Annotated in this window: 94 protein-coding genes and 3 pseudogenes (2 of these 97 cut by a window edge); 43 read left to right on the top strand and 54 right to left on the bottom strand. The window is 42.3% G+C overall.

The genetic code is table 11. The features are described 5' to 3' along the window. From V7K84_RS22290 to V7K84_RS22260, 7 genes and pseudogenes are all read right to left on the bottom strand, one after another. Positions 1–684: pseudogene (locus tag V7K84_RS22290) on the bottom strand (cytochrome P450); its annotated part reaches 51 nt to the left of the window's first position; the annotation flags it as partial. Beyond that, positions 597–1,598, bottom strand: coding sequence for a condensation domain-containing protein (locus V7K84_RS22285; protein WP_334841243.1), 1,002 nt, complete (start codon positions 1,596–1,598; stop codon positions 597–599). The gene V7K84_RS22285 and the pseudogene V7K84_RS22290, both read right to left, overlap by 88 nt. A gap of 120 nt (positions 1,599–1,718) precedes the next feature. Continuing rightward, complete coding sequence (locus V7K84_RS22280; RefSeq protein ID WP_334841241.1) at positions 1,719–2,240, bottom strand: phosphopantetheine-binding protein; 522 nt, start codon at positions 2,238–2,240, stop codon at positions 1,719–1,721. Further along, the gene (locus V7K84_RS22275) at positions 2,159–3,217 is read right to left on the bottom strand and encodes a KR domain-containing protein (RefSeq protein WP_334841240.1); all 1,059 of its coding nucleotides are present in this window, start codon (positions 3,215–3,217) and stop codon (positions 2,159–2,161) included. Before V7K84_RS22275 ends, V7K84_RS22280 begins: the two co-directional genes overlap by 82 nt. A 92-nt stretch (positions 3,218–3,309) precedes the next feature. Beyond that, positions 3,310–3,537, bottom strand: a complete 228-nt coding sequence (locus tag V7K84_RS22270) for a KR prefix domain-containing protein (protein WP_334841238.1) — start codon at positions 3,535–3,537, stop codon at positions 3,310–3,312. A 160-nt stretch (positions 3,538–3,697) separates the two neighbouring features. After that, positions 3,698–4,099, bottom strand: a complete 402-nt coding sequence (locus tag V7K84_RS22265) for an acyltransferase domain-containing protein (protein ID WP_334841236.1) — start codon at positions 4,097–4,099, stop codon at positions 3,698–3,700. After that, complete coding sequence (locus V7K84_RS22260; RefSeq protein WP_334841234.1) at positions 4,099–4,701, bottom strand: acyltransferase domain-containing protein; 603 nt, start codon at positions 4,699–4,701, stop codon at positions 4,099–4,101. Before V7K84_RS22260 ends, V7K84_RS22265 begins: the two co-directional genes overlap by 1 nt. Positions 4,702–4,825: 124 nt before the next feature. Here V7K84_RS22260 and V7K84_RS22255 point away from each other — a divergent pair. The 3 genes and pseudogenes from V7K84_RS22255 to V7K84_RS22245 all read left to right on the top strand — a co-directional run bounded on the left by V7K84_RS22255 (position 4,826) and on the right by V7K84_RS22245 (position 6,851). Then, a pseudogene (locus V7K84_RS22255) lies at positions 4,826–5,626 on the top strand (IS5 family transposase). Beyond that, positions 5,625–6,293 (top strand): annotated as a pseudogene (locus tag V7K84_RS22250) (penicillin acylase family protein); the annotation flags it as partial. The pseudogenes V7K84_RS22255 and V7K84_RS22250, both read left to right, overlap by 2 nt. 222 nt (positions 6,294–6,515) lie before the next feature. Beyond that, the gene (locus V7K84_RS22245; RefSeq protein WP_334841233.1) at positions 6,516–6,851 is read left to right on the top strand and encodes a hypothetical protein; all 336 of its coding nucleotides are present in this window, start codon (positions 6,516–6,518) and stop codon (positions 6,849–6,851) included. Here the strand turns inward: V7K84_RS22245 and V7K84_RS22240 are convergent. The 5 genes from V7K84_RS22240 to V7K84_RS22220 form a co-directional block, all read right to left on the bottom strand. Next, positions 6,811–12,072 carry an nSTAND1 domain-containing NTPase gene (locus V7K84_RS22240; protein WP_334841231.1) on the bottom strand — a complete coding sequence of 1,754 codons (5,262 nt, stop codon included), beginning with the start codon at positions 12,070–12,072 and terminating at the stop codon, positions 6,811–6,813. The genes V7K84_RS22245 and V7K84_RS22240 overlap by 41 nt on opposite strands. Positions 12,073–12,521: 449 nt before the next feature. Then, the gene (locus V7K84_RS22235; RefSeq protein WP_334841230.1) at positions 12,522–14,156 is read right to left on the bottom strand and encodes an ATP-grasp domain-containing protein; all 1,635 of its coding nucleotides are present in this window, start codon (positions 14,154–14,156) and stop codon (positions 12,522–12,524) included. Next, the gene (locus tag V7K84_RS22230; RefSeq protein ID WP_334841228.1) at positions 14,153–14,938 is read right to left on the bottom strand and encodes a hypothetical protein; all 786 of its coding nucleotides are present in this window, start codon (positions 14,936–14,938) and stop codon (positions 14,153–14,155) included. Before V7K84_RS22230 ends, V7K84_RS22235 begins: the two co-directional genes overlap by 4 nt. Positions 14,939–15,028: 90 nt before the next feature. Next, the gene (locus V7K84_RS22225) at positions 15,029–15,454 is read right to left on the bottom strand and encodes a hypothetical protein (protein WP_334841227.1); all 426 of its coding nucleotides are present in this window, start codon (positions 15,452–15,454) and stop codon (positions 15,029–15,031) included. 518 nt (positions 15,455–15,972) lie between these two features. Further along, the gene (locus tag V7K84_RS22220; protein WP_334841225.1) at positions 15,973–16,407 is read right to left on the bottom strand and encodes a hypothetical protein; all 435 of its coding nucleotides are present in this window, start codon (positions 16,405–16,407) and stop codon (positions 15,973–15,975) included. Between the two features lie 184 nt (positions 16,408–16,591). On the opposite strand from V7K84_RS22220, the gene V7K84_RS22215 reads away from it, so the two are divergent. Continuing rightward, positions 16,592–17,758: a sigma-70 family RNA polymerase sigma factor gene (locus V7K84_RS22215; RefSeq protein WP_334841223.1), complete on the top strand. Its 1,167-nt coding sequence runs from the start codon at positions 16,592–16,594 to the stop codon at positions 17,756–17,758. 109 nt (positions 17,759–17,867) lie between these two features. Next, on the top strand, positions 17,868–19,040 hold the full coding sequence (locus tag V7K84_RS22210) for a DUF1822 family protein (protein WP_334841221.1): 1,173 nt from the start codon (positions 17,868–17,870) through the stop codon (positions 19,038–19,040). A 326-nt stretch (positions 19,041–19,366) separates the two neighbouring features. Here the strand turns inward: V7K84_RS22210 and V7K84_RS22205 are convergent, their stop codons facing one another. Further along, complete coding sequence (locus tag V7K84_RS22205) at positions 19,367–19,600, bottom strand: EF-hand domain-containing protein (RefSeq protein ID WP_334841219.1); 234 nt, start codon at positions 19,598–19,600, stop codon at positions 19,367–19,369. Positions 19,601–19,955: 355 nt separating this feature from the next. Here V7K84_RS22205 and V7K84_RS22200 point away from each other — a divergent pair, with 355 nt between their 5' ends. The 6 genes from V7K84_RS22200 (at position 19,956) to V7K84_RS22175 (ending at position 26,621) form a co-directional block, all read left to right on the top strand. Beyond that, the gene (locus tag V7K84_RS22200) at positions 19,956–20,264 is read left to right on the top strand and encodes a hypothetical protein (RefSeq protein ID WP_334841218.1); all 309 of its coding nucleotides are present in this window, start codon (positions 19,956–19,958) and stop codon (positions 20,262–20,264) included. Positions 20,265–20,297: 33 nt separating this feature from the next. Then, positions 20,298–21,719: an FAD-dependent oxidoreductase gene (locus tag V7K84_RS22195; protein ID WP_334841217.1), complete on the top strand. Its 1,422-nt coding sequence runs from the start codon at positions 20,298–20,300 to the stop codon at positions 21,717–21,719. A 33-nt stretch (positions 21,720–21,752) separates the two neighbouring features. After that, positions 21,753–22,754 carry an ABC transporter substrate-binding protein gene (locus V7K84_RS22190; protein WP_334841216.1) on the top strand — a complete coding sequence of 334 codons (1,002 nt, stop codon included), beginning with the start codon at positions 21,753–21,755 and terminating at the stop codon, positions 22,752–22,754. 374 nt (positions 22,755–23,128) lie between these two features. Further along, complete coding sequence (locus V7K84_RS22185; protein ID WP_334841214.1) at positions 23,129–24,703, top strand: sugar ABC transporter ATP-binding protein; 1,575 nt, start codon at positions 23,129–23,131, stop codon at positions 24,701–24,703. Continuing rightward, entirely contained in the window at positions 24,696–25,643 is a 948-nt protein-coding gene (locus tag V7K84_RS22180) for an ABC transporter permease (protein WP_334841212.1), read from the top strand. Before V7K84_RS22185 ends, V7K84_RS22180 begins: the two co-directional genes overlap by 8 nt. Positions 25,644–25,727: 84 nt before the next feature. Continuing rightward, on the top strand, positions 25,728–26,621 hold the full coding sequence (locus V7K84_RS22175) for an ABC transporter permease (protein ID WP_334841211.1): 894 nt from the start codon (positions 25,728–25,730) through the stop codon (positions 26,619–26,621). A 227-nt stretch (positions 26,622–26,848) separates the two neighbouring features. On the opposite strand, the gene galT is transcribed toward V7K84_RS22175, so the two are convergent. Further along, positions 26,849–27,949: a galactose-1-phosphate uridylyltransferase gene (gene galT, locus V7K84_RS22170; protein WP_334841209.1), complete on the bottom strand. Its 1,101-nt coding sequence runs from the start codon at positions 27,947–27,949 to the stop codon at positions 26,849–26,851. Beyond that, positions 27,928–29,784 (bottom strand): glycoside hydrolase family 2 protein, encoded by a 1,857-nt coding sequence (locus tag V7K84_RS22165; protein WP_334841207.1) that lies wholly within the window; start codon positions 29,782–29,784, stop codon positions 27,928–27,930. Before V7K84_RS22165 ends, galT begins: the two co-directional genes overlap by 22 nt. 469 nt (positions 29,785–30,253) lie before the next feature. Between V7K84_RS22165 and V7K84_RS22160 the strand changes: the two genes are divergently transcribed. Next, a complete protein-coding gene (locus tag V7K84_RS22160) occupies positions 30,254–30,511 on the top strand; it encodes a hypothetical protein (protein WP_334841205.1) in 258 nt (85 codons plus the stop codon). A 209-nt stretch (positions 30,512–30,720) separates the two neighbouring features. Here the strand turns inward: V7K84_RS22160 and V7K84_RS22155 are convergent, their stop codons facing one another. From V7K84_RS22155 to V7K84_RS22135, 5 genes are all read right to left on the bottom strand, one after another. Then, the gene (locus tag V7K84_RS22155) at positions 30,721–30,864 is read right to left on the bottom strand and encodes a DUF2934 domain-containing protein (RefSeq protein ID WP_334841203.1); all 144 of its coding nucleotides are present in this window, start codon (positions 30,862–30,864) and stop codon (positions 30,721–30,723) included. Between the two features lie 371 nt (positions 30,865–31,235). After that, positions 31,236–32,249 carry an SDR family oxidoreductase gene (locus V7K84_RS22150; RefSeq protein ID WP_334841202.1) on the bottom strand — a complete coding sequence of 338 codons (1,014 nt, stop codon included), beginning with the start codon at positions 32,247–32,249 and terminating at the stop codon, positions 31,236–31,238. 261 nt (positions 32,250–32,510) lie between these two features. Continuing rightward, positions 32,511–33,386: an SDR family oxidoreductase gene (locus V7K84_RS22145; protein ID WP_334841201.1), complete on the bottom strand. Its 876-nt coding sequence runs from the start codon at positions 33,384–33,386 to the stop codon at positions 32,511–32,513. 487 nt (positions 33,387–33,873) lie between these two features. Continuing rightward, the gene (gene psaB, locus V7K84_RS22140; RefSeq protein WP_334841199.1) at positions 33,874–36,102 is read right to left on the bottom strand and encodes a photosystem I core protein PsaB; all 2,229 of its coding nucleotides are present in this window, start codon (positions 36,100–36,102) and stop codon (positions 33,874–33,876) included. Positions 36,103–36,565: 463 nt separating this feature from the next. Continuing rightward, on the bottom strand, positions 36,566–36,808 hold the full coding sequence (locus V7K84_RS22135) for a hypothetical protein (protein WP_334841197.1): 243 nt from the start codon (positions 36,806–36,808) through the stop codon (positions 36,566–36,568). A 403-nt stretch (positions 36,809–37,211) separates the two neighbouring features. On the opposite strand from V7K84_RS22135, the gene V7K84_RS22130 reads away from it, so the two are divergent. From V7K84_RS22130 to V7K84_RS22110, 5 genes are all read left to right on the top strand, one after another. Further along, entirely contained in the window at positions 37,212–38,300 is a 1,089-nt protein-coding gene (locus V7K84_RS22130) for a M24 family metallopeptidase (RefSeq protein WP_334841196.1), read from the top strand. Positions 38,301–38,305: 5 nt separating this feature from the next. Beyond that, positions 38,306–39,385, top strand: coding sequence for a galactokinase (galK, locus tag V7K84_RS22125; protein ID WP_334841194.1), 1,080 nt, complete (start codon positions 38,306–38,308; stop codon positions 39,383–39,385). Next, positions 39,375–39,773 (top strand): signal peptidase I, encoded by a 399-nt coding sequence (locus V7K84_RS22120; RefSeq protein ID WP_334841192.1) that lies wholly within the window; start codon positions 39,375–39,377, stop codon positions 39,771–39,773. The genes galK and V7K84_RS22120 overlap by 11 nt, the downstream gene beginning before the upstream one ends. A 153-nt stretch (positions 39,774–39,926) precedes the next feature. Further along, on the top strand, positions 39,927–40,736 hold the full coding sequence (locus V7K84_RS22115; RefSeq protein WP_334841190.1) for a phytanoyl-CoA dioxygenase family protein: 810 nt from the start codon (positions 39,927–39,929) through the stop codon (positions 40,734–40,736). Between the two features lie 295 nt (positions 40,737–41,031). Further along, a complete protein-coding gene (locus V7K84_RS22110) occupies positions 41,032–42,048 on the top strand; it encodes a glycoside hydrolase family 43 protein (protein ID WP_334841188.1) in 1,017 nt (338 codons plus the stop codon). Here the strand turns inward: V7K84_RS22110 and V7K84_RS22105 are convergent. Then, on the bottom strand, positions 42,042–42,524 hold the full coding sequence (locus tag V7K84_RS22105; RefSeq protein ID WP_334841186.1) for a DUF4383 domain-containing protein: 483 nt from the start codon (positions 42,522–42,524) through the stop codon (positions 42,042–42,044). The genes V7K84_RS22110 and V7K84_RS22105 overlap by 7 nt on opposite strands. A 256-nt stretch (positions 42,525–42,780) precedes the next feature. After that, positions 42,781–43,089: a hypothetical protein gene (locus V7K84_RS22100; protein WP_334841185.1), complete on the bottom strand. Its 309-nt coding sequence runs from the start codon at positions 43,087–43,089 to the stop codon at positions 42,781–42,783. Positions 43,090–44,158: 1,069 nt separating this feature from the next. Here V7K84_RS22100 and glf point away from each other — a divergent pair. The 10 genes from glf to V7K84_RS22050 all read left to right on the top strand — a co-directional run bounded on the left by glf (position 44,159) and on the right by V7K84_RS22050 (position 57,981). Beyond that, entirely contained in the window at positions 44,159–46,594 is a 2,436-nt protein-coding gene (glf, locus tag V7K84_RS22095) for a UDP-galactopyranose mutase (RefSeq protein ID WP_334841183.1), read from the top strand. A 310-nt stretch (positions 46,595–46,904) separates the two neighbouring features. Next, entirely contained in the window at positions 46,905–49,112 is a 2,208-nt protein-coding gene (locus V7K84_RS22090) for a family 1 glycosylhydrolase (RefSeq protein WP_334841182.1), read from the top strand. A 175-nt stretch (positions 49,113–49,287) separates the two neighbouring features. Continuing rightward, positions 49,288–50,274: a UDP-glucose 4-epimerase GalE gene (gene galE, locus V7K84_RS22085; RefSeq protein WP_334841181.1), complete on the top strand. Its 987-nt coding sequence runs from the start codon at positions 49,288–49,290 to the stop codon at positions 50,272–50,274. 253 nt (positions 50,275–50,527) lie between these two features. Then, positions 50,528–51,484 carry a UV DNA damage repair endonuclease UvsE gene (gene uvsE, locus V7K84_RS22080; protein WP_334841179.1) on the top strand — a complete coding sequence of 319 codons (957 nt, stop codon included), beginning with the start codon at positions 50,528–50,530 and terminating at the stop codon, positions 51,482–51,484. A 258-nt stretch (positions 51,485–51,742) separates the two neighbouring features. Beyond that, positions 51,743–53,452 (top strand): GTPase HflX, encoded by a 1,710-nt coding sequence (gene hflX / locus V7K84_RS22075; protein ID WP_334841177.1) that lies wholly within the window; start codon positions 51,743–51,745, stop codon positions 53,450–53,452. A 14-nt stretch (positions 53,453–53,466) separates the two neighbouring features. Beyond that, positions 53,467–54,339 (top strand): isoaspartyl peptidase/L-asparaginase family protein, encoded by an 873-nt coding sequence (locus tag V7K84_RS22070; protein WP_334841175.1) that lies wholly within the window; start codon positions 53,467–53,469, stop codon positions 54,337–54,339. A gap of 186 nt (positions 54,340–54,525) precedes the next feature. Then, positions 54,526–55,797: a carbamoylphosphate synthase large subunit gene (locus V7K84_RS22065; RefSeq protein ID WP_334841174.1), complete on the top strand. Its 1,272-nt coding sequence runs from the start codon at positions 54,526–54,528 to the stop codon at positions 55,795–55,797. A 110-nt stretch (positions 55,798–55,907) separates the two neighbouring features. After that, positions 55,908–56,669 carry a bifunctional 2-polyprenyl-6-hydroxyphenol methylase/3-demethylubiquinol 3-O-methyltransferase UbiG gene (gene ubiG / locus V7K84_RS22060; RefSeq protein WP_334841172.1) on the top strand — a complete coding sequence of 254 codons (762 nt, stop codon included), beginning with the start codon at positions 55,908–55,910 and terminating at the stop codon, positions 56,667–56,669. Between the two features lie 116 nt (positions 56,670–56,785). Continuing rightward, positions 56,786–56,992 (top strand): hypothetical protein, encoded by a 207-nt coding sequence (locus V7K84_RS22055; RefSeq protein WP_334841170.1) that lies wholly within the window; start codon positions 56,786–56,788, stop codon positions 56,990–56,992. 260 nt (positions 56,993–57,252) lie between these two features. Beyond that, positions 57,253–57,981 (top strand): DUF72 domain-containing protein, encoded by a 729-nt coding sequence (locus V7K84_RS22050; RefSeq protein WP_334841168.1) that lies wholly within the window; start codon positions 57,253–57,255, stop codon positions 57,979–57,981. Positions 57,982–58,001: 20 nt separating this feature from the next. On the opposite strand, the gene V7K84_RS22045 is transcribed toward V7K84_RS22050, so the two are convergent. Further along, positions 58,002–59,465 (bottom strand): MFS transporter, encoded by a 1,464-nt coding sequence (locus tag V7K84_RS22045; RefSeq protein ID WP_334841167.1) that lies wholly within the window; start codon positions 59,463–59,465, stop codon positions 58,002–58,004. Positions 59,466–60,142: 677 nt separating this feature from the next. On the opposite strand from V7K84_RS22045, the gene V7K84_RS22040 reads away from it, so the two are divergent. The 4 genes from V7K84_RS22040 (at position 60,143) to V7K84_RS22025 (ending at position 65,070) form a co-directional block, all read left to right on the top strand. Then, positions 60,143–61,894: a KAP family NTPase gene (locus V7K84_RS22040; protein ID WP_334841165.1), complete on the top strand. Its 1,752-nt coding sequence runs from the start codon at positions 60,143–60,145 to the stop codon at positions 61,892–61,894. Positions 61,895–62,219: 325 nt separating this feature from the next. Then, complete coding sequence (crtO, locus tag V7K84_RS22035) at positions 62,220–63,911, top strand: beta-carotene ketolase CrtO (protein ID WP_334841163.1); 1,692 nt, start codon at positions 62,220–62,222, stop codon at positions 63,909–63,911. A gap of 262 nt (positions 63,912–64,173) precedes the next feature. Next, entirely contained in the window at positions 64,174–64,380 is a 207-nt protein-coding gene (locus tag V7K84_RS22030; protein ID WP_322673011.1) for a high light inducible protein, read from the top strand. 144 nt (positions 64,381–64,524) lie between these two features. Beyond that, positions 64,525–65,070, top strand: a complete 546-nt coding sequence (locus tag V7K84_RS22025) for a hypothetical protein (RefSeq protein WP_334841160.1) — start codon at positions 64,525–64,527, stop codon at positions 65,068–65,070. A gap of 1,076 nt (positions 65,071–66,146) precedes the next feature. Here the strand turns inward: V7K84_RS22025 and V7K84_RS22020 are convergent. Continuing rightward, positions 66,147–66,299 carry a hypothetical protein gene (locus tag V7K84_RS22020; protein WP_334841158.1) on the bottom strand — a complete coding sequence of 51 codons (153 nt, stop codon included), beginning with the start codon at positions 66,297–66,299 and terminating at the stop codon, positions 66,147–66,149. Between the two features lie 57 nt (positions 66,300–66,356). Then, a complete protein-coding gene (locus V7K84_RS22015) occupies positions 66,357–66,596 on the bottom strand; it encodes a DUF1648 domain-containing protein (protein WP_334841156.1) in 240 nt (79 codons plus the stop codon). 49 nt (positions 66,597–66,645) lie between these two features. Here V7K84_RS22015 and V7K84_RS22010 point away from each other — a divergent pair, with 49 nt between their 5' ends. Then, positions 66,646–66,870 (top strand): hypothetical protein, encoded by a 225-nt coding sequence (locus V7K84_RS22010; RefSeq protein WP_334841154.1) that lies wholly within the window; start codon positions 66,646–66,648, stop codon positions 66,868–66,870. A 59-nt stretch (positions 66,871–66,929) separates the two neighbouring features. Here the strand turns inward: V7K84_RS22010 and V7K84_RS22005 are convergent, their stop codons facing one another. The 4 genes from V7K84_RS22005 to V7K84_RS21990 form a co-directional block, all read right to left on the bottom strand. Further along, entirely contained in the window at positions 66,930–67,475 is a 546-nt protein-coding gene (locus tag V7K84_RS22005; RefSeq protein ID WP_334841153.1) for a hypothetical protein, read from the bottom strand. A 325-nt stretch (positions 67,476–67,800) separates the two neighbouring features. Beyond that, on the bottom strand, positions 67,801–68,790 hold the full coding sequence (locus tag V7K84_RS22000; protein WP_334841151.1) for an adenosine kinase: 990 nt from the start codon (positions 68,788–68,790) through the stop codon (positions 67,801–67,803). Positions 68,791–69,107: 317 nt separating this feature from the next. Next, positions 69,108–69,716 carry a glutathione S-transferase family protein gene (locus tag V7K84_RS21995; protein WP_334841149.1) on the bottom strand — a complete coding sequence of 203 codons (609 nt, stop codon included), beginning with the start codon at positions 69,714–69,716 and terminating at the stop codon, positions 69,108–69,110. Positions 69,717–69,797: 81 nt separating this feature from the next. Further along, positions 69,798–70,535 carry an SDR family oxidoreductase gene (locus V7K84_RS21990; RefSeq protein WP_334841147.1) on the bottom strand — a complete coding sequence of 246 codons (738 nt, stop codon included), beginning with the start codon at positions 70,533–70,535 and terminating at the stop codon, positions 69,798–69,800. 427 nt (positions 70,536–70,962) lie between these two features. Here V7K84_RS21990 and infC point away from each other — a divergent pair, with 427 nt between their 5' ends. Continuing rightward, positions 70,963–71,307, top strand: a complete 345-nt coding sequence (gene infC, locus V7K84_RS21985; RefSeq protein ID WP_334841145.1) for a translation initiation factor IF-3 — start codon at positions 70,963–70,965, stop codon at positions 71,305–71,307. 155 nt (positions 71,308–71,462) lie between these two features. Here the strand turns inward: infC and V7K84_RS21980 are convergent, their stop codons facing one another. Continuing rightward, complete coding sequence (locus V7K84_RS21980; RefSeq protein ID WP_334841143.1) at positions 71,463–77,318, bottom strand: trifunctional serine/threonine-protein kinase/ATP-binding protein/sensor histidine kinase; 5,856 nt, start codon at positions 77,316–77,318, stop codon at positions 71,463–71,465. Positions 77,319–78,043: 725 nt separating this feature from the next. On the opposite strand from V7K84_RS21980, the gene V7K84_RS21975 reads away from it, so the two are divergent. After that, positions 78,044–78,319 (top strand): HU family DNA-binding protein, encoded by a 276-nt coding sequence (locus tag V7K84_RS21975; RefSeq protein ID WP_334841141.1) that lies wholly within the window; start codon positions 78,044–78,046, stop codon positions 78,317–78,319. 332 nt (positions 78,320–78,651) lie between these two features. Here the strand turns inward: V7K84_RS21975 and V7K84_RS21970 are convergent, their stop codons facing one another. The 11 genes from V7K84_RS21970 to V7K84_RS21925 form a co-directional block, all read right to left on the bottom strand. Further along, the gene (locus tag V7K84_RS21970; protein WP_334841140.1) at positions 78,652–79,224 is read right to left on the bottom strand and encodes a DUF3611 family protein; all 573 of its coding nucleotides are present in this window, start codon (positions 79,222–79,224) and stop codon (positions 78,652–78,654) included. A gap of 87 nt (positions 79,225–79,311) precedes the next feature. Then, on the bottom strand, positions 79,312–79,869 hold the full coding sequence (locus tag V7K84_RS21965) for a prolyl oligopeptidase family serine peptidase (RefSeq protein ID WP_334841138.1): 558 nt from the start codon (positions 79,867–79,869) through the stop codon (positions 79,312–79,314). Positions 79,870–80,263: 394 nt separating this feature from the next. Continuing rightward, on the bottom strand, positions 80,264–82,489 hold the full coding sequence (locus tag V7K84_RS21960; RefSeq protein WP_334841136.1) for a xanthine dehydrogenase family protein molybdopterin-binding subunit: 2,226 nt from the start codon (positions 82,487–82,489) through the stop codon (positions 80,264–80,266). Continuing rightward, the gene (locus V7K84_RS21955; RefSeq protein ID WP_334841134.1) at positions 82,486–83,478 is read right to left on the bottom strand and encodes an FAD binding domain-containing protein; all 993 of its coding nucleotides are present in this window, start codon (positions 83,476–83,478) and stop codon (positions 82,486–82,488) included. Before V7K84_RS21955 ends, V7K84_RS21960 begins: the two co-directional genes overlap by 4 nt. Next, the gene (locus V7K84_RS21950; protein ID WP_334841494.1) at positions 83,465–83,995 is read right to left on the bottom strand and encodes a (2Fe-2S)-binding protein; all 531 of its coding nucleotides are present in this window, start codon (positions 83,993–83,995) and stop codon (positions 83,465–83,467) included. The genes V7K84_RS21955 and V7K84_RS21950 overlap by 14 nt, the downstream gene beginning before the upstream one ends. A 5-nt stretch (positions 83,996–84,000) precedes the next feature. Continuing rightward, positions 84,001–84,156 (bottom strand): hypothetical protein, encoded by a 156-nt coding sequence (locus V7K84_RS34310; RefSeq protein WP_442940981.1) that lies wholly within the window; start codon positions 84,154–84,156, stop codon positions 84,001–84,003. After that, a complete protein-coding gene (locus tag V7K84_RS21945; RefSeq protein ID WP_334841132.1) occupies positions 84,102–84,479 on the bottom strand; it encodes a hypothetical protein in 378 nt (125 codons plus the stop codon). The genes V7K84_RS34310 and V7K84_RS21945 overlap by 55 nt, the downstream gene beginning before the upstream one ends. Positions 84,480–84,703: 224 nt before the next feature. Then, a complete protein-coding gene (locus tag V7K84_RS21940; protein WP_334841130.1) occupies positions 84,704–85,168 on the bottom strand; it encodes a YbhB/YbcL family Raf kinase inhibitor-like protein in 465 nt (154 codons plus the stop codon). A 40-nt stretch (positions 85,169–85,208) separates the two neighbouring features. Next, positions 85,209–86,321 carry an L-dopachrome tautomerase-related protein gene (locus tag V7K84_RS21935; RefSeq protein ID WP_334841128.1) on the bottom strand — a complete coding sequence of 371 codons (1,113 nt, stop codon included), beginning with the start codon at positions 86,319–86,321 and terminating at the stop codon, positions 85,209–85,211. A gap of 283 nt (positions 86,322–86,604) precedes the next feature. After that, positions 86,605–89,034: a glycoside hydrolase family 65 protein gene (locus V7K84_RS21930; RefSeq protein WP_334841127.1), complete on the bottom strand. Its 2,430-nt coding sequence runs from the start codon at positions 89,032–89,034 to the stop codon at positions 86,605–86,607. After that, positions 89,024–89,977, bottom strand: a complete 954-nt coding sequence (locus V7K84_RS21925) for a ribokinase (protein ID WP_334841126.1) — start codon at positions 89,975–89,977, stop codon at positions 89,024–89,026. Before V7K84_RS21925 ends, V7K84_RS21930 begins: the two co-directional genes overlap by 11 nt. 341 nt (positions 89,978–90,318) lie before the next feature. On the opposite strand from V7K84_RS21925, the gene V7K84_RS21920 reads away from it, so the two are divergent. Continuing rightward, positions 90,319–91,566, top strand: coding sequence for a SufS family cysteine desulfurase (locus V7K84_RS21920; protein ID WP_334841125.1), 1,248 nt, complete (start codon positions 90,319–90,321; stop codon positions 91,564–91,566). Here V7K84_RS21920 and V7K84_RS21915 read toward each other — a convergent pair. Continuing rightward, on the bottom strand, positions 91,561–92,214 hold the full coding sequence (locus V7K84_RS21915) for a MarC family protein (RefSeq protein WP_334841492.1): 654 nt from the start codon (positions 92,212–92,214) through the stop codon (positions 91,561–91,563). The genes V7K84_RS21920 and V7K84_RS21915 overlap by 6 nt on opposite strands. An 845-nt stretch (positions 92,215–93,059) precedes the next feature. Here V7K84_RS21915 and V7K84_RS21910 point away from each other — a divergent pair. Further along, complete coding sequence (locus V7K84_RS21910) at positions 93,060–94,100, top strand: SDR family oxidoreductase (protein WP_334841124.1); 1,041 nt, start codon at positions 93,060–93,062, stop codon at positions 94,098–94,100. 147 nt (positions 94,101–94,247) lie between these two features. Then, a complete protein-coding gene (locus V7K84_RS21905; RefSeq protein ID WP_334841123.1) occupies positions 94,248–94,529 on the top strand; it encodes a transposase in 282 nt (93 codons plus the stop codon). Positions 94,530–94,702: 173 nt separating this feature from the next. Here V7K84_RS21905 and V7K84_RS21900 read toward each other — a convergent pair whose 3' ends face one another. After that, a complete protein-coding gene (locus V7K84_RS21900; protein ID WP_334841122.1) occupies positions 94,703–95,146 on the bottom strand; it encodes a globin family protein in 444 nt (147 codons plus the stop codon). Between the two features lie 264 nt (positions 95,147–95,410). Between V7K84_RS21900 and V7K84_RS21895 the strand changes: the two genes are divergently transcribed. Beyond that, complete coding sequence (locus V7K84_RS21895; RefSeq protein ID WP_334841120.1) at positions 95,411–95,662, top strand: hypothetical protein; 252 nt, start codon at positions 95,411–95,413, stop codon at positions 95,660–95,662. Here V7K84_RS21895 and V7K84_RS21890 read toward each other — a convergent pair. From V7K84_RS21890 to V7K84_RS21845, 10 genes are all read right to left on the bottom strand, one after another. Then, positions 95,627–97,189, bottom strand: a complete 1,563-nt coding sequence (locus V7K84_RS21890; RefSeq protein WP_334841118.1) for a GMC family oxidoreductase — start codon at positions 97,187–97,189, stop codon at positions 95,627–95,629. The two genes, V7K84_RS21895 and V7K84_RS21890, sit on opposite strands and share 36 nt — an antisense overlap. An 80-nt stretch (positions 97,190–97,269) precedes the next feature. Beyond that, on the bottom strand, positions 97,270–97,590 hold the full coding sequence (locus V7K84_RS21885) for a DUF4278 domain-containing protein (RefSeq protein ID WP_334841116.1): 321 nt from the start codon (positions 97,588–97,590) through the stop codon (positions 97,270–97,272). A 14-nt stretch (positions 97,591–97,604) separates the two neighbouring features. Continuing rightward, positions 97,605–97,883 carry a hypothetical protein gene (locus tag V7K84_RS21880; protein WP_334841114.1) on the bottom strand — a complete coding sequence of 93 codons (279 nt, stop codon included), beginning with the start codon at positions 97,881–97,883 and terminating at the stop codon, positions 97,605–97,607. Between the two features lie 186 nt (positions 97,884–98,069). Further along, entirely contained in the window at positions 98,070–98,255 is a 186-nt protein-coding gene (locus V7K84_RS21875) for a hypothetical protein (protein ID WP_334841112.1), read from the bottom strand. Positions 98,256–98,446: 191 nt separating this feature from the next. Then, a complete protein-coding gene (locus tag V7K84_RS21870; protein ID WP_334841110.1) occupies positions 98,447–99,001 on the bottom strand; it encodes an alternative oxidase in 555 nt (184 codons plus the stop codon). Positions 99,002–99,053: 52 nt separating this feature from the next. Further along, positions 99,054–99,335: a hexameric tyrosine-coordinated heme protein gene (locus tag V7K84_RS21865; RefSeq protein ID WP_334841108.1), complete on the bottom strand. Its 282-nt coding sequence runs from the start codon at positions 99,333–99,335 to the stop codon at positions 99,054–99,056. 129 nt (positions 99,336–99,464) lie between these two features. Beyond that, positions 99,465–99,992: a universal stress protein gene (locus V7K84_RS21860; protein ID WP_334841107.1), complete on the bottom strand. Its 528-nt coding sequence runs from the start codon at positions 99,990–99,992 to the stop codon at positions 99,465–99,467. Positions 99,993–100,106: 114 nt separating this feature from the next. Then, a complete protein-coding gene (locus tag V7K84_RS21855; protein ID WP_334841105.1) occupies positions 100,107–100,754 on the bottom strand; it encodes a nitroreductase in 648 nt (215 codons plus the stop codon). A 62-nt stretch (positions 100,755–100,816) separates the two neighbouring features. Then, on the bottom strand, positions 100,817–101,224 hold the full coding sequence (locus V7K84_RS21850) for a hypothetical protein (protein ID WP_334841103.1): 408 nt from the start codon (positions 101,222–101,224) through the stop codon (positions 100,817–100,819). Positions 101,225–101,244: 20 nt separating this feature from the next. Then, on the bottom strand, positions 101,245–102,183 hold the full coding sequence (locus V7K84_RS21845) for an NAD-dependent epimerase/dehydratase family protein (RefSeq protein WP_334841102.1): 939 nt from the start codon (positions 102,181–102,183) through the stop codon (positions 101,245–101,247). Positions 102,184–102,643: 460 nt separating this feature from the next. On the opposite strand from V7K84_RS21845, the gene V7K84_RS21840 reads away from it, so the two are divergent. Both V7K84_RS21840 and V7K84_RS21835 read left to right on the top strand, forming a co-directional pair. Then, a complete protein-coding gene (locus V7K84_RS21840) occupies positions 102,644–106,129 on the top strand; it encodes a two-partner secretion domain-containing protein (RefSeq protein ID WP_334841101.1) in 3,486 nt (1,161 codons plus the stop codon). A 613-nt stretch (positions 106,130–106,742) separates the two neighbouring features. Beyond that, positions 106,743–109,448, top strand: a complete 2,706-nt coding sequence (locus V7K84_RS21835; RefSeq protein WP_334841099.1) for a CHAT domain-containing protein — start codon at positions 106,743–106,745, stop codon at positions 109,446–109,448. Between the two features lie 19 nt (positions 109,449–109,467). On the opposite strand, the gene V7K84_RS21830 is transcribed toward V7K84_RS21835, so the two are convergent. After that, the gene (locus V7K84_RS21830; RefSeq protein ID WP_334841097.1) at positions 109,468–110,238 is read right to left on the bottom strand and encodes a DUF928 domain-containing protein; all 771 of its coding nucleotides are present in this window, start codon (positions 110,236–110,238) and stop codon (positions 109,468–109,470) included. 658 nt (positions 110,239–110,896) lie between these two features. On the opposite strand from V7K84_RS21830, the gene V7K84_RS21825 reads away from it, so the two are divergent. The 3 genes in view from V7K84_RS21825 to V7K84_RS21815 are tightly spaced (at most 5 nt apart) and all read left to right on the top strand, a layout consistent with a single transcriptional unit that may run on beyond the window. Further along, the gene (locus tag V7K84_RS21825; protein ID WP_334841095.1) at positions 110,897–112,465 is read left to right on the top strand and encodes a sigma-70 family RNA polymerase sigma factor; all 1,569 of its coding nucleotides are present in this window, start codon (positions 110,897–110,899) and stop codon (positions 112,463–112,465) included. A gap of 4 nt (positions 112,466–112,469) precedes the next feature. Then, complete coding sequence (locus tag V7K84_RS21820; RefSeq protein ID WP_334841093.1) at positions 112,470–113,711, top strand: DUF1822 family protein; 1,242 nt, start codon at positions 112,470–112,472, stop codon at positions 113,709–113,711. A 5-nt stretch (positions 113,712–113,716) separates the two neighbouring features. Continuing rightward, a protein-coding gene (locus V7K84_RS21815; protein WP_334841091.1) for a CHASE2 domain-containing protein crosses the window boundary here: on the top strand, positions 113,717–115,343 show its 5' portion. 722 nt of this gene lie beyond the right edge of the window; the window shows 1,627 of its 2,349 coding nt (coding positions 1–1,627); it begins with the start codon at positions 113,717–113,719; its stop codon lies off the right edge, out of view.

The following is a 115,343-nucleotide window of genomic DNA, read 5'->3' as shown; positions in this document are numbered from 1 at the left end:
ACCATGCATGAACATTTTCACGCCACTGGCTGGGTAACAAATTAGGCCTCCAAATTGTGGTTTTTCTGGCCGCTTGTCAACTAGCGCTAATTGATAACGTGAAAAGATTGTCGCCAATACAAGCTTTATTTCAAACAAAGTAAAAGCCCCACCAATACAATTACGAGCACCGCCGCCAAACGGCAGAAATTCATAGGGAGAAAATTGTTTTTTGAGAAAGCGCTCTGGCTGAAATTGCTTTGGTTGTGGATATAAATCTTCACGCTGATGCGTCAAATAAATATTACCAATGAGTACTGTACCTGGACTCAACTCGTAGCCCATCACCTCAATTGATGACTCTACCAACCGGGGAAATGTAAATAACTGTGTTGGATAAATTCGTAAAGCCTCGTTGCAAACAGCACTCAGGTAGGGCAATGCCACAATACTTATCGAGTCTGGATCTCCACCAAGGCTATCGAGTTCCTCAAGCAGGCGATCGCAAACTCCTCTGAAACGGTGAATCCAGTATAGTGCCCAAGCGATCGCAGTTGCTGAAGCATCCTGAGCTGCAAATATGGGCGATAGCAGCAAATCGCGCACCTCTTCATCGCTTAATAGTTCACCTGTTTCATCGTGAGCAAAGATGAGATCCGAGAGGATATCGTTGCCTGAAGGATCTGCTTGTTGGCGACGTTCTTGATATCTTCTTGGTTTGTGTAGCGGTATAATAGTATATTAAATGCTGCCAGCAAACTCATAAATAAAGTGGCATCTTCTCGCTGGCTTAATTGTCTGAGTGTATCAGTCAGGGGTGCTGAGAATGTAAAGTATTGCTTGGCACCAGCAAAAGTTGTGACACTAGGTCGAGGAGGGTCTGTGGGTAATTCTAATACAGTCAGATCGCCGCTTAGTTGTTGCTTCCAATAATTTAATTTGGTTGCGAGGAATTCACCTTGGGTGCGATCGCGTTGCCAAATGGTAAAATCTGCATACTGAATGGGGAGTTCGGGTAAAGGAGAAGGCTGATTTGTAGAAAAAGCCGCATACAACGTTGACAACTCCCGCAAGAATACACCACAAGACCATCCATCCGTGATAATGTGGTGCATGGTCAAAAGCAAAACGTATTCTTCTTCACTCAAACGTAGTAAAGTTGCTCTGACTAAAAGTTCTTTAGCTAAATTAAACGGTTTTCTTGCTTCTTTGGCTACAAGTTGTTTAACTTCTTCTTCCCAATCTTTCCCAGAAAAATGCTCAATATTAATGATAGGTAAATTCCAAGTTAAGTTTGGTGCAACTTTCTGTACTGGCTCTCCATTTACAAGTGTAAAATTTGTGCGCCAAATTTCGTGACGCTTGAGAATTTCATTCAGACTTTGCTGAAGCGCTGTAATCTTCAGTTGTCCTTCTATATGAAAAGCAATGGGAATATTATAGAAGGAACTCCCGTGGTAAAGTTGGTCAATAAACCATAGCCTTTTTTGGGAGAAAGATAAGGGAATGTTATTAAATGTTTGCCGCTTGGGAATAGTATTAGCTTGAAACTTTCCTCTCTTCCATTTTTCTAAAATGGCTTTTTTGGTGGATGATAAATTAGAATTTTGTTTATTCATTGCTAATAATTAATTATGAATTATATAGAAGGTGTTCGCCGTAATATGTTGTGCTAGCTAGCAGTTTATCGTAGCTTATTATGAATTATTTAAGATAATCGCTACTTCTTCCTCAGATAATTATTCAATTTTTTCCAATAGAAGTTGCTCAATTATTTCTGCTTGTTTAGCTGGGATCATTGTTTGCAATAAAAGGTTACGCAGTGGGAAGTCCACAGGAAATTTTTCTCGCAATCGAGAAACTAATTGAGTTGCAATTAAGGAGTCTCCTCCTAATTCATAGAAATTATCGTAGATACCAACATCTGCAATTCCAAGTACCTCTTGCCATATTTCGGTAATTTGCTTTTCCAACTCATTTGTCGGTGCAATATAGGAATTAATAAGATTGGGTCTAGAGTATTGTGAAGGTAAATCTAATTGATTGGGAGATTTTAAGTTTACCAGAGAGTCAAGGTCAAATGTATGATTGTTTCTAGTGTTTATATCTCTTGTAGAAACAATTATTTGACTTCCTTTTCCTAAAGATAAAATTCGTTTAAATACTTCAACAATTTCTGTTAAATTAATAGCTGTTTTAGTTCCGTATGCATATTCAACTGTTTTTTTTCTTGGATTAAATTCAGCTGCAATTTCTCCCAATTCACAGTATACCACGGCAGAGAACTATTTTGGTTGCGTTTTGTAATAAAGCTATCAATGATTTGATTACTTGCTGAATATAAACATAATCCAAATCCTCCTAAAATAGAAGACAAAGATGAAGAAATGATCCAAAAATCTAATTTTATATTTTCTAAGACTTTTTCTAAAATATTAATTGTACAAAGTTGTGAGTCCAATATCTTTTTTAATTCTATTTGACAAATTTCTGGGATTGATGAAAATATATTTTCGTGTTTTATTCTATTTGAATAAATAACTCCGTTAATATTACCAATATTCTCAGAATACAAGCTTTGATATATTTGTTCATAATTAGTTGTATCAGCACGAATTACCAAAATTTTTGCACATAATTTTTCTAATTCTAGTAATTTTTGAAGTTTGCAACTCACGTTATCTTCTTGAACATGAGTATCAAGCCATTGCAAGTATTCATGTTTTTCTGGAAAAGTCAAATTCTCAATAAATATGAGTTTGGCTTGGAAAGTTTTTGCTAAATATTCTGCCAGCACAACTTCAATACTTTCTAAACCACCAGTAAACAGGTAAACATCCTGTTTTTTCAACGGTATTTTTTCTTCCAATACCGATTCTAAAAGAAGTGGCTCAAATGTTTGTACCCAACGATAGGAACCGCGATAAGCAACAACTAACGTTGAGGATACAGCCATTAACTCATTTAAAAGTTGGTCAATAATACCGTAAGTATCTCCTTCACCTGCCTCACTATGCAGAGTATTTTGACAATTTTTTAAAGTAATATCAATACAGCGGCAGGTAATACTAGGGTACTCTTGAGGAATTACCTTACATAAACTTAATATTGATGCTTTCTCTGGGTCTATTTTTTCATTACCATCGACCTCTAGAATATTGTTGGATATAACCCAAAGTTGTAAGCGATGCCTTTCGCTAATTTTGAGTTTAGTAAGGCTATGCGTTAAAAATAGCAAGCTGTTGATTTCTAAATAATTCTCTGATTGACAATTTTCAAAATTACTTAAACTCCATAAGAAAGAAATATTTTGGAAAGTTTTACCTAATGCTACAAGTTTTGTAACAAGCCATCATAGTCTTCGCGCCTGCATGGATTAATTGTATAGATACCCTCACTTTGTTTACTAAATTGCTCTCCCTGCTGAACTGTAATGACATTCTTTTCTTGATTTTTTAATGCATTAATTAATTTTTCTCCTATTCCCAATTTATCTACAAAAAACAGCCATTGTTCTTTAGTGGATTCTATTTGATCGGAAGATAAATGAGTGAGCAAGGAGCGTTTCCATGAGGGGATATAGAACCAGTTGCTAATATCTTGTTTATTATCTAATTTTGCTGGCTTATTCTTTAAAGAAGTTAATGGGGATTTCGCATCAATCCAATACTTTTGTCGTTCAAAGGGATAGGTAGGTAAAGGTAAACGATGACGCTGCTCATGGATATAAAATTCTGGCCAATCTATAATCTACACCAAAAAGCCACAACCGACCTAATGTCTGCAACAAAAAATTCACATCAGATTGTTGGTCTTTAACATGGGGTAAGGAAGTCAGCACCTGTTGTTTAGCATTGACATCTAAATGCTGTGTTGTAAATGTGCTTAAAGTTCGTCCTGGCCCCACCTCCAGAAACACACCTGTAAACTGCTCTAAAAGTTGAGATATGCCATCAGAAAATCTCACAGTTTGCCGTAAATGTTGGCTCCAATAATTAGGATTTGTGGCTTGTTCATCTGTAATCCAATTACCAGTCACATTGGAAATAAAGCCTATACGTGGTGGATTGAGTTGAACTTTTTTCAGCAACTGCACAAACTCTTTTAATATTGGTGACATTATTTGAGAATGAAACGCATGAGATGTAGCAACAGCCGACATTCAACACCTTCAGAGGATAATTTGTTTTGTAGAGTGGCGATCGCTTCCTTTGTCCCAGAAACTACGCATGAAGTTTGGGTGTTAATCGCTGCTATATCTACAGAATTTTGAGTTTCTCGATCCAACAGCGATCGCACATCTTTTTCTGGAAGTGGGATTGCCAGAATACTCCCTGTGGGTAATTGTTGCATTAACTCTCCCCTTTTTGCCACAATGAATAGGGCATCTTCGAGCGAAAATACACCTGCGATCGCTGCTGCAACATATTCCCCGATACTATGACCGATCATCGCTTCTGGTAGCACACCCCAAGACATCCACAACTGAGCCAGGGCATACTCAATCACGAATAACGCTGCTTGCGTGAAGGCTGTTTGTTGTAATTTTTGGTTAGCCGCTTCAATCTCTTCTGACTTTGCAAAGAGTAGATGACGGATATCAAGACCGAGGTGGGGTTGCAAAATTTCGGCGCAAGTATCTATATGTCTGCGATATGTCGGTTCGACTTCGTATAGTTCTCTACCCATGTTTGCATATTGCGATCCTTGTCCTGAAAACATGAAGATGACTGGACAGTAGACCTCTTGCAAAAGTCCCAAATACGTGGGACAAGTAGGTTAGAGTTGGGTAGCATTGATGACATACGAACAAGTAAAAATCTGAAAGCCAGAAGACTTTAAACGCTTGTGTGGTGTACGGCCGGAGACTTTTAACCAGATGCTAGAGGTAGTGCGATCGCCAAGCCTTGCAAAACAGAAAACAGGACGGGCCTTGTAAACTCACGTTGGAAGACCAATTGTTGATGACATTGGAGTACTGGAGAGAGTACCGTACCTACTTCCATATAGGTCAATCTTGGGGAGTCAACGAGTCTACAGCTTACCGAATTATCCGAAAAATAGAAGATACACTGACTAAATCTAGGGCGTTCACACTTCCAGGGAAGAAAAAATTGGCTAGTTCTAATTCTAATTATCAGTTAGAAGTAGTAGTGGTTGATGTTACAGAAAGTCCCATTGAACGTCCTAAAAAAAAACAAAAAAAGTTTTACAGTGGAAAAAAGAAACAGCATACACTTAAGTCACAAGTAGTGGTAGATAAGCAAATGGTAAAATCATCTGCACCTCTCATGGTAAGGGTAGAGAGCATGATTTTCGGATATTTAAAAATAGTCAAGTTAGGCTGAGAGAAGATATAGAGTGTTTGGGTGATAAAGGTTATCAAGGTATTCAAAAACTGCATAACAATAGTCGAATTCCCAAGAAAAAACCTAGAGGAGGTAAATTAAGTTATGAGGATAAAAAGAGCAATCAAGAATTAGCCAGAATTAGAGTTTTAGGTGAGCATGTGAATCGGAAGTTAAAGGTGTTTAAAATTTTGTCCCTTACTTATAGAAATCGCCGAAAAAGATTTAGTTTAAGGTTTAATCTGATTGCTGCTCTCTACAATTATGAGCTTTGTCTCCCCAAAATCAAATCTTCCTGAGCGACTTTTGCAAGAGGTCTACTCAACCCGTATGGAACTAGCAGACCGCATTTTGGATGATTTAATCCCCGCAGCCCGAAAAAATAGAAGTGAATTAGCAAAAGATGCAGCTAATGTGTTAACAACTTGGGACAAAAAAGCAAATGCTAATAGCAAGGGTGCGGTACTATTTGCAACTTGGGTACAACAAATAGATTTACACAAAGTATTTAGTATACCTTGGAGTGAAAACAAACCGCGCACTACACCTGACGGTTTAGCTAATCCTCAAGAAGCAGTGGCTAAACTACAAGCAGCAGCCGCTCAAGTACAAAAGACCTATGGAAAGCTAGATGTCTCATGGGGAGAGGTTTTTAAGCTAGATTATGGTGGTATAAATTTACCTGCCAATGGTGGCCCAGATCCTCTCGGTATCTTCCGCAGCCTCTGGTTTTCACCACAGTCAAATGGAAGTTTTAAGTCTGTCGGTGGAGATTCTTTTGTGGCGGCGGTGGAATTTTCTCAGCCAGTACGGGCAATGGTACTTAACAGTTATGGCAATGCTACTCAACCCGGTTCGCCCCATATTGGCGATCAGTTACAGATGTTCGCTAATCAAAAGTTGCGTCCAGCTTGGCATAAGCGCTCTGATATTTTAGCCCATTTAGAAGAACGTCAGGCTTTTTGAAATCACGTCAACGCCGATTAGGAGGACTGACGTAATTCGTGAGGGAGTTACCGAACCCAGAGTCTGCATAAAAACACTCAACTGGATCTATTAAGTCACTGAAGGGTTTTAAACCCAAAATCTGGAATACTGTTGCTTGCCTTTGTAGCTAAGTATCTACAGAGGTACAGGCTCCCTAGTAGTTCAGCTGAAAGTATATATTAAACAGGAAAAAGGCTTGATATGCAAAAGCAAATTTTGGGTTTAGCGATCGCATTACCAACGATATTATTCACTGCATTACCTACTTTGGCAAATCCTGTACAAATTATTACACCCAAAGTTGGTAATTTACAACCAGTTCTGGTACAAGGGGGGTTTCAAACTCCTGTAATTGAGAATCAACTCAGGAACCCAGACGATGGTCAATCACCGGGGCCAGAAGGTGGTAGCAAACCGGTAAAAGGACCAGGACCCAGACCTCCTCGCAGAGATACATTGTTGCAAAACCTGGGTACAGGTTTACAACAAGATAGGATCAATAATTTGAACATAGCGAACCCCGTTCTTGGTCGCTAATATTCGGGTTAGTTTTGAGATAATCCTTTAGCAAATGACAACTGCGAATCAGTAGATTGTCTAAATCTTGGGTTTGCAGTTCTGTGCTAAGAAGACGCCAAAGTTTAGCTGTACCATCAAAACTGGCAGAAGCCAAAAATTTCCCATCGGGGCTAAAACTGACGCTCAATACTGCATCAGTATGACCTGGGAGAGTTTTGAGTTCTCTGCCATCACGGTTCCAAAGTTTGATGCTTCCATCACCGCTAGCTGAGGCTATCATCTTGCCATCAGGGCTAAAGCTGACGCTGTAGACGCCATCAGTATGTCCCGTAAGAGTTTGTAGTAAAGTTCCATTGCTGACTTGCCAGAGTTTGATAGTTTTATCAGCACTAGCCGAGGCGACTACTTGACCATCACGACTAAAACTGATGGCGTTGACAGTATTAGTATGTCCTGGCAGATTATACAGTAACTTGCCATCCTTAACTCTCCAAAGCAGAACTTTGTTATCCCTACCAGCTGAGGCCAGTACTTGACCATCAGGGCTGAAACGAACGCTCAAAACTTCAGCCGTGTGTCCTTGGAGAGTTTTAATTAAAGCTTTTCTTTGAATATTCCAAAGTTTAATGGTCATATCAGCACTGGCGCTTGCCAGAATTTGACTATTAGGGCTAAAGCTGAGACTATTGACATTGCTGCGATGACCTTGGAGGGTTTTAATCATATAGCCGTCACGAGTCCGCCAAAGTTTAATGTAATGGTCAAGACTCGCTGAGGCTAATGTCTCGCCATCAGGGCTGAAGGCTAAACCGTAGACTTCATCGCTGTGTCCATAAACTGAAGTACTATGACCTTCTAGGGTTTGGCGCAAAGTTCCGTCACGAGTCCGCCAAAATTTGATAGTAGTATCTTGACCGGCGGTGGCTAGAGTTTGCCCATCGGGGCTAAAACTCACACTATAGAGTTGACCTTGATATCCTGTCAGAGTTTTGAATAGAGGATTATCTCGCTGCCAAAGTCTAACAGTTTTATCAGCGCCAGCCGAAACTAAGGTCTGGTCATCTGGGCTAAAACTGGCGCTGTAGACTGCAATACTATGTCCTAATAAAGTTTGGCGTAAAGAGCCGTCCTGAAAACTCCAAAGTTTGATTGTGCTATCAGCACTGGTGGAAGCTAGGGTTTGACCATCATGGCTGAAGTTGACGCTAAGAACTCCTGCATTGTGTGCTGCAATACTTCTTAGCAGTGTGCCATCTCTGCGCCAGAGTCTCACGGTTTTATCTTCACTGGCTGAAGCTATTTGACCATCGGGGCTAAAAGCGACACTGGAAACTGCGGCGCTATGCCCAAGTAGGGTTTTTTGCAACAATCCATCGCTAACCCTCCAAAGTTTAACAGTCTTATCTGCACTAGCGAGCGCCAAAATTTCACCATCAGGGCTAAAACTGACACTATTAACAAAATCCTTATATCCGCTAAAAGTTCTCAGCAAATGACCATCGCTAACTTGCCAAATTTTAGCAGTGCGATCGGCGCTACCAGTTGCGATCGTCTTACCGTTGCCAGACCAAGATAAGCTCAGAACTTCCGCAGTATGACCTTTTAGTGTTCTAATCAAAGTACCGTCGCTAGTTCTCCACAGCTTCACGGTACGATCGAAACTAGCAGTTGCGATCGTTTGACCATCTGGGCTGAAACTGACACTCCGTACTATATCAGTATGCCCTGCTAATGTTCGTAGCTTTGTGCCATCCCGTCCCCAAATTATGGCTGTTTTGTCGTTGCTAGCCGATACAATTGTTTTGCCGTCAGGACTGAAACTCACGCTTGATACTTCAGCGCTATGCCCTTCCAAACGGTTGCGCTCTTGGGTTCCAGAAATTACTTGTTGTAAAACATTGAGAGTCTGAGTTTGCACCTCGGCTGGTGCGCCAAAAGTGTTTTTTAGCTGTTTACCTGCTTTGACGCTGGCAATCAATGCTTCTAGCTGCTGATGTGATAAAAGATTAGCTTGAGATGAGGCATTTAAGGCTTCAATTTCTCGCAATTGAGCTGCTTGGGATTTCCAATAGGCTAAAGAGCCGAAACAGACAGCCGCTAATCCCAAAACACTGAGTGCAACTACAGCTCTTTGGGCTTGCTTGAGTCTGGTTTTCTCTTGTAGTTGCTGTTGTTTTCTTTGTACTAAACAAGCTTCAATAAACCGTTGTACATCAGCAGAAAGTTCGTCAGTATATTTAATATAGATATCTTCTGCCTCTGCTAGTCGCACTCCTTGCAACAAAAAATCAGCTTGCTGACTACGTTGCAGCCATAATTGGGAAGCCTGTTCAATTTGCCTTTGTTTTCGCAAGCGATCGCGATTTTCTTCTAACCACCAGCGTAAAGTTGACCAATGACGGATGAGGATTTCATGGGCAACTTCTACTGTTATGGGGGAAGGGAACAAGGGAGACAGAGGGGTACTTATTTTGTTGTCTCCTTTACTACCCTCGACAATATTTGTATCTTCTTCTAAATTCATCACCACTAACTTGGCAGAGGTTAAAGCGTTGAGGGTTTTTTCTACCAATGCGGCTGGATATTTTTTGACTATTAACTCTGATTTATGTACCCGTCTGCGAGTATCTTCTGTACCTTCACCTAGTTGCGTCAAGGATAAAAAAATCCATTTAGCACACTCTCGCATTTGGGGATCTAAACTTTCGTAAACAGCTTGAGACGATCGCTCTAATGCTCCTTGAATTCCGCCTAGTTGCTCTTGATAGGTTTGTAAAGTCAACTCACCAGCAACTCGATGTTGCCATAATTGCTCTAAAACAAATTCTAGTAACGGTAAATCTCCTGGTGAGTGATTTAGCTCCCGCAACAATACTTCCACCAGTTCTGGTTCTACTTTTAACCCGACTTGTTGAGCCGGGTTGAGAATCACCCGTCGATAATCATCCAAACTTAGCTTCGGTGGAACTAACACGCTAAAATCCTGTAAAGCTTTAGCCAGTGCTGGTACTTCTAAACAGGAGGCAATAAAGTCTGCCCGTAAAGTAATAATTAATTTGAAGCGATCGCCAGCATATTGCACCGCTCCCAGCAATAATTCTAAAAATAGCTCTCTGTCTGCGGTTGAAGCTAAGGTAAAGAGTTCCTCAAACTGATCTACCACTAGCACCACAACTCGATGCGGTTGGTTGCGTATCCAGTAAACAAATCCCTCTACCCCTTGGTGAAATATTCCCTCTAACAAGAGATGGGGGAATTGGGGACTGGGGACTGGGGAAGGTGGGGCCCCCTCTGGGGATAAGGGGTAATGGGGACTGGGGATTGGGTAAGAATAATTCTTTTGCTCTTTTACTCCCCCTGCCTCTCCTGCCTCCCCTGCCCCTCTGCTCCCCTGCCCCTCTGCTCCCCCAAGCCGCCGCGCTAAAGCCTCAAGCGGATTTCCCCCTGGACGAATGCTTTTAATCCACCATTGTTCGCTACTGGGTATTTGTTTACCCAATCGCAGTTGGGGAATTACACCAGCTTGCACAATTGAAGATTTGCCGCTTCCAGAAGCACCGATAACGGCTAGAAAAGAGCGATCGCGTAGTTGGTGAATTAACTGCTGAGTTAAAGCTTCTCTGCCGTAAAAATACTGGCTATCTTCTTCCAAAAAAGCACTTAACCCCATGTAAGGGCATACTCCCAAATCCAATCCTGTGGTTATTTCTGATGTGTTCGTGTAAGTTTTTGCTTGGAGAATTTCTATAATGCCTTGTGTGCCTGATAGCCAGATGGAAAGAGGAACACCGCTACCTGCCAAAGATAATTGTAATTGAGCGATCGCTCCGGCGGCTGAGAGTCCATCTGTATGAGTTGCCGCCATCAAAGTATCGAGAAATTTTTGGGCAAAGCGTTCTGGTTCCTTAGCAGGAGAGGCGTAGGCGATTAAACATTGCCCTTGGTGAGAGTCAATTTGCAAATCTTCTACCCAATCTTGCAAGGATGTATCAGCTACAGGACAATCGAGGATAATAATTTGTTGAGCGGTACAGAGGCGTAGCTGTTGTTTCAACCAAGAACGCTTGATGCGGATATTTTCTGCCAGCAATAACCATTCGCCTGCATCGGTTTCTTCAATTCGTCCCCGCAGATAAAGCAGAATAACTTCTGATGCTGGTTGTTGTAAATGACGAGCGATCGCTTCTTTGATTTGATCGGCAGATACTTTTGTTGCTGGCAAATACTCTAGTGCAAAATCTCCAGCACTTCCGAGAAATTTGCCAATATCTAGTGTTGTTTTGCTGACTGATAATCCCTCTACTACTATTCCTATCCGGCGATGCACTCCAAGAGTTGCCTGGGTTAATCTTTTCCCTACAATTAGTTCCCCAACTCCCTCAACAATTCGTTTAGGAGTTTGCAACGGATATTCTCGAAAAAGTTTAGTTTCTCCTTTAGCTTTTTTCTGCTGATTAATCAGCCGCAATTGTTGATTACTTTTATCTATATATTGGAGAGTTTGATGATACACGTATCGATACAAATTATCCACAGAAATTAAGCCTTGGCTATCTGCTGCCTCACCTTGTAACCCTTTCATTAAATAATAAGTGAACACCCCATGTCCCAATTCGGGAAACTCCCAGGATTGCTGGTTAGTATCACAGGAAAGCAAAGCATAAAAACCTTTACTTTTAGCGGCGCACAGTTGTAATACTTCAACCAGTTTTGGTGTAGCATTCAGCAATGGTTCTATTGTTGTACCTCTGAGTGTCATCCCGCCACTATGACAAGCATCTAGCCAAACAAGCTGATTTTGCGCTCCACTATTACCCAACAATAGCAAAAGTTCTTGTAAAGCTAAGGCTGTGTTTTGGAGATGAAATTTTTCAGTATCTGCCAAACACAAAAATGCTTGCTGCGTGTTTGCTTCTAAAATTCCATGTCCAGAAAAATAAAATAAAATAGTATCAATAGGTTGAGCCGCAGTAGTAATTTGTCGGAGACTGGCACGGATGTTTTCTAAAGATGGTGGTTGCGGTGCAAAATCATGGTGTATTGTTACCTCTGTTTGGGTAAATTGTGCAGATGCATCTACCAATGCTTCTGCTAAACCCTGACAATCTACTGTTGAATAACTAAGGCTGGGTAGTCCGTCATCTTGATATTGATTGACTCCCACTAACATTAGCCACAGCTTAGGAGTTGCAGTTTGTTTGACTGAAGTTGAGCGACTAGCGATCCCAATTGGTGGCATTACAGTAGTCCTAAATGCGTTGTAAACAAGGCTGACTTTTCACATTATGTGGAAAAGCCAACGATTAACCTAACCCCCTAACCCCCAACTCGTCGCGGGAAGGGGGAAAATTCAAAGTCTCTCTCCTTTTAGGAGAGAGATTTAGAGAGAGGTTTTCCAGATACCGTGAAAAGTCAGGTAAACAAGTTAGATACTGTTGTAACTTAGGAAAATCAAATTGTTGATGATTATTCAATAAATTAAATAACCACCTAACAACAGCAAAATATTTGCAAAGATGCCAAAATTTTCTCAAAAAGTCCTTTATTCCTAACGATCTGTGACTTATACTTTAGGATAAAACTACAACTCAGATAAGATTGCTATACAGAATTAATAATAACTGAATTGCAGTCCCAAGCCGATAAATTTTATATACAAAGACTTATCATAGGTTGGGGGGATTGTAATTACCAGTAAAGTAACCATTGACCATCGCAAAACAACCCATGACCTTGCAGAGTTATTCTTTCATCGTCAGGATAAATGTAAGTAGTTGGTGCAATCTGATGAAGTGTATGTCCACTGTGTAAGACAATTTCACCAACTTTGTAATGATGAAAAGTTTTGGTTCTAAATCGTTTAAGAATCTCTACATCACCTGCGATCGCTTGACTATAATCATTTATATAGTTAAAATCCCATACATTCAACCCACCGCCACTTTTAGGCAGTTTAATTGGTAAAGTAAAGGATATTGTGTTTACAGTATCGAGTTTATCTTCATCCCATTGGAGGTTTCGGTATTGCAAATCAAAGTGTGTGGTAGCATTTGGTTTAGTGATAAGATTAGAATTTTGCCAAATATGAAACCCAGGCAGCGCTGCATCTGGTTTATACATTACAGGGTTTATAAGCGTCTGCTCTAAATATTCTTTGATTAACTTATAAAGCCAACCCAAGTGTAGTTCTAGAAGTAAATTATATTCATGAGCTATAGTATAATAATCCTTAGAAAAATTAGGTTGATTTAAGAAATCTAAATAACTAGCTGTACCTAAAGTATAGAAAAACTTTGGAGAGTTACCTCGTTTTATCCAGAATTCTCTTAAACTATGAATTACAGAACAAATATCATTACACTGTTCAGATGTCACAATTTGTTCTGAGAAAATTTCATTACTCGAATCTGTATCCCAACTAATACTATTTCCTGCAATATATTCTGTAAGCAAAGCTAATAGGGAGTCGGTTATTTTCCCATCTGCCCGAATATCATATCCATCGTATCCGGGCATTGGATTAACTTCTAAACACCAGTACTCTAAATCGTTAGTAACTTTAAAATCCCAACCTGCAAACTTCAACCCTAACGCAGCAGTTGCATTAATAATTTTTTGATGTAAAGCTTCTGGTAACTCCCACTCGATATACTCAGCTTCTTCATGAAAATGGCGATAGTCTACCTGCGGACATTTTATCAATTCTGCGTGAACTCTATTACCCACTACATGCGCCCGCACATCAGCGCCCTTTATATATCTTTGCAAATGAACTGGGCCAGCGTCTGGGTGGAAATCGAGAAACTCCTCTGATTTTACCAGTCTACTATCGGCACGAACACCCGATGTTGTCTTAACAATTGTTAATCCAGCGTTAGCAAACTCAGTTAAAACTTCTGGATTGGAACTAGTAACGCTATCAGCAACTTGAAAACCTAAAGATTGTAGATGAAATTCATGAAGCGGTTTTGAGAAATTATTTGCGCCAGCACCAGGACGATTAATAACGTTACCGGGAATATGTTCTAGCCAACAGCAAAGTGCAGCAAGAAGACTTTTCCATCGCATCGCATCTTGTACATCTGATTGTACGGTTGAAAGATCAATCAAGCGACAATAATAAGAACCATGAGGATTTAATACATACTTTTGGCTAGAACAACTTATCCAGCTTTGATTATCATCGGGTAATGCTAGCCTCCAATCTCCATTTTGAATCACTTCGCGTAAATTAATTACTTGGAATTCGACACCACGAGATTCAGCATAGTTAACAAAATGACAAAAAGTGCGATCTGAATCAAGACCAATTGCATAAATCATGAGAAAATAGTCTCCAAAAGTGCGGGAGCAAAATCTGACCAAACAAACTGTATTTCTTCCAGCGATGGATAAGGGTTAATACGAGCAATATTGGCACTCTCTAAGTTGCTATCAATACTCCAAGTTACAGTGCCAAATACCAAATCTAAATTCCTCAGCAGCGAAATACTTTTTTCTTCTAGCTGCAAATGTTCTAGAGATGTATTGGTGCAACGCCATGCTTTATCTTCTAAAACAACAACAATTTCATATTCAAGGTTAGCCGAAACCCAACTTGCGCGAAATGGTCCCACCCCTTCAGGGATTTCTGGATATGCAGCAGTATTATAAGTAGTTAAATCTTGGAGATACCATTGTTTATCGAGTAATGCTTGCGGTGATGGTGGAACTTGTGAAGAGAAGATTTCTAGATTGCTAGTATAACCTGCCTTTAATTTAGTTAAGTTAGAAGAATATGATAAATTACCCCAAAGACTATTTGCAGTTGGACGATTAATTACTGGTGATTTAGATAATGTCATCGCTGCCCATAAAGTAGCAAGACACTCATCATAAATAAAAGAATCATCAAAACTAGTGCGAATCGGCATCTGTGGCGGAATTCGTAAAATAACTGGGATTTCTGGGGTAATATCTGGTTTTTCAGAACTAACACTGATAGAAAACATTCTGGCAGCATTGCAAACATCTAAAACTGCACTCGTATAACCTTTTTCTCTAACCAATTCGTTAACTGCTTGACAAAAAATGTCATCACTCGAACCAATAATTAATAAATCCATAATATTTAGTCCATCATTGTTCTCATCGGAGGCTTAGACTCCCGACTTGTTCAAAAAGTCGGGAATCTATTTTTTCACAATCTCTATTCTTTAGAAGATTGGCTTGTTAACTTTAATTAAAGTTTGAGGACGCGCATTTCGTAGTACAGGTATTTTCAGTTGATCTGCTGGTAAAATAACTGGATTAACTCTATCTAAAAAACCACCACCACAGTTACCACTTTCGCAAGTCTCTTTACTATCCTTACCTTTATCGCTAGAATCTTTGCCTTTATCGCTCGATTCTTTTGTTTTACCACCGTCAGTTTCTAAGACACTATTCAACGGACGTTGGTTCAAATTATGAAGAGTATCGCGACGGGCAGCATTGCTAATAAAAGGCTTATTGGATACGTTAGTAAGAGAATTTACTTGTGGGATAGATTCAGCTTTAGCTACAGTACTAATAATTGAACTAGCAATTGCTAAACCCATTACTAATGCTAAACGTGTAGAGGTTGAACTTGTAATTTTCATTCTGATTTTCCTTTAAGTTTATTTCTTGCTTTTGTTGTTTTTACTGGATTTGTCAAGATTGTACGGCTACTGAAGTTTCATCTTTTTTTTCTCCTATAACTCATTCATGACAGGTTAAAACAAGATTACTTTATTAAGTAAATTGTGATAGTATGACAACTGGTGAAAAATCAAATTGAAGTTTTCAGTTTTCACCTTTCACTTAGTCAATAGGTTTGCTTTGATATTTTTATGCAGTCTTGGCAAGATTTTTGAGAATTATTTTTTGAGAATAATTCCATTTGGAATACAAATAGAAAAACCCCGCAGAGGCGAGGTTTAATGCTAGGATAAATTTTACATTTTGCAGCAGTTTTGAAGTACAAAGCTATGGGTTTTGAGGCAAGAACTACAAACTCTTTCTATCTGATTTTCAGTCTTGCTTTGTTTACCTCACCCTGCGGGCGCGCTGCTTCACTTACTTGCAAACTTCTCTATTGTTGTTAGAGTAATAATTGATGCTGATTTTTAGTGATTATTTATCTCACTCTTGTTTGCTTTTGAAAGTATTCACGAGAATAGTAATTTTGTCTGCCGCTATTATCTAAAAACTGCGTGTAGCCTTGTAACAGTAATTCTTGACGAGCAGATCCCAAGGTTAGTAAAGAATTTGCGAACCCTTTATTATAGTTAGCTGTTGCATATTTATGATTAGTATCTTGGACATTAATGCCATAGGTAAGTAATGGTGCAGTTCCCCAATCACAATCACTAGGATGACATTTACCAAACACCTGAATATTTAATTTATTGCCACTACCTGAGGTAATTACTAAACGTGTAATATTAGAAGTATTGGCATCTTTATTTACCCAAGTACCAATAAAGTCAGCAGGTACAGCTAAAGCAGGATTGATTAAAGCAGTAGTTAAGATGCTACTAGCAGCAATAATACTCAAAGAACGTTTCAACATTTTAGTCACACTCCATTATTCGTAATTGTTTTTGTAACTTATTGATAAGTAGACACGATTACCAGTTGGCTAAGTATAAAATATTTCATTTAAGTCGAAATATAATCCTCACACCTTGTAGTAAAGTTTGTGTAGGCGTCCTTTAACGCTTTCAGTCTTTCTATAGGTTGGGTGACAATTTTTTATGCATCCTCGGCAAAGCATCATTGAAATCTTTTCAACTTTTGTGCAATTTGACGCCGATCGCTTCAGTGGTTGGGCGACGGAATCAAAGCTACGTCGCAGTATGCAAAGTTGTCTCAACCGCACGCCTCAAGAAACTTCGGAACATTTTTGGGTTTTGTATTGGTATAAATTTTGGCTGATATCTGAAACGAAGCTACTGGCTAAAGAGCATCTGGCAGCTTACTTGCAAGAATCCTGTTATTGGGCATCCCAAAAAACAGTTAACAGTTTTGCGAGTACTCAGTACAAGCTATCAGACTGTTTTCAAATTGCGATCGCTCAAGTTGATAAAGTCCTCAAAGGATTTAATCCAGATCGAGGCTTTATTTTAAAAAACTACGCTATTGCCCTCTTTAGCAGTGCTATTCGGGAAAATTTACGCCAAAATCGTGAAATTGATATTTGTACCGATTGGGGATTATTACGAAAAATTACTAAGAAGTTTTTGGTAGAGTCTTTACAAAATGCAGGTTTATTGCTAGAAGATATTAACGATTACGTCCTCGCTTGGAACTGTTTCAAAAGTATATATATCCCAACCCAAAAAGGTACTTCTCGCCAAATTCCTCAACCAGACGATGAGATTTGGCAGGCGATCGCCAAAGCTTATAATTCACAAAGTGGTCAGCAAGTCAATTCCCAAACCCTAGAAAAGTGGCTTTTAACTGCTGCTAAAGCCGCACGCCGCTATCGTTATTTTCCCGTTGACTCTCTCAATATCCCTAGAGGGAGCGATGATTCGTGGGAGTGGCTTGATAATATTCCTGGAACACAACAAGAATCTCTAATTAATGAAATTCTTGCTCAAGAAGAAGAACAAACAAGAAACTTTCAACAAACTGAGATTAACAAAGTTTTAGTGGCTGCGATCGCTCAACTTGAACCGCAAGTACAAGAAATTTTGCAACTTTATTATGCTAAAGAATTAACTCAAGACAAAATTGCCAAACAATTACAAATACAGCAATATACTGTCTCCCGGCGACTAAAAAAAGCCCAAGAAACTTTGTTACTCTTTTTAGCTAATTGGAGTAAAGATAGTTTGCATATTTCCGTTACTTCAGACCTACTCAAAAATATAAACATACTAATGGAGGAATGGTTGAAGAATTACTATGGTGTATGACAGGGAATTGGGGAAGTTAGAACCTCGTTCATCCATCTCGAAACTCCGTTCATCCACCTCAAAGCCTCGTTAATCTAGCTGAGAACCTCAACCCCAATCCTCAATCCCTATGATTCTTGACACCACTATATTTACTTTCGCTAGTTCCACAGATTTAGTTTTAGAAATCCCTATAATTACCCAAAACCAAGCGGATTTAAATAATCAAGCTTTTTCTAATGCTAGTTCTCGCTATCAAGCTTATATTAATGAACTTTGTCTGGGCGCTATCTTGCTATGGTTGCAAGAAGACTGGACACCACAGACAAAAGTTTGGCCAACTACCACTGCTTTACCCAGTTTCTGGGAACTGGTTAATGGAATTGCACTCACGCTTGATACAACAAGATTAGTCTTAGTTCCTAGTGAAGCAATTGATTTGAGTGAATTGCGAGTCCCTCAAGAATGGGTGGATATTCCTAGTTGGGTAGGTGATTATTATTTAGCTGTGCAAGTAGAACCAGATGAAGGCTATGTTAGGATTTGGGGTTATTGTAGCCATGAAAAACTGAAAACTCAAGGCAGTTATGATGTCAGCGATCGCACTTATTCCCTGGATGCTACTGATATAATCAACGACATCAGCGTTTTAGCGATGGCGCGTCAATTGTGCCCAGAAGAACCCACCCGTAGCCCTATTGCAGAGATTCCGAGCTTATCACCACAACAGGCAGAAAATTTAATTGCCCGTCTGGGAAACCCGGAAATACTTACACCCCGCCAAGAAATCCCTTTTCAACTGTGGGGTGGATTAATTCAACATGGCGGTTGGCGACAAAATTTATATCAACGACGCTTAGGATTACCAGAACAGTGGTCAGTTCTCCAATGGTTGCAAAGCCGTGTTTCTCAAGTTGCTGAGGCTGTTGGTTGGGGAAGCTTTGATTTACAACTGAGTGCTGCTGGGGCGCGGGGTGAAGACACACAACCAAGTACTATTCTCTCTCGTCGGTTAGCGATCGCAGGTCAAATTTACGAGCTTTTGATTATACCACAAGGTGAGCCAGATGCAACTATTTGGCGTTTTGAATTACGTAATGCTGCGATCGGTGCAGCTATTCCCGGTGGTTTTAAACTCCGATTACTTACCGGAGATTTACAGCCTTTTCCCAATAATGAAGATGTAGCTGCAACGGCTGTAGAACAACTCTGCGTAGAAGTTGCCTTAGAAGCAGGAGAAAGCATAGTCTGGGAAATAGAACCTTTTCCCGACGATTATAATTGGGAAATACTCAAGTTTTAAAAAATAATTTAGGCGTTGCATATTTGCGGGATGATTTTGTTGGTTTTGTGAGATAGGCAACATGAGCGTCCTTTATGCTTCTCTCCAATCTCTGTGATTAATAGGCGTGAGCTTTGTAAATGACCTAAACCACCGCCAAACAATCGCACACCACAGACGTACACCCGCTTCCAAACTTAACCCAAACCTGCCACCAACGCGTGGCTAGAGAGGCATTTTTGGGTATTGGGTTACTAGTACCGCAAGGCGGAAGTCAAAAGTCAAAAAAATTGTATTTCGGGCTTTTGCGCCATTTGAAATGGTATGTTTATTTCCGCCGTGTTGTACTAGGTTAAATTATTTGCTTTTTCAACTGCTTCCTTTAACTCTTCAAAGGTAATACTACCGTCTTTGTCTGAATCATAATTTACTAGCAATTCCTGGGGACTAGTGCTATTTGTTTCTGATGAGATGATTGCACTTAAGCCAGGACTTAAAAAAAGATCGTTAATGGAGATTTTGCCGTCTCGATCGCTATCTAAGGTATTAAAAAGAGATTGAAGCTCTTGCTCGGTTGTCATAAGTTTCTATCTGAAGAACCGTTTTTCAACTTAGTATCTCATTAATCTCTGATTAATCTCTCAAAATTAAATAAACTTGTATCAAAAGACGTAGAAACGGCGATCGCTGGGGCTTAGATCGGATGTACGTTGTGGGTTACAGGGTTTACAGTCTGATGATGAAAATAAATCGACATAGACGCGCCTTCTTTCTAACGTAGTCAGATATACAGCTAACCTTCAGTCATGGCTTAGACAATAATGGGAGGTGAGGGCGATCGCTCTTGGGTTTTCCTCTAAGAATGGGACGATGGTGTACCCACCGATACCGTTGGCATCGCATCGGAGATACTGGTACGAATGGCACTAAGAAAAGTTGAAACCTCCTTGCTGGCAGGGTGTGGGAGGTGTGGGAGGTGTGGGAGGTGTGGGAGGTGTGGGAGGTGTGGGAGGTGTGGGAGGATGGGGAGGATGGGGAGGATGGGGAGGATGGGGAGGCAATGCAGCATTTGTTGATGATATGCAGTTATTCAATTTCTCCTCTTTCTCCCCACACTTCCCCCACTCCCCACACTCAAAAATCTTGTTATATCAGGGCTTTGCGATTAACTTAGTGCCATTCGATACTGGTACGTTGTGGATAATTGAAGTATCACCTGTTGTATGTTCAGATGAGAGTCTGTAACTATGGAATGGATATCAGATATTCGATTCAACTATGACCCAACCAAACGAACGCCACGCTCTTGTCATTGGGGGAAGTATCGCTGGACTGCTAGCAGCGCAAGTGCTGACTAAATACTTTAACCGGGTAACAATTATCGAGCGCGATCGTTTGAGCGCTCAACCAGAACAGCGTCTTGGTGTACCCCAAGCTCATCATCTCCACGTCTTACTCAAACGGGGTTTGGATATCTTAGAACAGCTTTTTCCAGGTATCCAGACTGAATTAGCGGCATCCGGCGCAGTCGCCATTAACGCCAGTGCTGATTACCTGTGGTATGGCTTAGGAGGATGGACACCCCGCTTTAATTCCGATTTGAACTTCTACAGTTTAAGTCGGAACTTACTCGAATGGATTATCCGCCGTCGTTTAGCTACTAATAACCGTGTTGTATTTGTACAAGCAATTGTTACTGGATTGCTGTCTAACCCCAACAAAACTCAGGTCACAGGTGTGCAGGTACGCCAAAAATTTGATGAGAGGCAAGATAACTCTCCTAAACAAACAGATTTCACTGCTGATTTAGTAGTAGATGCTAGCGGACGTAATTCTCTCGCTCCTGGGTGGTTAGAAGCAATGGGTTATACACCACCCAAAGAAACTGTGATTAATTCCTTTTTGGGCTATGCTAGTCGCTTATATCAACTTCCAGAAAACTTTCCGGCTGATTGGCAGGCTGCATTGGTAACGGCAAAAGCCCCAGGTACACGCGGTGGTGTAATGTCTGCGGTCGAAGGAAATCGTTGGATAGTTACACTTGCTGGAATTGGTCGAGATTATCCACCAACTGACGAAGCTGGGTTTTTAGACTTTGCTCGTAGCTTACGCAATCCAATTATCTACCAAGCAATTAAAGATGCTCAAGCCATTTCCCCCGTGAGAGCCTATCACCGCACGGAAAATAGGTGGCTTCACTATGAAAAACTGTCGAGATTACCGTCAGGGTTTGTGCTAATAGGTGATGCGGTTTGTACTTTCAATCCCGTCTATGGACAAGGCATGACTACTGCGGCTTTAGGTGCATTGACGTTAGATGAGTCTTTGAGTAAGCAATTATCTCGCCATGCTGATGGAAATTTAGTCGGGCTATCCCAAAGCTTTCAAAAGCAACTTAGCAAAATAATTGCAGTCCCTTGGCTAATGGCAACAGGTGAAGATTTTCGCTGGCATACTACTGTGGGCGGACGACCCAATTGGATGACGCAACTCATGCAGTACTATCTAGATCAAGTGTTGCTGCTGGCTGCCCAAAGCCCTGACATCCACAAGCTTTTCTTAGAAGTGATCCACCTACTCAAACCCCCCAGCGTATTTTTCCATCTCAGTATTCTAAGACAGGTGTTACAGCGAATCATCAAAAAGAGCGATCAAAATTGGAATAGAAGTGGGTACAACCGCACCCCCACTGTCTACTAAACTCTGCTTCTAGGAAACCCAGATATCCAAATAATGAAGAATAAAACCTGTTTTGGATGCTCAAGTATCGGAGCTTATATGCCAAAGTTCTTGGTATTTAGCGCCTACGTTGTGATTATTGTTGCGGCTTTTTCGCTGTCTGGTTGTATACGCGAGAAAACAAAAAAAATTGTCGGATTTTCGCAGACGGAGAACATCGGCCCGTGGCGCATTGCCGAAACGAACAGCATTAAGGAGGAAGCCGCCAAGCGTAAAAAAACTTACGATTTTCTGATGACGGATGCTCAGGGGCAGACATCGAAGCAATTTGCCGACATTGAGGATCTAATCGCACGACAAGTTGATGTCATATTTCTTGCACCACGTGAGTATGAGGGTCTTACGCCCGCCCTGGAAGCAGCCAGAGCGGCAAAAATACCGGTTTTTCTCATCGACCGTGAAGCGGCGGGAAGACCAGGCGAACATTTTGTCAGCTTTCTGGGGTCGGATTTTATCGCCCAAGGCCGCCGCGTTGGCGAATGGTTGGCTAAGGCAAGCAATGGCAAGGCATCCATCGTGGAACTTACCGGAACAGCCGGTTCATCGGTCGCAATTGATCGGGCTAAGGGGTTTCGTAATGCGATCGCCAGTTATCCCAACATGAAAATCATCGCCACGCAGACGGCGGATTTTTCGCGGGCTGCGGCGCAGCGTGTAATGGAAAACATCATCCAGGCTAAGGGTTCCGATATTACCGCAGTGTATGCTCACAACGACGAAATGGCATTGGGTGCGATCCAGGCTCTCAAATCCGCAGGTATGAAGCCTGGCAAGGATGTGATGGTCGGTTCAATCGATGGTCAGAAAGCGGCGCTTGAGGCGATAATTCGTGGTGAGCTTGGTGTTAGTGTCGAGTCGAACCCGCGTTTTGGCTCACTTGTTTTCGCCACGATGGAAGAGTATTTTGCTGGTAAGAAAATTCCTCCTCGGATTATTCTCAAGGACAGACTCTTTGACGTGACCAACGCTAAGGATTTTGTAGATGAAGCATACTAATACCAATTCGTAATTCGTAATTCGTAATTCGTAATTAAGAAAATTTTAACGAACCGCAAAGGACGCATTCGCGCAGCGTCTCGTCAGAGAAGAACGCAAAGGAAAGAGGTTTCTAGAGAGTTTTTGCACCAGTCCTGTGTCTTTTGGCAAAATTGGGATGCTCCCTAAGATACAAGGTTGGGTTGAACTTTAGTGTTACTCAACATTTCCAGGGCTACACATTTTTATTTTTTAGCGTTAACCAAGCAGTATTGGTTCTCACCCTAAAATAGAAAGAAATATCCTGAGCTTCCACGATGGACAAAAAACATTACTATAGTGCGAAGTGAAGGATCTCCACTATCGGCAATGAAGATAAAAACTGGGTAAAGCCGATGAATCAGGCGACTAGAAATGTCCTGTGCATGACGGGTATAAAAAAAAGTTTTTCTGGCGTACCAGCGCTCTGGGATGTGGATTTTGAACTGAAGGCTGGCGAGATTCATGCACTGGTCGGAGAAAATGGCGCTGGCAAATCGACGCTAATCAAGATTATGACGGGGGCTTATCGACGGGACTCGGGTGTTATGGAGTACGACCAGAAAACCGTTGCATTCCAAAACCCGACTGAAGCGCAGGTGGCAGGTATCGTAGCCGTCTACCAGGAGATTCAACTAGTGGGTTTGAGAACTGTTGCCGAGAATATATTTCTGGGCAGGGAGCCGCATCGCTTCGGCATCATTGACAGACGGGCGATGAACGCTAGGGCAGCCGATATCCTAGAGCGCCTGGGGTTGCATATCAACCCGCAGTCAGTGGTTGGTTCGCTGAATATTGCCCATCGCCAGATGGTGGCGATCGCCCGCGCCATCTCCTTTGGGGCGCGGGTGCTGATCCTTGATGAACCCACAAGTTCGCTTACGGAAACTGAAGTTTCTGTTCTTTTTGATGTCATGCGGCGGCTAAAGTCGGAAGGGACATCCATTGTCTACGTCAGCCACCGTTTTGAAGAACTTTATGCCGTGTGCGATCGCGTCACAGTATTGCGTGATGGGCACAACATTGTAACGCGATCGCTGTCCACGCTCACTCGTCTGGAACTCGTTTGTTTTATGCTAGGTCGTAAACCCGAAGAGGTGAGCAAAGGAGTCACGGCGTTCTCAGGACAGTCGCAAAACACGCCTTGTCAACCAGTGCTACTGCAAGCGGAAGCTCTCAAATATAAAAAACGGCTTAATGGTGTTTCCATTGAAATGCGGCATGGCGAAATCGTTGGGCTTGCAGGTTTGCTCGGCTCTGGTCGTAGTGAAACGGTGCGTGCCTTGTTCGGGGCTGAACCTCTTGAAGGTGGAACTGTAAAACTCGAAGGTAGTCTTTTATCCCTGGACGATCCTCATGATGCGATCGCTGCTGGCATAGCTTTCCTTTCAGAGGATCGCAAGGCGGACGGCATCATCCCTGAGCTTTCGGTGCGCGAAAACCTCACGCTTGCTGCTTTACCGAACCTCACACAATGGGGCATCGTTTCCAGGAAACAACAGAACGAACTTGTAGAGCGTTTCATGCAACGTCTTGATATCAAAGCCGCCAGCGCCGAGCAGAAGATCCACGAACTATCGGGCGGCAATCAGCAGAAGGTGCTTCTGGCGCGATGGCTGTGCAAGAATACAAAACTTCTTCTCCTCGATGAGCCGACTCGTGGTATTGATGTTGGTGCAAAGCGCGAGATCCAGCAGCTAATTGCCGAACTAGCAGAGCAAGGGCTGGGAGTTCTGATGATTTCATCGGAAGTGGAAGAGTTGGTTGAAGGTTCGCAACGTGTCGTCGTCTTGCGTGACGGGCAGTCAATCGCTGAACTCAGTGGCGAGCAGAAGAACATAAAGGCAATTCTGCACGCAATGGCAGAAGGTGCAAATCGTCAGGAAGCCGTCGGTGGACAATCCCAAACAGAGCAAAACTCAAATGAGTAGCAAGAAGTCCGATCGGGGTTGGGGAACCCTGTGGAATCCAAACTTCGGTGCATTTGCGGCACTCTTAATTCTCTATGTTGCGAACGCCGTCTTTACTCCGCGTTTTGCAACAGTTAGCAACACATTAAATATGTTGCTCCAAGTATCCACAACAATGTTGGTTGCCGTTGGTATGACCTTTGCGATCGCCTCCCGTGGCATCGACCTGACGGTTGGCTCTACTATGGCATTGGTTTCAGTCATTGTGGCATTGCTGATTAAGTATGGGATGATTGTTGCCATCTTGTTCGCTTTGAGCGCGGCTCTGTTGGTTGGTTTTATCAATGGCTTTCTGATTTCGGGTCTGAAACTTGATGCCTTAATTACCACCTTGGCGGCTCTGATCTTATGGCGGGGGATTGCTCAGGTTATCGGGGACGGTAAGCTCGTTCCTTTTGTCAATCCGACATTTGAAGCGCTGGGAAAGGGTTATCTCGGTTCTATACCAATTCAAGTTGTAATTGCAGCAGTAGCGATCGCAGGAGCTTTTTTCTGTATCCGCTCTACGCTTTTCGGCCGTCATATCGTTGCAGTTGGCGGCAATGAGGAGGCTGCACGGCTTGCGGGTATCCGTGCGGAGCGCGTGAAATATATAGTCTATATAATTAGTGCCTTGCTTGCCGGGGTTGCCGGACTTGTGGAGACAGCGAGGCTGGGCATGGGCGATCCGAGTAAGGTTGGTGTCAACGCGGAATTTGATGCGATCGCGGCTGTTGTTGTTGGCGGTACGCCCTTCTCCGGCGGCCGGGCAAATGTCCTCGGCACTGTTGTCGGAGCTTTGCTCATGCAGGTGATTTCCACAAGTTTCAATATGCTGCTAATTCCCTTTACCTGGTCATTAGTGTTGAAATCCGTAATCATTCTTTTCGCCATTTTTTTGCAGCGACCGAGGGAGGTTTAACGCGTCATGGCTGCCACAAAGTCTCTTGCGCTTGCGGGTTTGCGGCGTTTTGCCAAGCTCATCACATCCCAGGGCGTGCTGCTCATGCTCCTTAGTTTGGCTGTTTTTGCATCCTTTCGTTATGAAACCTTCCTGACACCTCTTAATCTGATGAACATCATGCGACAGAATAGTATGCTAGCGATCGTGGCGCTGGGCATGACTGTCGTGATTCTCAGTGGAGGAATCGATCTGTCCGTGGGTTCCCTGGTTGCTTTGGGCGGTGTCGTCGCCGCAATGCTTGCCGGAAAAGGAAGCTTTGTGGCGATCGCCGGTGGCATTGCTAGCACCACGTTGCTTGGTGTAGTCAATGGTCTTCTTGTATCGCGTGCGCGACTCCAGCCATTCGTTGTTACCTTATTCACTGCCAGCGCTGCACGCGGGCTGGCGTTGAGCATCACCGAGGAAAAGTCCGTTGCTGTATCATCGATAGCATCGGGATTTATTTGGCTGGGTAGAGGCTTTATTGGTTGGATTCCTGTACCCGTGCTGATAGTTGCACTCTTATATTTTGCTGCTTGGTTTATGCTGCACAGAAGCCGATTAGGTTTGCACATATTCGCTATTGGCAACAATGAGGAAGCCTCCCGACTCATGGGTGTGAACCCAAACCAAGTGAAGCTTGCAGTCTACACATTTAGCGGGTTGCTTTCAGGGCTTGCTGGTATTATTCTCGCAGGTCGTTTAGGAGCGGGTCAGCCTGTGGCTGCCTTTGGTTGGGAAACAGATGCGATCGCTGCGACCGTTATGGGAGGAACGTTTCTCGCAGGAGGTCAAGGGAGCGTGTTTCCGACGTTAGTCGGTGTCCTTTTACTAGGAATGATGTATAATCTTTTAAATCTTGAGGGAACCATTACTCCTTGGTGGCAGCTCGTACTCCGTGGTGGCTTCTTACTTTTGGTCGTGCTTTTTCAGCAGCGTATTGTGCAGAGGGGCTGAATTTATTGAAACGGAAGTTGTAGTTGTTCAGATGTCAGAGATGTAATTAAACTTAAAGGTAGTGGTTGCTGACTAATGTTATTAACATAATCTGCATTAAAATGGGGCAAGGTTAGCGCGTCTCAAACCCTATTCACAGGCGGATAATAGTACGGAATCAGAGTTTGAGACAGCAGCGACCAACACACTTTATGAAATGTACCTTTTTTAAGTTCCCTATTTTCTCTTTATGCGGAAATCGGCATTGCAATATCTACAGCCACAGCTTGTAGCTCTTTCGCTTTCTCCTCTGGTAAAGCATCATTGGCAAACATCCCGGCTGCGAGTTCGGTTCCTGCCAGATACTTTAGCCTTTCGCTTGTCCGATATGGTGGAAAAAACTCGGCGTGTAAATGCGCTTCGGGATGCGCTAAACCGTCAGTCGGTGATTGGAACCAAGCCATCAAGTAAGGAAACGGGCGATTCCACAAGCCGTCATACTTGAGAGTGACAGTTTTTAACGCTTTAGCAAGTCCCCAACGTTGCTGTGGGGTAAGATCCATAAAAGTGCCAACTGGTTCTTTAGGAGCAATCCAAACTTCATAGGGGTAACGAGCGCATACCGGGACAAATGCGATCGCATACTCATCTTGATAAATAATCCGTCGATCGTCTGCAATCTCCTTCTGAATCAAGTCTTGCAGTAAACCCCGCTGATGTTTGTCATAATACTCCTGCTGCATTGTCAGCATTCGCGCTGGAACAGGCGGTATAAAAGGATAGGCGTAAATTTGCCCGTGGGGATGGTGCAATGTTACACCTACCTCTACACCTTTATTTTCAAAGGGCAGCACATATTGAATTTCAGGATTTAGTCCGAGTTCGCGGGTGCGATCGCCCCACACTTCCAATAGCAAATCTAGATGATCCAACTCTAAAGAACTCAAGGAGGCGCTGGCATCTTGAGTAAAAACCACTACCTCACACGCTCCATTAGCTGGTAACGTTTCCACGATGGTATCAGGTGGATTGTTTGCTGTCAGACTCATTGAGGGAAAGCGGTTATCGAACACTGCCACGTCATACTTACCTTGGGGTAGTTCCGTTGGGAACTCAGGGTTGGTGGTAGGTGCGAGGGGATTATATTCTGGGGGCGGCATGAATGTCCGCCCTTGACGGTGACTAGCATAAGCTACCCATTCCCCCCGCAAGGGGTGCCAGCGCAAGTGGGGATTAGCTTGCACTGGCTCATTACTAGGGCTAGGGGCTTCTAACTGACTAGTAATTGGGTAGCGACTGTATAACTTTAGTTTGCGTCCGTCGGGCTTTAACAGCTTGTGGGAGTACATAAACCTTGTCCTGAGAGGGTTGCTGCGCGGATTGCCTGAATGGGAAATTTCGGCGTGCGATCGCCATACAATAAACCGTTAGCTTCTTGAAAGGTATCTGTTAATTGGGTGTAACAGAATCCGCTAAATAGCTCAATGTTATTAACGGTTTCCAAGATAGCCGCGTATTTCATTTGTAATTCGGAGATATTCGAGCAGTTTTCATATCCCCAAGCTTGATCGGCATTAGGTTGGTCAACAGGGGCATAAGCAATACCACCAAACTCGGTCAACATTACTGGTTGTCCCTGGTGGGGATAGTTATCCAACGTAAGAATACGCCCCCCAGGACGGCTACGCTCAAATAGATCCGATATCTGAATATCCGGTCTGTAACGATGGGCTAATCGCTCAGGGTGGCGGTCATAGTCGTGAATAGCGAGGATGTCGGTATCTGTACTTTCCCAACCATCGTTACCAATTACTGGGCGAGTCGGATCGAGAGTCTTAGTCAGATGATACATTGCCAATACGTAGTTACGATGAGCCGCAGTCTCAGTCAAATTTGGCACACCCCAAGATTCATTAAACGGCACCCACGCCACAATACAAGGATGGCTGACATCTCGCTTGATGATTTCCGTCCATTCACGGGTCATCCGTTCCACGGCTTTCGGGGTGAAGCGGTAAGCACTGGGCATCTCCTCCCATACTAACAATCCTAAAACGTCTGCCCAATATAAAAAGCGGGGGTCTTCAATTTTTTGGTGTTTGCGTACTCCGTTAAAACCCATAGCTTTGACGAGTTCTACATCACGCCGCAATGCTTCGTCACTGGGTGGAGTCATTAATGTCTCCGGCCAATACCCTTGGTCGAGAACTAGCCGGAGATAGTAGGGGCGACCGTTGAGCATAAAGCGATCGCGCTGAATGCTAACAGTCCGCATCGCTGTATAAGATTGCACTTCATCTAAAAGACGATCGTTATGCCATAGCTGAATTTGGGCATCTATCAGCGTCGGCTTTTCTGGACTCCACAGTAATTCATTACGGCAGTCGTCAATACCCGGATCGCTCAGAACAATGCGACGGCAAATTTCCCCATTGAATACTTCATAAGTATCGCTTGCTAACACGCGATCGCCAGCGCTGAGTTTAATTTTAATTTGGACACCTGAAGTAGGTAAATTACCAGCCAGCCCAATTTCAAACCCAATTTCCCAGCGTTCGCAGTCGGGAATCCAACGAAGATTACCGATATAAGTCTCACCTACGCGTTCCAGCCAGACTGTCTGCCAAATACCGCTCGTGCGAGGATACCAAATACTATGGGGTTTCAATTGCCAATCCTGTTTCCCACGAGGTTTGGCGAGGTCGTGCGGATCGTCTTGCGCCCACACTGTTACCTTGGTTGTACCGCTGTCATTTAAGGCATGGGTAATATCGAGACTGAAAGAGGTGTGTCCGCCTTCATGCTCGGCGATGTATTTATCGTTTACCCACACACGAGCGCGATAGTCCACAGCGCCGAAATGTAAGACTAATCTACCGTCCCCTGGTGGTGTTTCAAATTCTCGCTCGTACCAGCAGTTTGGATGAAACCCGCGATCGTTAATCCCACTTTTGGTAGATTCGGGCGCATAAGGAACTTCTATATGATGAGACCATTCGCTAAAATCGCTAGGTTCGACACATTTTCCTTGGTCATCAAATGCGAATTTCCACAGCCCATTTAAAGTTTGCCAGTGCGATCGCTTTAACAATGGTCGGGGGTGCGCTGCTGTTAAGTCCACAAAGTTACTATCAGTTTTAGAGGCTAATTTAACCTCAGTATTTTCCAAGTCTAACAATTTCATCAAATTTCCTCCTTATCCATAACTCAATCAACCCCTGCTATAGATTAAATCCAGACCCCAATATTGGATTACCGGATATAGCATGAGTTTTTATCCGATCGATGAACGACGGATCGAGCTAGCAGCATTATATTTTTTTGTAGTCAATACTGATACCTCCGCACTTCAGTGCGGAAGTATAACAATAAGTTTATGTACCCCTAGCTCGTGACATTATGGCATATACATTACTAATCTTTGCCAGGTTATCTAAAAAAAAAGCATTAAATTTAGGTCGCTAATAACTATCATAAATCTGTTACAGGATAAAGTGGTTGTCATGAAAATTTTATTTATATTGTTTAAGTAAATGTTTTAAAATCCTTTATTAGTCAATAATCATTAGCAAACAAAAGGAAAATTACTAAAATCAGATTATATCAGGGAATAACGGAACCATCCATTTAATATTGCTAGATAGATAGCATTTTTGCCTACAATCACGCCAATTCTGAAGATAAAGTCAAGTTTGCCAGTGCAAGTGCAACTGATTTGCTTGAAGAAGAATTCAGCTATTCTGAATTCAGGAGTCAGAATCAATCAGTCGGGGATTCAGACCGCGCAGGAATTGTTCGCGCTTGCGTCTCGTAGAGAAGACCACCAAATTGGGAATTTGGTGGGGGTGCAAAAACGCCGATTATTCATCCGCTTTTTCGGTCAGAAAACATTGCTGAATTCTGACTTCTGACTCCTGAATTCTGTTCGATAAATGCTTGGTGACATCAATTAAGGGTGCGAATGATTAGTATCGCAAGAGACACTCCAAAAACACTTGTATGTGTGGCATTCTACGCGCTACATCTTAGATACTTACTTCTGTAGAAAATAGCTCAAACCCTTATCAATCAAGTAACGGCTGCTAACAGTTACTTTCAGAGCTTAATTTAGCGAATAAAGTTAAATTTTAAAATTTATCAACTCATTTTCAGCCTGAAACCAATATTCTACAGACTTGCCATTTGGATAGCCGATTTTTTGCCAGAATTCATAAGCTTTCAAACGGATTTTAAAAGTGTACTGCACTAGACTTGAAAAAGCCATTATTTCCAAATAGAAATTAAGCATGAGTGAGGGGCAAACAGCAACTTCACACAATACAAACATAATGTTGAGTATCATGCGATCGCTACCTTAGCTCTACTATTCAATTTGGCATTATTGTTATCACTCAATTGGAAAGTGAATTAATGCCTCTAGCAGGAATGGCACTAAGTTAAGCTAAAAGGTAAGCGGCGTAGGGATGCTCCAGGGGCAGGGGAGCAGGGGGGCAGAGGGGAATTTCTAAATATCTGAACGCAATGCCTAAAATTTCTTCTTTCTCCGCCGCTCCTGTGCTCCTCTGCACCCCTGCTGCCTCAACGATTTTCCCTTTTCTTAGTGCCATTCGCCTCTAGCAGTTATAGCAAGTGAACTTAAACCGCAAACGATGTAAACCACCAGATTAAGGTGCTAAGACCAACAACAATAATGGTTGTGGTAACAGGATGCTTCTCAGCCTTCACGTAGAGGCTGCCCGATCGAATCCAACCTTGGTGAGTCCCCCGCTCATGCATACCGTAGCCAGCTCGATAGAGTGCATTGTCTTCTCGATCGCGCGAGGGGCGATCGGATTGTTGCGAGGGAAACGCCCAAAGCTCTATCAACTTGTCCGTGAGCCGTGGTGAAATGCCAGCTAACACCGCCAGAGCCTTGGCTTGAAAACCGACGAACATATCTCGTTTCGGATGTTCTGCGGCATACAAAATTGCTTCAGCGACCGCTTCGGGTGGGTAGATCATGCCGCGATGTGCGGGTTGTTTTGGCATGTAGCTACGGGCATGTTCGTTGTATGGAGTGTCAATCCGTCCGGGGTGAATCAATGTTACTGATACAGGAGCGCCTTCAGCCTCTAACTCTGTTCGCAGAGCATCTGTCCAACCATGTAGCGCATGTTTTGCAGCCGAATAGGTTGACTGAACCGCCACCGCTCGATCGCCCAGAAAGCTGCCAACATTGATTAACGCCCCACTGCCGCTTTTGCGCTGTTTGAAATGGTTTACAGCAGCGCGAGAGCCATAGACAACGCCCCAAAAGTTCGTGTCAAACATCCGTTTCATATCGGGGATTGAAACATCCATACAACGACCAAAGATCGATACGCCTGCATTGTTAACCCACGTATCAAAACCGCCAAATTCAGCGATCGCTTTTTCGGCGATGCGATTCACATCTTCTTCTTGCCCAACATCAGCTACGACATAGATCGCCTGCCCACCTTTGCCACGAATTTCATCAACCAGTTGGCGGAGAGCATCTTCATTTCGTGCAGCCAGGACAAGCTTTGCACCCTGTTTTGCCGCCATTCTAGCGGTTACTAAGCCAATACCACTAGAAGCACCTGTAATGACAACAACTTGGTTTCGGAGAGGTTTCAGGGAAATAGCCATAACTTTTCATTCAAACAAGATTTTTGTACGTTTATCTGTTATTGGGCATAAAGCAGAATGTCAGAGTACAGCTTTATGCTGATAGATAGTCTGCCGAGAACTTGAAGGCGTGAGACTTTTTTAAAGGTAATGGTATTGACTTGGATTTCGCCCCACTAAATTGATTTGAAAGCACATTCTCGGCAGATCCGCAAATGCCTGGGCAGGTTTAGCCGAAGCATCTGCAATGAGACTGATAGAAATTGGCATCAAAGCAAAGCGCTATGGAAGAACGGGCTGACCGCCAGTAACGGGAATCACCGCGCCTGAAACATAACTGGCTTCGGAAGAAGCTAGCAGCACATATACCGGTGCAAGTTCGCCTGGCTGTGCGGGGCGCTTTATTGGGTACTGTTGCCCGAACTGTGTCACCTGTTCCTTTGGCATAGTTGCCGGGATTAACGGTGTCCACACGGGGCCCGGTGCGACAGCGTTAACTCGGATGCCCTTTTCAGCTAGTAACTGCGCTAACCCACCAGTGAAGTTTACGATCGCTGCCTTGGTTGCCGAATACGCCAGTAGCTTCGGCTTCGGTTCGGCTGCATTGATGGAAGCAGTATTGATGATGGCGCTACCTGGTTCCATGTACGGCACTGCGGCTTTGCACAGGTAGAACATCGCGTAGATGTTGGTCTTGAAAGTGCGATCGAACTCCTCTGACGAAATCTCATCAAGGCTTTCTCGCGTCATCTGGAAAGCGGCGTTGTTAACAAGAATATCGATTTTGCCGAACTCACTTTGCGCCCGCTCAATAATCTCTTGACATTGCGCTTCTTGCTGGATATCGCCTGCAACAGCGACGCACTTACGCCCCTCTTTTTCGACGATGTGAACGGTTTCCTCTGCATCCAGTTCTTCGTTTAAATAAGCAATTAGCACATCAGCACCTTCGCGGGCGAAGGCAAGCGCCACTGCTCGACCAATGCCAGAATCGCCACCTGTGATAATAGCCGCTTTACCTTGCAGTTTTCCAGAACCGCGATAAGAATTTTCGCCATAATCTGGCTTCGGGTTCATCTGTGACTCTAGTCCTGGCATTTCTTGTTGTTGTTCAGGAAACGGCGGCTTTGGTTGTTGTTGTAGGTTCTGTGAAATCATTAACTCTCCTTTCAACTAAGTTTTGAATAAAAAAGCTAAATCAAGTAAGGCTGCTTTTGTTCAAGGGCTTGATGCAGCATTTGCTGTAGTGGTTGTCCTTTTGTGGTTCGATTATTTATTCTTTATAGTTACCAAGTAACTGTATATTACTTGACCTAACTTCTGCCTGTAGGCTGAGATTAATTCTGAGTTCAGGTGTGTTTATAAACACAAGTATGTTTAAAGAAATTGCAAGTTATCTTTAAGCGAATTTAGATTAATATTTAATTTTTGTGTTTACACTGCTGATTAGTATCAATCTCGTAAAATCGAGACTGAGGCACAAGAAAATAGTTATGTTTATTTTTATAATCATCCACAATAGAACTATGAATAAGCTTGCAATAATATCGAATGCTTTCAATTGCTTTCAATATACAAAAATCCCCCTTTAACCTGACGGTATAGAGGGGGAGATGGCTAAGTCAGAGGATATCTATCAAAAACTTCAACCAAATTTACTAGCAGTTGAAGCTATCAGGAATGCTCCATAGGTAAGGATGTAGCCAACTGTGAAGTGAGCTAGACCTACTAACCAACCCTGGACAATAGACAGAGCAACAGGCTTATCTTTCCAACGAACTAAGTTAGCCAACGGAGTACGTTCGTGTGCCCAGACTAGAGTTTCAATTAACTCTTGCCAGTACCCACGCCAGCTAATCAAGAACATGAAACCGGTTGCCCAAACCAGGTGTCCGAAGAGGAACATCCAAGCCCAGACAGAGAGGTTATTCACGCCGTAGGGGTTATAACCGTTAATCAACTGAGCGGAGTTAGCCCAGAGGTAATCACGGAACCAACCCATCAGATATGTAGAGTTCTCATTGAACTGAGCGACGTTACCTTGCCAAACACCGAGATGCTTCCAGTGCCAATAGAAAGTCACCCAACCAAGGAGATTCAGCATCCAGAACATAGCGAGATAGAAAGACTGTTCCCAAGAGGAAGTTTGGCAAGTACCGCCCCGACCAGGCCCATCGCAGGGGAAGGTGAAGCCGAAGTCTTTTTTATCAGGCATCAATTTGGTACCACGAGCATCCAATGCGCCCTTGACACAAATTAAGGTGGTGGTATGCAAACCTAAAGCGATCGCATGGTGAACCAGGAAATCTCCAGGCCCAATCGTCAAGAATAGGGAGTTTGTGCCAGCGTTGATCGCTTCTGTCCAGCCTGGCAACCAAGTGTTACCGTAGTTGGGCCAAGCTGTGTAGGCAATGCTATCTGGGTTGGATAATAAAGCATCCATCCCATACAGTAGTTTCCCGTGAGCAGATTGGATGAATTGAGCAAACACTGGCTCAATCAAAATTTGCTTTTCAGGAGTACCAAAAGCAACTACAACATCGTTGTGGACATATAACCCCAGAGTGTGGAAGCCTAAGAATAACGATACCCAACTCAGGTGAGAAATAATCGCTTCTTTATGCTGAAGTACACGCTCAAGTACGTTACCCTTATTCTGCTCTGGGTCGTAATCCCGAACCCAGAAGATACCGGCATGGGCGAACGCACCAATCATCAAGAAACCAGCGATGTACTGGTGATGAGTGTATAGTGCCGCCTGTGTTGTGTAGTCCTTACCGATGAAGGCGTAAGGAGGCATTGAGTACATGTGCTGTGCTACTAACGATGCAGCAGTACCCAACGCTGCCAAGTGTATAGATAACTGGAAGTGCAGCGAGTTATTATAGGTGTCGTACAGCCCTTGGTGCGGTAAGTTGAACTGACCTTCGGTTTGAATGCCAAAGAATTTTCTGGAGTTGAGCATCTCTTTGATGCTGTGACCAATCCCGAAGTTAGTCCGGTACTGATGACCGGCAACTATAAAGATAACTGCGATCGCTAAATGGTGATGAGCCATATCGGTCAACCATAGCGATTCAGTCTGGGGATGGAAGCCACCCAAAAAAGTCAGAATAGCTGTCCCTGCCCCTTGAGATGTGCCAAACAGATGTCCTGCTGTATCAGGATTCTGGGCATATACACCCCAGTCACCCCTCCAGAAAGGTGCTAAACCTGCTGGGTGAGGTAAGGTAGTCAGAAAATTATTCCAACCAACATGCTGACCGCGAGATTCGGGAATGGCAACGTGAATAAGATGTCCAGCCCAAGCCAGAGAGCTAACACCAAACAAACCTGCTAAGTGGTGATTCAGACGAGGTTCAGCACTCTTGAACCAAGCCAAGCTGGGACGATACTTGGGTTGCAAGTGCAGCCAACCAGCAAACAAGAACAATGCTGCTAACAGCAACAAGAACACTGAACCTTGGTAGAGGTCATTGTTTGTCCGCATTCCAATGGTGTACCACCAGTGGTAGACACCAGAGTAAGCAATGTTAACAGGATTAGTAGCACCCCCTTGGGTAAAAGCTTCTATTGCTGCTTTACCGAAGTGAGGGTCCCAAATCGCGTGGGCGATTGGACGAATATGTAGCGGATCTTTAATCCACTGTTCAAAATTACCTTGCCAAGCTACGTGGAACAATAGACTAGATGCCCACAGAAATATGATTGCCACGTGACCGAAATGAGTAGCGAAAATCTTTTGGTAAAGATTTTCCTCGGTCATGCCATCATGGCTTTCAAAATCATTTCCCGTAGCCATCGCATACCAGATCCGACGTGTAGTCGGGTCTTGTGCGAGATCCTGGTTAAATTTAGGATATTTTGTGGCCATGCAATTTAATTACATCTCCTTAAACGCTAATCCAAGTTGCTAGTTCTAACGAGTCAGCAACTTTTTACAATTGAATCAGCACCCTTTCAGCCTTGGATTGGAGGTCAATCTAAATAGCAAAAGCTGATGAGTATTGAAGATAAAACAGGCTTAATTATTAGACTCACATCATTAGGCGGGATGATGCAATTCATTTCCATAGAAGTAATAAACTAATTAATGACTACCATTTCCATCTAACTATCGGACGATATTTGTATTAAATGAATTTGTAGTCTTAAATACAGCCTCAAAGCTACAAATTTTAGTAAATTTTTTATTAAAATGAGCTTAAAATTTTGTAACTACGTGACATAATAATTTTTTTAGCAAAATAAAAAATTAAGCTCAAGTTTATCTACCTATTGGTAAGCCTGGATACCAATAGTTTGTACTTTTTGTGGGATTAAATTAGGTGAACTAGTCAGGGGTTAATAATTCCGTAGTAAAGGGCGACAACAAATAAGAAAGTAGCCAATATAACCACAGTAAACCCATAGCGAGCTAGTGGATTGGGTAAGTCCTGGTTGGTGATTACATTATCCTTTTGTACCTGAGTCATAGGCTCAGATTTATCAGGTTCTTGAGCATTCATGTCGTTAGGTGGGTTCTCTGGCAGGGGAACATGATTCTCTGTTATTTTGTTTTGAGTCTCTTGGGATTTCATGGGCTTTTTTTGATGTCTTTGTAGCTACTGCGCTTTTATAATTTCAAAAATTTACTGACGATTACATCGTTCTTGAGAACTACCTTGGCTCAATGTGCCATTCACCTAGAGGGGTTAGTCGATGTGAAGTTGATCTGTAATTACAAATACACTTTTCTAAGCAACTGGATTAAATTTAAATTTTTGAGTTTTTAGAAAATTACAATTGGGCGAAGTGAGTATATTTACTAATGATGCTTTACCAGAGAAGAAGGCGAAGGGATTATCAGTAGTGGTTGTAAATATTGAAATGCCAAACTCGATATAATACCGTAGCCACGTTTTTCTCAAACCACAGACATACGCATATAAACACAGATAAATCTCATAATTATCTGTATTCATCTGTGGTTGCTAATTTTCTATGAACGAGGAAGTCTCCAAAAAGCTAGAGTTGATCGGGCAAACCTTGTGTGAATCTGAAGTGCAAGGCGTGCGTTTGCGTGGTACAGACTGGTTTGCTTGGGCAACGGCTGGTGCTTCTAATACCGTGCTACTTACTGCTGAAACTGGCGTAGCAGAAGTATTAGTAACTACAGACGAGGCTTGGGTATTGACGGATGAAATTGAAGCCCAGCGTCTTAAGGATGAAGAACTGCCTGCTAATTTTAAGGTATATGTGAACCCTTGGGCTGATTATGCTGCCCGTGAGTCTTTTGTTCGCGATGTAACTGGCGGCGGAAAAGTAATTAGCGATCGCCCCATCTCCAATTTAGAAAAACCGTTACCCCCAACTCTGCAAAATCATAAACGGGTAATGATGTCAAGTGAATTAGAGCGATATCGTCAAGTCGGGCAAAAAGCTAGTCAGGCAATGACAGAGGTACTCAAAGCCGCCAAGCCAACTTGGACAGAATATCAGTTAGCGGGTGCAGGTGCAGAGGCATTATGGGCGCAAGGGCTGCATCCAGCGCTGACGCTGGTAGCGGGTGAGAGGCGTTTACCGCTATACCGTCATGCAACAGCCACCGGAGAACAGATTGGACAACAAGCAATGCTGGTGTTTTGCGCGAGAGGTTACGGTTTGTATGCAAATCTGACTCGATTTGTTTGTTTTAGTAAGCTTTCAGACGAACGGGCGGAATTACATTCCCATGTGCGCGAAATAGAAGCAGTAGTTTTAAATTTGTGCCAACCCGGAACCAGTCTCGATGCAGTTTATCACGCCCTAGCTCAGGCTTATGAGCAGCATGGATTTCCCAATGCCATCCGCGAACATCACCAGGGAGGAACCACTGGATATCTAGCGCGAGAAATCGTCGCCAATCCAACTACTACTGATACTTTGGCAGAAGGTATTGCTCTTGCTTGGAACCCTAGTTTAGCAGGGGCAAAGATTGAAGATACTTTTGTGATTCTCAAGGATGGAAAGTTGGAAAATTTAACTTTCGATCCAAATTTTCCTAATGTTGAGGTAGAAGGAAGGTTACGCCCTGTACCTTTGTACAATTAAAAATTATGGATTTTCAACAAGTATTTGCTAAACCACCTGAAACTCAAGCCAGTGCGCCAGGAAGAGTAAATTTACTAGGCGAACATACCGACTATAACGATGGTTTTGTTCTGCCAACTGCGATTCCTCAATCTACGACGGTAGAGCTAGGTTTGAGTAAGGATGGCCATCATCACTTTTACTCGGAAAATCTCGACGAGCAAGTGAGCATTTTAGACAATCATTCCCCGTCTGGATTTGCCAGTTATATTTTTGGCTGTATTGAAGTTTTGCAAAAAGCAGGACACACAATACCATCGCTTTCTGTATACGTCAAATCATCGGTTCCTATGGGTTCGGGTTTATCTAGTAGCGCGGCTTTGGAAGTGGCAACGCTGCGGGCATTACGCCAACTTCTCAACCTTCCCATTGATGATGTTGAAATTGCCCAATTCGCCCAGCAAGCAGAAATTCACTATGCTGGCGTGCAGTGCGGCATCATGGATCAGATGGCTTCTAGTTTGGCTGACACTGAGCATATCTTGTTTTTAGATACTCGGACTTTAGAACGCCGGGTGATGCCTTTGCCTGAAAAAGCGGAGATTTTGGTTATTGATAGCGGTGTACCTCGCACCCTTGCCACTAGCGGTTATAACCAGCGCCGGGCTGAGTGTGAAGAGGCGGCGCGATCGCTTGGAGTTAAGGCACTACGAGATATTACTGACGCTAAAGTAACAGAAAAACTACCCGAACCTCTACGGCGGCGTGCCCGTCATGTAGTTACAGAAGATAACCGCGTCTTAGAAGTATTGCAGGGAGTAACATCTGAGCGGTTTGGTGAATTGATGAACGCATCCCACGCCAGTTTGAGAGATGATTACGAAGTGTCTGTACCTGCACTGGATACATTAGTAGAGATTTTGCAGAAAACAGAAGGAGTGTTTGGTGCAAGGCTGACAGGTGCTGGTTTTGGCGGTGCTTGTGTTGCTTTGGTTAAATCAGGCCAGAGCAAAGATATTGCAACCCATATCCTTGAACAATATAAGCAAGCAGGTTACACGGGACAAATTTTGGTTCCTTCTTTGGAGTTAAGTGATGCAGCCTAAAGTTGTTTATGGAAACGCAGGCGTTGAAGGTGTAAATCGTTGGGGATGGTTCATGGGTCACTTTATCACCCCTGAAGACGATCCGCGTTCCACGGAAATGCTAGAAGTAAAATGGGCTGTTCACAAAGCAGGTGAGAGTAGAACTGAATGGGCAGTAAATAACCAAGCTGCGACGCTTTCAATTCTCATTCACGGAGAGTTTCGCCTACAATTTGAAGATAGAGAAATTTTATTATCTCGTGAAGGTGATTATGTTCTTTGGTGTGCAGGTGTGTCCCATTGGTGGGTTGCTGAGTCCGACTGTACTATTCTCACTATCAGATGGCCTTCAAAGCCGGGCGATAGTGTTGCATTGCCTGAAGCGTCAAAGAGTCAGTTTGTTAAGTAATTGGGCATAAATAATTTTAATTAATTGTTGCAGAGAATTGGTATCAGCCACTAATTTTGAAAATAGTGCGCTACTATCGACAAGCAATTAAAAAATACCCTAGAGGTCTGATATTAATACGACTCTAGTTATAAGTTGGAGAGGATAAAAAAGATGGTTCAAAGTATAGGCGGTATAGCGAAATATTCAGCTACCGACCTAGACCGATTTGCTGAAGAACTCAATAAAGACGGAATTTGTGTGATTCCCGGTGTTTTTGAGCAAAAATTAATTGACGAGTGGGCACAAGCTTTTGAAAAATTATTTCACGAGCGTCAAAATCAACCAGGTGGGTTGGCTCCTCGTGAAGTTTCCCGCTACTATCTAACCTTGCCTTGGATTTACCCATTCGCTAATGAGTTAGTTTTTGCCAATCCAGCGATCATGGGTATCCTAGCTCGCGTGTTTTACCAAGAATACGTAATGGTTCAGATGGGAGTTGATGTCCCATTCCAGGGTTCAGATTATCAGGAAACCCATCGGGATTTTCGCCCATTATTTAGCGATCGCATAGTTACACCACTTTACGCCCTCGCAGTTAACTTTCCCCTGCTGGAAGTAACCGCAGAAAACGGGCCGTTTCAAATGGCGCGTGGAACCCATGTTATCCCGCGAGAAGAGGGATTAGAAAAAGTTGCCAGTGGTGAAATTCCAATGGAATCCTTTTATATGCAGCCTGGTGACGTGATGGTGCGATCGCCTTTAGCACTACATCGCGGTTCCCCAAATCGGACAAATCACCCAAGACCGATGGTAGTTATGGGCTATGCGATGCATTGGTTGCACACACCAAAGGTAGATTTGACTCTCCCACAAGACTATTATCAAAGCCTCCCAGAAAAACTAAAGCAGATGCTACGGTGTCAGCTAGTAGAAAGCTTACCTAAGAACAAAGTCGAAACTTACGTAAATTTCAAATACTAGTTGTCTATCACACAATACAGTTCAGTTAAGGCTAAAACTCTTTGTCTTTGCCAAAGTAAATTTTTTTAACGAACCGCAAAGACGCAAAGGACGCAAAGAGAAGAAAGACATGCTTAACCTAAGCGTATTGGTCTATGGCATTAAGTCTGATAGATGAATCAATTTTCCTTCTTTCCTTCTTTCTTCTTCCTTTGCGCTCTTTGCGTCCTTTGCGGTTCGTTCTCTTATCTTTCAATAATGGGACAGACCACTAGTGGAAGAAGAATTTTTGTCATTCCATACATAAATAATTAAGATGCAAACTTATACTAATCCAGTCTACAAAGGTTATTTTGCCGATCCTTTTGTTTGGCAACACGAAGGGATATATTATGCGATCGGCACTGGCGCAGCAGAAGCAGAAGGAACGGTAGATGAAATAGCGGACGCACCAAATGTTAACTCCAATCATAAATCATGTGTCTTTCCTCTGTTACGCTCCTTCGACTTTGTAAATTGGGATTATGTTGGTAACGCGCTACAGCGGCCAGATCCCGCCCTTGGCGATAATTTTTGGGCCCCCGAAGTTGCTTACAGCGATCGCCAGTTTTATCTATACTATTCTGTAGGACATGAAGACAAGAATCATCAGTTACGTGTGGCTACAAGCGATACTCCGTTAGGACCATATCAAGATGTTGGTGAGCCAGTCGTAGATCCAAAGTCCTGTCCTTTTGCGATCGATCCGCACCCATTTCAGGATGACGATGGACAGTGGTATTTGTTTTACGCCCGTGACTTTCTGGATACATCGGATGGAGTGCGTGCTGGCACAGCATTAGTTGTAGATAAACTCCAAACCATGACTAAGCTTGCTGGTGAAGGGAAAGTGGTTTTACGGGCGCGATCCGATTGGCAACGGTTTTTAGCCAACCGTTTGATGTACGGTGAAATCTATGATTGGCATACTTTAGAAGGCCCCTGCGTTCGTAAGCATGAAGGGAAATACTACTGCTTTTATAGTGGTGGACGCTGGGAAACTGAGAACTACGGCGTAGATTATGGCGTTGCTGACAACGTGATGGGGCCTTACTCTGATGCAGGTAACGAAACCGGGCCGCGGGTGCTAAAGTCTGTTCTTAATTTTGTTAGAGGGCCGGGACATAATTCTATTGTTTTTGGGCCAGATGGTAAGACTGAGTATGTTGTCTACCATGCTTGGACGAAAAACATGGATATGCGGCAAATCTGCTTAGATATGCTGATCTGGAAACCAGAAGGGCCATCTTGCAATGGCCCTACCTGGATACCGCAGACTATCAGTAACTATTGAAGATTTTGCGATACATTAACACCGCTCACTTTAGCTGGTATAACAACGCTATAGTAGCCAGCTGCGATCGCTGCTAATGCATTAAGCAAAACATTAGCGCCGAACAATGGCATTAAGCCGAAAAATGTCTTACCCAAAGGCAACAATCCGACGATCGCCAGCAATGCATAAGAAACTGCAAAACCACGATTGAATAGACGCGCAGTGGTAGTATTGTTGTAAGAAGTAATTCCTAACAATCCTACGGCACAACGTACAATGTTATGCAAAAAGTTGGTGGGAATTGCACCAAAAATATAACCAAAACCCGCAGAATAAGCCCCAGCAGATTCATCAAGTGGAACAAAAGATTCGCTCGTTCCTGGTAATGAAACCAAAGCTGGTACAAATCCAGCTAAACCTAAAAGTAAATAAATGATTCCGATAGCCAAAGCAATGTAACGCTCGATCATTTTCGCCTGGTTAATGTTTTCCATCTTTTTTCTCTTAGTAAGTGTGTAGATGTTTACGAAATAGTAACCGCTAGCTAATAAATCATGAAAATCTAATTTTTTAATAGATGTAAATAGATTACTTCTAGCTGGTTAACTGTCTCAGCAGAATATTTATAATTCAACTTTCTCTTTCATATATTTCCCTCTATCAAAAGTAATGAATACTATCTTAAGCAAGGCTTAGAGATTTGGCTGATTTCGGCTTCATGCTTTTTTCGCATTAAAAAATCTTTACTGATTAATTATTTGTATTCTTGTCATATCTCCTTGCTTTAGCAACTTCTAGAAATGGCATTTTTTGTTCATGATTTAGCATTTTATGCTGAGAAAAATTATTTAAGGGCGAATAGATATCTACTTCATATAGCCAAATCATAGTCTCATAACCAACTCGACCCATTTCTGGCTCTAAACCCATAGGCATCTCTAGCAAATAAACCCAGCTACCTGACTGAGGCCGGTAATTTTTGATGATGCCTTCTCCCCCGATAAACTCTACCTTTTGACCGCTACGAAACTTAGGTGCTGACAAAACACTTGCATTCATTACTTACAATTCCTTCGACTAATATAGGACTCATATTTGATTATTGAAAAAATTCCCCATAGCTCAAAGAGGTTTCTTGGCTATTCCCTGTTGCCTTCCTGCGCGAACAGAAATCAAATCAGATTGCTCTATGGTGATAACTAAGGTTGTAGCTAATATAAAACTTGTGATTATCTGTCATAGGTTTCAATGTATTCTCTGTCAGTCGTTTTAAGATTAAGTTTTAGTTTTTATACCTAAAGTCATAATTTGAACTGAACAAATTAAATTTTTTAGAGTAAAAAGCTTCCAGCGCTACCTATTTATTTGAAAACTCTGAGATAGAAAAACACGATCGCTTCTAATGGAGCGATCGCGTGAGGTTTATGAATTGAATTACAACCAATGTTACAATGTTATACATAGCCAAAAGGCTTTTAACCTACCCAAGGTTGAGAGAACAGATATATCATTAGGGTGAAAATTATAATACTTGTTTCTAATAAACCAACAATAAAATAAATTACTTCATTTACTATGGTTTATAAAATAATTGTTACAGCAACAAGTCTTCAGAGTCACAAATTAATATTTATTTTGTAAAAAATAATGCTGCTTAATACTTAAAAAAGAATCAATTTATATATTCTTAGGGTTAAATATTTAATATGAATAAAAAAATCAGGTAATAAATAAACTGATTTTATTAACTTTAATATTAATAATAATTATTTTAATGAGCTTATGTACAAAACCGAACAGACAAACATAAATATATTTGCATGGTATTATAAATATCCCAGATCGCGTTACATAAATTAATACTGAATTTTAGATATTCATAAAAATATAGTGCTTAGGACTTAATAAAAAAACTAACTTTATATTTATTTGGGTAGATGAAAAAGTTAGATATAAAACAGTACATTATTATTAATGCAACCAAGTATTTCTTATACCGATTCGATATTGAAAAGCAGCAAAATATGTTGCAAGCTTTTGCATGATAGTAAGCTTGGTGCTGCCTTACAAAGAAAAGGTATTAACGTTTGGCTAGTCAGAATTAATAATTTAAATAATGAGACGAACTATGACAAGTGAAAAATCTCAAGTCAAAAACAACGGTGTCAGCAATGTTATTTCGCCGAAGCAGCGTAAAACAAAGCGATCGCAGTTAGCCCAAACGCAATCATCGAGTCCGTCACGGTTGAATTTAACTTCGTCTAACAAAAAAGTTCAATCAACAGAAACCTTTAAAGACACACCTGATATAGTTTGCTTATCTCATTTGCGTTGGAATTTCGTTTATCAAAGACCACAACATCTTCTTAGTCGTTGCGCCCAAGGAAAGCGAGTGTTCTTTATTGAAGAGCCAATTTTCTCTGAAGAACCCTTGGCAAGCTTAGATGTAAATGAAGATTCTAATGGAGTAGTTGTGGTTGTGCCACACCTACCACAAGGTTTAAGTGAAGAAGCAATAAATGCAGATTTACAAGTATTAATAGATAGTTTGTTTGCAGAACATAATATCAACAAGTACATTTGTTGGTATTACACACCAATGGCGATCGCGTTTACCCGCCACTTGCAACCCCAAGCCGTGGTATACGATTGCATGGATGAATTGTCAGCATTCCAAGGAGCATCACCCACTTTAAAGAATTACGAAGCCGAACTATTCAGCCGTGCAGACTTAGTATTTACAGGGGGACAAAGCCTTTACGAAAGTAAGGTGAACCAGCACCCCAACGTTTATGCCTTTCCCAGCAGTGTAGATGTCCCCCACTTTGGCCAGGCGAGAAATATTCAAGAACCAGAAGATCAAGCTCATATTCCTCATCCTCGTCTTGGTTTCTTTGGCGTAATTGATGAACGGATGGATATCGAACTGCTTGCTGGTATTGCTGAAGCACGTCCCGACTGGCATTTAGTAATTATTGGGCCAGTTGTCAAAATCGATCCAGCAAATCTGCCACAGCATGAAAATATTCATTATCTCGGTGGCAGAGATTATAAACAACTACCTGCCTATTTAGCAGGCTGGGACTTAGCAATGTTGCCGTTTGCGCGTAACGAGTCAACACGTTTTATTAGCCCTACCAAAACTCCAGAGTATCTTGCAGCAGGTAGACCTGTAGTATCTACCTCAATTCGGGATGTGGTGCGTCCTTATGGAGAATCAAAACTGGTGCGAATTGCAGATACAGTTTCTGAGTTTGTTACCGCCGCAGAACTTGCAATGCAAGAGGATACCCCAACCTCAGAATGGTTGAGTCGAGTAGATGTCTTTTTAGAAAAGATTTCTTGGGATCGCACTTGGGCATCAATGATGAAGCTGATTGACTCTGCCATTGCCGCCCGTAATGGTGAAGACAAAGCTAACTCCACAGGTGCAGCTGGTAAACAAGCACCAAATATCATTACCAGAGATTTTGTCTTCGATTACTTAGTTGTCGGCGCTGGTTTTTCTGGTAGCGTCATTGCAGAACGTTTGGCAACTCAAGGTAAAAAAGTGCTGGTTGTAGACAAGCGCAACCACATAGGCGGCAATGCCTACGATCATTACAATGATGATGGCGTTCTCGTACACAAATACGGCCCCCACATCTTTCACACCAACTCCCGCGAAGTCTTTGAATACCTCTCACGCTTTACTCAGTGGCGGTCTTACGAACATCGCGTCCTTGCCAGTGTAGACGGGCAACTTGTCCCGATTCCGATCAACCTCGACACCATCAACAAGCTGTATGGCATGAATCTCAACTCATTTGAGGTGGAAGAGTTTTATAAATCGCTTGCTGAACCCGTAGAATACATCCGCACTAGTGAAGATGTGGTGATAAGCAAAGTTGGTCGAGTACTGTATGAAAAGTTTTTCCGAAATTATACCCGTAAGCAATGGGGACTTGACCCATCAGAACTTGATAAATCAGTAATTGCCAGAATTCCCACACGGACTAATCGTGATGATCGCTATTTTACCGATACTTACCAGGCAATGCCACTCCACGGCTTTACCCGGATGTTCGATAATATGCTAAATCATCCGAACATCAAGGTAATGCTTAACACCGATTATCAGGAAATTCAAAAAGCTATACCTTGCCGCGAGATGGTATATTCCGGGCCAGTTGACGAATACTTTGATTATCGCTACGGCAAATTACCTTATCGCTCGCTTGATTTCAAGCATGAGACGCACAACACGAGTGTGTTTCAAAAAGCGCCAGTAATCAATTATCCCAATGAACAGCTTTATACTCGTGTGACAGAGTTTAAATACTTAACTGGTCAAGAACACTCTAAAACTAGTATTGTTTACGAGTTTCCGAAAGCTGAGGGAGATCCTTATTATCCCGTACCACGTCCTGAAAATCAGGAAATTTACAAGAAATATAAGGTGTTGGCAGATGAAACTCCAGGGATCTATTTTGTAGGACGATTAGCGACCTACAAGTACTACAACATGGATCAATGTGTTGCTCAGGCTTTGTCTGTGTACAAACAAATTGCGGTTAAGGCTTAAATAATTCGTAATTCGTAATTAGGACTGCTCTGTATTTATTAAGGTGCGTTATGGACATTAGTGCTAACGCAACGCGATGTGCGACTTATTCCTGGAACCCCTCTCCAAACCTCTCCCCGAAACGGAGAGAGGCTTTCATTCTTGCTCCCCTTCCCTTGTAGGGAAGGGGTTGGGGGGTTAGCTTTGAAAGAAAGTTGCACACGGCGTAACGCACCGAAAATTTAGGATGGTGCGTTAGCCTCCGGCATAACACACCCTACAAAACTGAAAAAGAACCCATCAAATAAAATATCAACTTGAGTTGTAAATTATGACTTCTGCTTTCAACTCAACACTCAACACTAACAAAGCACAACTTCCCGTAGAAGTTTGGGCTGGTGTCGAGTGTACGGTTAATCGTGTGGGTGAAGAGTATCTCGATCAGTTAGAACGCAATGGTCATGCAACCCGCTTGGATGACCTAGATTTATTCGCTGAACTTGGCATACACGCCATCCGCTATCCAATACTTTGGGAGCGGATAGCGCCCAACGGTTTGGAGAATGCTGATTGGTCGTGGGCAGATGAACGGCTGGAGCGTTTGCGCGAACTCGGAATCTGTCCAATTGTGGGATTAGTGCATCATGGCAGTGGGCCGCGTGATACCAGCTTAGTAGATCCAGAATTTCCTGAGAAACTAGCGGTGTTTGCTCGTGCGGTTGCAGAACGCTATCCTTGGGTTACACATTACACACCCATCAACGAGCCACTGACAACAGCACGATTCAGTGGGATGTATGGTCACTGGTATCCTCACGGTCGAGACGATTTAACTTTCGCCCGTGCTTTGTTAGGAGAGTGTAAAGCGATCGCTCTTTCGATGCAAGCAATCAGAGAAGTCAATCCCAACGCTCAACTCGTACAAACTGAGGATTTGGGTAAAACTCATAGTACGCCAAAGCTGGCTTATCAAGCAGAATTTGAAAACGAGCGTCGTTGGTTAAGTCTTGATTTATTATGCGGTCGAATCAACCCAACTCATCCCATGTGGGATTACCTGCGCGACTGTGGCATTAGCGAGACTGAACTTGAAGAATTTTTACAATATACCTGTCCGCCTGACATTATTGGCATTAACCATTACCTGACAAGCGAGCGCTTTTTAGATGAAAATCTAGAAAACTATCCAGCTTGGACGCATGGTGGTAATGGCCGGGACAAGTATGCAGATGTAGAGGCAGTGCGAGTTTGTGCAGAGGGTTTGGCAGGGCCGCGAACATTGCTCAAAGAGACATGGGAACGTTATAAACTGCCCCTTGCTGTGACTGAAGTTCATTTGAGTTGCACTCGTGAGGAACAACTACGCTGGCTCAATGAAGTGTGGAATGCAGCGCAAGAATTACGAAACCAAGGTGCAGATGTTCGTGCTGTGACTGCTTGGGCACTTCTCGGCAGCTACGATTGGAATAGTTTAGTGACTCGCTCCGCAGGATACTACGAGTCAGGTGTGTTTGATTTGCGATCGCCACAGCCTAGACAGACTGCGATCGCCAAGATGGTGCGAGATTTAGCCACTGGGCATAAACCCAACCATCCACTACTTGATACACCAGGATGGTGGCATCGAGAAGAGCGCCTATTATACCCAGCCGTCAGTTGTCGCATATCTCCCCCATCTATCCCGTTTTCCTCCCCTGCTTCCAATCGTCCCCTAGCGATCGTGGGAGCCACAGGAACACTAGGCAAGGCTTTTGCTCGGTTGTGTCAAGTGCGAGGAATTTCATATTGCCTGCTCAGACGCCAAGATATGGACATTGCCAATCCTGCTTCCGTCAATAAAGTACTTGCCGAGTTGCAACCGTGGGCCGTTGTTAATGCTGCGGGATACGTCCGGGTGGACGATGCCGAACGCGAACCCGATGTTTGTTTGAAAGTAAATGCTGAAGGGGCAGCGATTTTAGCTGCTGCTTGCGCTCAACATAATGTGGCACTGGTAACTTTCTCTTCAGATTTGGTATTCGATGGTACTGAGTCGAATCCTTATGTCGAAACTGATACCGTTGCGCCCCTCAATATATATGGGTGCAGCAAAGTTTTGGCAGAAAAGCTAGTATTGCAGGCTCATCCGGCATCACTAATGATTCGCACCAGCGCATTTTTCGGCCCGTGGGATGAATACAACTTTGTCACGATCGCTCTACGTCAGCTTAGTGCTGGTAATACTTTTGTTGCAGCCGAAGATGCGATCGTTTCGCCTACTTATGTACCCGATCTTGTTCATGCCAGCCTTGATTTATTGATTGATGGCGAAAAAGGTTTGTGGCATTTGGCTAACAAGAGTGCTGTCGCTTGGGCTGACTTGGCACGATTAGCGGCGAAAAAAGCAGGTGTGAGTGTCAGCAGTCTAATTGCTCTTCCTACAGAAGAACTTGGTTTCATTGCTCCCCGTCCAGCTTACAGCGTTCTTGGTAGCAATCGAGGTGAATTAATGTCACACCTTGACAATGCAATTTCTCGCTACTTGGAAGAAAGAAGTTAGTAGTCTGACTGGCAATCTAATTATTAAGGGGAGCAGGGGAGGCAGGGGAGCAGGGGGAAAATTATTAACTCCTAACTCCTAACTCTTAACTCCTAATTCCTAACTCTTTACTCTGCACTCAAAACTGTTTTGCCCAATTCCCCATTCGCAATTCCCAATTTCCCATCGCAAAATTATGTCAACTATTTTAGTAACAGGAGGAGCCGGATATATTGGCTCCCATGCTGCATTAGCTCTGAAAAACGCAGGTTATGAAGTAATCGTTTTAGATAATCTGTCGAACGGACATCGAGAACTTGTAGAAGAAGTTTTACAGGTAAAATTGATTGTTGGAGATATGAGCGATCGCACTCTTCTCGATGACATATTTTCAACTCACAATATAGAGGCAGTAATGCATTTTGCTGCTTATATCGCAGTGGGTGAATCTGTCACCGATCCAGCCAAATATTACCAAAATAATGTTGCAGGCACTCTGACACTTTTAGAAGCAATGATTGCTGCATCAGTTAATAAATTTATCTTTTCTTCTACTTGCGCTCTTTATGGTGTACCAAAGTTCGTTCCTCTTACCGAAGATCATCCACAAGATCCCATTAGTCCCTATGCTACTAGCAAGTGGATGGTAGAACGAATTTTATCTGATTTTGATACAGCCTACAATTTGAAGTCTGTACGTTTTCGCTATTTTAATGCCGCAGGTGCTGACCCTAATGGGTTGCTGGGTGAAGACCACGAACCTGAAACTCATCTCATACCATTAGTACTACTAACTGCTTTTGGTAAGCGCGAATCAATTTTGATTTTCGGTACTGATTACCCTACACCTGATGGGACTTGTATTCGGGATTATATTCATGTGACTGACTTGGCACAAGCCCATATTTTAGGTTTGGAATATCTGCTCAAAGGTGGAGAGAGTGAAGTATTTAACCTAGGAAATGGCAGTGGTTTTTCAGTCAGAGAAGTGATAGAAACTGCTAAAGAGATAACAGGCAAAGAAATTAAAATAGAAGAACGCGATCGCAGACCAGGCGACCCTCCTATTTTAGTTGGCAGCAGCGACAAAGCAACTAAAATATTGGGCTGGCATCCAAAGTATCCTAATTTGAACGAAATTATCGCCCATGCTTGGCAATGGCATCAACAACGACATAAGTAAAGACAATTTCAAACATCCTCTAAGCCTTATACCAATTTAATGTGAAGCTGCACTAAATGAGTAACTCTCAATTCTTGGCGCTCTTCTCTAACGAGACGCTACGCGATGGCGTACTTGGCGGTTCGTTTAATATTCTGTGCATCTTCATACAGAATTGGTATTAGAAATTCATTCTTTAGGTATTCGTAAGCCAATGGTAGAACTTGTTTAAATTAAAGAAGGGCTTAAAACAAGTATCAGTTAGTATTAGTTAATGAGCGTAATCGAGTTTCAAAATTTACCTAATGCACAGCAGTGCCAAAAAAGTACACTGCCCTCTTTAGGGCTAGTTTGCATCACATCGGACAAACAAGTGCGCTTTCGGACAATGACGCGCACCCGATACTTAAAACTTTCCCTTAGCGATCGCGAAAGTGCCCTGAGTGAACTGTATCGGCATAATTTACAACGCTTACATGATGCCCTCTCCTTTTGTCAGCAGAATAAAATTCAGCTTTATCGGATGTCTTCTAATTTATTTCCCCTAAGTGACTTAGAAGACAAAATCGGCGCAAATATATTAGAAGCAATGAGCGCTGATTTAGCAACAATCGGTGAACGAGCAAATGCATTGGGCATCAGAATGGTGTTGCATCCAGATCAATATGTAGTGCTAAGTTCTGATTCTCCCGAAGTGGTACAGGCAAGTATCAATAATTTAGCAGGACATGCACGTATACTTGACTTACTGGGACTACCGCGATCGCCTTGGTCATTGATGAATATTCATGGTGGCAAATCTCAACGGGCTGAACAACTAGTAAAAGTAATTTCCGAACTACCAGAAAACATCAAAAGTCGCTTGACTCTAGAAAACGATGAATACGCCTATAGTGCCGATGAGATTTTAGCAGTATGTCAGCAAGCTGGTGTGCCGATGGTATTTGATGCCCATCATCATATTTGCCACGAAAATTTGGATAGCTACGATCATCCGAGTGTAGCATCCATGTTTTACGCAGCGCGAGAAACTTGGAAAAATCCAGATTGGCAATTAGTCCATATTTCCAATGGTGAGCAAGCTTTCAATGACAGAAAACACAGCGACTTGATTACCGATATGCCTAACGTCTACTACCAAGCACCGTGGATCGAAGTCGAAGCCAAACAAAAAGAAGAAGCGATCGCACTTTTGCGTTCTTCGTGGCTAATGAACAATAGTTGTACGTAAATTAGGGACATCTAGTCTATATTCTTTGTACCTCTGCTGTTGTGTCTGCGTTAACCACAGTGAAACTTACACGTTTACAGTCTCATTCATGGTTGATGCCTCACTTCATTGTTCTATAAACCATTTTATAGAAGCTTTATTTTGAGGTAATTATCTATAGCTAAGTTGCTTATTTCTCTTGGTAGATTAAATCAAAATTCAAAAAGACCAAAATAACAATATACACAGATGAAAACTAAACTTTAAATTGTTAGTTTTATGCAAAAGATTTATGGCAATGTTCAAGGCATCAAAGCTAGTCAAATTAAACGACTGCAACAGCTTTATGAGCAAAATCAACCAGCAGATAGATTTATTACGCCAGAATTTGCTCAAGCCTTAGGTACAATCAGTCAACAAATTCATCACCCGATTTGTTGTTATCTCAATCGGCGTGGGCAAGTTCTCCGAGTTGCTGTAGGAACACCTAGTCAAACTCAAATTCCACCTGAAGAATTACCCCGCCGCAGTGCAGAACGTTTGAGCGGAATCCGTTGTATTGCTACTCAAGTTAAATCAGAACCACCTGATGAAGCAGCATTGATTGCAATGATGCGTCAGCGCTTAGATGCTCTTGTCATGTTAAGCGCAATTGATGGCGAAGTAAAAGAAGCTTTTCTAACTTACCTTTTCCCTGATTCAGAAAGTCCTTGGGTAATTTCACCTCCTCTAAGCTTGGACGATCTAACCGAACAGGAATTTGATGAACTAGTTCACGAATGGGAAAGAGAAATTGTTGACGCAGGGGATGGAATATTCTTATCTCAAGAAATTATTTCCGATCAAGATAGGGTGCTGCTGGTAGGAGTGCAGACAGATGATGTCTCAGTTCAGCGATTTGAAGATGGACTTGCAGAACTGGTACGTTTGGTTGAAAGTGCTGGGGGAATTGTACTCGATACAATGCGGCAAAAGCGCGTAGGCGTAGCCCGTCGCAGACATCGCATCCATCCCCAAACAGTAGTGGGGAAGGGGAAAATTGAAGAAATCACCCTTTTGGCTCAAAAAGTAAGAGCTAATCTAATCGTTTTTGACCGAGATATTTCTGCATCTCAAGCCCGTAACTTAGAACAAGAGATTGGCATCCGAGTTATAGATCGCACAGAAATAATTCTGGATATTTTCGCTCAACGCGCTCGCACTCAAGAGGGTAAATTACAAGTAGAACTGGCGCAACTTGAATATATGTTACCTCGGTTGCGCGGTCGCGGTCAGGAAATGTCTCGATTAGGTGCGGGGATTGGTACGCGAGGGCCTGGTGAAACAAAACTAGAGACGGAAAGGCGAACAATTCAACGACGAATAAACCAGTTACAGCAGGAAGTAAACGAATTACAAGCACATCGCGCCCGGATTAGACATCTCCGAAAACAGCAACAAATTCCGGTTCTGGCATTAGTTGGTTATACCAATGCTGGTAAATCTACTTTGCTGAATGTGTTAACCAATGCGGAGGTTTTCACCGCAGATCAACTATTTGCTACCCTCGACCCAACAACCCGCAAGGTGGTAATTACAAAACCAGAAACACAAGAACGCCGCTCGATTTTGCTCACAGATACTGTAGGGTTTATTCACGAACTCCCACCACCACTGATGGACGCGTTTCGCGCCACATTGGAGGAAGTAGTTGAGGCTGATGCGATGATTCATGTCGTGGATTTGTCCCATCCAGCTTGGGAAAGCCATATTGCAAGTGTCCTGGAAATACTCGAAGAAATGCCTGAGATTCCAGAAAAAAGTTTGATTGCTTTTAACAAGGTTGACAAAGTAGATAGCGAAACCTGGGCTAGGGTTCAACAAGATTATCCTGAAGCTGTCTTTATATCAGCAACCCAGCACTTGGGTTTAGAGACTTTAAAAATGCGATCGCTACAACTAATTGACGAACCTGTTAAAGCGATTGCGGTCCCACAAAATTCATACTAACAAGAAGAAATTATATGATACCGACTATCATTGTTCACGGTGGAGCAAAAACCATCACAGACGATAAAGTTGCAGCCAACAATGCAGGCTGTACAGCAGCAGTAGAAGCTGGTTGGGCAGTGCTAATTAGCGGAGGTACAGCCGCAGAAGCTGTGGAAGCAGCTACTCGTGTTCTAGAAGCTGACCCGACATTTAACGCTGGTCTTGGTGCAACTCTCAACAGCGACGGCGAGGTGGAGTTAGACGCGGCGATTATGGAAGGCTCTTTAAGTTGGGGAGCGATCGCAGCAGTTCAGGGGGTACGTCATCCAATCTCGGTTGCCCGAAAAATTATGGATGACAAGCCCAGGCTGCTAGTAGCGCGGGGTGGAGAACGTTTCGCCATAGATTGCGGTGCTGAAATGTGTAAAAAAGAAGACCTAATAGCTGAAGAACAATGGCAGCAGTGGAAGGAAGATCGAGAAGTTATCGATCGTCCCAACACTATAGGTTGTGTAGCTTTGGATGCTAGTGGTATCTTAGCTGCTGGTACTTCAACTGGCGGGACTACAAAGCAGCAACAAGGTCGCGTCGGTGACACTGCGATCGTTGGCTGTGGCTTGTATGCTGATAATAAAATCGGCGGTTGCTCAACAACAGGTGATGGCGAGTCAATTATACCGGTGGTTTTGGCTAAAACTGCGATCGATTTTTTGACTGGAGATCGGCATCCAGATGAAGCCGCACAGATGGCAATTGACGCTTTGGTTTCTAAGGTTAAAGGTGAAGCTGGGTGCATCCTCATAGACCGTCAAGGACGCGTTGGTTGGGCCTATAATTCATCACACATGGCTTGTGCTTATATGACCGCAGGGCAAGACAAGGTGGCTGTCTTTACTAAGAAATAACTCATACCAATTCGCGATTGGCTACGCTCAAATAATGCGTAATTAATGAAGCCAAGTTACATCTGAGTTTTCAAGTTTAAATATACAGCTTGATTTTTTCAAGTTGGTATTATTTGGAAATCCAGGAAACTCGTTTTCTAAAAAAAACCGCATCCTTTTTATGGATGCGGTTTCTCGGAGGACTAGATGAATTCAAAATATAACTTTCAATACTTTCAAGGGAATTCTCTTTCTGACTTGTTTGCTGAAGATATTACAGATGCATCTTATGGGTTTATTTTAAATTACCCTGCAACTGCCAGTTGGGCTGCTTATCCTAACCGAAAAAAATATTTTATTCAAGATGGCAGTAGTGAAGCCACCAAAACCTCCTTCGACAAGATTTGTCAGAAGGAACCGTGGAAAAATCTGGCTGTATTAGGCGATCGCATTCCTGGAATTGTGATTATTCCACCACCAAAGTCTCTGCTTGAATACTGGCAAGAGCATTTCGGCTTTAGCGACTCCAATCGATCGATGATGGATTGCTCAACTTATTTGGATGACCTCAGCCAGGGCGAACATTTTGACAAACTCATCACTTTATTTCCCTTCGATCGTCTAAAACCTGAAAAACACGCTGTTGATTCAGACACCCATTACCGCTTACTTAGCAAAGTAACGCTAGACCAACTGGGGGTGCAATGTCCAAAATACGAAAGCTACAATTTGCATGAAGTCAATCTCGAAGATATTAAATTACCAGAATTTCCCTATTTAATTAAAACGTCCCACGGACTCTCAGGAGAAGGCACTTATATTATCAAAAGCTCCAGCGATTTGAACTACTGTTTTGAAGAAATCAGGAAATATCTTGATATTCAGTTGCTCGATACGATTATTGTTTCGGAGTTCGTCAAGAATGAAGTGCAGAATTACTGCGTACAGTTCTATGTCAACAAGTTAGGAGAGATAACCCTCATCGGTACGACCAGGCAACTCGTCACTCCAGAAGGCAACTATTTAGGCGGACTGATTGACTACCGCAACACTGACATGAGCAAGTTTTTTGAGATGATTGCTGCCATTGGTCAGTATGCTCACAAACAGGGTTATTTCGGCGTGATTGGGTTCGATGTGTTGGAAGATCGAGACGGACAATTTTATGCGATCGATGCCAATTTTCGAGTCAATGGCTCGACTCCGTTGTGCTTGCAGCGTCATACCCTACTGGGACTAGGAAAGGAAGTAGCTAAATATTCCAGTGACTATCGTATGGAAGGAACGTTAGATTCAATTTTAGTGACTTTAAAACCAGAACTAGATCGCAAAGACTTGATCGTTCTGTCGGCTTTAGAGAAAGCTAAATACGGAAAAATCTATACTGAAATTTATGCGATCGCTACTGGAGAAAGTATCGAAGAAATGCAGCAGATCGAGCAAAAATTACAGGATAAGGGATTACAATGGCTCCCTTAAACACCGCCAGTCTTGATATCTGGCATTATCAAGTTTAATGTATCGTAGGAATTGAAGTTATTTGCCTAACTTTTAAAGTAATTAACTTGTTTTATACAGGAGAGTAGACAATGAAAAGAAATAACTTAGAATACTACGATTTAAACGCAGATAAATGGTGGAAGGAAGAAGAAACTTTATATCTTTCTAACCATCTTAACAAGTCAAGATTCGAGTTTTTTTCAAAATTCGTGCCAGATTGGAAAGGATTGAAAGTTTTAGATATTGGTTGTGGAGGAGGATTAGCTTGTGAATTTGTAGCTAATCTAAACGCAGATGTATCTGGAATAGATTTATCTTTCAATTCAATTAAAATAGCCCAAGAACATGCTAGAGCAAGTAATTTAAAAATTGATTATCAGCGAGCATTAGCTGAAAACCTCCCTTACGAAGAAAATAGTTTTGATGTTGTTTTGTGCTTTGACGTATTAGAACATGTTGAAGATTGGAAAAAAGTTATTTCAGAAGCTTATAGAGTTTTAAAACCAGATGGATTATTTTTGTTTGACACAATTAATAGAAATTTTAAGTCTAAATTTATAATGATTTGGCTTTTAGAAGATACCCTAAATCATATACCGCCTGGACTTCATGACTGGAATAAGTTTATTAAACCCCAAGAAATGATAGAAGTAATGGAAAGGGCTGGCTTTGCAGATTTTGAAATTAAAGGATTTGATTTGACGGGTGGGAGTAGCTTTAAAACATTAAAAAATATCCTGCTTAAAGGCTTAAATAATCAAATTAAAGGTGAAAAAGCAGAATTATTTGAAATAAAAATTAATAATGATACTTCTATTTGCTACATTGGTCAAGCAGTTAAACCAAGCTGATAAAGCATAAATTTTATTTTTGATGCACTCTTTTATAGAGAAAATTTTTCAAAAAATATAAATCTAAAATAGATAATTTTCACTTCATTTAAATATATTTAACCAGGAGAAGATACATGAAATTTCAAATAGAATGTAATACAGGCAAAATTAGTAAAATATGTTTAATTTGCCAGCAAAATTCTCAGACAGGTCGAGCCAGGTTAATTGTATGCAATGACCAAGGCGAAGGCTATGGAGATATATGCCATCAATGTATAGCCAAGGGTGGTAATTGGGTTCAACTTCAACTCCAAAAATTCAGCCATCAACTACTAACTTGAAAATTATTTTAAGGATATTAAATGTTTATATAGCAATCCTAAATCATTTGTGAAATTATCTGTTTCTTTTCTTGGCGATCTTCTCTTCGAGACGCTTCGCGAAGGCGACTTGGCGGTTCGATAGTTTTCACAACTCAAATAGGATTGTTATAGTAAGCGGCTGTAGCCTTTAAAATAGGGCTATAGCCGTTTACTACGAGCAAATTTAATTAATTTTACATTGCATAGCATCAGGAGAATAATATAACTGAGATAACTGAATGAGTAAGCTGCAAATTGGTACTAGTGGTTGGGTTTATAAGCATTGGATGGATATTTTCTATCCACCACCTTTGCCTAGCGATCGGCAATTATCATTTTACGCCCAACATTTTTCCACTGTAGAAATTAACTTTTCCTTTTATCGTTTGCCAGAACGGTCTGTCTTTGAAACTTGGCGCAAGCAAACACCATCTAACTTTCTTTTTGCTGTTAAAGGTAGCCGCTATCTCACCCACATAAAAAAATTAAAAGATCCGATAGAGCCGCTATCTCGCCTAATGGAACGTGCATCTGGATTGCAAGAAAAACTCGGCCCTATTTTATTTCAATTTCCTCATACTTGGCATATTAATGTTGAACGTCTTCAGCCCTTTTTAGAATTACTGCAAACCTACCCACAACAAAGATTTACAGTTGAATTTCGTCATTCAAGCTGGCTGATTCCACAAGTTTATCAACTACTAGAAAGTGCAGGTGTAGCTCTTTGTCTACCTGTCAGCCCAACAATTCCTCTTGATATCTGTTTGACTGCCCCTTGGACTTATATCCGTATGCACAGTGGGCAATGGAACGTAGGTTATAGCGATGAAGAGTTATCTACATGGGTTGAGCATATCCGTTCATTTTTAATGCAGGAGATTGACGTTTACGTGTATTTCAACAACGATCCCGATGGAAACGCTATTCGTGATGCTCAACGACTCTATAGTTTGCTGGGATGTTGTTGAAATACATAATTGAAAACTTATTATTCCACTTTTATCAGATCGGTTGACTGCTTCATTGGGAATAAGAATCGCATTAGCTGACTCAGTGGTATAGAGCGTTGCTCCTGAACAAAAACTAAAGGTACAAGTGCAACCATCCGTAGTAAGCCTGAGAGAACAAACAACCCCAGTAAACCCGCAATACCGGGCAGAGTTGCTAAAAAGCTACCGACAGTAATACCCATTGCTCCAGTGATACCAGCAATTGCAGCTGCGATCGCAAAATAACTCGACTGATTACGCAACGGTGCTATTCCCATCATCAAATTGTTGGTACATAAATCAATTGCTGCCCACGTTGCGCCAGCTAGTATGTGTAACAAGGGTAGCCAGATCCAAAAAGAAATGCGATCGCTTCCAACCAAGAGCCACAGCAGAGGTGTCACCGCCACCAAGACTCCCACTAATAGTAGTAGTGGGCGATTCCCAATCCGGTCGGCCAGTTTACCCCACAAAAGCAGCATGAGCATATTCGCACCAGTTCCTAAGCCGTGATAAATCGTTACTACACTAATATCTATATCCAGGTTATCCAGCATATAGAGGTTAAAGAAAGGATTGCTGATGTTAACAGCAAAGCACCAGATGCTCAGGTAAAGCACAAACTTCAAAAAATTAGCATCTTTAAACAAGCTCAAATCTATTCCTTGGGGCTGTGGGTGTGATGTGTCCAAATCCCCAACTTTTAAAAGCTGCGGGTTTATATCAGTCATCCAGAACTGACAGCCCACACTGATTAGCCCTAAGATGATTCCTACAACCAAGACTGTGCCATAACCTTGAAGGGTTCCACCAGGCCAAGCTGATACCGCTAAACCTAGCAGAGGCACACCAACAAGGTTAGTCAAGCCGAGAATACTATTGCGAAAGCCGAAATATCGCCCCCGCAACCGTTGAGGTACTAACACAGCTGACCACCCAAGCCAAGGCGCGCGACCAAAAGCTTCGATGATATTAGCTACTAAAAGAATTGCCAATGTCAACTGTACTACTTGGTATCCAGTAATACGAGATGAAGTAACTAACCAAATTGCTGGTAGAAGAATCAACCATAGCAGCCGCGACGGGATGAAAATACACATGAAATACCAACGGAAGCTGGTACTTCGATTTACCAAATACGCTCCCAGTGGTTGAAGCAGATTCACCATCTGAGGGATAGCCGCGAGTAGACCAATTTCGACTGGACCAGCACCTAACTCTAGCAAGAAATTACTGAGTAACGCGCCGCCGATGATACTATAAAGAACCGCAGCAAAGACACTTTCATAAGTTAACGCCCTGAGACTTTGGCGAATTTCTGGCTTAGGAATTTTTAGAAACAGTTTTGGAGTTGGGAAAAGTACCGTCTCTGTTAATGCCCTATCCTCTGAGATTTCTTGAATGGGGACAGGGGGAAGAGAACTAGCTTCTACTGAAATGTCATCTTCTTGGGGCTGAACCATATTATTTAGTCAATATTTAAAGAATTAAATTGTTATAGCTACTATTAGCCACAATTAATAAAACTTATATAAGATTTAATCAATAAGTTCTAAAGCATTGCAATTGCTTACTTATCCTGAAGAACTACTCCATAGTAAGTATTGACTATAAACTGCTTGAACAGAAATAACTAATATATAACTGGGGCTAGGCTTCCATCTCATAAGTCAATTATTTGACCTAAAGTTAATATAGATTTTGCTAGAAGCTTTAGTGTAATAAATTTAGCAGTTAATTAATGTTTGGTGAAGAGAAAATAATCGATTTTTTTCAAAATCATTCTTGAGGATTAATACCTTTATATATAAATATTAAAATTTAGCTTCCACTAGTACACATAGACATAAAGAATGCTGCATTTATCTAACCAATAGTTGTGATTGGGGTTAAATTCAAATTATTTGAGTAGTCTTTTTAGATAATGTGGAGATAAAATTTACCATATACGCTGTTTGTCTATTTAACCTCCTAATTTCAGCGATGCCAAATAAGTAATCTAAAACCAATTGCATAAGTCTTGAGGAAATTATGTCACTGAAAATTTATATCCTAAGGTATCATTGCTCATCCTACTGAATGTGTCACTATGGGCTACGCCCCGATAGAGGCGATCGCAACATCAGTAAAAAACTCTTTTATGGCACAAACAGAAATTAACGATATATCGGTAGATAGCTCCTTAGTCGATCCTGAAAAAGACCTGCTAGGAAATGCCAACTTTGCCAAGTATCTAGCAGACAGTATTTGCAAAATGACCTTTCCTGAAGGTTTCGTTATTGCAGTTTACGGTTCTTGGAACTCTGGCAAATCTACATTATTAAACTTTGTAGTTCACTATCTTCAGCAAAAGCCAGAGGAGGAGAAACCAATCATCGTTCCTTTTAATCCTTGGTTATTCTCTGCGCATCAAAATATCACAAGACGCTTTTTTGACCAATTAAAAAACGTTTTAAGCCAACAGTCATCCGTACCAAAAGGTTTGAAAGAGAGACTAGCTGATTTTGCCGCCATTATTTCAGACATTCCTCTACCTTATGCTCAAACCGGCAAGGCATTAGCAGCATTATTGGACGAGAAAGACAAGGAAGCTGCCGAATTAAAAGAAGAAGTAGAAGATACGTTAGTACAGCAGCAACGGCGAATAGTCGTAACAATTGATGATATCGATCGGTTGCCTGCTGAAGATATCAAGCAGTTATTTCGTATTTTTAAAGCAATGCGAAATTTTACTAATCTTGTCTATCTGCTAGTTTTTGATAAAGAAGTTGTAATCAAAAAAATTGCAGATACTAAAGAAATATCTGAAGAAGCATACTTAGAAAAAATTATTCAAGTTAGTTTTGAGTTACCTATTGTTGATAAAACCTCACTTCGCAGGCTGCTTTTTGAAAAGCTTGATAATAATATATTTGCAGAAACTCCAAAACAACAAATCAACCAAAGCCGCTGGGGTGATATTTACTTTCAAGGAATAGAACACTTTATTACTAACATCCGCGATATTACTCGTCTTATTAATACTTTAACAGTGACGTATCCAGTAGTAAAAGATGAAGTAAACCCTGTTGATTTTATTGCTATTGAGTCTTTGCGAGTCTTTTGCCCAAAGATATATAGTATAATCCATCAAAATCCTCATATTTTTGTAGGAGAGGTAAACCTTTCAATAGACGAACTCAAGAATCTTCTGAATACCTGGATTGCTCAACTACGAGATGAGGACAAGCAGCCTGTTAAAAACCTGCTAATACACCTTTTTCCTAAGTTAAAATTCATTTTGGGTAATATTTCTCTAGATGAAAAGCAAGAGTTGGAATGGCGCGAACAACTACGTGTGTGTAGTTTAGAAATATTTCCTATTTACTTTCGTCTGTCGTTATCAGCAGGTGAATTATCTAATATTCAGATAAAAATTATCCTTGGTTTGGTTGAAAATCCAGAAAAATTTGGAAATTATCTCATAGAACTTGCTAAACAAAAACTTCCAAACGGCATAACCAAAGCCAGGGTATTTATAGAACAACTAGAAAATTCCACTGAAGAAATTCCTGTGAATTACATCCCTTCAGTTGTAGAAGCTTTGTTTGATGTCAGCGAGCAATTATTATGTCAAGATGATGAATCTCATAGCATTCTTGCTTTTAGCAATGAAGTTATCATTAGCCGTTGTATCTCGCAACTCTTGCGCCAAATTAATGAAACATCACGATTTGAGTTGCTAAAAAAAGTAATTACCCAAGGGAAAGCGTTATCAATAATTAATCATGAAATTGCAATACTAAAAGAGCAACATAGTCAATATGCTACAGATCAATCTAACTATGAAGAGAAATGGCTTGTGAACGCACAGCACCTCAAAGAACTAGAAGAAATGACTACCACAATTTAGGTAAAAAGCGATACTAGCTATAAATAATATCAACTCTGGATCATTTATAGTGTTTCTTGGTTGGGTACAATATAGTAACAAAAGTGGGTTAAAAATAAATTCAATTATTGGTAATCAAAACACTACTACTATAGGACTCCTATTTATTTTTGAACAACCAAGCTGGTTATAAGCTTGGTATACAAAAGTTTGTTTTTCTGTATACTTAGCAAGGTTGAAGTAGGATTCCTATAGATATATAAATATTCTATAACCCACGAAAGATTTAGATATCTTCAACACTTTCTAATATCAGGGAATATGCTTTAATCCCGACATTGCACTCATGGAATCGTATGACGTTGTAATTATTGGCGCTGGTCATAATGGCTTAGTTTGTGCTGGCTACCTGCTAAAAGCTGGTTACAGCGTCCTGTTATTAGAAGGGCGATCGCTCCCTGGTGGTGGTTGCACAACTGAAGAACTTATGCCTGATGAAGCACCTGGTTTTAAATTTAGTCCTTGCGCGATTAACCATCTGTTTATTTTCTTAGGGCCAGTCATCCAAGAGTTGGAACTGCATAAGTACGGCTTGGAATATCTTACCTGCGATCCAGTTGCCTTTTGTCCCCATCCAGATGGTAAGTATTTCTTAGCTCATCAATCTATAGAAAAGACTTGTGCAGAAATTGCCCGTTATAGTCAGCGTGATGCTGAAAAATACGCTGAATATGCCGATTTTTGGCAGCGCTTTATCACAGGGATTGCTCCTTTCTTCAATGCACCACCTAAATCAATTGTTGATATTGCAGGCAATTACAATCTCAATAGTCTGCAAGACTTATTTTCCCTTCTAGGTGGCTCTAACACAACCCTTGATTTACTGCGTACCCTACTCAGCAGTGCCACAGATAATATTAACGAGTACTTCGATTCTGAGTTTGTCAAAGCACCTCTGGCTAGACTCTCAGCCGAACTGAGTTCCCCTCCCTCGCAAAAAGCTATGTCTTTTGGGGCGATGATGATGATGTTGCGTCATAATCCCGGTATGGCAAGACCGCGTGGTGGTAGTGGTGGACTTGTGGAAGCTTTGGTGAAGCTGGTAAAAACTGAAGGTGGTACAATCCTCACCGACCAAAGGGTAGAAAAAGTCTTAGTGGATAATGGTAAAGCTGTTGGTGTGCGAGTTGCTGGTGGTAAAGAATATCGTGCTAACAAAGGTGTAATCTCAAGTATTGATGCCAAGCGCTTATTCTTGCAATTAATGGATAGTAGCGATGTGGATGAGAACTTGCGTGAAAGGTTAGATCGCCGCATCGTCAACAACAATGAAACCATCCTCAAAATTGATTGTGCTTTATCTGAACCATTGCGTTTTGTCCATCACAATCACCAAGATAACTATCTGATAGGTTCTATTCTGATTGCTGATTCCGTCAATCATGTAGAACAAGCTCATAGTCTGATTACTCTCGGCAAAATTCCTGATGAAGACCCATCAATGTATGTGGTGATGCCTACTGGACTCGACCCATCGATGGCACCGGAAGGTAAACATACATTATGGATAGAGTTTTTTGCACCTTATCAAATTGCTGGTGCAGAGGGTACAGGTTTAAAAGGTACGGGTTGGACGGATGAACTGAAAAACAAAATTGCAGACAAAGTGATTAATAAACTGGCGCAGTATTCGCCGAATCTGCAACATTCAATCATCGCCCGTCATGTCGAAAGTCCGGCTGAGTTGGGAGAACGGTTAGGGACTTACAAAGGTAATTATTACCACATCGATATGACCTTAGAACAAATGCTTTGCTTCCGTCCGTTGCCGGAATTAGCTAACTACAAAACACCAATTGATAACTTGTATCTTACTGGTGCTGGAACTCATCCGGGTGGTTCAATTTCCGGTTTGCCGGGACGCAACTGTGCGCGTGTGTTTTTGCATAATGAGCAACCCATCGCCCAGAAAATCAAGGAAGCAGGAGGTTCAATTAAATCTGCGTTTGCATCTGTCTTGAGGAATGAATCAGACTAAAAGACTGTTTGTAAAAAAGTAAATAGCATCAAGATATTGCTTCATTTGAAAGTTGAGTCTGAAGTAGGTAAACGGCGAGAGATGAGATTTTGTAAAGCTTCTTGAGGAAGTTTCTGATGCTTTTTCGCCCAAAGGATCGAAAGTCTATAAGATATTTACAGATACTTCCTGTGACGCTTTCAGATTCCCCAATAGACAGAGAACTGAAACTGTAATAGTAACTAAGATGTGGATGTAGTAGAGTTATTCAGGAATATTTACAATGGCAACTGAAACTAACAAAGTGGTTGAATTATCTACTGAAGCTAAAGCCTATAACGGTGTCGATCGCAATGCTTGGATTTTTGGATGGAATCCGCAACAAGAGTTGTGGAATGGGCGTTTAGCGATGATTGGCTTTATTTCTTACGTACTTTGGGATTTAGCTGGCTATAGTTTAGTGCGTGACGTACTCCACTTGGTTCGCTAATTCTTCACTGATGAATTATCCCCCCTTGGGGACATAATTCAATAAATAACAATTTAGGAGCGTTGTAATAAACCTACTCGTGAATTAGAGTCTAATACCGAGGTTATATATGGACGCACTAATACAATTACGAAGGAGAAAAATATGATAACTAAAAACACAATACATGCATTAGGAGTATTTGCGAATTCTCAAGGAATAGAGCAGGCAATTAATGAGTTGAAAACTGCAAATTTTCCTATGGAGAAAGTTTCTGTCATTGCTAAAGATGTAGAACAAGGTGAAAACTTAGGTGAGGCGCAAATAAGCGATCGCATTGGCGATCGAGATGTCGATACAACCGGAGCAGTAGGAGACACACTGACAGCAACTACTTGGGGTACCGCGTTACTTGGTTTGAGTAGTTTAGCACTTCCCGGTTTAGGAGCCGTACTCGCAGCAGGTTCCGTAGGTGTAGCATTGGTTAGTAGCGTGGCAGGTGTTGCTGTGGGAGCCGCAGCAAATCAGAATTTACTGAAGGCATTAGGTGATTTAGGTATCCCTGAAGAGCGAGCCAGAGTTTATAGCGATCGCCTCCAGCAGAGTTATTATTTGCTCATCCTAGAAGGCTCAGAAGAAGAAATTCATCGCGTTGAACCCATATTACGCGATCGCGGTATTGAATATTGGGGCGTGTACGAATGGCACTAAGTTAAGCTGAAAGGTAAGCAGCGTAGGGATTGCAGAGGGGCAGGGGAGCAGGGGGGCAGAGGAGAATTTCTAAATATCTGAACGCAATGCCTAAAATTTCTTCTTTCTCTCCTGCTCCTCCGCTCCGGTTGTTGAGCGTAGTCGAAACACTGCACCCCTTCTGCCTCAACGATTTTCCCTTTTCTTAGTGTCATTCGGGCGTATACGATTCCGCGCATACTGAAAACGGTGGAGTGCATTAGTGTTTTGTTAAAATCAAAACTTGAGTTGAAAAATTTTAGACATAACACGATCGTCAGTAAAATTTATGGTAGTGCTTTTAGTTGATCAACAGCCATGATTGGGTTTAGGTGAAAGCACTGCCATATTTTTCTAAGCCTTGAACTTTCCTTTTTTTATCCAAAATGTTATTAGTAAACAAGGATTTTAGCCGATTGTTTGGGACTAACACAAGCGTTAATTTGCGATCGCCACCGGAAAGGGCGGGTACGCCATCGCAGCAGAGTTAATTGACAACAGAATTACTAGAACAGCAGATTATAAGAGGATTCCAGCGAATTCTATACACTGGCTAAAATGAGCAATTGGTAAGGCTTCTAAAAATCTTTTCGATCTACTGAAAGTAAAAAAATTTTAGCTCAGATAAAATAATTCCTAAAATAAACAAGCGGTGTGGGAGCGATGTCTGCGATGAGCTACGCCTACGCACTTCAACTACTCGCATATTCCAGCACTCGTTCTTGTAGTTGATTGTATTCATCCAGCCCAGTTATTCCTACGCACTTCAACTACTCGCATATTCCAGCACTCGTTCCCACTCCCAACGCCAAGCCGTCTCTACCAGTATTTCTTTACCATTAGTGAATTTGATGAATTCTTGCCCATTGTCGTAAAACACATCAGCAACGAGACGATTACGTACATCATACCCCCACTTGGAAACTGCGCCATTCCACCATCTTTGCCCCGGTGACTCTAATATGGGTAGCTCAAGGTACTCATCACGCCATACCTTTGGTTTCCACTGTCTTGTAATGCTCGAATCAAAATGGCATTCGGGACTATTTTGTATGGCGTTAACGTGCCAGAAAAGATTGACTCAACCAATATCCAATTGTCCCAAATATAATTATTGATGTTACAGGCATAAACCATACCCCTAAATTGGGATTTTCTGTAGTCGCTAGATGGAATATTTGCCATTCAATGTAAACAAATATCCAAACCATCTCACTTTTTAGCCAATCCAACATTGAACAAGCAATTTTATACTGTTTTAAAGCATTTTATTCAGTAATTATAACTAGATAATTAAATGTATTGGGATAACGACTAATAAATGTTAAAAGTGCATAAATTGCTAAACCGACAATTGGTAACAACCACAGAACTTTTTTGCTCCCCCAACCATTGGCTTGTCCATCAAATCCAAAGTGGACAGGTATAGTATCCGGTAATGTTGACCAAGCGTGAATAGCGATGCCGAATAATCCCACAAGTCCTACCAGTGCGCTCAAGTTTAGCATCTGTGCCGAATCGAATCCAGGAATTACAATATCAGGTTTAGCATAAATAATGCCAAATAAATTTGGCTCATTCGCTTATATCCCCCGAATTATATTCGGGGGTTTTACGTTCAAAGTTGCAGCGAATTTGGGCGAGAATCCGGGGTTGGACTTCTTGCAAGAGTGCTGGAATGATGATCCGGCTTTGCAGATCGCGATCAAAAAACTGCTGGCGAAGTTTCCGCAGTGGGGTATCGCTTGTGTGGATGGGGTGCTGGTGAAGTGGGAGAGGTAAAAATCACACTGTCTCAGAATAGCGTGCAGCTAAAGCGATTGCTGTTTGACGGTGCTTATCTACTCTTGTGCAGAAGGTGTAGATCGAGATTCCCTTGCATTGATACTGTCAAGCGACGAATTACTTACTGAAAACGGGGACGCATAATCTGCGACTCGCTCCCATCCCCACTTATAAGCAGTGTCAACTAGAATTTCTTTCCCATTTCGGAACTTGATAAATTCCTGACCGTGGTCGTAGAATATGTCTGCAACCAGTTGATTACGCTCGTCGTAACCCCACATATCCACTGCTGCCCTCCACCAGCGCTTTCCGGGGGAGAGCAACTGTTCAAGTTCTAAATACTCCGGCTTCCAGTATTTGGTGCGCCATTGATTTGCTAGTGCCTCGATTAGTATCGCAGTCGGGTAGATCGGCTTTAGGTTTTCTTCGAGCCATAGTATATAAACAATCGCGCTCCTGAAAGCATCTTCTAAACAATAGCTGGATGCTTCTAGAGTGTCTTGGAGTTGCTCGTCATTAAAATTTACGCCGAGCGATTGCAGGGCTGGAGCGTAGAAATCAAATAATTCTTGTTCTACAGAATCGGCAGACCAGAACCACATAAGAAAAAGAAAACTCCTGCTGGGTGGCTAAATAAAATTTAGCATTTAGCGTGGGAAGTGTTGATGTGGGGACGAGTAGCGATCGCTTATAAACGAACGCTATGTCAATACTTCCTCGCTTATAACTCATCCTAGAGGTTTTTTATAAGTAAAGGTAAAAGTATCATCATTGTTAATGAATTGCCGTATTTCTTTACACATTAGGTACTTACTTACCCCACTCAACCTTACCCAAGCTTTAGATGCGGTGAGTGCAATAAATAGCTGGTTACGAAGGCTTGTACTTGGCATAAAATTTGACCTCTCAAAACTTTTCAAACACCCTCTAAGGAGTAACTAATGCCTTTAATTCCTCAGTCTTTAATCTTGGGCCATAGGATGCAACAATCTTAGAAGCTGCGGCCGATGCTAATTTTCCGGCTTCTTCATAGCTCATACCTTGGGTAATTCCATAGAGGAAAGCTCCTGCATACATATCCCCTGCTCCTACTGTATCTACAGCTTTTACTTGAGGTGCAGTGATTTCGATTAATTTCTGACCATCAAATACTACTGAACCCTTGGCACCGCGAGTAATGGCAAATTTCTTACTCAGGGTTTTTAGTTTGTCTACAGCTACTTGAAAATCTTGTGTATCTGCTAGTTCTAATACTTCACTTTCATTAGCAAAAATCAATTCTAAACCAGTCCCAATGATGTCTAATAGACCATCTTTAAAAAACTTCACCATGTTGTAATCAGATAAGGACATGGTGGTTTTTACTCCCGCTTTTTCAGCTATTTCTCTAGCCTTTACAGCTGCTTCTTTTGCTGTGGGAGAAGCCACTAAATATCCTTCGATATATACATATTCTGAATCAGCAATCGCTGATGATACTAATTCTTGTGTAGAAAATTCCCCAGTAATTCCCAAAAACGTATTCATGGTACGATCTGCATCGGGAGTTACTAACACCAAACATTTACCTGTAATTCCTGATTGGCGATCGCTATTTTTTAAGTTGGTATCTACCTGAGAGTTAAGTAAATCTTCGATGTAAAAGTCTCCAAATTCATCATTAGCCACTTTACAGGAATAAAAAGCTTTTCCTCCTAATTGACTAATTGCTACCATTGTGTTAGCTGCTGACCCTCCACAACTCTTATGGCAATGAAGATTTTTGAGATTTTCCAAAATATGATTTTGACTATCTTCATCTAGGAGCGTCATTACACCTTTATCAATCTTTAACTCTTGTAGTAACTCTGGAGATACTTCGTATTCTATATCTACTAAAGCATTACCGACACCATAAACATCATATTTCTTGCCCATTGTTTATCTCCGAGAATAATTTCTGTCTGACTCGAACAGAACTGATAATAACAGATAGACAACAGATAAGAGTTACTTGGTCATAATTTCGTGGACTCGCATCTTTTTCAGGTCTTTTCCCGAATTTCTCACAAAGAAATCAAAAAAAAGGGATCGGGAAATGCGAAAATCTATATAAGATAAGCATTTCAACTGTTATAAACCATTAACTACGAGACTCGCAGTCGTCCTGTACCATGTCCTTTGCCCGTCTCGTAGAGAAGACGTAAATAATTGTAGTCCTCTAAACTCAAGTGATTAAAGTCAGCTAAATTGCTTTATGCTTTTGGCATGGTAGAGTCAACCGACTTACGTTGATGCAATAGCTCAAACCATTGCCTCAGTTTAGGATACTCTTGCTGCCAATTATTGCCAAATCTGAGGCTGTAGTAACCCAACCCTGATATAGCTGCAACATCTACAGCACTTAGAGTTTCATTTAATAGGTAGGCTGATTTCGTCAACTTTTGCTCAAAAACACCTAAAAGGCGATTAATGCTGGACTGATATTTAGCTTGGGTGCCAAAATCAGCTTGGTTTCCTTTACGGGTTTCGTACCACAATCCCACAACATTATCTATCAAACTGTCTGCTAACTCTTCCCCCTGACAACAGCACAAACGCTCAATGCGCGAGCCTGGATAAAAACTCGCCTGAGGATAAGTCTCGTCTAGATACTCCACAATCAGCGTTGAATCCCAAAAAACGAGGTCATTTTCATCTACCAATACCGGAACTTTACCAATGGGAGATAAACTCAGGAATTCTGGAGGTTTATTGTTAATGTCGGTTTGTTTGAGTTCGCAAGGTAACTGCTTCTGGGCCAGGACAATTCTCACTTTCCGAGCATAAGGCGATCGCTGGGTATAGTATAAGGTTCGCGCCATATCGCTGTTAGAAATTCAGTGTTGTGATTTCCTATTTTAATACCCAGATACCCTTGTCTAGAGCATTACCCTGCAATGTAGTTAACTTGATGACACCTCAACGACATTTTGGGCAAAGCTTTTATAAGCATCGCCCATTTGTTTAGCCACCGAGTCAGGAAAGACGTGAAAATCCCCAGCTTTGAGAGCTTTTATTATCCCGTCTGCCACAAGTGCAGGTGGTTGTGAAATCTCACTCATTCCTGCCGCATCGCTCATATCCGTGGTAATCGGGCCAGGGTGAACACTTAGCACAAGCGTGTCCTGCTCACTCAATAGTTCTCGTAATGCCTGGGTGATTGAATAGGCGGCAGCTTTTGAGGCACAGTAAGTGGCAGAGTCGGGGAAACCTTTGAGCGAAGCAACAGAATTTATTTGGGCAAAGACACCACCTCCATTGGCTTTGAGTACCGGGGCAAACGCCTGAGCCATGTAGATCAATCCATATACATTGATGTTCATCTGAAATTCGAGAGCGGCGATCGCATTCTCAGCTAAGGGAGTTCCAGCTTGAAAGACTCCTGCATTATTGATAACTATTTGCACATCTGGGGCAGTTTGAGCAGCAGCAACAATAGATTGGGGATCGCCTAAATCAACCTGAATTGGTACTACTCGATCGCCGTATTGTTCAACCAATGAGGAGACACTGTTGATCTGACGAACAGCCGCATAGACTTTGGTGGCTCCGTGTTCAATAAACGACTCAACTATCGCCTTGCCAATGCCGCGATTTGCGCCCGTAACCAAAATGGTTTTGTCTTTGATGTCGTAGTTCATTTGGATTTCTCCTTATGGTTTTCCATGCTCTGAAAAACTTTGGACAATCGCTCTAAGTTAGGGCAAAGAAATTTTAGCTGCTCTCTTGAAGAAAGACTATGGCTTCCACCGCTCCTTCTAGCATGGTATCATCATCCATCATGCGAATCTAACAACACCAATTTTTTAGCCGTCTTTGAAGTTTGTGCTTTTGGACACCTCTTTCCAGGCATTTAAAGTTGTTGTTAGGGACTGAATATTAGCGCGTGTCCGTTGCAGCGCCTCTGACACTAGTAGTCTATCGCATTAATTTTCAGGGATAAGAGAACGAACCGCGTTCGCGTAGCGTCTCGCAGAGAAGGCGCGAAGTACGCAAAGGAAGAAAGAAAGAAGAGAAATTGAAATTTGATTCACCTATCAGAATTAATGCGATAGACCACTAGTATTAGTGTCTGAAGGAAAAGAGGCTCCAGTTGCAAAGATTCTGAATTATGGCAAGCTTCAGTATCAAAAGAAAAAGCGTCTAGCACTTTGTGCTAGACCAGTAGTAAAGGAAGTTCGGTTTGGTTTGAATATAGGTGTGGCTGATTATAAATTACGCATTGAACAAGCAGTTGGGTGGTTGAGTAAAGGCGATTCGGTGAAGTTTGCTGTTCGTTTACGAGGTCGAGAACATCAATATCGTGACCAAGCTGGAGAACTACTAGACCGGGTTGTAACTGATTTTAGCCAAGTAGGAAAAGTTCAATCACTTGATAAGCGTTCACTAATTGCTTTAATCATTCCTGCCTAAATTACTTTTTTAGAGATATCTAAACTCTCGAAGTGCGATCGCTCTTGACTGCTTCTTGGCGAGTAACGTTACTGCAATTAGACACTTTTGGTGTAAATATACTGCACAAACAGTATCTTATTGCTGCTTTTTTATCTGAGGGATCTCTTTTAGATTTATTTTATAAATAGCTTCTCAGTAATGGGAATATAAATTACAAATTCTGTTCCTTTTCCTAAAACAGAATTAACTTCAATTCTACCCCCATGTATTTCTTCCACAATTTGTTGTGCGATCGCTAGTCCTAATCCTGTGCCTTTTCCCACTCCTTTTGTAGTAAATAAATGGTCAAACATGCGTGCTTTTACATCTTCGTTTATTCCTGTACCATTATCAGCAATTGATATTTTTAAGATATGATTTTCAATGATAGCTCTCACTCTAATTTTATGTGGATTTAGCTTAAAATGCTCAAAGCTCCGACCTCTACTTGACTCATCTAAAGCATCAATAGCATTAGCTAAAATATTCATAAATACCTGATTTAATTGTCCAGGGAAACACTCGATTGGTTGTAAATTATCGTATTCAGTTACAACTATAATTTCTGGACGTTGCTCATTCGCTTTCAGGCGATGTTTGAGAATTAAAATTGTACTATCAATGCCTTCATTGATGTTAAATGGCACTTTATAATCTTTATCGCCCCGGGAGAAAGTTCTTAAGCTGGTGCTGATATTTTTTAATCGCTCAGAAGCGATAAGCATTGCGTCAACCATGTTTGGCATGTCTTCTAAGCTATAGTCTAAGTCAATTTCTTCAGCATGATCGAGAATTTCTACTTCTGGATTCGGTAGAGCTTTTTGATATAATTTTAGGTGTTCAGTGATATCAGCCAAGATAGGTTTAGCTTGTTGGAGGCTAGTCGAAATAAAGCCGAGGGGATTGTTCATTTCGTGAGCTACTCCAGCAACTAAGTTACCAAGTGCAGACATTTTTTCATGTTGTATCATTTGCAGTTGGGCTTGTTGCAGTTCTTGCAGAGCATTTTCCAGTTCTTGAGATTTTTGCTTAACAGCAGCTTCACTAAGTTTGCGATCGCTAATATCAATTAGAATTCCATCCCATACCATTTCACCATCCTCGCTGCGTTCTGGCTGAGAAGCAGCTTTTACCCACTTGATATTCCCATTGGGTGTAACAATGCGCCACTCATGCTGAAATGGGGTAAGATTTTGTGCTGACTCAACAACTGCCTGAAATGCCTCTGCTCCATCGTCGGGATGTTCAAAATCACGCAGGCTAGATTTCCCTGACAGAAAATCTTCTGCTGGGACTTCATAAAGAGTTTGACATCCAGAACTGACGTAGGGTACTGAAGCTGAACCATCGGCTTTAATTCGGATCTGATAAATCATGCCAGGAACATTATCTGCTAGTTTCTGAAAGCGGGCTTCACTGAGGCGTAATTTTTCTAGAGATTGTTCCAACTGTTGAGTATAAATTTGTGCATTTTCATAAAGACGGGCATTTTCTAGAGAAATGGCCGCTTGGGTACAAAGAAAGTTGAGAATGAGGATGCGATCGCTTGTAAACACACTACTAGTAGAACGATTCTTTAAATACAAAATTCCAATTAAGCGTCCTTGATTGAGAATTGGCAAGCACAACAAACTTTTTGGTTGTCGTTGACTTAAATATTCATCAATTACAGGTAAATTGGTTTTGAGTTCGTCAATCATCACAATTTCTTCGGTGTTTTTGACGTACTGTATCAACTTAACTGGTAAGTTGGGGTTGCCCTCTAAAGGTTCGGCACAAAGTTCTGTGGTTTCGGGTGTACCAATGGCTCTTACCAACCATTTTCCTTGAGTATTAGGTAGGATTAAGGCACAACGCTCGCCCCCAGAATGTTGCAGAATAATCTGTGTTAATCTGTGCAGTAGTTCGTCCAGTTGAATCGTGCCGGAAATGGCTTGGGAGGCTTTGAGGATAGCAGCAAAATCAAAGCTACTAATGTCAGTGCTAGAAGAACGACCCAAAAGAGTGGAATTATGAACCGAAAGCGGGTGACTAACACTGCTCGATATGGTTTCCAGCATGTGCAGTGATTGTACTTTCTGCTGGAGAATAACGCGTACTAAATCGGGATAGCGGTTTTCCAAATCCTCGGTTTTGGCTTTTGCGCCCCAACGAGCGTAACAGTAGTATGCCTCCTGCATATAGCCTGCTGCCACCTTCTGTTTGCCCCAACTTAGATAAAATTTAGCGGCCAGTTCATTGCTGAGTGCTTCATCTTGCACATAACCATGTGTTTTGGCTTGGGCAATAGCTAAATCGTAATGTTCCATCGCCTCAGTAAATTGACCAAGCACTCGATAGCGTTCTGCTGCTACAAGTTGCCAACGATGTTGATGATTGAATGGGGCATGAGTAGCCCAAATTTGTAGTTTTTCTTGATGGGCATTGATTCGCTCTAAAATGGCTGATTGTTCTTGGGCATTAACATCGGTGTAGCGTGCTAGATGAATTAAAGCATCATAAAAAACTCGGACAACTACGACGAAATAGCCAGTTACAGCATTACTATACTGTTCTGCTAAGGTTGCTTGTTGTGAGGCTGCTTCGTATTCTCCGAACAAATAACATAGAACAGCTTGATTGAGATGAAGATAGAATAATCCGGTGCGATTGCTGGCAGCTTGGAAGCTGGGTAAGATTTGGGCGGCATTGAAGACTTTGCCATCTAAATAATAGGGAACTTCCGCTTGTCCTAATAAATTGAGAATCGCTTGCTGGTAGCACTCTTGATATTTTAACGTTGCTTCTTGTTTGGCTTGGCTGATGACTTGCCGATAAGTCTCCATTTCCTGTGCCAAATCATTTAATTCTCGACCACTCCAATAGCTACACTGACTATATGACACTAAGTTCAACGCCATACATACCCAATCTCCGGTTTCTAAGCCGCTCTGATAAGCTTCTAACAAAGATGGGATACTGTGATTTAATGGTTCTTTCCAATGCCGAATAAAGCTGTTGACAATAAAGTAAGCTCTGCTTTTAAAAGCGTTAATCTGGTGTTGTTCTAGTAACTTTAATGAAAGCTGTCCAAACTCATACCCAGCATCAATATCTCCAATCAAACCACAAAGAGTCACTCCATAGTCTGCATAAGAAAAGATAGCAATAGATGAATTGCCAAACTGGATAGCCATCTCTACTTGCTTAGATGTAAGTAATGGTAACAGTGTCGGTTTACCAATGTACGCAGAGGAAACCAGTGTAGTCATTATTTGCATGGCTGCAAGTTGATGCGGATCGCTCATTGCAGGCAAATCCAGCAAACTTAAGGGTGCGCGCCCCATCCATAGTTGCCTTGTCTGTTGGACTGCTGCGCTAATATCTGCCATCATTGGCTGTTCGGGAAATTCCACACCGAGTAATTTCAACACTTGTAACCCAGTCTCAATTACTTTAGCAAATTGACCTTGAGACCGAAATGCCGTCATTCGGGTTTCATAGACTTTGATAGTATCAAGCAAAGAATTAGCAGATTGCAACACAACATCACCCCATCCTGCCAGCTTGTCAAAGTCTGTATTGAGGCAGGCAGCTTCTAAACGCTCATTATGCAGATTCAGGGTTAATCTGTAATGTTCTGCCCAGCCATCAAAGGGCAGTAAGTCAATACCTTGGGTACAATATTTGACAGCAGCATTATAGGCGATCGCTGCTTTGGCTTTGCACCCCGCTAGCAAATTCAGTTGTGCCAACTCTAGTTTTTTGTCAAGCTGAGTTATCAAATCAATGCCTATATTTAAGTGATTGACAATTTCAAAGATATTGTCTAGTTGAGTTGCAGGCGTGTTAGCGTGCAATAATTGACCGATCGCCAAATGAGTAGCTTGTTTTTGGTCTTCGGGAATTAAATAATAAGCAGCTTGTTGGACGCGATCGTGCAGAAAGCGATAAGCAACATTTTCGATATTGTTAGTATTAACTTCTTGCTGATGGCTGAGATAAAATTTATAAACTTGATTTTGCGGTAAAATCAATCCTTCTTGCAAAGCTTTCCACAAAGCATCTGCCACTTTTTGTGACGACTGTTGTGAAACAATTGCCAAAGTAGTTAAATCAAAAGAATTACCAATACAAGCAGCTAACTTCAGGATATTTTGCGTTTGCTGGGGCAATTTTTGTAACTGAGTAGCCATAAATTCCACCACATCATCAGTCACAGATAGCACATTGACTTGAGCAAAATCGCATTCCCAGTAACCTTGCTCGTGATTAAATTTAATTTGTTTATCTTCGTATAAAGCCTTGAGAAACTGCGTGATAAAAAAGGGATTGCCTTTAGTTTTGCGGTTGATTAATTCTGTTAGAGGGCGCGATATCTGTGTCGTACAATGTAAAGTATCAGCCACTAACTGATTAGTATCATTCAAGTCAAGAGGGGCAAGAGTAATAGTATTAACAGTCTTGCCAGCCTTCTTAAGTTCTTCCACCTTCAACATAAATGGATGTGCGGCTGACACTTCATTATCTCGATAAGCACCTAACAAAAGCAGATATTTTTGATTTTCCATCAGCAGTTTAATTAACTGTAGCGAAGCCAAATCTGCCCACTGTAAATCATCCAGAAACATTACCAGTGGATGTTCTATTGTGGTGAAGACAGCAATAAACTTTTGAAAGAGTAAATTAAATCGATTTTGTACCGCCGTTCCCGATAGTTCTGGTGCAGGTGGTTGTTTATCAATTACCTGTTCTAATTCTGGAATTACTTCAATCAAAACTTGCCCATTTTCTCCAAGAACTTGAATAATTTGATTGCGCCAGTGTACCAATTGTGCATCTGATTCTGACAACAATTGCGCCATTAAGTCGCGTAAAGCTTGCACAAAGGCGGATAAGGGAATATTACGATTGAATTGGTCAAACTTACCTTTGATAAAATAACCCTGCTGACGGGTAATTGGTTTGTGGACTTCATTCACGACAGCAGTTTTCCCAATCCCGGAAAATCCCGCTACTAACACGATTTCTGATGTGCCGTGAGCCACACGCTCAAATGCTTGTAATAAGCTAGCTACTTCTGCTTTTCTGCCATATAACTTTTCCGGGATGAGGAAGCGATCGCAGACATCCGACTGACCGATTTCAAAATCTCTAATTTTTCCTGTATCTTGGATTTGGGCTAAACAAAGTTCTAAATCATGCTTTAATCCCAAGGCACTTTGATATCTATCTTCAGCGTTTTTCGCCATTAACTTCATGACAATATTCCATAAGACCTTTGGTATTTCTTTGCTTCTGCCTTCTAGCTGCGATGGCATTTTTGCCAGATGACAATGCACCAATTCCATCGGGTCGTCACAATTAAATGGTAACTTTCCTGTGAATATTTCATACAATGTTACACCCAGAGAATAATAATCGCTACGATAGTCGATGCCACGGTTCATTCTGCCTGTTTGTTCTGGGGAGATATAGCTAAGAGTTCCTTCTAAAACATTTGGATTTTTAATTTCTTGGGTTTCTTTAGGTAGTAATGAAGCAATACTAAAGTCAATGAGTTGAATTTTTTTGGTTTGGGAATGAATCAGAATATTTGCTGGTTTAATATCTTTATGAATAATGCGACTTTCGTGTAAATCGTGGATAATGCGGACTAGCTGAATAGCAATATTTAAAACTTCTACTAAGGATAGATTTGAGTTTTTAATGTATTCTCTTAAAGAAATTTCCCCGATATCTGCCATCACCAAAATATAGCTATTGCCATAGGTTTCTAGCGATAACGGATGAATAATTCCAGCAATGTTGAGATTTTTACTGATTGTATACTGATGGCGAAATTGTAGTAATTCGTTAAAACTGGGGTACTCTAAGGTCAGAAGTTTAATCACGACTGGAAGTTGATCTGATTGGCGAATAGCTCGATATACGTTGGTTCTGGAGCCAGCGTACAGTTGAGATTTAATTTGATATCCTGGAATGATGGGGATAGAGTTCACAGTCGCCATCTCTACATACCTTATGACAGAATTTTGTTTTCCTTACTGACATTAGTATTCCCATCAACTTGATGTTGTATAACGCTATCGAGAGGAATTGATGGTTGTTTTCGGGAAAACCAATACTTTTTGGTCAGAAGCAAATCATAGCCGCAATGAATTAACTCAAATTATTCAGGGAGGGGGAGAGTGAAAAAGGAGTACGATTCTCCCTATCAGTAATTCATGCGCTCGACGACAGTGGGCGTTTGCACTGAGAGCAAAAACGCAAAATAGTCCCTCATAACAATTCGCTGCTTTTCCCAATTTGCAATGCCAGAAATTTATACCAAGTTGAAGTCAAAGATAGTAACTTCAGTTCAGTAAATCGAAAAGATTTCTAGAAGCCTTACCAATTGCTCATTTTAGCCAGTGTATAGAATTCGCTGGAATCCTCTTATAATCTGCTGTTCGAGTAATTCTGTTGTCAATTAACTCTGCTGCGATGGCGTACCCGCCCTTTCCGGTGGCGATCGCAAATTAACGCTTGTGTTAGTCCCAAACCATCGGCTAAAATCCTTATTCTTCCGTCAACTTACCAAAGTTTTCGATCTACTGAAAGTCGCTACAGCAGTAGGCTTACATTATAAATTTTCGTATGCTGTTTAATATATTAGTCCTTTTCCCCCCTTTCGTGACAAGAGAAAGTAATGGTAAAGTAAATTTCCAATACTAACAATGCTTCAGGGTGATTTATGAACAAAGGCGAATTAGTGGATGCTGTAGCAGCAAAGACCAACATCACAAAAAAGCAAGCCGATGAAGTCATTAGTGCTTTTTTGTCAGTCGTTACCGAAACTGTAGCGAATGGAGAGAAGATAACGCTGGTAGGGTTTGGCTCATTTGAGCGGCGCGATCGCTCAGAACGCGAAGGGCGTAATCCCAAAACCAATGAGCCAATGAGAATTCCGGCAACCAAAGTGCCTGCGTTTTCTGCTGGGAAGCTGTTTAAAGAAAAAGTAGCACCATAGATGAATTATAAGTGGTCGAGCAATTCAATGACTGCAAAGCTGTAGCGATCGCATCGAGGTTTAGAAAATAAATCAAACGATAAATGCTGATTGTTTCGTTGATTCTTAACCTCGATAGTGAATAAGCATAATTTAGATGCGTTCGCCCTGATGATAGTTATTTGTATAAAAAAGCGCTGGCAAAGATTTTAAGTCAGTATTTAATAAACTCCCTGTAAATAAAGCCCTGGATTTTTCTCAGGGCTTTTGAAATTGAACAGCAATTGTCCAGTTAAAAATATACAAGGGATTTTTTTTAAGTGTATCGTTTTACCGACTTATTGCTTTGGTGACTATTGCTCTAACCAGTTAAGCAGCCCAAGCGAAGTAGCGCCTCCGACAAAGTGAGCGCCAATCAGATTGACATTGGCCAAAACCACAAAAATATCTAGAGACCGAATAACATTTTCAGGTCTATAGACTGCTATTGTTTGAGGCAGAGCTAGCGTTTTCGTTAATACAGCAATAACAGCCACTTCAGATGCTAAAAAAGCTAACAATAGCCCTATAAAACTTACAATTAACCCAATTTGTAATACTTGAATTACGTCCTGTTTACTTGGATGTAATTCCCGATTAGGCGACTGTAAAAGTTTGTCTAAACGCCTGTAGCGGTTCATCCAGTAAAGTCGGAAACACAGCACTAAAATTCCAATAATTCCCAAAAATACTCCAAAACCCATAACCGAATTCGTTGTTGTTTGGACAGTGACGTTGCGGCTAAATATAGCCAGTAACAAAGTCAAGATAGAAACGGCGCCTAATGCTAACTGTACCCAAAAGCTAATTGGTCTTACTACACCGAAAGTGGCTGCAAATTTTCGTTTAGTTGGTACAGGTAAGTATGAATTTAGGTCATTTGTCATCTTTATTCTCCTGAAACTTACGCCAATTTATCATTGCAGTCGAAACCTCTACGCATTGCCTATGTAGATACTTATCGAAGAAGGCTTTTACCTGGATTTCTCTCTTGTGAGAAATCCAAAGGGTGTGGGAGGTGTGGGAGGATGGAGAAGAAGTCTTACCCCCCATACTCCCCACACTCCTCTTCCCCTGAAGCCTACACTATGCGTGAGAAATCCGGGTTTTACTCTATTGTCTAAAGGCAGTACCAAAGTACCAAAGTCACCATGCCCAGCACCTTTAACAGTAACAAAATAACTCAATACGCAAACCTTTCGTAACACTGTCTCCAGACGAGCAGCCTGAGCGTAGGAAACCGTGCGATCCTCAGTGCCGTGGACAGTCAGAACTGGTGGGCCGTTCGCAGTAACATACGTAACTACCGAAGCAAACTTCGCTTTGCGTGTATTCTCGCTCAGGGGGACGCCGATGAGCTGGGCTTTTGGAGCGTCCGCTCTGGTACAATCAATGTCGCTGGACTGACCGACGATCGCGAGGATTTCCGACACACCGAAGAAATTTGCAACACTAGCAACCTTGCTGCTCACTCCCTTATAAAAGCCGATTTCACCTTCGAGTTCTGGCACGTCGCTACTCACACCAAGCATTAAGACCAATCAATAACATTAAAATACTCAGATAAATCTTGAACAAGTATCTAATTGCTGAGATGAAAGGAGTAAAGCATATTCATATATGGGTATATGTTTGAATATACCCATATATGAATATGCTCTTTTGATATAAGTAACACTGTTTACTCGGACTATATACTGCAAAACCGTAGCGCTTGCTGTTTCGTTAAACAATTTTTTGACTGAATCAGTTGATTCTATCAACACTCCCAATACCCAAAAATTTTACTCCAAATTGAATTTAGTACAAAAAGGGGGGGAAGGAGAAGCAGCCAACAGCTGCTTCTCCTTCCCCATCCTCAGAATGATTATCATTATTGTAGTTGGTGATTTTATTCCTTGGAAGTCCCCAATTCGGGGGAGTATGTCAAAGTAGCTTGTCTAATGTAATGGGCAGATCGCGAATCCGTTTGCCTGTAGCGTGATAGACCGCGTTGGCGATCGCAGCTGCGGCTCCAACCGTGCCAATTTCGCCAATACCCTTGGTGCCAATTGGGTTGAGATGCAAAGCTTCTTCCTCGACAAAAAAGGCATCAATGGAGGGAATATCGGCATTCACCGGAATTAAGTACTCAGCGAGATTCGAGTTCACAATTCGTCCCAAATGCGGATCGACGATGCTCTGCTCCATCAATGCCATGCCGATGCCCCAAATAATTCCGCCAATCAGCTGGCTGTGGGCAGTTTTGGGGTTAACGATCCTTCCGGCAGCAAATGCGCCGACATAACGAGTGATTCGTAGTTCGCTTAATCCTGGATGGAATTGTACCTCGGCAAAATGTGCGCCGAAGGAGTAGTGAGTAAATTTCTTGGTTTCTTCATCAGGCTTAACCTGTTCCTGTGCTGAAATCGATTCCATTTGGTGCTGCTGCAAAATTTCTACATAGGTCTGTCCCTGAGTAGGATTGTCCTTGAGATAGCAACGCCCATTATCCACCGTCACCTCAGCTTCGGTATGCCCGTAAAGAGGAGAGTTTGGATTGTTGAATGCCAGATTGAGCAGTTTACGCTGTAGGGATGTGGTAGCAGCATATACCGCAGACCCAACGCTAGCAGTTGTCTTAGACCCGGCTGCAACAGGAGCTTCGGGCATCTGGGTATCGCCTAGCTGAAAGCGAATCGATGCCACCGATAGCCCTAAGGTATCTGCTGCAATTTGCTGCATGATTGTGTAGACACCCGTACCTGGGTCGCAGGTACTACTCTGCACTAGGACATTGCCATCAGCAAATAGTTGAGCCGAGGCAGTCGTCCCAGAAAAGCGGGCATCATAGGCCATTGTTGCCATTCCCCAACCTACGAGGCGATCGCCATTTCGCATGGAGCCGGGTTGTGGGTTGCGCTGATGCCAGCCAAATCGCTCTGCACCTTGCCGATAGCACTCCTTCAGCGACTTACTAGACCAAGGATCTCCCGTTTCTGGGTCAACATCAGCGTGATTACGTAAGCGTAGTTCGATTGGATCGATTTGTAAAGCGTATGCCAGTTCATCCATTGCCGACTCAATGGCAAATAATCCTGGTGTTTCTCCAGGGCCACGCATAGTATAGGGGCCGCTAAGATTGCTGGGAGCGAGACGATAAGTAGTAGTAATGTTCGGGCAAGCGTATATTTTGCGACTAGTGCGCTCGACTGGTGCAACGACCCGGTTATCAAAGGTTGAAGTGCGAGCGATCGCGTGATGTGTCAGTGCCGTTAGTTGCCCTGTGGCGGTTGCACCTAGCTGAATGTGGTGTTGAATTAGCGGACGGTAGCCGACACCTGCAAATTCCTGTCGGCGGGTGAGAACCAACTTAACTGGACGATTCACCTGACGAGCGGCGATCGCGGTAAGTACTACGTGCGTCCAAGCAGGGCCTTTGTAGCCAAAGGAACCACCAACAAACTGCTGAATCACGCGAATTTTTTCGCGCGGCATTTGCAGCCACTCAGCTACAGCATTGCGGATGCCGTAAACCCAGGTAGTTGGTTCATATAATGTCAGGAAATCACCTGACCAAACTGCGATCGTGCCATGAGGTTCGATCGCGTTGTGGTGCTGCATAGCGGTGGTGTAAGTCTGGTCGATTCCAACGGCGGCATCTGCCAGTCCCTTTACTAAATCACCTTGGACGATATCTGGTGGTTTTCCCCAAACGTTATCGGGTGGAAAGGCACGCTCCATCGCTTCTTGCATCGTTACCGTAGGTGGTTCTTCTTCATAACGAACCTTTACTAGTGATGCAGCACGATCGGCCTGCTCCAAAGTTTCTGCAACCACAACCCCAATGTGTTGCCCACTGTAATGAATTAGATCGTCTTGAAGCGGGATATACTGCTCTCCAGCACCTCCCCCTTGACTGGCACTATCTAATGTAACTCTTGCAGGTGCAATTTGAGGCGCATTGAGATGTGTGAGTATTGCTATTACACCGGGAGCAACTTCAGCTGCCTGGGTATCTATGGACACAATGCGCCCCTTGGCGATTGTACTGTTAATTAAGACTGCGTGAACCAGGTTAGGAATCGGCATTTCGGCACAGTAATGTGCGCCTCCGGTCACTTTTAGCCGTCCGTCTACGCGATCGACTGCTTTCCCAATTACCGGATTCATTGCTCACCTCCTGTAACCTTAAAAAATGCTTGTACTAGCGATCGCCGCAGCAGTTCTACTTTAAAGTGGTTGTATTGCTGCGGTTTAGCATCGTGGATTGTTGCAAGAGCGGCTGCTTCAAAAGTGGATGCATTCGCAGGTGAACCGATAAGAACTCGTTCTGCCTCGGTTGCTTTCCAGGGTTTTGTAGCAACTCCACCCAAGGCAATCCGTGCATCGGTAATTTGACCATCTTGAATGTCCAATGCCGCAGCTACAGAAACCAGAGCGAAATCATAGGAGGCGCGATCGCGCACTTTTAAATAGTGCGATCTAGCCGCAAAGGACAACGGCGGTAATTCAACGGCGGTAATCAGTTCTCCGGGTTCCAAAACGGTTTCGCGATCGGGAGTGTCTTCTGGCAATAGGTAAAAGTCGGCGATCGCAATCTGCCGAGTTCCATTGGCGTTCTGCGTGTGAATAATGGCATCTAAGGCAACTAATGCCACAGCCATATCAGAAGGATGGGTGGCAATACAGTAGTCGCTAGTGCCGAAAATGGCGTGAATGCGATTGTAACCGGGAATGGCAGCACAGCCTGAACCAGGGATACGTTTGTTACAAGATGCAAATCCAGCATCCGTGAAGTAATAACAGCGAGTTCGTTGTAATAAGTTTCCCCCAACGGTTGCCATGTTTCGCAGTTGGGGAGATGCTCCAGATAAAAGTGCTTCAGACAACACTGGATACTGTCGCTGAATATTCTCGTCGTATGCAACATCACTATTTCGCGCCAGTGCGCCGATGCGAATTCCGCCGTTGGGTAAGCGTTCAATTTGCGATCGCGGCAACTCATTGATGTCGATCAACTGTTGTGGAGTTTCTACACCCTCCTTCATCAGATCCAGCAGATTCGTGCCACCTGCAATAAACTTTGCCTGATGGTCTTGGATCGCAGTTCTCACCGCAATCGCTGCGTCTGATGCACGTAGATAGTTAAATGGTTGCATCCCCCGCCCTCACGCTTGCTGCTACAGACTGAATTGCTGCTACAATATTTGGATACGCCCCACAGCGACAAAGATTGCCACTCATCAGTTCTCGAATGTCTGCATCCGAGTCTGCTTTGCCTTCACTCAACAACCCGATTGCCGAACAAATCTGCCCAGATGTACAATAGCCACACTGAAAAGCATCATTTTGGATAAATGCTGCCTGCATCGGATGGAGTTCATCTCCTTGTGCTAATCCTTCGATTGTGGTGATGGTTTTTCCCACCTGCATCACCGCTAGCGTTAAACAGGAATTCACCCGTCGTCCATCAATCAGCACCGTACAAGCACCACACTGACCGCGATCGCAGCCTTTCTTACTTCCCGTTAACTCTAAACGTTCTCGCAATAAATCGAGTAATGTCACACGCGGTTCAATTTCGACTGTGTAATGGCGATCGTTAATTTGGAGAGTAACTGAGACTGTTTCTGTCAGCAGGCGATCGCTTGGTGGAGAGAAATTTGTTGATGTCATCATCCTTATCCCTTCTGGGTTAAACACTCCTCAATCGGCCATCCGAATTGCTCCCACATAGACAGTTTGTTCCAGTCCTTGATGAACTCGGCTAATTTTCCGTTCTCTACCCTGAATGTGCCAGTGGCTGTCCACTGTGCCTTCTTTCCAGTAGGATTAATATTCCCATGCGGCTGGCCGCTATGGTTTCCCTCAGCCGTGTACCTGAGACACACTTATCTTCTTTGGCAAAGAGAACATCGAAACTGACAAAGTGGAGATTGTTCACCTGCTTCATGATCTCACCATGATCCTGGGCGTATTCCTCCAATGTATGGACATTAGGAAATGTAGTGGGAGCGATAAACTTGTTGTTTGATGCACACAGATGCCCTACTGCCTCGGCGCTGGCACGCTTGGGATCGTAAGCAATCTGCATATATTCCTTAACAAGCTCAATGTTTTTCTGCTCTTGCGGTGTGTAGTTATCTCTGATCTCTCCCATGCTTGCACTCTCCTTGGATTTTTAGAAGAATTATTATAGATGTCAGGACTCATAGACGAATGACACTAAGAAAAGGCGAAAGGCTTGTTTAACCTCGTTCCCAGTCTTCAGACTGGGAATGTATTCCGAGAGGCTCTGCGTCCTTTTTCTTAACGAGAGGCGGAGCCTCCCAGAATTCGTTCCCAGGCTCCAGCCTGGGAACGAGGCAAAGAATTATATAAATGTCAGGACTCATAGACTCCAACCAGCCGCGCTTGTTCAATCGCATGGTCAGCGATCGCATTCAGTAGTTCCTCGCGGTTGATATTTGGCTTCAGGTCAAGCTTTGCATCTAGGGCATATAACCAGAAATAGTAATGGTGAGGCCCATGCCCTTTTGGTGGAGCAGGCCCGGTATATCCTGGCTGATTGCTACTGTTCATACCTTCAGTAAATTTACTACCATCTCCCTCTGCAATCTGGTTAACCGTTGGCGGAATCCCATAGATTAGCCAGTGGGTAAACCCCTGTGGCAAGGGCGCATCTGGATCGTGACAGATGAGTGCTAATTGCTGGGTTCCGGCTGGTAGTCCACTCCATTCCAAGGGAGGTGAGATGTTTTCACCGTCGCTGGTATACTGTTTCGGGATACGCTCAAGAGAAGTAAATGCAGGGCTGTGAATCCGTAAATCTTTGATATTCAACGCCATTATGTATTACCTTTCGCAACAATCAGTTGCATTGAAGAGTTTATCGCAGCAGCACAGGTTGAGCATTAATGCCAATGCGGAAAAGACTATAAGGCTTCTGACGTAAATCACGCCCCTTTTGGTAGCTTGCTTGACGGTGCAACTGGTTGGCTGTGACGTAAAGATAACCGTCTGTTGCTAATGAAAGGGTATCAGGCCAAAGCAGGCGAGGATCGTGTACTACCGTTTCCCATGTTCCATTAGGATGACGACGCAAAATTGCATTGTGTTCATAATTCGTCGCATAAATACATCCGGCTGCATCTGATTCGAGTCCATCTGCACCGCCGCCTTTATCCCCCTCATCAATTACTGTTGCTGCAACAGCACCATCGTCGATCGCTCGATCTACAAGAGCATCAACTGCAACACTATAGAGACGACGACTAGCAAGCGGACAGTAATACAAACGCGATCCATCTGCACTAATGGCAATTCCGTCTGACCCCATTTTGACGGGTTTGGTTGACCCATCTGGTTGACGTTCCATGAATGGACGACCCTCAACCACAGGCAAAAAGTTGGATAGTTCTTCAGCTTTTGTGGAAGGATGATCGTGTAGCTTGCGCCAACTTTCACCCGATGCCAAATCCACAACAATAATCCCATTTGCGCCTCGATCCGATGAATCGGTAATGAACGCTGTACCCTCAGCACCTCGCCGCAAATCAAACCGGACATCATTAAGGTAGGTTGTTGGCAATGCTACATCTTGGGGAAAAAGAATCGTTTTGATGACGCGATCGCTGGTTAAATCAACACAAACCAGCTTGGGGCCGCCGTACTGTGTCGGTTGGAACATCGGACTACCAGTATCGAGAATCCACAGGCGAGCGCGGGGGTCAACCACAACACTTTGCACAGATACAAGCGTTTCTGCAAGGTTATCTGGGTTCGTGCGATTAATTTCCTCATTGGGATAAGCCACTGGGCGACCATCTCGGATTTCTGCCACCGTGAATTCAACTTCATCGCCCCATTTAGGAAAGTTGACAAAGATGCGTCCTTGATGAGATACCGTTACACCCGTTGGCATAGCACCGTCAAAGTGGGCAACTGGCTCCAGTGTGCCTAATGATTCATCCGTTGGAAGCTTCTGCAATTGACTAACCATAGCATTCTTTCTTGTGTGCGATTACTTATTAGCTGATATCAAATCAGTAGTTTTACGCTATTATTTATTTTTGATAGTATTCACTACAACGATTCTGATATTGCCCTGAATTTTTGTTTGTAATGAGTCTGCAACAATGTTGCCTAGTTCCTTGAAAGCTTGAGCCGATTACAAGCTTTCAACTCTTACCATCCTACGGAAGCAGTAGTGCGATCGCGTCTTCCTAGTGAAAGAGAACAACTGTGTATTTGAGAGTCATTAATAGAACGTCTACCTCTCAAGTTCAATGGCTCTTAACTGAGGAAACCGAATCTAGCAGGTTAATAGTAATTGAAGTACCAGGTTGTAAATCCATCACATCACCCCAGCAAATAATTTGGACGGATGATGAGTTAATTGGCGATGCTATTACATTTAGATTACTATCGATAACTTCAATTTCTAAATCGTTCCCTTGATGCTGAAGGCTAACGCGAAATCGGTTTAGTGAAGTTGGAAGGTATGGATCGAGACAAATATTACCACCGTAAGCGTGTAACCCAAGGTAATGGTGCTGAAGGAGATGCAGTGTGCCTGCCATTGCTCCCAGGTGGATGCCATTTTTTGTCTCTTGACTACTCGCCCCCGATAAATCGGCAAACAGTGTTTCCATGAATAGCTGCCAGGATTTTTCGCGATCGCATCTAGCAACTGCCCCAGCATACACAAGTCGGGAAAGGCTGGACTCATGCACCGTATGCTGGAGATGATGAGCCATCGTCCTCTGCATTTGTGTGCGATTAAAGGAATAACCATTACGCTCTAGTAATTTTGTCAATTCTGCTTCAGACAGTAAAAAGAACAGCATCGCGGTATCTGCTTGCTTGCTAACCTGATAGCGATTGACATCATCCCCTTTTGCTTCCAAGATTAAATTAACTTGCTGATTATAGAATGGCTGCACATCAAATTCTTGCAAGCGATCGAATCCTTCGTACTGGCTTAAAATACCGTCGTCAAAAACTACGTGCATCTTCCGGCTCACAGTATCCCAATGGTTGATTTCTTCTTGGCTCAGGTTGAGGCGAGTGTAAAATTCACGACAACACGAAGGTGGCAATAGATTGAGGACTTCTTGTGTTTTACAGAGCGTCCAGACAGCCATGACGTTTGTGTAAGTATTGTTGTTGATGCCGGGAGTTTCGGCATCTAGATAAGCGGTATGATATTCATCAGGCCCCATTACACCACAAATTTCGTAGCGATCGCAGTCAGGATTATAGGTGGCAATACTCGCCCAAAAGCGGGTAATCTCAACCATCATCTCTGCCCCGTAGTCCATCAAAAAGGCAAGATCGTTCGTGAGATTGTAGTAGCGCCACAGATTACAGGCAATGATAGCGTTAATGTGATGCTGCAAGTTTGTGCGATCGCGCATCCAATGTCCTGAAAGCAGGCTGAACTGAAAACGGGGTGTTTCTTCACGCCCAGTACTAGCACTGCGCCAAGGAAACATTGCCCCTTTGTAACCGTGTTGATGGGCGAGAATTTTTGCTGCACTGAGGCGACGGTAACGATATAGCAGCATCGATCGCGCGATTTCTGGAAAGCGACAGGCAAGAAATGGTAGCACAAAGGTTTCATCCCAGAAAATGTGTCCGCGATAATCCTCCCCATGCCATCCCCGCGCCGGGACTCCCACATCTAAATCTGCTGTATGAGGCGAAACTGTTTGCAGGATATGAAAGATATGCAACCTTAACGCCCGTAAATTTTCTACTGGCTCAAGTTCAATATCACAGCGCATCCAGAGCCGTTTCCAAGCACATTGATGATCAGTTAGCAATTCGGCAAAGCTGGAAGCATCCTGGATTGCCTGCCTTGCTGCTTCAGCACTTTCGGCGATCGCGTGGTCACGGGAGGTATAGAGGGCAGCAATTTTCTCAATTTGGATTGCTGCACCCCGATCGACCTGAAGCCGCAACTGCTCGCTAATTTGTGCAGTTTTGCGATCGACAGTTCGGGACTTTACTTCATGACTATCCACAAAAACACAGGTACGCGTTGCCACAGCTATCTCGATTCGAGACTGCTTGGTTCGCACCATCAACCAGATGCCCTCTGGTTCAATGGTTCCAGTTGTTAATGGCTCCAGATGTTGCTGATTATAAGGTTCGTAGCGTTTGACGTTGTTGTTCGTCACCCGTCCGTCGATCGCTGAACAAATTTCCAGTTCACCCGACCAGTTTTCGGCGGTTAGCTGAAGTTGCAATCCGGCAAGGTGGGGTTGAGCCATACTAACAAACCGTTGCTCGTGCAGTTTAGTTTGTCGTCCCTGCGGATCGCGAAATTGTATCTCACGATGTAGAACCCCACCTTTAAGATCCAGCGTTTGGCGGTAAGTTAGAATTTCAACGGCATCAATAGAAAACCAGTTTCCGCCATCAATGCGAAATATTAGCGGCAGCCAGTTGGGTAGATTGACAAGGGATTCATCCTCGGACACTTCACCTTCAATATATGTTACCAAGCGGTTATAAAGACCTGCTCGGTAGGTTCCAGGATAGTGGATCTCGTCGGCTGTTGCTGCGATCGCTGCCGCACGAGTGACAAAATAGCCATTGCCCAGCGCACAGAGTGCTTCCCGATGCCCTTCATCCTTTGGATCGTACCCATCAAAAACAAGGCTCCAAGCCTTTTTGGAGTCGTAAGTGTTGTTATTATCAGAGAACATAAGTTTGGGGTGTGAGTCGTTGAAACATGTCATCAATTTCCGATCGCGTCGGATAGGCTGGTTGAGAACCATACCGGGTGACGGTAACGTGGGAAGCCGCCGTTGCCAAACTTGCAGCATCCTGAAGCGATCGCTTTTCTAGTATTGCTACAGCCAGTGCGCCTGCAAACGCATCCCCCGCCCCTGTTGCATCAACAACATCCACGGGAACGGGGGGAATATGCAGTGTTTGCTCGTGGTTCATCAGCACGCAGCCTCCGTCTTTCAGCTTCACACAAGCATTCTTGACTCCTCGATCTAGAAGATGATGTGCGGCTTGAATTGCACAATCCACCGAATCAATCTTGATTCCAGTTAACTTCTCTGCTTCCCCTGCATCTGGAACCAGATAAGTCACTTGTGAGAACAAATTTTGCTCCACGCGATCGGCTGGAGATGGATCGAGAATTACTGGAAAATCTCGCTCACAGGCAGCATTAATCGCAGGTTCAACAATAAATGGCGCAATCTCATAATCGACAACCAGCACTGAACCAGAAGGAGCGTTGGCGATCGCATCTTGCACAGTGGCAATATCTTCCTTTGTCCAGATGTTATTTGCGTTTCCAGCCAAAATAATTCCTTTTTTGCCATCGGGGGGCACGGTAATCATGGAAACACCCGTCGGTTCGCCCTCGATCGCATTTACATATTTCAGGTTTACCTCAATCTCCCGGAGGGGTTTGAGCGCCTGTTCTGCCAGCGTATCGGCACCGACATGAGCAATAAGCATAGCAGGAAGACCCAGTTTGCGAGCGAGATAGGCAACATTGGCTGCCTTACCTCCACTCAGTTGCAGAAAATCACTGGCAAGAAGCGTCTCACTTAGGTCTGGACGGCGATCGACTCGTACCTGAAAATCTGCATTAACGCTACCGAGAGATATTATGCTTCCCTGACTCATAATGTCTTGTGTTTTTAGATTCAATAGGAGATTATCAGCCGCCAGACTGCGAAGACAATCTCACTAGTTGCATTAAAGCCTTTTGTATTAATACAAGCATCTAGCTTAAGTTCACTTCCAAGTACCCGCGATCTTAAACTGCTCCTTATACCAATTTAGATTTAAGCCAAAAGGTAGGGCAATTCTTTGAGTCTTGCATTTACGCTAAAGAAGTCTTTAAACCGAATTTTATAGCTTTTGACTTTTTGACTTTTTCTAATGTCAATTGTATGGTCATCTGCTTAACTGTCCATTCCTTATTATCTTGCCTGAAATCAAACAAATTAAGAGTTTTTTAAAGCATGGTTATAAATCAGGAAAAAGCACTTGCCGAGAAAGTTCGTAATGACTTCCCAATTTTACAGAGAACAGTTAACGGTAAACCTTTAATTTACTTCGACAACTCTGAAGCTTCCCAAAAGCCATCGATAGTAATAAATACATTAAAAGATTACTACGAGCAACATAATTCTAGCGTGCATAGAAGTATGCACGTTCTCGGTAAGGAAACTACAGAAGCTTATGAAGGAGCGCGATCAAAATTAGCTAAGTTTATCAATGCTGCTTCACCGCAAGAAATTATTTTTACTCGTAATGCAACTGAGGGGATTAATTTAGTCGCTAATGATTGGGGCATTAATAATTTGACGGCAGGCGATGAAATTATCATCTCGGTGATGGAACACCACAGCAATATTGTTCCTTGGCAAGTACTTCAGCAAAAGACAGGCGTAGTGCTGAAGTTTGTTGAACTGGATGAGAATGAAGAATTTAATTTGGCACAGTTCCAAACTCTCCTTTCAGACCGAACTAGATTGGTTTCTGTTGTACATCTATCTAATACCTTGGGTTGTATAAATCCTGTAGAGAAAATTATTGCGCTTGCTCGCCAAGAAGGGGCAAAAATTTTAATTGATACCTGCCAAAGTCTTCCTCATCTACCTATCGATGTCCAAAAAATGGACTGTGATTGGCTTGTTGGTTCCGGTTACAAAATGTGTGGCCCTACAGGTATTGGCTTCCTTTATGGTAAATCGGAGTTACTGCGGTCAATCCCGCCTTTATTGACTGGAGGTGAAATGGTCGATCGAGTCTTCCGTAATTACACTACTTATAAAGATTTGCCTCATAAATTTGAAGCGGTAACACCGTCAATTGCAGATGCGATCGCTTTTGGTGCTGCCATTGATTACCTTAGTGAAATTGGCATGGATAACATCTATGCTTACGAAACAAAACTGGCTAAATACTTACTCAAACAACTGCAACAAATTCAGTCCATTCGCGTTTATGGGCCGCAATCAGAGAACGCTGCTGTGGGTAAATTAGCGATTGTCATCTTTACTATTGAGGGTATCCCTGCTAAAGATTTATCCTCTCATCTAGATATGGCTGGAATTGCTATCAACGCTGGCTTACACGCTACTCAGCCTTTACACGATTACTTGGGAGTTGAGTCAACTACACGAGCAAGCCTGTACTTTTACAACACCTACTCTGAAATCGACGCTTTCATTGCCGCTATCAAAAAAGTGATAAACAATTCATAAATTGAAACTTGTAAATATTGATAGGTGTCTTAGCCAATCACTGATTCCATTAAGGATTAACTGGACACCTACTGCCATAATAAAAAAACCTAAAATGCGGCTAGAGGCTCTAATACCTGTTTCTCCTAACCAAAGTAGTAACCAACTAGAAGCTCGAAAACATAAATAAATGACTATTCCTAAAATAAAAATTGCTAATAACACTGCTAGAAAATTCGTGAGAGTTGCTACAGAAAAAGTGTGTCCAGCTTGAGCCGATAAACCTAATGTTGCAGCAATAGCGGCTGGCCCCGCTAATAGAGGAATAGTCATTGGCATAAACGAAATGTCTTCATGCTCTTCACTTTTTTTAACTGCTGCTTTATTTTCCTGTACTGTTAACTTTGGTCGTGCGCTCATCATTTGCCAAGCAGTATGAAATACGACAATTCCTCCAGCAATACGGACTACTTCCAGGGAAATGCCAAAAAAGCGTAAAATCCCTCCTCCGATTAACAGAAAAACTACCAAAAACAAAGTCGTATATTGGGCTATTTTTTTAGCACAATGATGACGCTCTTTAATAGAGTTTTCAGATGTTAGTACAAGGAAAGTAGGAATATTTCCTACTGGATCTACAATTGGAAAAAGTGCCACAAAACTCCCCAATGTAAACTCTGGAAATGGGTGTAAGTTCAACTTTAACTCCTGTTATATTAAGGAATAATTCATAATTGTGAAAATTTCTATGTAACTGCTTAATGCTTACTTTTTATACTATTTAAACCGATAATAAATTTTTAACCTTTACTATCCTAAGAAAACTACTATGTCGTTGCGTCCTCCTACTGAAGTGGCTTAGTTTGATCCAGTTGCACTAACACAGATCGCTGTCCTACTTCTTCAACGAGTTGCGCTGTGCGATCGGCTCATGCGATCGGCTCATGCGATCGGCTCATGCGAACACCTATTTGAACACCCATCTATCAGGTTAAAGATTACTCTTTATCTTTTCATCTCACCAGGGGAAGTTACATGGATGAAACTGCTCTATCTACTGAAATAGTTTTGCTTAATGCTAAATACAAGATGCAAAACCATCTTCATACTCCTTAACTCCCCATTCCCCATTTATTAATAATGGCGATCGCTCCTACTGATAGATAAAGCACGAAATTGCTTCAAAAACTAAAAGTTGAATGCAACCACATATATCTAGCTAAAGTTTTGTATCCAAGTCTTATTAAGCATTACTTTAGATAGGTTTGCCATGAGGTAATTCTCAATTTCTTTAAATACATTTGTATTCGGAAACACACAGCAATAATTTACAACTAATCTCATTCTGTAGTTAGAGGTTGGGAAAAAGAATACGTAGTTAATTGTTAAGTAGCAAAAATAAAGAATCAAACAACACGGATAAGAAGCATTACCTGCCCTGGCATTTGCGGATCTGCCGAGAACCTGCTTTCAAATCAATTCAGTGGAGCAAAATCCAAGTCAATAAACTCAGTATGGAACAAAAAAATATCTTCAAAAAAGCCTCACGTCGTCAAGTTCTCGGCGGGCTATCTATTGGCGTTGTCGCAGCGCAAACAGTACCAGTCTTCGCACAACAAACATCTACCCCAGCAAATCAACAAGTGACACCTAACCAAGAAACACTCAACCAGTCTGTCAAGCAGAACCCAGTTAAGCAATATCCGAGTCCACCCTTTTCGCAACAACCGCAGGAGCCACCCGGTCTTGCTAGCAAAATGATCCCGCGACCCGATCACGGTGAGAAAAGTTATGAGGGTTCTGGACGGCTAGTAGGACGTAAAGCGCTCGTCACAGGGGGCGATTCTGGTATTGGTCGGGCAGCAGCGATCGCCTTTGCGCGTGAAGGTGCTGATGTTGCGATCAACTATCTCCCTGCTGAGGAGCCAGATGCCCGTGAAGTTATCCAACTGATTAAGGCAGCAGGACGCAAGGCGGTGGCGATTCCTGGCGATATTCGGAACGAAAACTTCTGCAATCAACTTGTCGCTAATGCCGTGCGCGAACTCGGCGGACTCGATATTCTGGTCAACAATGCTGGTAAACAACAATCTGTTGACTCGATTCTCGATCTCACAACCGAGCAGTTCGACTCAACGTTTAAGACGAACGTTTACGCGATGTTTTGGATTACCAAAGCTGCTGTGCCGCACCTCAGTCCCGGTGCAAGCATCATCAATACCTCCTCAGTCCAAGCTTATGACCCTAGCGAGAACCTGCTTGACTATGCCCAAACCAAGTCGGCGATTGTCGCCTTTACCAAGTCACTGGCAAAGCAGCTTGCGAAAAAGGGTATCCGTGTGAATGCGATCGCGCCTGGGCCTTACTGGACACCGCTCCAGGTTAGCGGCGGTCAACCGCAGAGTAAAATTGAGAAGTTCGGCGGTGACTCACCGATTGGACGGCCCGGACAGCCAGCAGAGCTTGCTCCCATGTACGTACTCCTTGCCTCACAGGAGTCGAGCTACGCTACTGGGCAAGTGTTGGGCGCATCGGGTGGAAGTGGGAATCCTTAATACCCAACCAGCAACACAGCAATTCACATTAACTGGTATCCGATCGAATTAACTACCGATCGTTCCATAACGAGAATTAGCGATCGTAGTAATTCCCCCAGGACAGGTATTTTAAAAGAGACAGTCATAGTATTTGAATCGGGTAAAATGGCTCGAAAACCTTATCCTACAGACGTTTCTGATGTGGAATGGAATTTAATAAAATTAATGATTCCACCAAAACGTCAGCGAAAACGTGGAAAAAAGCGTGAAGTAGACATGCGGGAGGTAGTAAATTCGATCTTTTACATATTACGTGCAGGTTGCTCGTGGCGAATGATGCCTCACGATTTACCTGCTTGTCTTACGGTATATTCATATTTCCGACGCTGGGAGCGTAAAGGGTATGGCAAAAAATTCACACAGTATTGCGATCGCGCTTTTTCGTGAATACCAACCAGATGTAACGTTAATGGATATCACTCTATTGAGCAAAAGTTTCAACTTTTAGGGGACGACAAGTTAGAGTTAATTGCATATATTTGTACAGAAAGCCGCCAAAGCTTCAACTAAGGAGCAGCCTAAGCCGAGCGGAATGACTTTACTGGCTTCAATGGAGGCTCTTAAACTTGTTGAGCATGAGGAGTCAGAATCTTAGATGAGTAGTCTGTACCGCTCAACATTAATTCAGTCACGACTGTATACGCCTCGACCCATGCCTGCTCAGTATTCGGTGTCCAGGCACTCCCCAAGTAAATCGAAAACGTTTTTAACAACGTACTACCTACCATCGGATAATGTTCAGGCAGCACGCCATACTTAACATGTCGAGTTCCTAGTCCCTGAAGTGCGTTAGACAAAACGTCGGGGTTGCGGAGATTTTCTACAACCAGAACAAGTGATTTGAAAAGTTGCTTGGCTTGTTTTCCCATGTGAGTATTAGCAAACAGTGGCTTGACCTCTGGATAGTCCGCAAACAAAGTTTTATAGAAGTGAGCCATAAACTCGGTTTCCTGGGCTTTAATCTGTAAAAAACTGGATTCCAATAATTCAATGTTTAAAGACATATATTCAGTTCCTCTTGTTTACTGTTTATAGTTTGCTAAATTTCTGTGAATTCTTTTATGAGCTAGCTCATAAAAGCGTTTAAACACGGGAAAAAGTTAAATTGGAGAAGAGAATGATCGGATTGCTTGATTAGGGTGGCAGGGCAATGCAAGTTACGATTGAACAATTGCGGCAAATTTAACTTTTTTCTGGACTCGATTTAGATCGGCTTGTCCAGTTGCGAACTCATGCTGTAGTTAAACAGTATTTGCGGGGAGAAATTATTGCTGCATGAGGGCGATCGCTTGTCTGCTAAACTCTTTGCTGTTTTGGGTGGCAGAACGGAACATAGATTACAGTTGCGATCGCGTTTGCCCTACTACCAGATTGCTCGCAGCATCGGGATTACCTATGAAGAATGTGTTCGACTGTTCAAGCAGATTCAGGCAGGTGTCACTTACCAGCGAGGCGGTAAAATTCTGGTGTTAGACCAAAAGAAGTTAGATGTGTTCGCTCAGGGTGAGTATTTGCTGTGAAACGCGACCTTTGGCTTTAATTAAATCGGCTGCTTTTTCGGCGATCGTAATGGTGGGCGCGTTCGTATGCCCCGTGGTTAGCGTTGGCATAATGGATGCGTCAACAACACGCAACCCCTTAATCCCATGTACCCGAAGTTCAGGGTCTACAACTGCCATTGAGTCAATACCCATTTTACAGGTACCAACTGGATGATACACCGTACCGCAGGTTTCCCGGATGTAGGCTTCTAGTGCTGCATCGCTAGTCACGTCGATACCCGGCGCGATTTCTTTGCCTCGAAACTCATCAAAGGCACTTGTATGAAACAATTTGCGGATTAATTTAACTCCCTCAACGAGCTTTTGGACATCAGATTGACTTTGCAGATAGTTCATCTGAATGATTGGTGGGTCGTTGGGGTCAAGCGATCGCAACTTGACACTACCAATATTTTGGGGGTGGGTCAAAGTGACTAGACCTGTAAATCCCAAACTAGAGTGAGCATAGCCAGGAGGTGCGAACAGAATGGGGCCGAATATCAGTTCTAAATCTGGTGCAGTGTCTAGATTACCCTCGCTATGTAAAAACAATCCAGATTCAGCGATGCCATTACTAGTAATTGCAGTATGCAAATCAACAGTTGCCTCGTATGGCACAGGAACAACAACGTGGTCTTGGAGGTTTTGACCAACCCCTGGCAGATTAGCTACGAGTTCAATCCCCAAGGCTTGTAATTGTTCTGCATCGCCAATACCCGACAGCATTAGCAGTTTGGGCGAATCGAATGCGCCCGCACTTAAAATCACTTCGGAGTTGACCCTGACTTGGTGCAGCGTTCTTTCGTGTAGATATTCCACCCCAACAGTGCAGGTGCCCTCAAACAACAATCGAGTTACCAACGCGCCTGTTATTGTTGTTAAATTGGGACGCTGGAGAATCGGCACCAGAAATGCCGCAGCAGCACTGTGTCTTTTCCCATCCTTGACTGTCAACTGAAAAAATCCCGCTCCTGACTGCTGCATTCCGTTGAAATCAGGATTGTGGTCATATCCTAGTGCCACCGCAGCGTCTACAAATCGCTGGGATATTGCAGTAGGGGAAATGAAATCGGTGACACTCAACTCGCCATCAACAGCGTGGTATTTAGAGGCACCGCGTTGCTGGTTTTCAGATTTCTTGAAATAGGGCAACACATCTTGGTAACTCCAACCGGGATTACCTAATTCCTGCCAGTGGTCATAATCGTGAGGATTACCTCGGATATACATTAAGAAATTAATCGAACTGCTACCCCCCAAAACTTTGCCACGGGGACAAAAGATTTTGCGGTTATTTAGGTAGGGTTCTGGTTGGGAGAAATATCCCCAGTCCACCTCAGTGCCTAGTAGATTTGTGCATTCTAACGGAATCTGAATCTCTGGTTTCGTATCTGGATTACCTGCTTCGAGTAATAACACAGTTGTATCAGGGTCTTCTGTCAAACGATTGGCAATTACACAGCCTGCCGAACCTGCACCAATCACAATATAGTCATATTGAGTCATGAAATTCTCCTGTACCTTTGCTGTTTTTCGGTAAATAAAATTGCTAGTACGACAAAACTTTTAAAGAAACTTTTTCATTATTATTTTTGCCATCCCAAAATATTGATGAAAAATTTTCTAACTTTTAGAGCGTTAAAAGGTTGAGAGAATGTTGTATAAACTTCTCCTGTAGGCGTTTTCTCCACAAAATAGGTGACTCCCCGATAAATTAATTGATAAGCTACTCGTGGTGTAGAAACTTCCGCAGGTTCGATATTTGGGTCAACACGATAGGTTTGCCCACGATAAGTTAGGTTATAAGCAGAACCTTGATGATGAACTGGTGCAAATGGTCGTGTTGCTTTTTTAGCCGCTTCTCTTGAGTTATATTCGTAACTAAGACCGCGATAGTAAAGTTTCATTTTTTGCTCAGAAATTATTTATTTTTACAGGTAATCACATACCTATTTGGTGTTTGCTTAATTGGTGCAGGTTTCATTTTGGGTTTAACTGTGGGATAGCAAGAGACATATACCGCAGAATTATCTGTCCAAGTCAGTAGATAAGATTTGTCGCTAAGTTTAGTTAATGTTGGTGGAATATTTGATGCAGTAGCCGCAGCTTTGAAGTTAACTTGAGAAAATGCAGCGATTCCCACAGCAGAAGCGCCGATAAGTAAACTAATACTTGTTATCCAGGTTGTTGATAGTTTCATCCAAATTTCTCCTTACAAATTAAGCGTTTTGAGTTTCATTCAGTTTTCTGTTCATTTCCCTTACGTTTGAGCAGAAAAGGCTTTTCACCATACTTGTTACTCAGCTAGATACGCCTGTTCAAGCAAATCCAGGCGATTAACTAGTTGGACAAAATTAAATTCATTCATAGAGACAGGGAACAGAGATCAGTCTGGTTTATCTGTGATGAGCGATCGCGTAGCGTCTTGGAGAGAAGCTTCGCCTTCGGCGATCGCAGCGATCGCTTCAAAAACTGTATGGGGACTTTTGAAGGTTAGCCGCGCTTCTGGTTTCTGGAGTGCCACCATTGTTTTCACATGTTCGCATTCATCATCACGGATGTTCGCGAACACATCGTAGAGATTATTTACGAATGGCACTAAGAAAAGGGAAAATCGTTGAGGCAGCAGGGGTGCAGAGGAGCACAGGAGCAGGGGAGAAAGAAGAAATTTAGGCATTGCGTTCAGATATTTAGAAATTCCCCTCTGCCCCCCTGCTCCCCTGCCCCTCTGCAATCCCTACGCCGCTTACCTTTCAGCTTAACTTAGTGCCATTCGAGATTATTTCCCTTGGGACGGCGAAATTCATGGTCTGGTGCAGTCTGAACTTCATCAAACATATAGAGATCGCCATCACGATAGAAGTTGATTGCGACTTGGGGCGCTCTTTGAGCTTTCAGTTGGGCTTCATAGGTTTTCAAGTATTCGTCATAGGTATGGTAGGCATGACCTTCAATCAGTTCCATCAGATAGTAGGCATAAGAGGGAAACAGCATGTAAATCAGCACGACTACCCAGTAGTAAGCTACAGCTACATGTTGAGCGACGAAGCGATCGATCCAGTAGCGATCGCCACCCAGTGATTCCATAATCAACAGATGATGTAATTCGTTCCAGGTTTCAGCAAAGTGAAGTTTCAACAAGTCAGCTTTGCGCCAGTAACCTAACGTCTCGTAAAGATGCAGCACCGAGAGATAAGAAAAGTAAGGAACGCGAGCGATCGTTTCCAGCACATAAAATCGAGGGTAAGAACGATTTCCGTAGACAAAATCGACAATAAATACAAAAAAACTGACGATCGCTTGAATCAAAACTTTCATGGTGAATTCCTCTAGAATCAGAACAAATCCCTGATTTGACGATTTCGAGATATTACTTGCGCCAGTAGTTATTAGCAGCTGCGATCGTGGCAAACTCTGTTGCAACCGTCTGTCCAACTGCAATCAGCATCATGGCATCATTGCCATATACGTCTCGCAGTTGGTTGCGTTTTTCTTCGTCCGGCTGAGTCAATTTAATAATTAACCGTGACATTTTGACTGCCAGTTGTCGTCCTTCTTCTGGTGTCTCAGTCAATAGTGAGTTATTAGGAACCAATGTTACTTCGGGTGGTCTTACAGCAGGTGAATTGGTTGGAGCTATTACATTATCCATGTCAAAATTTCCTAAATTAATGTTTACTTGAGAACAATTTCGATTCCACGGCAACAACTAAGGCAAAAGCTTGAAGTTTATGAATCTAACTTTTGCATCACCACCAAAAAAGATATTCACAGCCTATTCTTAATGAACTATTTGAGCTTTATTGACTACGGGTACTTCAAATTTAAGAGGAACTGGAGCATAAACAACATGCACGGAACAAGGAGCATGGTGAAACACATAATTACTCACGCTGCCTAATATCAACTCATTCAAACCAGAGTGTCCTCGACGACCGATTACAATTAAGTCAGCGCCCCAAGTTCGAGCAAGTTCACAGATATTCCGGCTGGGATTGCCAGAATTTTGGGTGAATTCAGTACTCACCCCGGCATTGGTTGCTGATTCTGTATACGATCGCAATAACTTCAAACCCTCTTCTTCGTAACTTTGCCACTGCTTCCAATAATCCTCTAGAAGTTCTCCATGCAATGGGTGATATTCGAGAGTAACCAGTGTAGGTATTTGGGGGCTATTCTTTTCTTCACTAGAGAGGATATGCAATAGCATCAGGCTTCCTTTAGTTGCCTTTGCTAGAGTAAGCGCTTCATCAAAAACAGCATTACCATTTGCGGAACGGTCAATTGCAGCTAGAATCTTGCTAAACATAAAATCTCCTGAATTAAACAAATCAAAGAATTTTTAAACCATTAATGGCAGTAAGAACGCAGATACTCTTTTGCACTTGTGTTTAGCGTTTAGTAGAAAAAATCCAGCCTTTTCTCAATCGCCCTGAAACGAGACGTTATTCTCAACGGACTCACGGCTTATATGCAGATGATTAGCGGGAAAATCAGGATCGGAATAGCCGACGGCTAAACCACAAATGATTAACAATTCCGGTGGAATGTTCAACTCGTTGCGGATGATTTCGGGATAATCCGCTAGCGAAACCTCTACGCAAGTGCCAATGCCACGAGCAGTTAGGCTTAACACCAACGTTTGTAAATACATCCCCACACTTAAAGCATCGGCAACGCCCAAATCTTGGTGCATACAGACAATAGCAACCATTGGTGCGCCAAAAAATTCGTAATTACGCAGAACGGCCAACTGTCTGTTTGCTTTATCGTCACGAGTAATCCCCATCGCCCCGTAGACTTCTGCTCCCAGTTCCTGGCGGTAATGCTGGAAGGCGGAAGGCAGAGGAGAGACGCTGGGCTGCTGCTTGGCTTGGTTTAGCAAAGCCTCTTGCAAGCGATCGCGGCATCCACCTTGGGCAAACACCAACCGCCACGGCTGAATGTTTGAATTCGACGGCGCGAGCTGCGCTAGAGTGAGGGCTTCATCGAGCAAAGCCCGTGGCACTGGTTGAGATAAGAATTTGCGTGTTGAGTGGCGGTCTTTAATAGTTTGGTCAAGATCAAACATATCTTATCAACCTCTATGAGAAATAAATGCGGCTCAACTGTGATTAAAACGATCGAAACAATTCATATAACCTTTTCTGGTTCCTGAATCGTTTTCAATGCCCAGATGCCAATCCAACAGCCGAATCCATCCACAATTAATGTCAGAATGGCTGTGATTTGGAATAGCAATCCCCAACCTGCAAAGGAAACTTGAGAAACATGATCGGGGGTAATTACGATCAAATGATTGTAGATTCCAAAAAGGACTGATGCTGCCATTGAAAAGAGCAAGAGCCAGCTACCAATGCGGTAAAACTGTGTCCAAAGTAAAACGACTGCAATGATGGGAATCGCATAAATCACAATACCCACAAATAAACTCTGAAGTATTGAGAGGGGAACAGGGATTTCCACATGCGCTAAACCATGTAGTCCATGTACGATCGCATGGATGACCGCGATCGCTGTTCCATATTGAGCAATCTTCATTTTTCTTTTCCCTTCAATTCTTAACTGGCATGAGCCACGGCGGTGTTAACCATCCATTCCAAGGGTCGGGGCTGAAAATTTAATTCGCGTTTTGCCTTAGCATTCGATGCGCCTCGCATCTGAGTACCATAATAAACAGCATCCGCACCACTAATTCGCAGAGCATCCTCAACCGATACTTGCGGAGGAGGTGGAGCATTCAGCCATTGAGCATAAGCAGAAAGCCACTGGCGCACTGTTACGGGTTTATCGTCCGTAATCAGGTAAATGCCAGGATTACCCCGTTCTGCTGCTGCAACTGTGGCGATCGCTGCATCTTCAATATGAATCCACGACCATACGCCTTCCCCATTTCCAACGATCGGGAACTGTTGCTGGCGAACCTGTTGGGCAACATCGCCATCAGGGGCAAACCAAGTACCGGGCCCGTAAAGGAAGCCATAACGCAGAGCAATTCCTTCTAGGTTGGGGTTCCCTAGTAAGTCACGCTCGATTTCAGTGACTATGTGAGCATCTGCTGCAACCGCAGGCGAGGCATCAAAAGCTAGTGGCGTTTCTTCGTCTGCCAAGCCTGCGCCGGGAATTCCCCAGAATGCGATCGACTGCCTCAGATAACGACGCACGCCAGCCGCTTGCGCTGCCGCTAACACATTTGCACCGCCTTCTCGACGGATGCGAGTATTCAGGGCTGATGCTGCACTCATCGACTCGCTAGTATAGGTTTTGGGCAGGGAAGTGAGTTGTTCAATCACCACTTCCGGCTGAGTGCGGGTGATGGCAGCTTTAACAGTATCTGCATCGAACACATCTGCGATCGCTAATTCCACGCCTTGTTCAACTAAAGTTTGTGCTTTTTCTAAAGAACGTGTCAACGCAGCTACTTCATGTCCTTGTGCTAGCAGTTGCGCGATTAGCGTCCGACCGATAGCTCCCGTAGCGCCTGCAACAAAAATCTTCATTTATGAACCTCCTGTTGAAACCTGTGAAATATTTATTTATAGATAAGACGGGTATAGAATTGCTAAATTTGCAGCGAAACTTGGTTTATCATTTGATGATGTGAAACTTTACCTTTATCCTCTATATCTCTATATATTTATGGGTCTGAGCAAATCGAGATTATGCAGCTATTGATAAAAAAAATCGGGCGTTGCTGAATCATAGGATGATTTCGCCCAATTTAGAACGAATTATCAATGGTTTCACCCGCCAATTCATCGCACATTTATGCAACGCCAAAATCGAACTTACAGCCATCAATGTAAAATCTTGCTGTCTGTCAACTCAGGTTGTAAAGAAAATCCGATCGTTATTTGCAATTGCTGAGTCTTTTCCGGTAATCTTTATGACTAAAGTATTTTTATGTGGAAACTGGGCTCAACATTTTTGTTCAAGCGTAGCTGGAGGCAAGGCAGCAAGATGAGCCAGTGGCGTATACATCTATCGGTTTTTATAGGCAGTGCTTTGTGGATACTGGGTTGTACCCAACCGAACGCAGCTCAAGTAATACCCGATAATACACTACCTGTGGGGGAGCGATCGCAAGTATCTGGCAATCCCAACTTCCAAATTGACGGTGGGGCAAAACGAGGGGGCAATCTGTTTCATAGTTTCCAATCGTTTTCGGTGCCGACGGGAGGCTCTGCCTACTTCAACAATGCCGCAGATGTGCAGAACATTTTCAGCCGCGTTACAGGTGGATCGATCTCCAATATTGATGGTGTGATACGGGCAAATGGGACTGCCAATCTGTTTTTCCTCAATCCCAATGGCATTATTTTTGGTACAGGTGCGTCACTTAACATCGGGGGTTCTTTTGTTGCCACTACTGCTAACGCGATCGGGTTTGCTAATGGCGAATTGTTTAGCAGCAATGCGACTCAACCTTTACCTAGTCAATTGCTAACCGTTAATCCCAATGCTCTCTTCTTTTACCAACTAACGCCCCAGCTGATTGTCAATCAATCGACTGCGAATGAAACAGGTTTACAAGTTCCCCCAAGACAAAACCTATTACTGATTGGAGGATCGGTTCAACTGGATGGTGGACGGTTAACTAGTCCAGGGAGCTATGTCGAGTTAGGGAGTATTGGTGGGGGGGTAGGGACGGTTGGATTGTCAACCACTGACGAAGATTGGCGGTTGAGTTTTCCCGATAATGTAGCACGGGCAGATATTTCTCTCAGCAACAATGCTAGGATGAACGTTCTCGCTGGGGGTGCTGGGAGTATTGCGGTTACGGCTCGAAACTTGACCCTGAGTGGGGGAAGTAGACTTCGGGTAGGAATCGATGAAGGTTTAGGCTTTGTTGGCGCTCAAGCAGGGGATATTCAGCTCGATGCGACAGAAACAATAAACCTGCTTGATGGCAGCACCATTCGTAACGAAGTACTTCCTGGAAGCAAGGGTAACGCAGGTACTATTACTATCACCACTGGATCGCTTTCTCTTGCAGGCGACGCACGACTGATTTCTGTCACCAGTGGACAGGGAGACGTAGGCAGTGTAAATATTATTGCCCGCGATCGCGTCTCTTTGGATGGCAGTAGTGTATTCAGCGCCGTACAAAACAATGCTAACGGTAACACTGGCAGTATTAATATTACCACGGGATCGCTTTCTCTTACAGGGGGCACTCAACTGATTTTGAGCGCAAGGGGACAGGGAGACGTAGGCAGTGTGAATATTAATGCCCGCGATCGCGTCTCTTTTGATGGCAGTTATCTACTCCATACCGTGGAACAAAGTGGCATTGGTAATACTGGCGATATCAACATCACCACAGAGTCGCTTTCTTTTACCAATGGCGCTCAATTGATTGCCGGCACGAATGGGCAGGGAAATGCTGGCAGCGTGAATATAAATGCCAACGATCGCGTCTCCCTGGATGGTGAATCCTCAGATGGAGCCGTAGCCAGCACTATCTTTACAAGAGTGGAGCCAGGATCTGTGGGTCAAGGAGGAAATGTGACGATCGCAACTGGGTCGCTGTTTTTAACCAACGGGGGGGCCGTGAATACAGCCAATGTTGGTGGGACAGGCAATGCCGGTCGCGTTACCATCCATGCTCGTGACACCGTACAGATTAGTGGAACAGCCCCTACTCTTACAGACAACCGCAGTGGGGTATTTACCTCGGCGACGCCAGGATCTCTGGGAAACGGGGGAGACGTAATCATTACTACAGGCTCACTGTCTGTTTCTGACCAAGGGCGAATCATCACGAACGCTGAAGCGCAAGGCAATGCCGGGAATATTCAGATTCAGGCAAGCAACACCGTCTTGTTTAATGGGGGAGATGCCATCAGCACGCTTGAGCCAGGGGCAATGGGCAAGGGAGGCAATATCAACATCACAGCGCGATCGCTCTCACTCTTCAATGGCGCTCAACTCTCAGCTACCACCTCTGGAAAAGGAGATGCTGGCAATATCAGCATTGCTACCTTGGATACAGTAAATCTCTCTGGTGTAAATTTCTCAGGGGATGCAAGTGGCTTATTTACTAGCACTAAACCATTAGCTACTGGGAACGGAGGTGAAATTCGCGTTGAAACAAGAAATTTGCAGGTTACTAGTGGTGGAGTTCTCAATGCTCAATCCTTTAGTAGTGGACGGGGTGGTGACATCATAGTTAGTGCCGACACGGTGGGTTTGAACGGTGGCGGGCAACTGCTCACCACGACTTCTAGCAATGGTCATGCAGGCGACATCACTGTGAACACTCCAGACCTACAACTATCTGGGACAACCAGTGGTCTGTTAGCTGGTACCACCAGTACAGGAGATGCAGGTAGCTTGACCATTCAGCCACGAGGAAACGAGCAAAGTGTCAGAGTGAAGCTGCAAGACGGGGCACAAATTTCTGCCTCTACCTCTGGCAGTGGTCGAGGTGGAGCGTTGACCATTGCTGCCCCAGAGTCGATTACTCTCACAGGTGATGGTTCGATCATTGCTGCTGGGACTGGTGGTAGTGGTGCGGGTGGGGACTTAAATCTCCAAACGGGAACCCTCAGCATTCAAAATCAGGCAGAAGTGACGGTCAGTAGTTCGGGTACAGGCAATGCAGGTTCGCTGTCTGTGGATGCCAATCGCATTTATCTCAACAACCAGAGCAGCATCCGAGCTGACACCACAGGCGGTGGAGGAAATATCTTTTTGCGTACTCCCTTGTTACTATTACGCAATGGAAGTTCTATCACTACCAATGCCACTGGCGAAAATATTCCCGGAGGTAATATCACCATCAATGCACCAGATGGTTTCATCATTGCTGTTCCCCAAGAAGATAGTGATATCAGCGCTAATTCTAAAGATTTTCGTGGTGGTCGAGTCGCAATTAATGCCCAAAGCATTTTTGGGATGCAGTATCGCAGCAATACACAAACTCCACAAAGTGATATCACTGCTACAGGGGCTAGTCCACAGTTCGATGGTTCAGTGCAAGTCAATACACCAGATGTAGATCCCAGTTCGGGATTAGTCCAATTGCCAACTGATTTTGTAGATCGGTCTGGTTTGATTGCTCAAGGCTGTCCAGCAAATAAAGGTAATTCGTTTACCATCACCGGACGCGGCGGTTTGCCACCTCTACCAACCCAAGCGCTTCGCACTAATCAAACTGCAACTGTTAATTGGGTGACATTGAATCCTCAAGAACAAAGGAGTGCAAGTGTAGGGGAGAATTCGCATTTAAGGGGGATTAAAAGCCCTAAATTAGAAGTTCCGCAAATCAGCCCGACTCTTGTGGAAGCTACTGGTTGGGTAATTAACAAGTCTGGCACAGTGGAGCTAACAGCCTTTGCACCTATACCTACTCATACCAATACTTTTAATTCTGCGATCGCCTCCACCGGGAATTTGCCCATCGCAGCTTGTCCATCTCAAGCCGCCGCTATTCAAAAATAATGCAAGTTGCTTTTTCTTGGACTCAAGTGTGGGAGAAGCCCTGAAAATGTTGAGTTTCGTTCCTCAACCCAACCTACGCAGGTTAAGGTTTTCATGGCTAACTGAACCGTATTGCGTTATAAGCCAGTGTATAACTAATAAAACTCACCTACTTTACCAGTCTATTTTTAAATAATTAGAAGACTGAGGAAGTAATATCTCCTTTAACCAACTTTCAAGTTGTAAATGCAAGCCAAAAGGTACAGGACTGACACAAAAACCCTGTACAAACCTCTTTGCTTGGCGCTCTCGGCGTCCTTGGCGGTTCGTTATTTCATTATTGTTCTAAGCCAAAATTCCATATAAAAATAAACTTGCACATTTGGGATGCTCCCCCGTTTTACTCCTAAATTCTGCTGTAATTGCATCTGACAATTGATATCCATGTCAACAAGAGGAAAAAAATCTATATTCTAAATTGAGAATACTGTTAAATATGGTTTAATTAAAAAAGTATTATATTGGTAATACTCTAGCTTGCATTGCTTTGTTAGATAAGAACGAGGCAGAGTCAATGGCAAAAAAAAGATTTCTATTTTTCCTTGTAGTACAGCACTTTCTCAAAAGTAAGATCGTGACTTGCAATCGCCTTTATTTGAGAAAGTGGTTAAGAAGAATTACGATAGCTGTTTTGGCTACCTTGTTAAGCGTTTGGGGAATTTCAGTTCCTGCCTTCTCTCAATTTACCCAGACCCAACCAAATGCTCAACTATTGGTTGAACAAGGCCAAAAACTCTATGAAACTGGACAGTTATCTGAAGCAGTAATAATTTTGCAACAAGCAACAGATGCTTTTAATCTGCAAAAAGACGAGCTAGGAAAGGCAATGGCGTTAAGCAATCTTTCGTTAGTCTTTAAACAACTTGGACAGTGGAAAAAAGCAGAAGTTGCAATTACACAAAGCCTCAACCTTTTAAAAAACTCACAACTCAGAACTCAGAACTTTGCAATAATCTTGGCACAAACTCTAGATATTCAAGGAAATCTGCAATTAGAACTAGGCAGAACTGAACAAGCTTTAGACTCATGGAAGCAATCTGCTAATACTTATGCTCAAGCAGGTGATGAAGTTGGTATCATCCGCAGTTTGATTAACCAAAGTATGGCAGAGCAAGCATTAGGGCTTTACCATCAAGCTCGCACCACCTTAGAAGAGTTACAACCCCGTCTTGAACAGCAACCAGATTCGCTTGTTAAAGCTATAGCTTTACGTAGCTTTGGTGATGTTTTGCAATTAGTCGGTGATTTAGAACCATCCTTTAAGGTTTTACAACAAAGCCGAGACATCGCCAAAAAATTACAATCTCCTTCAGAAATCAGTGCTACGCTGCTGAGTTTAGGTAATACCGCACTTGCTTTAGGTAATAGCCAAATCTCGCAGCAAAACAGTATCAGTTTTGAAAACTATACTCCGTTACATTGTATAAATAGACCTGTCTCTACAGAATCTCTCAAATTTTATCAACAAGCAGGGCAGTTCTATGAGGAAGCTGTTACCACAGCAACCTCACCACTCTCACAAATCCAAGCCCAACTTAATCATTTGAGTATATTGTTGAAACTTCAGCAATGGTCACAAGCTAAGAAATTATCTTCTGAAATTCAAGTAAAGCTAGCTAAAATCCCCCCAAGCCACACAGCAAATTACGCACAAATTAATTTTGCTCAGAACTTGGTGTGCTTGAAACAAGCTACTAACGCAGACATTCCTTCATCGAAAGAAATTGCTCAAATCTTAGCGACATCTGTACAGCAGGCTAGAAGCATGGATGATGAGCGTTCAGTTGCTTATGGTTTAGGCGCATTAGGTGGATTATATCTAGAAAACCAGGATATATCTAATGCTCAAAAACTGACACAGGAAGCTTTAATGGTAGCCCAAGCAATAAAAGCTGGGGATATAGGTTATTTGTGGCAATGGCAACTAGGGTACATACTTAGAATACAAGGAGATGTGACTGGAGCGATCGCTAACTATACTGAAGCGGTAAATACTCTCAAATATTTACGCAATGATTTAATTTCTCTCAATCCAGATGTACAGTTTTCTTTTCGGGATAATATAGAACCTGTTTACCGACAATTAGTTGATTTACTTTTGCAACCTTCATCTACAGTTAGTTCAAAAAGCATTAGTCAAAAAAATTTAAAGCAAGCTCGTGGCATACTTGAAACACTCCAACTAGCTGAACTAGAAAACTTTTTCCGAGAAGCTTGTTTAAAAGCCGTACCCGAACAAATTGATGAGGTAGTTGATAAAACGGATGGCACCGCAGCAGTAATTTATCCTATTATTTTGGCAGACCATCTAGATATTATTCTTAAGTTACCAAATAAAACTGAATTATCTCATTACACAATTAATAAGAAAGCTAGTGACGTTGAAAGTATTTTAGAAAAATTACAACAATATTTGAGAGAACCAGACAGAATCAACGATGTTAATAAGTTATCTCAACAGGTTTATAGTTGGCTAATTCAACCTTTAGAAATGGAATTAGAAAAAATGAATATAAAAACCCTAGTATTTGTACTAGATGGTGACTTACGAAATATTCCAATGGCGGTTTTATACGATCGGGAACACCAAGAGTATTTAATTCAAAAATATGCTATATCCTTAGCTCCAGGTTTACAATTAATTGAACCAAAGCCTTTACAAAAAGTGCAGATAAATGGATTAATTGCCGGAGTAAGTGAGCAACGCAAAATTGAAGGACGTTCATTTGCTAAACTCAAAAATGTAGAAGTTGAATTACAACAAATTCAATCAGCTATACCTAGAAATGCAGAACTATTTAATCAAGCTTTTACCAAAATAAATTTACAGAATAAAATTAAAAAAATACCATATACAGTAGTTCACATAGCAACTCATGGCGAGTTTAGTTCTAATCCCAATAAAACATTTATTTTAACTTGGGAGCAACTATTAAAAGCTAAGGATTTTGATAATTTAATTCGACTCAGTGGACAAAGAGAATCTAGCGCTATTGAACTACTTGTCTTAAGTGCTTGTGAAACTGCTCAAGGAGACAAACGAGCTACTTTAGGACTTGCTGGTATAGCAGTCCGTGCAGGCGCTCGGAGTACCTTAGCAACTTTGTGGGCGGTAGATGATAAATCTACTGCTCAATTTATGAGTAAGTTTTATCAAGAATTAGAAAATAGTAAAGTAACTAAAGCTGAAGCTGTTCGTCGCGCTCAAATTCAGCTATTGACTGATTATGAAATTCCTTATTTATGGGCACCATACATTTTGGTCGGAAACTGGCTTTAAAAAGGGTATCTTTGCGCGACTACTGTTTAATTTTCACTTCTCCCACAAGAGGTTTTTGGGACAAATTTTCTAGCTCAATATTTCTTAGTAGACTAGCCCATTCATTGTCTAGAGTGGCATTTTTTGGTTCAGCAAGGCGAAGTTTTGCTAACTCTGTCAAGGCTGAGTACCAAATACCATTTTGGGTATATAATTGAATGCGATCGCGGATTGTGGTAGTTGTTTTTAACTGCCTTTCTAAGTCAGGCTTTAGTGCTATACGTTGTACCCATTCATGCACAAATGCAGAGTCGAATTTTTGTTGATTACAATAAACTTTAAAGTACCATTGGTATGTTTTATTAACTTCTAGCGATACGGATGATGGTAAAGTAAAGCTAACAATACCTGGTATCTCAGGTAGGGTAAAAGAAGCCCGGTAAATGTCGTTGTTTGCTTCATCTTGCAATACAAATTCTCCATTAGGTACATCTTTAAGTTGATAGGGTACAAACACCCAGAAGGTGGGATTTGCTTCAACAACTGAGCTTACTGTTTTTTCAGGTGTTAAGGCTACAATTGGTACTTCCACAGATGGACAGTTACCACGGCTACCTGCTCCTCCTCGTTGAGTAGGTCTACCTCTACTCGATCCGTCTTGTGGTGCTTGGTTACCATTGCTAGTTGGCTGCTGAGACTTTGCTATCAATGTTAAAGGATAACTAGTACAGCTAAACAGTGCCAAAAGTAGAGCGATCGCAAATTTACTTTGAGAGAGAGAAAATATTTTCTGTATATTTTTTAGTTTCATAGTCAAATATAAATACTCAATATCCTCAAATTATTGACAATCTTACCATTGGCGTCAAGCTCAGAAAAATAGAATCTTGTCAAACGGAAATTCAGATGAGGATTTTTTACTTCTATATTTTAAATGGGTATAACAGAAATCAAATTATGCATCTGTGAATTCTGTTCGATAATTGTTAAGAGGGAGAGCGTGGCAGATGATAGATCGGTAAATGCGCTCGTCTTCACCTATTCTGTCTGATAATTACAACTTGGCAGCAAACCGGGATGCGACCGTTTAAAATTACATAGATAATTTATGCAATTTTTATTTGAAAACTGCATAAATTGATTTATTTAATACCCATTAGAAGTATAGAGGTATAATAACGGAGTTAAACTTCTGCTCAAACAGTCAATTACAACAGTTTTACTCTCTAATTTCAGATTGATTTTAATCTTTACTTTATGACTCTAACGATGTAATACCAATTTAATGTGAAGCTGCACTAAATGAATGAGTAACTCTCTATTCTTGGCGCTCTTGGCGTACTTGGCGGTTCGTTTAATATTCTGTGTATCTTCATACATAATTAGTATAAAACGATATACTTTAAAAAGTCATTTAAAATAATATTAAAATTTTCTTTGATTAATTTATGTAAAAGGCAGAAAAAATTATGAAAAAACGTGAAGGTATTATCCAACAATTTTCAAGTTTTCTCAGCTTAAGAAATAACAACAAAAATTGTAATTTTGTTTGGCAAGTTGATGTAGACCTAGAACGGGATATAAGTTCTTTAACGCAGTTAGAGCCAGATGCTAAAGAAGAATATTGGGCACGTTACTTTCTGAAGCTTATTAGAGAGGTATCACAGAAAGAGCTACTTAAAATTTGTTCTCAAATGGAGAAGAAACAAAAGCTTACTGTTTCTACATCATCGGTAGAAAAAATATCAAAGTCTTCTTCCAGAGCAGAGAAACATTTGTCTGCATACTTACAGGAAGCTTGTCTTTGGGCAGCTAGAAAAAGCTATCAAAGATTTAAATTTATCCAACATAAATATCCATTAGAAGAATACTTTCAAATAGCTAACTCAGCTATCTTGCCTCCAGCCAAACTTTTCAAAAGTTTTGATTTTGAGCGTTCTCAAAGCAATATAGAAGGTTATGCTAAAACAGCTGTTGTCCGTTTTATTAGTAATACCATTTATCAGAAAGACTTAGAAGGTAAAAGAGAAAAATTTTCTAACTACGGTCTTTTAAAAGATTTGACTAAAAAAGAGATGCAGGAAGCTTTAACGATAAAAGGGATAAATCAAAACCTTGTTAACTCATACTGTTTAGCTTGGCAATGCTTAGATGAAATTTATCAACCGAACCAAAGGCAAGGAAGTCGTAGTTTAGAAACACCTAGCGCCGAATGTTTTCAGGCAATTGCATCATTATATAATGAACGCTGTAGTCAATTAGGATTTATAGAAGCACCAGTTTCAAAGGATAGAATTCAAGAAATATTAGAAATTTGTATCCAGGCTGCTCGTGATTACCGAACAAAGTCTTTTCTGCCTTTAGAAAACTACGAAAACTTAACTGATAGTCGGTATACTGCCTTAGATAATCTTGTCCAAGAAGAAGAATGGCAGCAAGTAAGCTCACTTATTTCAAGCTTATTTTCAACTATCTCAGAGACTAGCCAAATAATGTTAATACTGTGGCTGGGATTAAACTTAACTCAAAGTGAGATGGCAGTAGTTTTAAAAAATAAATATCCTGAACTCCAAAAGCAATATCAAGTAGCTAGACAGTTAGCAAGATATAACAAAATACTCTTAAAAGACTTTATTAAAGAATCTCAGAAAATTTATCCTGAAATTTGTTTAAATGACGAAAAAGATATTGAAATTATCAAAGAATCATTGGATGAATGCTTACAGTCACACTGTCAAAAAATCTGTAAATCTGCTTTAGATAAAATTGCTAAAAAATGGAAAATTGGATGTAAGATAAGTGTTTTGCAATTGGGGTTTACAGACCAAGAAAAAATAGATAAAAAGTTGGATGTACAAACTTTGAAGGTATCTCTTAGTAGAAATGAAGTGAATGAAAATTTGAGAGAAGCTTTTATGTACCAATTAGAAATAGATATGGGTTTACCTAAAAATTCTTTAGTGGTAGTCAGCAATAAACTAGCTGATTTTGTAGATAAATGGCTAAAGGATAATTCTTTTATTAAGACTAGGAATTAATATTATGACACTTGACTTAAATGATTTGACTCTAATCTATCCTGAAAATTTATGTTTAGATATATCGAACCAAGAGCAAGAAACTGCATGGCAGGAAACAATGCAAGAGTCTTACTCGAACACAGCTGCTCGCTGGAATGCCTACCTAAATCATTTATCTTTAAATGCTTTTTTAAATTGGTTGCAAGAAGACCCAGATTTGCAACTAATACCTAGATTATGCTTTCCAAAAGCTGAACTACCGAGTATTTGGGAATTAGTAAATGGCTCTGTGTTAACTCTGGGTGAGACTCGATTAGCGTTAATTCCTAGTGATAAAAGTTCCTTTACAGAGTTTCGGATTCCTCAAGAATGGATTGATATTCCTAGTTGGTCAGCCCATTACTATCTAGCAGTGCAGTTAAACCTAGAAGAATGTTGGCTGCGGATATCGGGTTATGCTAACTATCAACAAATCCAGGAGCAAGCTATTTATGACCCAACGGATCGAACTTATTGTTTAGATGTAGAGTATTTGATTGCAGACTTAAATGTGATGTGGGTAGCACAAGAACTTTGTCCTCCCAAGATTCTAGAGATTAAATCTTTACCAACTTTGTCAAAAGCACAAGCAAAGCAATTGCTAGAACAATTAAATAAGTGGACTTTTTCTTCGCCGAGACTTAATGTCCCCTTTGATATGTGGGGGGCATTTTTAGCAGTGGATGAATTTCGGCAGCATCTCTATCAGAGAAGATTGGAAAAGCAAAACAATAATCAAGTTGAAGCCAGCTACACTGTGGCTAGTAACTTGAGTTTATGGTTTCAAAATATCTTTAGTGTGGGTTGGCAAAATTTGGATACTTTGTTATCACCACAACAAAAAACTTTAGCCGTTCAATTCAGAAGTGATTTGGGGTTGAATGAGGGATATGTTAAACGAGCCAAGTTAATTGATTTAGGGATGGAAGTTGGGGGTAGTGCAGTTGTGTTGTTAATTGGCCTTAAAACAGAGGTTGATGGCAAAATTGGTCTGCGCGTACAGTTACATCCAGCAAATGGAGAACCTTACTTAATACCTAATCTCAGACTAATTTTGCTTTCACAAACAGGGACAATTCTTCAAGAAGTCACTTCCAGAAGTCACGATAATTATATTCAACTCAAAAAATTTAAATCTTCTCCTGGAATTCGCTTTAGTATACAAGTTGCTCTCGATAATGTCAGTATAAAGGAAGATTTTCTCCTGGAGGCACTTGATGACTGATAGCCATGACTAAATTAGTCGTGTTGAACTTAGGAAAGGGTAACTTGAAGCAGGGATTTGCTACCGTTACAGCACAGTTGTACAACTATAGCAACCCTATACCAATACAATTTACAGGTAGCTTGCCTGCGGCTCCAGAACTTATAGAACTCTACAGACGTTGGCAGTTACTCTATTTGTTGCTGCATGAGACTCTTTTCCCTAGTCAACGTTGGCATAGAAATATGGCAAATGATGCAGGTATTGAAATTGATACAGAAGATATAACTAATATTTCCTCTGTTGAATTTAGTAATTTATGTGACAACTTACAAAATGAAATTAATGTTTGGCTGAAATCTGAGCTATTTCGCAACATTGACCAGAAATTACGCACTAAGTTAAATCCTCATGAAGAAATTCGGATTATTCTAGAAACGGAAGATGACCAGATTCGTCGGCTACCCTGGCATTTATGGGATTTCTTTGAGGATTACCATAAGGCAGTATTTGGTTTAAGCGCTCCTGAAGTAGATGAAGTTAAACTATTACGTAAACCTACTACAAACAAAATTAGAATATTAGCTATTCTTGGTAATAGTGAAGGAATTGATATTCAACAAGACCGGGCAATACTTGAACAACTACCAAAAACGGAGACTGTTTTTCTGGTTGAGCCACAGCGCACAGAGTTAGATCAATGGCTTTGGGACAAGAAAGGCTGGGATATTCTCTTTTTTGCCGGACATGGTTCGAGTCAAGCTGATGGTGAAATAGGTCAAATTTATATCAATCAAACTGATAGTTTAACAATTTCTCAGTTAAAAAATGGACTGAAAGCAGCGATCGCTAGAGGTTTACAATTGGCGATTTTTAACTGCTGTGATGGACTAGGATTAGTACGACAATTGGCATCGCTGCACATTCCCCAAATGATTGTTATGCGGGAAGCAGTACCCGATCGCGTTGCTCAAGAATTTTTAAAGCACTTTCTAGAGGCTTTTGCTAATGGAGAATCTTGCCATTTGGCGATGCGGGAAGCTATAGAAAAGTTGCAGGGTCTAGAAAGTAGCTTTCCCTGTGCTAGCTGGCTACCAGTGATTTGTCAAAATCCAACGGCGATGTCGTTGGTGTTGGCGAACAAAGTAGACTCTCAACCTACTAGGTGGCACAGCCGAAATATTATTGGGACAATTTTTAAAGTCAGTATAGTTACGACTGCCTTAATAATGGGGATGCGCTCCGTTGGCATGTTGCAGTCATGGGAGCTTATGGCTTTTGATGCAATGATGCGATCGCGACCTGATGAAGGACAAGATCCACGCATTTTAGTAGTTACCGTCACTGAAGCTGATGTGCGATCGCAACCAGCCACAGAAAGAGGTGGAGCTTCACTATCAGACCGCGCCCTAGCTGAAGTTGTAGAAAAATTAGAGCAGTTTCAACCGCGAGTCATTGGCTTAGATATCTACCGGGAGAATCACGTAGGAGTAGAGTATAAGAAGTTATCTAGACTAATGCAAAAGAGCGATCGCTTTTTTGCAATATGCGAAGTTAGTGAGGAAAACAAAAACAGTGGTGTTTCGCCACCCCCTGAAGTTCCCAAACAAAACTTGGGTTTTAGTGACGTTATACCCGATCCCGATGGCATTA

It is taken from the genome of Nostoc sp. (assembly GCF_036917315.1).
Lineage (GTDB): Bacteria > Cyanobacteriota > Cyanobacteriia > Cyanobacteriales > Nostocaceae > Nostoc.
This window is presented reverse-complemented; position numbering and strand designations above follow the sequence as displayed.

Coding starts and splice junctions, on each gene's coding strand:
- V7K84_RS22135 (WP_334841197.1), bottom strand. CDS start 36,808: ATGAAATCCCAAGAGACTCAAAACAAAATAACAGAGAATCATGTTCCC.
- V7K84_RS21990 (WP_334841147.1), bottom strand. CDS start 70,535: ATGAACTACGACATCAAAGACAAAACCATTTTGGTTACGGGCGCAAAT.
- V7K84_RS21910 (WP_334841124.1), top strand. CDS start 93,060: ATGGAACAAAAAAATATCTTCAAAAAAGCCTCACGTCGTCAAGTTCTC.
- V7K84_RS22185 (WP_334841214.1), top strand. CDS start 23,129: ATGAATCAGGCGACTAGAAATGTCCTGTGCATGACGGGTATAAAAAAA.
- V7K84_RS22215 (WP_334841223.1), top strand. CDS start 16,592: ATGCATCCTCGGCAAAGCATCATTGAAATCTTTTCAACTTTTGTGCAA.
- V7K84_RS21920 (WP_334841125.1), top strand. CDS start 90,319: ATGGTTATAAATCAGGAAAAAGCACTTGCCGAGAAAGTTCGTAATGAC.
- V7K84_RS21830 (WP_334841097.1), bottom strand. CDS start 110,238: ATGAAACTAAAAAATATACAGAAAATATTTTCTCTCTCTCAAAGTAAA.
- V7K84_RS22115 (WP_334841190.1), top strand. CDS start 39,927: ATGGTTCAAAGTATAGGCGGTATAGCGAAATATTCAGCTACCGACCTA.
- V7K84_RS21890 (WP_334841118.1), bottom strand. CDS start 97,189: ATGACTCAATATGACTATATTGTGATTGGTGCAGGTTCGGCAGGCTGT.
- V7K84_RS21865 (WP_334841108.1), bottom strand. CDS start 99,335: ATGGATAATGTAATAGCTCCAACCAATTCACCTGCTGTAAGACCACCC.
- V7K84_RS21845 (WP_334841102.1), bottom strand. CDS start 102,183: ATGAAGATTTTTGTTGCAGGCGCTACGGGAGCTATCGGTCGGACGCTA.
- V7K84_RS21850 (WP_334841103.1), bottom strand. CDS start 101,224: ATGAAGATTGCTCAATATGGAACAGCGATCGCGGTCATCCATGCGATC.
- V7K84_RS21955 (WP_334841134.1), bottom strand. CDS start 83,478: ATGCAACCATTTAACTATCTACGTGCATCAGACGCAGCGATTGCGGTG.
- V7K84_RS21940 (WP_334841130.1), bottom strand. CDS start 85,168: ATGGCGTTGAATATCAAAGATTTACGGATTCACAGCCCTGCATTTACT.
- V7K84_RS21860 (WP_334841107.1), bottom strand. CDS start 99,992: ATGTTTAGCAAGATTCTAGCTGCAATTGACCGTTCCGCAAATGGTAAT.
- V7K84_RS22065 (WP_334841174.1), top strand. CDS start 54,526: ATGAATTCAAAATATAACTTTCAATACTTTCAAGGGAATTCTCTTTCT.
- V7K84_RS21965 (WP_334841138.1), bottom strand. CDS start 79,869: ATGCTTGGTGTGAGTAGCGACGTGCCAGAACTCGAAGGTGAAATCGGC.
- crtO (WP_334841163.1), top strand. CDS start 62,220: ATGGAATCGTATGACGTTGTAATTATTGGCGCTGGTCATAATGGCTTA.
- V7K84_RS22040 (WP_334841165.1), top strand. CDS start 60,143: ATGGCACAAACAGAAATTAACGATATATCGGTAGATAGCTCCTTAGTC.
- V7K84_RS21935 (WP_334841128.1), bottom strand. CDS start 86,321: ATGGTTAGTCAATTGCAGAAGCTTCCAACGGATGAATCATTAGGCACA.
- V7K84_RS22045 (WP_334841167.1), bottom strand. CDS start 59,465: ATGGTTCAGCCCCAAGAAGATGACATTTCAGTAGAAGCTAGTTCTCTT.
- V7K84_RS21880 (WP_334841114.1), bottom strand. CDS start 97,883: ATGAAACTATCAACAACCTGGATAACAAGTATTAGTTTACTTATCGGC.
- V7K84_RS22225 (WP_334841227.1), bottom strand. CDS start 15,454: ATGAAAATTACAAGTTCAACCTCTACACGTTTAGCATTAGTAATGGGT.
- V7K84_RS21825 (WP_334841095.1), top strand. CDS start 110,897: ATGAAAAAACGTGAAGGTATTATCCAACAATTTTCAAGTTTTCTCAGC.
- V7K84_RS22210 (WP_334841221.1), top strand. CDS start 17,868: ATGATTCTTGACACCACTATATTTACTTTCGCTAGTTCCACAGATTTA.
- V7K84_RS22150 (WP_334841202.1), bottom strand. CDS start 32,249: ATGGCTATTTCCCTGAAACCTCTCCGAAACCAAGTTGTTGTCATTACA.
- V7K84_RS22195 (WP_334841217.1), top strand. CDS start 20,298: ATGACCCAACCAAACGAACGCCACGCTCTTGTCATTGGGGGAAGTATC.
- V7K84_RS22110 (WP_334841188.1), top strand. CDS start 41,032: ATGCAAACTTATACTAATCCAGTCTACAAAGGTTATTTTGCCGATCCT.
- V7K84_RS21980 (WP_334841143.1), bottom strand. CDS start 77,318: ATGGCGACTGTGAACTCTATCCCCATCATTCCAGGATATCAAATTAAA.
- V7K84_RS21925 (WP_334841126.1), bottom strand. CDS start 89,977: ATGAGTCAGGGAAGCATAATATCTCTCGGTAGCGTTAATGCAGATTTT.
- galE (WP_334841181.1), top strand. CDS start 49,288: ATGTCAACTATTTTAGTAACAGGAGGAGCCGGATATATTGGCTCCCAT.
- V7K84_RS22145 (WP_334841201.1), bottom strand. CDS start 33,386: ATGATTTCACAGAACCTACAACAACAACCAAAGCCGCCGTTTCCTGAA.
- V7K84_RS21840 (WP_334841101.1), top strand. CDS start 102,644: ATGAGCCAGTGGCGTATACATCTATCGGTTTTTATAGGCAGTGCTTTG.
- glf (WP_334841183.1), top strand. CDS start 44,159: ATGACAAGTGAAAAATCTCAAGTCAAAAACAACGGTGTCAGCAATGTT.
- V7K84_RS21885 (WP_334841116.1), bottom strand. CDS start 97,590: ATGAAACTTTACTATCGCGGTCTTAGTTACGAATATAACTCAAGAGAA.
- V7K84_RS22205 (WP_334841219.1), bottom strand. CDS start 19,600: ATGACAACCGAGCAAGAGCTTCAATCTCTTTTTAATACCTTAGATAGC.
- V7K84_RS22130 (WP_334841196.1), top strand. CDS start 37,212: ATGAACGAGGAAGTCTCCAAAAAGCTAGAGTTGATCGGGCAAACCTTG.
- V7K84_RS22155 (WP_334841203.1), bottom strand. CDS start 30,864: ATGGCTTTTTCAAGTCTAGTGCAGTACACTTTTAAAATCCGTTTGAAA.
- V7K84_RS22090 (WP_334841182.1), top strand. CDS start 46,905: ATGACTTCTGCTTTCAACTCAACACTCAACACTAACAAAGCACAACTT.
- V7K84_RS22105 (WP_334841186.1), bottom strand. CDS start 42,524: ATGGAAAACATTAACCAGGCGAAAATGATCGAGCGTTACATTGCTTTG.
- V7K84_RS21995 (WP_334841149.1), bottom strand. CDS start 69,716: ATGGCGCGAACCTTATACTATACCCAGCGATCGCCTTATGCTCGGAAA.
- uvsE (WP_334841179.1), top strand. CDS start 50,528: ATGAGCGTAATCGAGTTTCAAAATTTACCTAATGCACAGCAGTGCCAA.
- V7K84_RS21950 (WP_334841494.1), bottom strand. CDS start 83,995: ATGACATCAACAAATTTCTCTCCACCAAGCGATCGCCTGCTGACAGAA.
- V7K84_RS21855 (WP_334841105.1), bottom strand. CDS start 100,754: ATGTTTGATCTTGACCAAACTATTAAAGACCGCCACTCAACACGCAAA.
- V7K84_RS22245 (WP_334841233.1), top strand. CDS start 6,516: ATGCAAAAGCAAATTTTGGGTTTAGCGATCGCATTACCAACGATATTA.
- V7K84_RS22020 (WP_334841158.1), bottom strand. CDS start 66,299: ATGGTTTGGATATTTGTTTACATTGAATGGCAAATATTCCATCTAGCG.
- V7K84_RS21820 (WP_334841093.1), top strand. CDS start 112,470: ATGACACTTGACTTAAATGATTTGACTCTAATCTATCCTGAAAATTTA.
- V7K84_RS22175 (WP_334841211.1), top strand. CDS start 25,728: ATGCTCCTTAGTTTGGCTGTTTTTGCATCCTTTCGTTATGAAACCTTC.
- V7K84_RS21945 (WP_334841132.1), bottom strand. CDS start 84,479: ATGGGAGAGATCAGAGATAACTACACACCGCAAGAGCAGAAAAACATT.
- V7K84_RS22220 (WP_334841225.1), bottom strand. CDS start 16,407: ATGTTGAAACGTTCTTTGAGTATTATTGCTGCTAGTAGCATCTTAACT.
- V7K84_RS21960 (WP_334841136.1), bottom strand. CDS start 82,489: ATGAATCCGGTAATTGGGAAAGCAGTCGATCGCGTAGACGGACGGCTA.
- V7K84_RS22005 (WP_334841153.1), bottom strand. CDS start 67,475: ATGTGGTTCTGGTCTGCCGATTCTGTAGAACAAGAATTATTTGATTTC.
- V7K84_RS22265 (WP_334841236.1), bottom strand. CDS start 4,099: ATGTCACCAATATTAAAAGAGTTTGTGCAGTTGCTGAAAAAAGTTCAA.
- V7K84_RS22235 (WP_334841230.1), bottom strand. CDS start 14,156: ATGATTTATGCAATTGGTCTTGATTCAGATCGCACTTTTTGTCATTTT.
- V7K84_RS21900 (WP_334841122.1), bottom strand. CDS start 95,146: ATGTCTTTAAACATTGAATTATTGGAATCCAGTTTTTTACAGATTAAA.
- V7K84_RS22180 (WP_334841212.1), top strand. CDS start 24,696: ATGAGTAGCAAGAAGTCCGATCGGGGTTGGGGAACCCTGTGGAATCCA.
- V7K84_RS22010 (WP_334841154.1), top strand. CDS start 66,646: ATGCCAAATAAATTTGGCTCATTCGCTTATATCCCCCGAATTATATTC.
- V7K84_RS22165 (WP_334841207.1), bottom strand. CDS start 29,784: ATGAAATTGTTAGACTTGGAAAATACTGAGGTTAAATTAGCCTCTAAA.
- V7K84_RS21930 (WP_334841127.1), bottom strand. CDS start 89,034: ATGTTCTCTGATAATAACAACACTTACGACTCCAAAAAGGCTTGGAGC.
- V7K84_RS22030 (WP_322673011.1), top strand. CDS start 64,174: ATGGCAACTGAAACTAACAAAGTGGTTGAATTATCTACTGAAGCTAAA.
- psaB (WP_334841199.1), bottom strand. CDS start 36,102: ATGGCCACAAAATATCCTAAATTTAACCAGGATCTCGCACAAGACCCG.
- V7K84_RS22240 (WP_334841231.1), bottom strand. CDS start 12,072: ATGCCACCAATTGGGATCGCTAGTCGCTCAACTTCAGTCAAACAAACT.
- V7K84_RS22025 (WP_334841160.1), top strand. CDS start 64,525: ATGATAACTAAAAACACAATACATGCATTAGGAGTATTTGCGAATTCT.
- V7K84_RS21870 (WP_334841110.1), bottom strand. CDS start 99,001: ATGAAAGTTTTGATTCAAGCGATCGTCAGTTTTTTTGTATTTATTGTC.
- galT (WP_334841209.1), bottom strand. CDS start 27,949: ATGTACTCCCACAAGCTGTTAAAGCCCGACGGACGCAAACTAAAGTTA.
- ubiG (WP_334841172.1), top strand. CDS start 55,908: ATGAAAAGAAATAACTTAGAATACTACGATTTAAACGCAGATAAATGG.
- V7K84_RS22190 (WP_334841216.1), top strand. CDS start 21,753: ATGAAGAATAAAACCTGTTTTGGATGCTCAAGTATCGGAGCTTATATG.
- V7K84_RS22055 (WP_334841170.1), top strand. CDS start 56,786: ATGAAATTTCAAATAGAATGTAATACAGGCAAAATTAGTAAAATATGT.
- V7K84_RS22230 (WP_334841228.1), bottom strand. CDS start 14,938: ATGGATTTATTAATTATTGGTTCGAGTGATGACATTTTTTGTCAAGCA.
- V7K84_RS21970 (WP_334841140.1), bottom strand. CDS start 79,224: ATGACAAATGACCTAAATTCATACTTACCTGTACCAACTAAACGAAAA.
- hflX (WP_334841177.1), top strand. CDS start 51,743: ATGCAAAAGATTTATGGCAATGTTCAAGGCATCAAAGCTAGTCAAATT.
- V7K84_RS21975 (WP_334841141.1), top strand. CDS start 78,044: ATGAACAAAGGCGAATTAGTGGATGCTGTAGCAGCAAAGACCAACATC.
- V7K84_RS22070 (WP_334841175.1), top strand. CDS start 53,467: ATGATACCGACTATCATTGTTCACGGTGGAGCAAAAACCATCACAGAC.
- V7K84_RS22285 (WP_334841243.1), bottom strand. CDS start 1,598: ATGAATAAACAAAATTCTAATTTATCATCCACCAAAAAAGCCATTTTA.
- V7K84_RS22100 (WP_334841185.1), bottom strand. CDS start 43,089: ATGAATGCAAGTGTTTTGTCAGCACCTAAGTTTCGTAGCGGTCAAAAG.
- V7K84_RS22000 (WP_334841151.1), bottom strand. CDS start 68,790: ATGGGCAAGAAATATGATGTTTATGGTGTCGGTAATGCTTTAGTAGAT.
- V7K84_RS21905 (WP_334841123.1), top strand. CDS start 94,248: ATGGCTCGAAAACCTTATCCTACAGACGTTTCTGATGTGGAATGGAAT.
- V7K84_RS22120 (WP_334841192.1), top strand. CDS start 39,375: ATGCAGCCTAAAGTTGTTTATGGAAACGCAGGCGTTGAAGGTGTAAAT.
- V7K84_RS22015 (WP_334841156.1), bottom strand. CDS start 66,596: ATGCTAAACTTGAGCGCACTGGTAGGACTTGTGGGATTATTCGGCATC.
- V7K84_RS22050 (WP_334841168.1), top strand. CDS start 57,253: ATGAGTAAGCTGCAAATTGGTACTAGTGGTTGGGTTTATAAGCATTGG.
- V7K84_RS22260 (WP_334841234.1), bottom strand. CDS start 4,701: ATGTTTTCAGGACAAGGATCGCAATATGCAAACATGGGTAGAGAACTA.
- galK (WP_334841194.1), top strand. CDS start 38,306: ATGGATTTTCAACAAGTATTTGCTAAACCACCTGAAACTCAAGCCAGT.